The 115343-nt window shown below is 49.7% G+C and carries 104 protein-coding genes and 5 tRNA genes (1 of these 109 running past the window's edge); 55 read left to right on the top strand and 54 right to left on the bottom strand.

Features of this window, described 5'->3' with window-relative positions; translation table 11 throughout:
- Together FJ146_03270 and FJ146_03265 are read left to right on the top strand one after the other, a co-directional pair.
- On the top strand, positions 1-728 hold the 3' portion of the coding sequence (locus FJ146_03270; GenBank protein ID MBM4250966.1) for a hypothetical protein. The gene continues 388 nt to the left of window position 1, outside the view; 728 of the gene's 1116 nt are visible here — the last part of the coding sequence; the start codon falls outside the window, past its left edge; it ends in the stop codon at positions 726-728.
- Complete coding sequence (locus tag FJ146_03265) at positions 718-1395, top strand: hypothetical protein (protein ID MBM4250965.1); 678 nt, start codon at positions 718-720, stop codon at positions 1393-1395. Before FJ146_03270 ends, FJ146_03265 begins: the two co-directional genes overlap by 11 nt.
- Here FJ146_03265 and FJ146_03260 read toward each other — a convergent pair.
- Positions 1349-2266 (bottom strand): hypothetical protein, encoded by a 918-nt coding sequence (locus tag FJ146_03260; protein ID MBM4250964.1) that lies wholly within the window; start codon positions 2264-2266, stop codon positions 1349-1351. The two genes, FJ146_03265 and FJ146_03260, sit on opposite strands and share 47 nt — an antisense overlap.
- 9 nt (positions 2267-2275) lie before the next feature.
- Between FJ146_03260 and FJ146_03255 the strand changes: the two genes are divergently transcribed.
- The 3 genes from FJ146_03255 to FJ146_03245 all read left to right on the top strand — a co-directional run bounded on the left by FJ146_03255 (position 2276) and on the right by FJ146_03245 (position 5119).
- Complete coding sequence (locus FJ146_03255) at positions 2276-2929, top strand: radical SAM protein (GenBank protein ID MBM4250963.1); 654 nt, start codon at positions 2276-2278, stop codon at positions 2927-2929.
- A complete protein-coding gene (locus FJ146_03250; GenBank protein ID MBM4250962.1) occupies positions 2930-4189 on the top strand; it encodes an aspartate aminotransferase family protein in 1260 nt (419 codons plus the stop codon).
- 63 nt (positions 4190-4252) lie between these two features.
- A complete protein-coding gene (locus tag FJ146_03245; GenBank protein MBM4250961.1) occupies positions 4253-5119 on the top strand; it encodes a trypsin-like peptidase domain-containing protein in 867 nt (288 codons plus the stop codon).
- A gap of 33 nt (positions 5120-5152) precedes the next feature.
- On the opposite strand, the gene FJ146_03240 is transcribed toward FJ146_03245, so the two are convergent.
- Positions 5153-7807, bottom strand: coding sequence for a valine--tRNA ligase (locus FJ146_03240; protein ID MBM4250960.1), 2655 nt, complete (start codon positions 7805-7807; stop codon positions 5153-5155).
- Between the two features lie 242 nt (positions 7808-8049).
- Here FJ146_03240 and FJ146_03235 point away from each other — a divergent pair, with 242 nt between their 5' ends.
- Positions 8050-8901: a matrixin family metalloprotease gene (locus FJ146_03235; GenBank protein ID MBM4250959.1), complete on the top strand. Its 852-nt coding sequence runs from the start codon at positions 8050-8052 to the stop codon at positions 8899-8901.
- Here FJ146_03235 and alaS read toward each other — a convergent pair.
- The 3 genes from alaS to FJ146_03220 form a co-directional block, all read right to left on the bottom strand.
- Positions 8890-11559, bottom strand: a complete 2670-nt coding sequence (gene alaS, locus FJ146_03230) for an alanine--tRNA ligase (protein MBM4250958.1) — start codon at positions 11557-11559, stop codon at positions 8890-8892. The two genes, FJ146_03235 and alaS, sit on opposite strands and share 12 nt — an antisense overlap.
- A 76-nt stretch (positions 11560-11635) precedes the next feature.
- Positions 11636-12253 carry an FKBP-type peptidyl-prolyl cis-trans isomerase gene (locus FJ146_03225; protein MBM4250957.1) on the bottom strand — a complete coding sequence of 206 codons (618 nt, stop codon included), beginning with the start codon at positions 12251-12253 and terminating at the stop codon, positions 11636-11638.
- Between the two features lie 97 nt (positions 12254-12350).
- Positions 12351-13310: a hypothetical protein gene (locus FJ146_03220; protein ID MBM4250956.1), complete on the bottom strand. Its 960-nt coding sequence runs from the start codon at positions 13308-13310 to the stop codon at positions 12351-12353.
- A gap of 99 nt (positions 13311-13409) precedes the next feature.
- Between FJ146_03220 and FJ146_03215 the strand changes: the two genes are divergently transcribed.
- Together FJ146_03215 and FJ146_03210 are read left to right on the top strand one after the other, a co-directional pair.
- Positions 13410-14597: a phosphoglycerate kinase gene (locus FJ146_03215; GenBank protein ID MBM4250955.1), complete on the top strand. Its 1188-nt coding sequence runs from the start codon at positions 13410-13412 to the stop codon at positions 14595-14597.
- Positions 14598-14623: 26 nt separating this feature from the next.
- Entirely contained in the window at positions 14624-15379 is a 756-nt protein-coding gene (locus FJ146_03210) for a triose-phosphate isomerase (GenBank protein ID MBM4250954.1), read from the top strand.
- On the opposite strand, the gene FJ146_03205 is transcribed toward FJ146_03210, so the two are convergent.
- From FJ146_03205 to FJ146_03195, 3 genes are read right to left on the bottom strand one after another with little or no spacing between them, the layout of a single operon-like run.
- Entirely contained in the window at positions 15376-16743 is a 1368-nt protein-coding gene (locus tag FJ146_03205; GenBank protein ID MBM4250953.1) for a methylenetetrahydrofolate--tRNA-(uracil(54)-C(5))-methyltransferase (FADH(2)-oxidizing) TrmFO, read from the bottom strand. The two genes, FJ146_03210 and FJ146_03205, sit on opposite strands and share 4 nt — an antisense overlap.
- Positions 16744-16779: 36 nt before the next feature.
- Positions 16780-17430: a TetR family transcriptional regulator gene (locus FJ146_03200; protein MBM4250952.1), complete on the bottom strand. Its 651-nt coding sequence runs from the start codon at positions 17428-17430 to the stop codon at positions 16780-16782.
- Positions 17431-17480: 50 nt separating this feature from the next.
- Positions 17481-17678 carry a hypothetical protein gene (locus FJ146_03195; GenBank protein MBM4250951.1) on the bottom strand — a complete coding sequence of 66 codons (198 nt, stop codon included), beginning with the start codon at positions 17676-17678 and terminating at the stop codon, positions 17481-17483.
- A 302-nt stretch (positions 17679-17980) separates the two neighbouring features.
- Here FJ146_03195 and psd point away from each other — a divergent pair, with 302 nt between their 5' ends.
- The 4 genes from psd (at position 17981) to FJ146_03175 (ending at position 23009) form a co-directional block, all read left to right on the top strand.
- On the top strand, positions 17981-18811 hold the full coding sequence (psd, locus tag FJ146_03190) for a phosphatidylserine decarboxylase (protein ID MBM4250950.1): 831 nt from the start codon (positions 17981-17983) through the stop codon (positions 18809-18811).
- Between the two features lie 9 nt (positions 18812-18820).
- Positions 18821-20245 carry a hypothetical protein gene (locus tag FJ146_03185; protein MBM4250949.1) on the top strand — a complete coding sequence of 475 codons (1425 nt, stop codon included), beginning with the start codon at positions 18821-18823 and terminating at the stop codon, positions 20243-20245.
- 39 nt (positions 20246-20284) lie between these two features.
- Complete coding sequence (locus FJ146_03180) at positions 20285-20722, top strand: hypothetical protein (protein MBM4250948.1); 438 nt, start codon at positions 20285-20287, stop codon at positions 20720-20722.
- A gap of 232 nt (positions 20723-20954) precedes the next feature.
- A complete protein-coding gene (locus tag FJ146_03175) occupies positions 20955-23009 on the top strand; it encodes a hypothetical protein (GenBank protein ID MBM4250947.1) in 2055 nt (684 codons plus the stop codon).
- Between the two features lie 6 nt (positions 23010-23015).
- On the opposite strand, the gene dapB is transcribed toward FJ146_03175, so the two are convergent.
- The 9 genes from dapB to FJ146_03130 all read right to left on the bottom strand — a co-directional run bounded on the left by dapB (position 23016) and on the right by FJ146_03130 (position 33583).
- Positions 23016-23834: a 4-hydroxy-tetrahydrodipicolinate reductase gene (dapB, locus tag FJ146_03170; GenBank protein MBM4250946.1), complete on the bottom strand. Its 819-nt coding sequence runs from the start codon at positions 23832-23834 to the stop codon at positions 23016-23018.
- 1 nt (position 23835) lies between these two features.
- On the bottom strand, positions 23836-24765 hold the full coding sequence (locus tag FJ146_03165; protein MBM4250945.1) for a 4-hydroxy-tetrahydrodipicolinate synthase: 930 nt from the start codon (positions 24763-24765) through the stop codon (positions 23836-23838).
- Positions 24719-26161 carry a hypothetical protein gene (locus tag FJ146_03160; protein ID MBM4250944.1) on the bottom strand — a complete coding sequence of 481 codons (1443 nt, stop codon included), beginning with the start codon at positions 26159-26161 and terminating at the stop codon, positions 24719-24721. Before FJ146_03160 ends, FJ146_03165 begins: the two co-directional genes overlap by 47 nt.
- Before the next feature lie 25 nt (positions 26162-26186).
- On the bottom strand, positions 26187-27923 hold the full coding sequence (locus FJ146_03155) for a hypothetical protein (protein MBM4250943.1): 1737 nt from the start codon (positions 27921-27923) through the stop codon (positions 26187-26189).
- A gap of 21 nt (positions 27924-27944) precedes the next feature.
- A complete protein-coding gene (locus tag FJ146_03150) occupies positions 27945-28745 on the bottom strand; it encodes a YmdB family metallophosphoesterase (GenBank protein ID MBM4250942.1) in 801 nt (266 codons plus the stop codon).
- Positions 28742-30310: a ribonuclease Y gene (gene rny / locus FJ146_03145; protein ID MBM4250941.1), complete on the bottom strand. Its 1569-nt coding sequence runs from the start codon at positions 30308-30310 to the stop codon at positions 28742-28744. Before rny ends, FJ146_03150 begins: the two co-directional genes overlap by 4 nt.
- Positions 30311-30541: 231 nt before the next feature.
- The gene (gene pal, locus FJ146_03140; protein ID MBM4250940.1) at positions 30542-31039 is read right to left on the bottom strand and encodes a peptidoglycan-associated lipoprotein Pal; all 498 of its coding nucleotides are present in this window, start codon (positions 31037-31039) and stop codon (positions 30542-30544) included.
- A gap of 121 nt (positions 31040-31160) precedes the next feature.
- Positions 31161-32645: a UDP-N-acetylmuramate:L-alanyl-gamma-D-glutamyl-meso-diaminopimelate ligase gene (locus tag FJ146_03135; protein MBM4250939.1), complete on the bottom strand. Its 1485-nt coding sequence runs from the start codon at positions 32643-32645 to the stop codon at positions 31161-31163.
- A complete protein-coding gene (locus FJ146_03130; GenBank protein MBM4250938.1) occupies positions 32642-33583 on the bottom strand; it encodes an LD-carboxypeptidase in 942 nt (313 codons plus the stop codon). The genes FJ146_03135 and FJ146_03130 overlap by 4 nt, the downstream gene beginning before the upstream one ends.
- 98 nt (positions 33584-33681) lie before the next feature.
- Between FJ146_03130 and FJ146_03125 the strand changes: the two genes are divergently transcribed.
- The 3 genes from FJ146_03125 to FJ146_03115 all read left to right on the top strand — a co-directional run bounded on the left by FJ146_03125 (position 33682) and on the right by FJ146_03115 (position 37491).
- The gene (locus FJ146_03125; GenBank protein MBM4250937.1) at positions 33682-34068 is read left to right on the top strand and encodes a hypothetical protein; all 387 of its coding nucleotides are present in this window, start codon (positions 33682-33684) and stop codon (positions 34066-34068) included.
- Between the two features lie 126 nt (positions 34069-34194).
- On the top strand, positions 34195-36372 hold the full coding sequence (locus tag FJ146_03120) for a hypothetical protein (GenBank protein MBM4250936.1): 2178 nt from the start codon (positions 34195-34197) through the stop codon (positions 36370-36372).
- Positions 36373-36399: 27 nt separating this feature from the next.
- Entirely contained in the window at positions 36400-37491 is a 1092-nt protein-coding gene (locus FJ146_03115; GenBank protein MBM4250935.1) for a D-alanine--D-alanine ligase, read from the top strand.
- Between the two features lie 7 nt (positions 37492-37498).
- On the opposite strand, the gene FJ146_03110 is transcribed toward FJ146_03115, so the two are convergent.
- Positions 37499-38164 (bottom strand): HAD family phosphatase, encoded by a 666-nt coding sequence (locus tag FJ146_03110; protein MBM4250934.1) that lies wholly within the window; start codon positions 38162-38164, stop codon positions 37499-37501.
- 108 nt (positions 38165-38272) lie between these two features.
- On the opposite strand from FJ146_03110, the gene lspA reads away from it, so the two are divergent.
- The 3 genes from lspA to FJ146_03095 all read left to right on the top strand — a co-directional run bounded on the left by lspA (position 38273) and on the right by FJ146_03095 (position 42310).
- Positions 38273-38908, top strand: a complete 636-nt coding sequence (gene lspA / locus FJ146_03105) for a signal peptidase II (GenBank protein ID MBM4250933.1) — start codon at positions 38273-38275, stop codon at positions 38906-38908.
- A 305-nt stretch (positions 38909-39213) separates the two neighbouring features.
- Positions 39214-41544: a hypothetical protein gene (locus FJ146_03100; GenBank protein MBM4250932.1), complete on the top strand. Its 2331-nt coding sequence runs from the start codon at positions 39214-39216 to the stop codon at positions 41542-41544.
- Between the two features lie 139 nt (positions 41545-41683).
- Positions 41684-42310, top strand: a complete 627-nt coding sequence (locus FJ146_03095) for a hypothetical protein (GenBank protein MBM4250931.1) — start codon at positions 41684-41686, stop codon at positions 42308-42310.
- Here FJ146_03095 and queA read toward each other — a convergent pair.
- The gene (gene queA, locus FJ146_03090; protein ID MBM4250930.1) at positions 42307-43479 is read right to left on the bottom strand and encodes a tRNA preQ1(34) S-adenosylmethionine ribosyltransferase-isomerase QueA; all 1173 of its coding nucleotides are present in this window, start codon (positions 43477-43479) and stop codon (positions 42307-42309) included. The two genes, FJ146_03095 and queA, sit on opposite strands and share 4 nt — an antisense overlap.
- 117 nt (positions 43480-43596) lie before the next feature.
- Here queA and FJ146_03085 point away from each other — a divergent pair, with 117 nt between their 5' ends.
- Positions 43597-44787 carry a hypothetical protein gene (locus FJ146_03085; GenBank protein MBM4250929.1) on the top strand — a complete coding sequence of 397 codons (1191 nt, stop codon included), beginning with the start codon at positions 43597-43599 and terminating at the stop codon, positions 44785-44787.
- 29 nt (positions 44788-44816) lie between these two features.
- Here FJ146_03085 and FJ146_03080 read toward each other — a convergent pair whose 3' ends face one another.
- From FJ146_03080 to FJ146_03070, 3 genes are all read right to left on the bottom strand, one after another.
- On the bottom strand, positions 44817-45935 hold the full coding sequence (locus tag FJ146_03080) for a murein peptide amidase A (GenBank protein ID MBM4250928.1): 1119 nt from the start codon (positions 45933-45935) through the stop codon (positions 44817-44819).
- Positions 45936-45945: 10 nt separating this feature from the next.
- Positions 45946-46521: a DUF45 domain-containing protein gene (locus FJ146_03075; protein ID MBM4250927.1), complete on the bottom strand. Its 576-nt coding sequence runs from the start codon at positions 46519-46521 to the stop codon at positions 45946-45948.
- Between the two features lie 140 nt (positions 46522-46661).
- Positions 46662-48983: a hypothetical protein gene (locus FJ146_03070; GenBank protein ID MBM4250926.1), complete on the bottom strand. Its 2322-nt coding sequence runs from the start codon at positions 48981-48983 to the stop codon at positions 46662-46664.
- Here FJ146_03070 and FJ146_03065 point away from each other — a divergent pair.
- The 5 genes from FJ146_03065 to FJ146_03045 are packed head-to-tail and all read left to right on the top strand — an operon-like array spanning position 48961 to position 53038.
- A complete protein-coding gene (locus FJ146_03065) occupies positions 48961-49770 on the top strand; it encodes a hypothetical protein (protein ID MBM4250925.1) in 810 nt (269 codons plus the stop codon). The genes FJ146_03070 and FJ146_03065 overlap by 23 nt on opposite strands.
- Complete coding sequence (gene scpB, locus FJ146_03060; protein ID MBM4250924.1) at positions 49767-50672, top strand: SMC-Scp complex subunit ScpB; 906 nt, start codon at positions 49767-49769, stop codon at positions 50670-50672. Before FJ146_03065 ends, scpB begins: the two co-directional genes overlap by 4 nt.
- Positions 50593-51342: an rRNA pseudouridine synthase gene (locus FJ146_03055; GenBank protein ID MBM4250923.1), complete on the top strand. Its 750-nt coding sequence runs from the start codon at positions 50593-50595 to the stop codon at positions 51340-51342. Before scpB ends, FJ146_03055 begins: the two co-directional genes overlap by 80 nt.
- 20 nt (positions 51343-51362) lie before the next feature.
- The gene (locus tag FJ146_03050) at positions 51363-52346 is read left to right on the top strand and encodes a 2-keto-4-pentenoate hydratase (protein MBM4250922.1); all 984 of its coding nucleotides are present in this window, start codon (positions 51363-51365) and stop codon (positions 52344-52346) included.
- 14 nt (positions 52347-52360) lie between these two features.
- Positions 52361-53038, top strand: coding sequence for a hypothetical protein (locus tag FJ146_03045; protein MBM4250921.1), 678 nt, complete (start codon positions 52361-52363; stop codon positions 53036-53038).
- A gap of 21 nt (positions 53039-53059) precedes the next feature.
- Here the strand turns inward: FJ146_03045 and FJ146_03040 are convergent, their stop codons facing one another.
- The 12 genes from FJ146_03040 to FJ146_02985 form a co-directional block, all read right to left on the bottom strand.
- On the bottom strand, positions 53060-53857 hold the full coding sequence (locus tag FJ146_03040) for a hypothetical protein (protein ID MBM4250920.1): 798 nt from the start codon (positions 53855-53857) through the stop codon (positions 53060-53062).
- 144 nt (positions 53858-54001) lie between these two features.
- Complete coding sequence (locus FJ146_03035; protein ID MBM4250919.1) at positions 54002-54769, bottom strand: SDR family NAD(P)-dependent oxidoreductase; 768 nt, start codon at positions 54767-54769, stop codon at positions 54002-54004.
- Positions 54770-54789: 20 nt separating this feature from the next.
- Positions 54790-55791, bottom strand: coding sequence for a hypothetical protein (locus FJ146_03030; protein ID MBM4250918.1), 1002 nt, complete (start codon positions 55789-55791; stop codon positions 54790-54792).
- Positions 55792-55811: 20 nt separating this feature from the next.
- Complete coding sequence (locus tag FJ146_03025) at positions 55812-57044, bottom strand: molybdopterin molybdotransferase MoeA (protein ID MBM4250917.1); 1233 nt, start codon at positions 57042-57044, stop codon at positions 55812-55814.
- Positions 57001-57531, bottom strand: a complete 531-nt coding sequence (locus tag FJ146_03020; protein ID MBM4250916.1) for a MogA/MoaB family molybdenum cofactor biosynthesis protein — start codon at positions 57529-57531, stop codon at positions 57001-57003. Before FJ146_03020 ends, FJ146_03025 begins: the two co-directional genes overlap by 44 nt.
- A complete protein-coding gene (moaC, locus tag FJ146_03015; protein ID MBM4250915.1) occupies positions 57506-57979 on the bottom strand; it encodes a cyclic pyranopterin monophosphate synthase MoaC in 474 nt (157 codons plus the stop codon). Before moaC ends, FJ146_03020 begins: the two co-directional genes overlap by 26 nt.
- A gap of 40 nt (positions 57980-58019) precedes the next feature.
- Positions 58020-59645 (bottom strand): radical SAM protein, encoded by a 1626-nt coding sequence (locus tag FJ146_03010; GenBank protein ID MBM4250914.1) that lies wholly within the window; start codon positions 59643-59645, stop codon positions 58020-58022.
- Positions 59632-59925: a rhodanese-like domain-containing protein gene (locus FJ146_03005; GenBank protein MBM4250913.1), complete on the bottom strand. Its 294-nt coding sequence runs from the start codon at positions 59923-59925 to the stop codon at positions 59632-59634. Before FJ146_03005 ends, FJ146_03010 begins: the two co-directional genes overlap by 14 nt.
- Positions 59926-59940: 15 nt before the next feature.
- Positions 59941-60408: a molybdenum cofactor biosynthesis protein MoaE gene (locus tag FJ146_03000; GenBank protein ID MBM4250912.1), complete on the bottom strand. Its 468-nt coding sequence runs from the start codon at positions 60406-60408 to the stop codon at positions 59941-59943.
- Position 60409: 1 nt separating this feature from the next.
- Positions 60410-60658 carry a MoaD/ThiS family protein gene (locus tag FJ146_02995; protein ID MBM4250911.1) on the bottom strand — a complete coding sequence of 83 codons (249 nt, stop codon included), beginning with the start codon at positions 60656-60658 and terminating at the stop codon, positions 60410-60412.
- A gap of 31 nt (positions 60659-60689) precedes the next feature.
- On the bottom strand, positions 60690-62171 hold the full coding sequence (gene cls / locus FJ146_02990) for a cardiolipin synthase (GenBank protein MBM4250910.1): 1482 nt from the start codon (positions 62169-62171) through the stop codon (positions 60690-60692).
- Between the two features lie 3 nt (positions 62172-62174).
- Complete coding sequence (locus FJ146_02985) at positions 62175-62495, bottom strand: hypothetical protein (GenBank protein ID MBM4250909.1); 321 nt, start codon at positions 62493-62495, stop codon at positions 62175-62177.
- Between the two features lie 192 nt (positions 62496-62687).
- On the opposite strand from FJ146_02985, the gene FJ146_02980 reads away from it, so the two are divergent.
- The 5 genes from FJ146_02980 to FJ146_02960 all read left to right on the top strand — a co-directional run bounded on the left by FJ146_02980 (position 62688) and on the right by FJ146_02960 (position 65739).
- Positions 62688-62763, top strand: a tRNA-Lys gene (locus FJ146_02980).
- A gap of 25 nt (positions 62764-62788) precedes the next feature.
- Positions 62789-62866, top strand: a tRNA-Glu gene (locus FJ146_02975).
- Between the two features lie 155 nt (positions 62867-63021).
- Positions 63022-64377, top strand: coding sequence for a phosphoenolpyruvate kinase (locus FJ146_02970; protein ID MBM4250908.1), 1356 nt, complete (start codon positions 63022-63024; stop codon positions 64375-64377).
- Entirely contained in the window at positions 64374-64850 is a 477-nt protein-coding gene (locus FJ146_02965) for a hypothetical protein (protein MBM4250907.1), read from the top strand. The genes FJ146_02970 and FJ146_02965 overlap by 4 nt, the downstream gene beginning before the upstream one ends.
- Before the next feature lie 10 nt (positions 64851-64860).
- On the top strand, positions 64861-65739 hold the full coding sequence (locus FJ146_02960) for a hypothetical protein (protein ID MBM4250906.1): 879 nt from the start codon (positions 64861-64863) through the stop codon (positions 65737-65739).
- A 59-nt stretch (positions 65740-65798) separates the two neighbouring features.
- On the opposite strand, the gene FJ146_02955 is transcribed toward FJ146_02960, so the two are convergent.
- From FJ146_02955 to FJ146_02945, 3 genes are all read right to left on the bottom strand, one after another.
- Positions 65799-65883, bottom strand: a tRNA-Leu gene (locus tag FJ146_02955).
- Between the two features lie 80 nt (positions 65884-65963).
- The gene (locus FJ146_02950) at positions 65964-67649 is read right to left on the bottom strand and encodes a glutamine--tRNA ligase/YqeY domain fusion protein (protein MBM4250905.1); all 1686 of its coding nucleotides are present in this window, start codon (positions 67647-67649) and stop codon (positions 65964-65966) included.
- 79 nt (positions 67650-67728) lie between these two features.
- Positions 67729-68466 (bottom strand): FHA domain-containing protein, encoded by a 738-nt coding sequence (locus tag FJ146_02945; GenBank protein ID MBM4250904.1) that lies wholly within the window; start codon positions 68464-68466, stop codon positions 67729-67731.
- A 113-nt stretch (positions 68467-68579) separates the two neighbouring features.
- Between FJ146_02945 and FJ146_02940 the strand changes: the two genes are divergently transcribed.
- From FJ146_02940 to dnaB, 9 genes are all read left to right on the top strand, one after another.
- On the top strand, positions 68580-68840 hold the full coding sequence (locus tag FJ146_02940; GenBank protein ID MBM4250903.1) for a DUF1844 domain-containing protein: 261 nt from the start codon (positions 68580-68582) through the stop codon (positions 68838-68840).
- A gap of 89 nt (positions 68841-68929) precedes the next feature.
- The gene (locus FJ146_02935) at positions 68930-71563 is read left to right on the top strand and encodes an AAA family ATPase (GenBank protein ID MBM4250902.1); all 2634 of its coding nucleotides are present in this window, start codon (positions 68930-68932) and stop codon (positions 71561-71563) included.
- Between the two features lie 85 nt (positions 71564-71648).
- Positions 71649-71723 (top strand) — tRNA-Gln (locus FJ146_02930).
- Positions 71724-71783: 60 nt separating this feature from the next.
- Entirely contained in the window at positions 71784-72719 is a 936-nt protein-coding gene (locus FJ146_02925; protein ID MBM4250901.1) for a ribose-phosphate pyrophosphokinase, read from the top strand.
- A gap of 101 nt (positions 72720-72820) precedes the next feature.
- Positions 72821-73111, top strand: a complete 291-nt coding sequence (locus FJ146_02920; protein ID MBM4250900.1) for a hypothetical protein — start codon at positions 72821-72823, stop codon at positions 73109-73111.
- A gap of 12 nt (positions 73112-73123) precedes the next feature.
- Positions 73124-73666 carry an aminoacyl-tRNA hydrolase gene (locus FJ146_02915; protein MBM4250899.1) on the top strand — a complete coding sequence of 181 codons (543 nt, stop codon included), beginning with the start codon at positions 73124-73126 and terminating at the stop codon, positions 73664-73666.
- 19 nt (positions 73667-73685) lie between these two features.
- Positions 73686-74114, top strand: a complete 429-nt coding sequence (gene rpsF / locus FJ146_02910; protein MBM4250898.1) for a 30S ribosomal protein S6 — start codon at positions 73686-73688, stop codon at positions 74112-74114.
- A gap of 27 nt (positions 74115-74141) precedes the next feature.
- Positions 74142-74588: a 50S ribosomal protein L9 gene (locus tag FJ146_02905; protein MBM4250897.1), complete on the top strand. Its 447-nt coding sequence runs from the start codon at positions 74142-74144 to the stop codon at positions 74586-74588.
- A gap of 23 nt (positions 74589-74611) precedes the next feature.
- Positions 74612-75946: a replicative DNA helicase gene (dnaB, locus tag FJ146_02900; protein ID MBM4250896.1), complete on the top strand. Its 1335-nt coding sequence runs from the start codon at positions 74612-74614 to the stop codon at positions 75944-75946.
- A 16-nt stretch (positions 75947-75962) separates the two neighbouring features.
- Here dnaB and FJ146_02895 read toward each other — a convergent pair whose 3' ends face one another.
- The gene (locus FJ146_02895; protein ID MBM4250895.1) at positions 75963-76343 is read right to left on the bottom strand and encodes a DNA-binding transcriptional regulator Fis; all 381 of its coding nucleotides are present in this window, start codon (positions 76341-76343) and stop codon (positions 75963-75965) included.
- Positions 76344-76619: 276 nt separating this feature from the next.
- Between FJ146_02895 and grpE the strand changes: the two genes are divergently transcribed.
- From grpE to lon, 3 genes are all read left to right on the top strand, one after another.
- Positions 76620-77210, top strand: coding sequence for a nucleotide exchange factor GrpE (grpE, locus tag FJ146_02890; GenBank protein ID MBM4250894.1), 591 nt, complete (start codon positions 76620-76622; stop codon positions 77208-77210).
- 18 nt (positions 77211-77228) lie between these two features.
- Positions 77229-77657, top strand: a complete 429-nt coding sequence (locus FJ146_02885; GenBank protein ID MBM4250893.1) for a hypothetical protein — start codon at positions 77229-77231, stop codon at positions 77655-77657.
- Positions 77658-77808: 151 nt separating this feature from the next.
- Complete coding sequence (gene lon, locus FJ146_02880; GenBank protein ID MBM4250892.1) at positions 77809-80262, top strand: endopeptidase La; 2454 nt, start codon at positions 77809-77811, stop codon at positions 80260-80262.
- 64 nt (positions 80263-80326) lie between these two features.
- On the opposite strand, the gene FJ146_02875 is transcribed toward lon, so the two are convergent.
- Complete coding sequence (locus FJ146_02875; protein ID MBM4250891.1) at positions 80327-81598, bottom strand: threonine ammonia-lyase; 1272 nt, start codon at positions 81596-81598, stop codon at positions 80327-80329.
- Between the two features lie 96 nt (positions 81599-81694).
- On the opposite strand from FJ146_02875, the gene FJ146_02870 reads away from it, so the two are divergent.
- On the top strand, positions 81695-82357 hold the full coding sequence (locus FJ146_02870; GenBank protein ID MBM4250890.1) for a winged helix-turn-helix transcriptional regulator: 663 nt from the start codon (positions 81695-81697) through the stop codon (positions 82355-82357).
- 11 nt (positions 82358-82368) lie between these two features.
- Here FJ146_02870 and FJ146_02865 read toward each other — a convergent pair whose 3' ends face one another.
- Positions 82369-84747 (bottom strand): HAMP domain-containing protein, encoded by a 2379-nt coding sequence (locus FJ146_02865; protein ID MBM4250889.1) that lies wholly within the window; start codon positions 84745-84747, stop codon positions 82369-82371.
- 200 nt (positions 84748-84947) lie between these two features.
- Here FJ146_02865 and FJ146_02860 point away from each other — a divergent pair, with 200 nt between their 5' ends.
- The 3 genes from FJ146_02860 to FJ146_02850 are packed head-to-tail and all read left to right on the top strand — an operon-like array spanning position 84948 to position 89824.
- Positions 84948-87101, top strand: a complete 2154-nt coding sequence (locus FJ146_02860) for a hypothetical protein (protein MBM4250888.1) — start codon at positions 84948-84950, stop codon at positions 87099-87101.
- Positions 87102-87143: 42 nt separating this feature from the next.
- Positions 87144-88814, top strand: a complete 1671-nt coding sequence (locus FJ146_02855) for a hypothetical protein (GenBank protein MBM4250887.1) — start codon at positions 87144-87146, stop codon at positions 88812-88814.
- An 8-nt stretch (positions 88815-88822) separates the two neighbouring features.
- The gene (locus tag FJ146_02850) at positions 88823-89824 is read left to right on the top strand and encodes a hypothetical protein (protein MBM4250886.1); all 1002 of its coding nucleotides are present in this window, start codon (positions 88823-88825) and stop codon (positions 89822-89824) included.
- Here the strand turns inward: FJ146_02850 and FJ146_02845 are convergent.
- Positions 89796-90170, bottom strand: a complete 375-nt coding sequence (locus FJ146_02845; GenBank protein MBM4250885.1) for an iron-sulfur cluster assembly accessory protein — start codon at positions 90168-90170, stop codon at positions 89796-89798. The two genes, FJ146_02850 and FJ146_02845, sit on opposite strands and share 29 nt — an antisense overlap.
- Positions 90171-90187: 17 nt before the next feature.
- Here FJ146_02845 and FJ146_02840 point away from each other — a divergent pair, with 17 nt between their 5' ends.
- The gene (locus tag FJ146_02840) at positions 90188-91621 is read left to right on the top strand and encodes a hypothetical protein (GenBank protein MBM4250884.1); all 1434 of its coding nucleotides are present in this window, start codon (positions 90188-90190) and stop codon (positions 91619-91621) included.
- A 6-nt stretch (positions 91622-91627) separates the two neighbouring features.
- Here the strand turns inward: FJ146_02840 and meaB are convergent, their stop codons facing one another.
- Together meaB and scpA are read right to left on the bottom strand one after the other, a co-directional pair.
- Positions 91628-92599, bottom strand: a complete 972-nt coding sequence (gene meaB, locus FJ146_02835; GenBank protein MBM4250883.1) for a methylmalonyl Co-A mutase-associated GTPase MeaB — start codon at positions 92597-92599, stop codon at positions 91628-91630.
- An 8-nt stretch (positions 92600-92607) separates the two neighbouring features.
- Positions 92608-94779 carry a methylmalonyl-CoA mutase gene (gene scpA, locus FJ146_02830; GenBank protein MBM4250882.1) on the bottom strand — a complete coding sequence of 724 codons (2172 nt, stop codon included), beginning with the start codon at positions 94777-94779 and terminating at the stop codon, positions 92608-92610.
- A gap of 134 nt (positions 94780-94913) precedes the next feature.
- On the opposite strand from scpA, the gene FJ146_02825 reads away from it, so the two are divergent.
- Positions 94914-94988 (top strand) — tRNA-Arg (locus FJ146_02825).
- Positions 94989-95083: 95 nt separating this feature from the next.
- Here the strand turns inward: FJ146_02825 and rplT are convergent.
- From rplT to FJ146_02805, 4 genes are all read right to left on the bottom strand, one after another.
- Positions 95084-95443, bottom strand: coding sequence for a 50S ribosomal protein L20 (rplT, locus tag FJ146_02820; protein MBM4250881.1), 360 nt, complete (start codon positions 95441-95443; stop codon positions 95084-95086).
- Positions 95444-95463: 20 nt separating this feature from the next.
- Complete coding sequence (gene rpmI / locus FJ146_02815) at positions 95464-95664, bottom strand: 50S ribosomal protein L35 (protein MBM4250880.1); 201 nt, start codon at positions 95662-95664, stop codon at positions 95464-95466.
- 89 nt (positions 95665-95753) lie between these two features.
- Positions 95754-96527, bottom strand: a complete 774-nt coding sequence (locus FJ146_02810; GenBank protein ID MBM4250879.1) for a hypothetical protein — start codon at positions 96525-96527, stop codon at positions 95754-95756.
- A gap of 53 nt (positions 96528-96580) precedes the next feature.
- Positions 96581-97345: an inositol monophosphatase gene (locus tag FJ146_02805; protein ID MBM4250878.1), complete on the bottom strand. Its 765-nt coding sequence runs from the start codon at positions 97343-97345 to the stop codon at positions 96581-96583.
- A 199-nt stretch (positions 97346-97544) separates the two neighbouring features.
- Here FJ146_02805 and FJ146_02800 point away from each other — a divergent pair, with 199 nt between their 5' ends.
- The 5 genes from FJ146_02800 to rmuC all read left to right on the top strand — a co-directional run bounded on the left by FJ146_02800 (position 97545) and on the right by rmuC (position 103184).
- On the top strand, positions 97545-99107 hold the full coding sequence (locus FJ146_02800; protein ID MBM4250877.1) for a DUF3552 domain-containing protein: 1563 nt from the start codon (positions 97545-97547) through the stop codon (positions 99105-99107).
- Positions 99107-99841, top strand: coding sequence for a tetratricopeptide repeat protein (locus FJ146_02795; GenBank protein MBM4250876.1), 735 nt, complete (start codon positions 99107-99109; stop codon positions 99839-99841). The genes FJ146_02800 and FJ146_02795 overlap by 1 nt, the downstream gene beginning before the upstream one ends.
- Positions 99842-99891: 50 nt before the next feature.
- Complete coding sequence (locus tag FJ146_02790) at positions 99892-101397, top strand: tetratricopeptide repeat protein (protein MBM4250875.1); 1506 nt, start codon at positions 99892-99894, stop codon at positions 101395-101397.
- Positions 101398-101618: 221 nt separating this feature from the next.
- On the top strand, positions 101619-101906 hold the full coding sequence (locus tag FJ146_02785; protein ID MBM4250874.1) for a hypothetical protein: 288 nt from the start codon (positions 101619-101621) through the stop codon (positions 101904-101906).
- Positions 101907-101942: 36 nt separating this feature from the next.
- Positions 101943-103184, top strand: a complete 1242-nt coding sequence (gene rmuC / locus FJ146_02780) for a DNA recombination protein RmuC (GenBank protein MBM4250873.1) — start codon at positions 101943-101945, stop codon at positions 103182-103184.
- Between the two features lie 19 nt (positions 103185-103203).
- Here rmuC and dnaK read toward each other — a convergent pair whose 3' ends face one another.
- Positions 103204-105114 carry a molecular chaperone DnaK gene (dnaK, locus tag FJ146_02775; protein MBM4250872.1) on the bottom strand — a complete coding sequence of 637 codons (1911 nt, stop codon included), beginning with the start codon at positions 105112-105114 and terminating at the stop codon, positions 103204-103206.
- A gap of 135 nt (positions 105115-105249) precedes the next feature.
- Between dnaK and FJ146_02770 the strand changes: the two genes are divergently transcribed.
- Positions 105250-106359 (top strand): phage holin family protein, encoded by a 1110-nt coding sequence (locus tag FJ146_02770; protein MBM4250871.1) that lies wholly within the window; start codon positions 105250-105252, stop codon positions 106357-106359.
- A 50-nt stretch (positions 106360-106409) separates the two neighbouring features.
- On the opposite strand, the gene FJ146_02765 is transcribed toward FJ146_02770, so the two are convergent.
- The gene (locus FJ146_02765) at positions 106410-107801 is read right to left on the bottom strand and encodes a hypothetical protein (GenBank protein ID MBM4250870.1); all 1392 of its coding nucleotides are present in this window, start codon (positions 107799-107801) and stop codon (positions 106410-106412) included.
- A 130-nt stretch (positions 107802-107931) separates the two neighbouring features.
- Between FJ146_02765 and FJ146_02760 the strand changes: the two genes are divergently transcribed.
- Positions 107932-108906, top strand: a complete 975-nt coding sequence (locus tag FJ146_02760; protein ID MBM4250869.1) for a hypothetical protein — start codon at positions 107932-107934, stop codon at positions 108904-108906.
- Here the strand turns inward: FJ146_02760 and pyrF are convergent.
- From pyrF to FJ146_02735, 5 genes are read right to left on the bottom strand one after another with little or no spacing between them, the layout of a single operon-like run.
- Positions 108903-109778, bottom strand: coding sequence for an orotidine-5'-phosphate decarboxylase (gene pyrF, locus FJ146_02755; protein MBM4250868.1), 876 nt, complete (start codon positions 109776-109778; stop codon positions 108903-108905). The genes FJ146_02760 and pyrF overlap by 4 nt on opposite strands.
- On the bottom strand, positions 109775-111676 hold the full coding sequence (locus FJ146_02750) for a hypothetical protein (GenBank protein MBM4250867.1): 1902 nt from the start codon (positions 111674-111676) through the stop codon (positions 109775-109777). The genes pyrF and FJ146_02750 overlap by 4 nt, the downstream gene beginning before the upstream one ends.
- 8 nt (positions 111677-111684) lie before the next feature.
- A complete protein-coding gene (locus FJ146_02745; protein ID MBM4250866.1) occupies positions 111685-112743 on the bottom strand; it encodes a hypothetical protein in 1059 nt (352 codons plus the stop codon).
- Positions 112724-113830, bottom strand: a complete 1107-nt coding sequence (locus FJ146_02740; protein MBM4250865.1) for a hypothetical protein — start codon at positions 113828-113830, stop codon at positions 112724-112726. Before FJ146_02740 ends, FJ146_02745 begins: the two co-directional genes overlap by 20 nt.
- A gap of 21 nt (positions 113831-113851) precedes the next feature.
- Positions 113852-114448 carry a TetR family transcriptional regulator gene (locus FJ146_02735; protein ID MBM4250864.1) on the bottom strand — a complete coding sequence of 199 codons (597 nt, stop codon included), beginning with the start codon at positions 114446-114448 and terminating at the stop codon, positions 113852-113854.
- Between the two features lie 222 nt (positions 114449-114670).
- On the opposite strand from FJ146_02735, the gene FJ146_02730 reads away from it, so the two are divergent.
- Positions 114671-115343: hypothetical protein (locus FJ146_02730; GenBank protein MBM4250863.1), on the top strand; the 673-nt coding region annotated here is incomplete at its 3' end.

Raw genomic sequence — 115343 nt, 5'->3', positions numbered from 1 at the left:
GTCGAGTCCCATATCTCGGCTACTATGACAAAGGTGAGCGGGATGCCGAGGCGGAGCGTTTGGCCTCCCGAGGTCTTGATGTTGCACTTGGCGGCGCGGGAGCTTTTTCTAGTTTGGGTTGGTTCGATGACCCGATCTTCAGCAGCATGCTGCAGCGTCGGGACGCTGAATTGGCGCATTTATTTTTCCATGAGCTAACTCATAGAACACTCTGGGTGCCGCATGCGGCCGCCTTTAATGAGAACCTTGCGGAATATGTAGCAGTGGTTTTGACACGTCAATATCTTCAAGATCAAGGCGATCAGTCTGCATTAATTGCATATGACCTCAGACGGCAGGACAAAGAGCTGTTTTCAGCCTGGTTGGAGGCGCTTAGGCGTGAACTCCAAACTCTTTACGATAACGCATCGATGCCCGTGGAGCAGATTTTGAGGCGGAAAGCTGAAATTCTGAGTGACTTCCAAAAAACACCCTTGAAGCCAAACTTCAAACAGGTGGATTTGGTTGGCTCGGAGATTTGGAACAATGCCTCTATCATGAGTGCATCGCTCTACAATCCCGACTTTCAGTCGTTCGATCGTTTGCGCAAATGCATGGGGGGTCCGTCAATGCGTGATTTCCTAGACATGATCGGTAAGCAGCTCAAGGACTTCGAGGGTGACCCCATGTCAGGGGCGCTGACTCTTTGTACCAATCAGTCGATCAAGGAGCGTGCAATTGTGGATTGACGATGAAATTTTGCGTCGCTGCGACGAAGATCTAGCGCTTCACTGTTGGGTGCCTACCGACTCTATGGTGGTGTTGGGGGCAAGTAATGCTGCTGAGGTAGAGGTAGACACCCCGAATTGCGCTTTGGACGGAGTTCCCGTTCTGAAGCGATATGGCGGTGGTGGCACTGTAGTTTTGCATCCAGGATGTGCGGTCGTGAGCCTTGGATGTTGGGTAAAGCAGCCCTTCCAAAATAAGTTTTATTTTGAGCTCGTTAATAGGGCTCTCATTGCGGCACTGGGCTCAGGTTGGCCGGAGCTTAACGCTTTGGGGCAGAGTGGCCTCAGTGACATTGTGCACGGGGATCTTAAGGTTGCCGGTACATCGCTGTTTCGGAGTCGTAACTATTTGCTTTATCAGGCATCTATCCTTGTTGATTGTCAGGTTGACGTCATCGACAAGTATTTGAAGCATCCAAGCAGAGAGCCTGAATACCGCCGAGGTCGAAGCCACAGCAGCTTTTTGACGGGACTCAATGAAATTGTTGGAGGCATCATATCTGGTCCTTTGTGCGCAGAGCACCTTTCCCAAACCTTGCCCCAACAACTAAAGCAACTGCTAGACGCGGAGTTGGTCAGTACTATACCTGAGCAATGGTCCGGCCTTCATCGTCGCGCCGGACTATAAAGTACAGTGAAGTTGTTAATGCTGGAATCAAGCTAAGCCAGGTCATACTAAGGATTGGCTCAAAGAATGAGACAACTAGGTATATGACGGATAACCCGGAGCCACCTACTCTTAGATCCCAGAGGCCGCGTGATAATCCAACGACCTCGTCAAGTCCGAGAATGAGCTCTGCCAAGAGTCCCGTTGCAGCCATGGTGCCGTAAAGGAACGCCCCGATACTCATTATGTTGAAGATCACTGACCAACCCGACAGGCGGGTACCGCGGATGTAACGAATCAACAAGGCCGACCTAAGTGCATGACCAATGCCTTTTTCTTCACACATCAAGATGGTCGGGATCATCAGCCCCAACACGCCAATGAGCAAAGCAGGTACAATCATCACTTGTCCGGCCAACAAAACAAAAAAGCACAGCAAAAACAAAATGATAGAGGTTTGTATGGAGCGCCGCAACCCTTTCAACCATGCCGCAAATGCGCCGCGAGGTGGTTGGTTGCGGAGGTAGTCCACTTGGGTTTGAATTATCCCTAAGTAACTGGAAAGACCAATTAAACTTGTACTCAATGCAAGTAGCCCAAGCCGCCAAAAATAGTGGGCAGCAGGACCAAGAAGTTCACCGAGTATAAGTGGACTTCCCGAAGCCCCCCATTTCGAGGTAAACAACGCGCGGAGCTCGTCCACAACAGGAAGACTGGTGAGGTCAAGCCAAAGGTTGAGAGACAATTGAGGGACGATCAAGCCGATCCACAGTAGCAGATTAGATTGTCGCCAAGTGCCTTTGATACTAGTGATAGCCAGCCGCCAAACATCGCCCGAAAGCAAAATGCGACGATCTGTCCGACTGTCTGAGATTGAAATTCGTGAGTCCAAGGTGTCACCGTGCATGAATTAGACCAGCTAACCATTACCGAGATCTACGCGAGCATTCAAGGAGAGTCCGCGTTTGCGGGCATTCCATGTACATTTGTTAGGCTGACGGGTTGTCCGCTAAGATGCCGGTGGTGTGACACAGCCTACGCTTTTAAAGGTGGGACGGCTTGGTCGATTCAAGCGATTATTGATGAGGTCAAACGGCTTGGAGTTCCTTTAGTAGAGTTGACTGGAGGGGAGCCATTGGCTCAGCCAGGAGCCGCCCTTTTGGCCACGCGACTCGTAGCTGAGGGTTTCAAGTTACTCTGTGAGACAAGTGGATCGGAGGACGTAGGAGTCTTACCTCAAGAGACCCACATCATCATGGACTGGAAGTGTCCAGACAGTGGAATGACCTCTCGGAACTTAGTCGCAAATTTTGGGCGACTAAAGTCCAGCGACGAGATTAAATTTGTCGTAGCAAGCCGCTCAGATTTTGATTGGGCGCTTGAGGAAGTTCAAAAACATCATTTGGACGACCGTTTTCAGATTTTATTCTCCTGTGCCTGGGGGCACGTTGCACCGAAGGATTTAGCTGCCTGGATACTTGAGCGGCCAATGCGTTGTCGCATGCAGCTGCAGCAGCATAAGTACATCTGGGGGCCCAGAGCCAAGGGTGTTTGAATGATGCGCAACGATGAAATGTTATCCCAATTAAAGGCGGTTGAATGTCCAGATGCAACCTATCCGGCGCGAGATCCAGCGTTGGTGATGCACAGGGCGAAGGGGTCACTTGTTTATGACGTCGAAGGGCAGGAATACATCGATCTCTGCGCGGGTTTTGGCGCATTAGCCTTGGGCCACAATCCTGACGCCCACATTCATGTACTGACCGAGCGTCTCCATGTGGCTCCTGGAACAAAAGCCCCTTTGATCACCCACGGTATGGGTGACGTTTACAGTTCGGCGGCCAAGGTCGAACTCTTAAAATACCTTCCTTCGTTGATGCCTCCAACGCTTCAAGTTGCAGCTTTAGCTCTAACGGGTTCGCAAGCCGTTGAGTTAGCGGTTAAGTCGGCAATGTTGGCGACTGGTCGTAGTCGATTTGTTGTGTTTGGGGGTAGTTACCACGGTCTGGATATTGGGATCCTTCCGCTGACCGAGAGAGCCGATTTTCGTGCGCCTTTCAGGGGGTTCCTTCGCGAAGATAGGGTTGTCTCTTTGCCCTTTCGCTGTGACAGCGAAGAGTTGGCAAAAGTTTTATCATCTGGTGATATCGCGGCAGTTTTGGTCGAGCCGGTACAGGGTCGCACGGGATGTCGTGAAGCTGGGGTTGAGTGGCTCCAAATACTACGGCGTGAATGTGATAGATTTGGGACCCTGCTAATTTACGATGAGGTCTTCACAGGATTAGGTCGGACTGGACAGTATACCTTCGGGGAAACCGTGCCCTGTGATTTACTGTGCTTAGGTAAAGCATTTGGCGGGGGCTTTCCCATTTCCGCTTGCGTCGGTACCGATGCCGTCATGGCGGCTTGGCCAAGCAGTACCGGCGAAGCAATCCATACCGGAACATTTTTTGGACACCCGCTGTCATGTGACATAGCCCTGGCTACTTTACGGGAGATTCACGCAGGAGGATGGGTTGAACGGGCCAGTAATCTCGGGCAGGAAGCACTAAGGTGGCTTAGAACTGAACTCAAGGATCATGGGTTAGTGCGAGAAATACGCGGCATCGGGCTAATGATTGTAATCGAACTTGTAGACGCAGGGTTAGGCGCAAAATTTATGGACCTGCTGCGATCCAAAGGTATCATTGCACTAGCCAGCGGGCCAAGGGGCGAGAGTCTGAGTGTCACCCCTTCTTTAAATATTCCAAGAGCGCTATTGATGCAGGCGTTAGCAACTATTAAAGTCGGTCTGCAGGAGCTTAAGGGTACCTGAGTTTTGCCGTGTTCAGGGAACCTTAGAGACACTAAGCTGGCTCACGATGCTAAAGGAATCTTGATGTTTCTGAGATTCGTTGTACTGATTGCCACAATCGGCTATGCCCCAAACGGGGCTGTGGCTGATGATTTACCGTGGCAACACGAGCGACGAGTCATAGGCCCAAGTGAGCTCGAGCCTATAGAGAATACATTAGGTAGCCGCATGTACGACGATGCTAGGGTAGTGGCGCGGCTCGAGACCTTGGATGGTATAGGCTACTGTACGAGCGTGCGTGTAGGGCCTGATCTTTTCCTCACAAATTATCACTGCTCAGACTACAAGACTTGCGAGGGGATTCAGTTTCATTTGGCTTTTGAGAAGTCTGTTGCTCCGCGTCAGCAGCTGATTGTTCGCTGCAAAGAGCTAGTTGCCAAGAATGTGGCTTATGACTATGCCCTATTTCGCGTAAGATCTGCCGGTTTTTCTCCAAGGTCCGCTGACGATGCGTCAAGCAACGGTACGGTTGCTAGCACCAGTAGCGATGAGGGTGCGGTTAAAGCACCTCCACTTAACAGTTTTCCAGTGGCGACACTTTGGAGTGGAGCATTAGAGACTAGTAAACCCATGTTTATGGCTGGACATCCAGGAGCTAGATTTAAAGAGGTCGATCGCGGCACCCAGTGTGCTCTGCGTACTTTAGTTCCAGAGTTGATTGAGGAGCGTCAAACTATCACCCACACCTGTGACACGGAAGGGGGGTCGAGCGGATCTCCTATGATGGATACAGACTCAGGTTTTGTCGTGGCCTTGCACTGGGGGGGGAAAGACGACTTCAATATGGCGATTCCCATGTGGGAAATCATCGCTGATCTCAAGAAGTCACTGCCTCCAGAAGTTTTTTCCCAGTTAAAAGTCGCATCAGCGAACCAGCAGACGCCCCCTTGAAGATGGAGCGTCTGCTCTGAATGCCCTCAGTGGTCATGCGAGGGTTTCCAGATTTTTTTGCAAGCTTTCTAATTGGAAGCGCATATTGTCGCGCTGAGCTTTGGTCTGCTCCAGTACCTCTGTCGGCGCTCGATCAGTAAAGTTGGGATTTGCGAGTTTGGCTTCGATCCCTGCCAAAATTTTACTAATACGAGTAACCTCGGTTTTAAGGCGAGCCTGCTCCTTCGCAATATCGATGATGCCGTCAGCCGGTATAAACGCTTCGAACCCGCGCCCCACGGCAGCCAAACTTTTTCCAGGCCGTGTAACCTCGGGCCCGGAACTTAATTCGCCTAAACTTGCTAAGCGGCAGATATCGGTAGAAGCACCCTCAAAAAGTCCAGCAAGGTCGCTTGACGTCCTGACGAACGCTTTCAGTGGAAGTTTGGGAGCGATGCCAGATTGTGAACGGACCGAACGTATTTCGCTAACGAGCGATTGGACTAGAGCCCATTGTCCTGCAGCCTCTGAAAAATGCCTCAGCTTAGATGGATGAGGAAATTGGGCAACTGTCAGACTAACCGGACGATCCCAATCCGGATGGTTAGGCAGCTTTTGCCAAATTTCTTCGGTAACGAAAGGCATGATCGGGCTTGCTAGCCTCAAAATACCGTCAAGTACGTAAACCAACAGCGAAATGGTCGATGATTTAGTTTTTTCGTCTGCACCGGCAAGAGCACTCTTGGCAGTCTCTAGACCCCAATCGCAGAAGCTACCCCAAATGAGATGGTACACGTGATCTGCGGCGTCGTTTATGCGGTAAGAGTTTAGAGCCTTGTCAATACGATCAGCCGCTTCGGCCAATTCATTTAGCAGCCATTGGCCCGAGAGGCCTACGGACTTCGGGTCAAGCGGAGCGATTTTTTCTCCAGGCTTGATGTAGCCTAGCAAGAATCGTGAGGCATTCCACAGCTTGTTGATGAAACGGCCGCCAGCCTCAAAATCCTCGGGGGACATTCGGGTACGCCCACCGATAGGTGCCAGCTGCACTGCAGTGAAACGAACTGCATCGGTGCCGTATTTAGCGATTACCTGCAGCGGATCGATACCGTTGCCGAGTGTTTTGGAAAATTTACGCCCTTGCTTGTCGCAGACTGTGGGCGTCAAGAATACGTCGCGAAATGGGACTTCGCCCCGCGTTTTGAGCCCAACCATGACCATCCTCGCAACCCAGAGGAAAATGATCTCCGGAGCAGTCACGAGTACATCGGTGGGATAGAAGTAATCTAGGTCTTCACTTTTATCCGGCCAGCCAAACGGTGAAATTGGCCATAGCCAACTCGAGAACCACGTATCGAGGACATCCTCGTCCTGACGCAGATCCTTGCTACCACAGTGGCTACATGCAGTAGGGTCGGTCATGCCGGTGCTTGTGCCTTGGCAGGCGCGACAGTACCAAATTGGGATCCTGTGCCCCCACCAGAGCTGCCTTGAAATACACCAATCCTGGATATTCTCAAGCCAGTGAAGATAGGTTTTTTTCCACAAATCAGGATGGAAGCGAAGTTTACCATCTTTGGCAGCAGCGATTGCTGGCTCCGCCAACTTGCGCATTGCGACGTACCATTGCTTGGATAGCCTTGGTTCGATGATTTCCTTGCTGCGTTCGGAAATTGGGACAGTAGTCTTGTAGGGCTCCTCTTTTGCGAGAAGGCCAAGTTCCTTGAAGGCACGAACAACCTCTTTTCTCGCAGCAAACCGCGCAAGGCCTCGAAAGCGCTCTGGCACCTGATCGTTCATAGTCGCTGCATCGGTCATGACATTGATGCGAGGCAAGTCGTGCCTTTTCCCAAGCTCGAAGTCATTGGGGTCATGAGCCGGCGTGATCTTAACGGCACCGGTACCGAATTCACTTTTAACATAGGAGTCGGCAACCACGGGAATAAGTCGGTCCACAAGTGGTAGCCGCACAATTTTGCCTATCAGATGCGTGTACCGTTCATCCGTGGGATTTACTGCTACGGCGGTGTCACCAAACATGGTCTCTGGCCGTGTCGTTGCTACAGTGATGGACTCATCTGAACCGTCTATCGGATAAACGAGATGCCACAGATGTCCCTGAATCTCCTGATTATCTAGCTCGTCATCAGATACGGCTGTTTTCAGTACCGGATCCCAATTCACTAGTCGTTCACCGCGGTAGATCAAACCATCGTTATAGAGATCCACGAAAATGCGTCTGACAGCCGATGAAAGCTGGGGATCCATGGTGTAGGCAAGTCGATCCCAATCACAGGAGAATCCCATGCTGCGAAACTGTTTGAGGATCAGCCCACCATATTTATCTTTCCACTCTTGAAGGCGTTCAGTAAAGGCTTCACGGCCAAGCTCTTGGCGTGTTTTACCCTCCGCTTCGAGGGACTTCTCAACCATCATCTGAGTTGCAATACCAGCGTGATCAGTGCCAGGCAGCCAAAGCGCATTGTAGCCGGACATCCGTTTCCAACGGACTAAAATGTCCTGCATCGAGTAGCCCGTGCCATGGCCCATGTGGAGTTGGCTGGTGACATTAGGCGGCGGCATCAGGATGGTATATGGCTTGCGCGAAGGGTCTCTGACGGCCCGAAATAGTTTATGCTGCATCCAGAAGTCGTAAAGCTTCTCCTCGTACTGATTTGGATCATAGGCTGCGGCAAGGGTCTCGGTCATCGTGAGGTCCTCAGAATTCGGAAAAGTTTATCGACCTTAGCCTTATAGCCCAAGGCCACGACGGCGAGCAATCATGAGGACCCGAATCTTATGTCTGCGCGTTGGTTGGTTATTGCCCCACAGAATTCAGTCGTAACCATATAAAAACAATAGGTTATATTTATCTTTGGCGAAATCTCTCAAGATCGGCAACGGCTTTGACGATATCGACTTGGATAAATGAGGGAGGTCCGCAACCATCAATGGCTAAGGATACAGCCCATTACACAGCGTTAATTGCCGTAACGACGGGAATATTTCTTACGTTTGTGGCGTGCGGCTCTCAGTTTTATAAAGTCAGGCTGGATGGTGACAGTGGGCCTCGTCCAACATCACGCTCGACTGTGCAAAATACGGAACAGCTGGGTGCCGACGGTCGGGTTGATAAGGACCCGAATGCAAAGTGGTACGCGATACACGCACCGGGTGGGTGGGTGGAGAAGCCGGTACATTACCGACTCGATCCGCGCATGGCAAAGTCTCAAGTGGAGATGATTCAGAAGGCCATGCAGACCTGGGAGATGACTGTAGGTAAAAAAATATTTTCCTTTGATGGCGTCCAGGCCAGTGTCACAGGCGATTACTTTAAAGATCTATATAGCTCCTTAGACGATCACGTGAACGGGCTGTACCTGGATAACGATTGGACGAAGACTGGCAAGGACCCGATAGTCCTGGCAACGACCATTTGGGACAACGATCCGAACGATCTCGACAAGATAATGACTGCTGACATGCGCTACAACAACAACGATTATTTGTTCGGAGATAGCATGGTGCTATGGCCTGAAGATGGCCGGGAAGTAGTTGACCTGCAGACGGTCACCACACATGAACTTGGCCATTTTCTCGGTCTCAATCATGTGGATAGTAAGGTAGACCCCGAATCCATCATGGTTGCATCCTTGTATATTGGCCAAGGCATTACACAGCGCATGATCTCTCATGATGACATCCGACGCATGCACAAGATTTACGGTTGCTCCGGATCAGCTTGTGATGTCGATGCAACCTATTCAAAAATCGAAGCATTCGTCAAAATTTCAGACGAATGATTTTGCCAGTAACTCTCGCGCAGTGTTCAGGACCGTGGGCTCTTTCTCCAGGGATTTCGATCCCGCCTGTGCTTTGTCCGGTCTGCCACCACCACGGCCGTCAGCGACTTTGCAGAGGTCTTTGATTAAATCCCCAGCCTTTATTTTGTTGCGAGCCTCTGTGCCAACCGCAACAAGAATAGACAATGTCCCATCCTCGACATGAGTGAGGACGGCAACCCCATTGCCTAACTTTGCTGCCAGGCTGTCTAATACGGCTTGATGGGTTTCCTTTATGAAGGTCGAAGCATCAAGTTTTTTAAGAACCATTTGACCTTTACCTATTGTGGTTAGGTCATCGCGGAGCATTTGATCAACCCGCTGGTTTACCTGTTCAAGGCGGATTGATTTCAATTCCTTATCGTAGGAGCGAAGTTTTTCGTTCATCTCCTGGATTTTTAGCTCAAGATCTTCTGGCTTAGTTTTAAGTGTCTGAGCAAGATGGAGTAGAGTATAGCTCTCCTTGCGAGCTTGCTCGACGACAGTAAACCCTGTGATAGCCTCAATGCGCCTGATCCCAGCGGCTATCGAACTTTCCGCTGTGATCCGGAATGAGCCGATCTGGCCAGTGGCTTCCGCGTGGGTACCACCGCAGAGTTCGTGACTAAATTCCCCCATCTTGATGGTCCGCACGCGATCGCCGTATTTTTCACCGAACAGCGCTACAGCTCCCTCTCGCTTAGCCTCTTCGAGTGATTTTTCAGCTACAAGCACGGAGCGATTCGCCATAATTTCGCGATTTACCAAGAACTCAACCTTGGCTAGCTCTGCGTCAGTGAGCCCTCTGGGTTGCGTAAAGTCGAAGCGAAGTGACTCTGGCGCCACACGCGACCCCTGTTGTTGAACATGCTCTCCGAGAACCTGGTGTAAGGCTGCATGCAAAAGATGTGTCGCCGAGTGATTGCGCACCGTTGCTGCGCGTGCTTCCACATCGACCTGGGCACGTAAATGCCGCAACTTTTCCGGGCCGAGTAGCCCATGAATGAGTACACACTTGTGGACATGCATCTCGAGCACTTTGAAGGTATTTACAACCTTAAGCTCAACCTCATCCGTGCGCAGCCAACCAGTGTCACCAACCTGTCCCCCAGATTCCGCATAGAATGGAGACCGGTCTAGACAAATCAATACCTCGTCTCCGACTTCGCAAAATCTTGTAACTCGAGACTCACAAGTCAGCTCGTGATAGCCGACGAATCGAGTCTCTTTTTGAGGTGAAATGATAGTCCAACCCTCATCTGAAGCGAGGCTGGCATCAAACTTCGCTGCGCTGCGCGCTCTTTCTCTCTGTTCTTCCATAGCGGAGGCAAACCCTCGATGGTCGATAGTAAGGCCCTGCTCCTCGGCAAGAACACCGGTTAGATCGACGGGAAATCCATAGGTGTCATACAGCACAAAGGCATCATAGCCGCTGATAACCGTTTTATTGTTTTGTTTGGTATCAATCGCGATTTTCGAGAACCGAGCAAGACCGTCACGTAGAGTGCGCATAAAGCGCTCTTCCTCAGCGTGAATGACCTGTGCGATGTAGTCTTGTCTCTGTTTTAACTCAGGGAACGCGTCACCCATAATGTTTACGAGCGTTGGCAGCATTCTGTAGATAAAGGGATCCTTTTGATTTAGTTCCTGACTGAAACGGCTTGCGCGACGCAGAATACGTCGCAGCACATAGCCGCGTCCCTCATTGCCGGGGGTGGCACCATCGGCAATAGCAAATGCCAGAGCACGCAAATGATCGGCAATCACCCGGTGAGGCGTGCCCTGAGGACCTTGGTCATATGGTATGCCCGTGGTCTCTGCAATGCGGTCAATAAGTGGACGGAAGACGTCAGTTTCGTAGTTTGATCCCGTGCCTTGAATGATCGAAAGCACACGCTCAAATCCCATTCCGGTGTCTACGTGCTTAGCTACTAGCGGTTTGAGATCACCATTCTGAAGACGCTCGTATTGCATGAAAACATTGTTCCAGATTTCGATATAGCGAGCGTTTGCTCCGTTTACTCCATTTACGGGATCGGCAAACGTGGCAGCCTGGGTCTCCAAATCACCCATATCAAAATGGATCTCGGTGCATGGTCCACATGGGCCCACATCACCCATCTCCCAGAAATTGGATTTCTCCCCGAACCTCAGAATGCGCGTATGGTCGATATCAGTTTCGCTCTTCCAAATTGCTTCCGCCTCGTCGTCGTCTTTGTAAATCGTGGCAAAAAGTCGGTCTTTGGGTAAACCCCATACTTGGGTAAGGAGCTCCCAGGACCAACGAATAGCTTCTTTTTTGTAATAGTCTCCAAACGACCAATTGCCTAGCATTTCAAAAAAAGTGTGGTGGTAGGTGTCGCGCCCCACCTCATCAAGGTCATTGTGCTTGCCAGAAACCCGTAGGCATTTTTGCGAATTTACGGCCCGCTTTAACCCGAGCCGGTTATCGCCGAGAAATATCGATTTAAACTGGTTCATCCCAGAGTTGATGAATAGTAGAGTCGGGTCGTCGTGAGGTACCACAGGTGACGATGCTACAAAGGTGTGGCCCCGCTCGCGAAAGAAGTCGATGAACGATTGGCGAACTTCTTTGCCAGATAGATTTGGGATACCCCATTTATTGACCGTTTTACTCATGACTCACGCAGATCCCTAAAAAAAGTTTGGCCCGGACGAACCGGGCCAAACGTGGTGTTGGTTAGAACGTCTTCGATCACTCAACTTTCAACAGTTCGATTTCGAACACAAGCGTTGAGTTGGGTGGGATAACTCCACCGACTGAACGGTTACCGTAGGCTAGGTTCGGCGGAATGACAAGCTTGCGGACGCCGCCTTCTTTCATGCCCTTAAGACCTTGGTCCCATCCAGCAATCACCATACCGGAACCGAGTACGAAGCTAAACGGGGTCCCGCGATCCTTGTTGCTATCGAATTTGGTGCCGTTCAGGAGGGTGCCGGTGTAATTAACCGAAACCTTCTTGCCTTCAGCAGCAACAGCGCCGTTACCTGATTTGATGTCGGTGATCTTCAGGTTGCCACCTGTTGGATCTTCCGCAGCTTTGGCTGGCTCAGCTGCAGGAGCCGCCGCTTCGGCAGGTGCCGCAGCAGTTGCATCGGTAGGTGCCGCTGCGGCAGCATCCGCTGGGGCCGCGGCCTGAGCATTTGGGTCAGTTGGTGCCGGAGCAGTCAGACCAGCAGCAGCGTTCGGATCGGCTGCCGTAGCTGCAACTTCAGCGGGCTTAGAATCGTCCTTTTTTGAGCACTGTTCGCAACCTGCTAGAACCACACAAGTTGCCGCCACCAAGGTTAATGGAAACGATGTTCTCTTCATTGACATCTCGTATAGCTTAGGGTTAACGGCTTTCATGATACTTCTAAAAAAGCTTAATATGATCCCGGCTTACGGTCAACTGCTTGGATTCAGATAATCAGTGACGCCTGGAGAGGTCGGTGGATATCAGGGCTGCGATCTGCTCGTAATGGTTAGCGTGGTCATCCGGCGACTGCAAGAGACGTGGACTTGTCAGGTTAATTTCGGAGACGTGGCCACCGATCAAATCGAAACCAATGAACGCCACGCCATCCTTCAGGAGGGTCCTAGCAATACGCGTGACACGCTCAACTTCAACGTGACTCGGCTTGTAGTGTTCAAGCGTGGCTCCAGCCCGAGTATTGGCTAAGAAATTCCCAGGTGCGGGACGTTTTAGGCACCAGGCAATGGGCTCACCGAATGCCGAAAACGCACGCACTTCACCGATGAACACCGCTGGGTCAAACGGCTGTATAAGTCTAGGGGTGGTGCCATCGGCAGTTGCTTCTTTAAGTAACCTGCGGACGGGCTCATCCCCGTCGTTAAACTGTATTCGTTCCACCCCTCTACCCCCAAAAAGTGTGAGCGGCTTTAAAACTGCATCACCACTAGCTTGGTCGTGGGCAAAGCGATAAAGGGCCTCCGGATCGCTACTTACAAGAGATTGATGGCAGTCTCGAGGAAACTTAAGAATCGTGAGCTTTTCGTTAAATTGACGCAATGCGTGTGGGGCATTGTAGATTCTGGCAGTTCCAGTGGCCGAGTCCAAGAGCCAGGTGGCAGTCACGTAGTCCATGTCGAAGGGAGGGTCCTTGCGCATGTGAATACCGGAGAAACTCTTCAAACTGCGTAAAACCTGGTGTTGGAGACTATAATTGGTGGGGCCATTTTTGAATTTAATCTGGCCACAATGAGCATCTCCACTTGCCTGGGTCGAGGACCAGCTTAGCTGGTTCACCGTGCAGCAGAAGACCTGATGTCCTAACTTGGCTAGTTCATGCATCATGCGGAGCGAGGAATCTAACGCCACATTGAGAGACTCTAGCGGGTCGATGATAAAGAGATGTGAGATACTCATCGTTCAGCCCCTCCTATTGCGATACTGAATGTCTAATGTTATGAACCGATTGCTGCAAACGTTATCGGCTTTGTTACGACTTATATCGTGAGGAATCATATGCACCTGCGGACGCTTAAGGATCTAGATCTCAGAGGGAAGAAGGTATTCCTTCGCCTTGACCTTAATGTACCGGTTAAGAACGGTGTAATCAAAGATGATACTCGTATTCGTGAAGCACTACCCACTATCAAATATATCCTTGATCACACCCACAAGGTCGCAATTGCCAGTCACCTTGGCCGGCCTGATGGCGAGGTCGATTTAAACTACTCACTAGAGCCTGTAGGTCTTCGATTAGCTGAGCTGCTCCAGCGCGAAGTTGTTTTTGTCAATGACTATACTAAAGAGCCTTACGACCAGGTACTTGGACAAATCGATCCGCAGCAGTTCGTATTGCTTGAAAATTTGCGTTTCAATGCAGGCGAAACTAAAAACGATCTTGAGTTTTCCAGATTATTGGCCAAAGGTGTCGATCTTTACGTGAATGACGCCTTTGGTACCGCGCATCGCGCCCATGCCTCGACTGTCGGTGTCGCTGCTCTGCTCGATCCCGAGCGCAGGGCCGCGGGTTTTTTGATGGAAAAAGAGATTGAGGCGTTAAACTCAATTCTCAACCACCCCGAGACTCCCTTCACCGTGGTGATGGGGGGGGCGAAAGTGTCCGACAAAATTGCCGTCATTTTAAGCCTCCTCAATCGGTGTAACCATTTGATCATTGGGGGGGCGATGGCCTACACGTTCCTGAAGTACAAGGGCATCAACGTCGGTGCCTCGCGCGTTGAGTCGGATCGCATGGACCTGGTCGAGACCATTTTCCGCAATGCTGAAGCGCGTCGCGTACAGATTCATTTACCCCTGGACCACGGATGCGCGCCTTCGTTCAAAGAGGATGTTGCACGCGAAGATGTCGCGGAGCAGGCGATCCCAGAGGGCCTTATGGGGTTAGACATTGGTCCAAAGACCGTTAATGCTTACAGCAAAGTGATTGGTAAATCGCGGACGGTATTTTGGAACGGCCCGATGGGTGTCTTTGAGTGGACGGCCTTTGCACAGGGCACCATGGAAGTAGCTCGTGCTGTGGCAGCATGCCCAGGGCGTACCGTCGTTGGCGGTGGTGACAGTGTATCTGCGGTCAATCAAGCTGGTGTCGCCAGTAAAATTTCACATGTTTCGACCGGTGGTGGGGCTGCCCTTGAGTTTCTCGAGGGACGCACATTGCCCGGTATCAAGGTCCTTCTCAAGTGAGGTAAACCGCTTTGAAGCGCGTCAAGATGCTCGCGGGCAATTGGAAGATGAACAAGCTGAACCGCGAGCTAGCTGGGTTCTTCGCGACGTTTTTTGAGTCTGTGGGTTGGCACCGGGACGATAGCATCAGCGATCGTATTGACGTGCTTTTTGCCGTTCCCCCTACCTTAATGGCGCAGGCAGTGCCACTAGCGGAGCCCAGTGGTGTGCGCATAGCCGCACAAAATATTCATTGGGAGCCATCGGGAGCCTTCACGGGTGAGATTTCACTGCCGATGATCACGGAAGCTGGAGTAACGGCCACTTTGATCGGGCACAGCGAGAGACGTCAATATTTTGCTGAGACCGATGAATCAGTGGCACGCAAAACACGGGCGGCACTTTTAGCTGATGTGATGCCTGTCGTATGCATTGGCGAGACCTTAGAGCAGAGGGAAGCAGGGCTGACTCAAGAGGTCGTCAGTCGGCAAGTAAAAGCTGCTCTGAATGGTATCGAGGATCCAAAGGACTTGGTTTTGGCATATGAGCCGGTCTGGGCGATTGGCACTGGACGATCAGCAACTGCAGCGCAAGCTCAAGAGGTGCATGCTGAAATTCGCCATCTACTTCGAGCAATTTACGGGCAAAGTATTGGTAGTAACGTCCGCGTACTTTATGGCGGTAGTGCTACCCCTCAAAATGTCGAAGATCTGTTGGCGCAAAAAGATATCGACGGGGCCTTAGTCGGTGGAGCCTCGTTAAAGCCAGAAGATTTCGCCAAAATGGTGCGAGCGGGTCTTTAAAGGCCACTCAAATAGCTTTCAAAACGATGGGTTGCGGCTTGGCATTGCCGTGCTTTTTTGGCGGCCTTGCTCTCCCCTCGCTGGCGGTCTAGGTGCGGTAGTAGACCTAGGTTTGCATTCATCGGCTGAAATTCGCCCAACCCCCCGTGCGTTACATAGTGTACTAGGGCACCAATGATGGTGTCCTTGGGGGGCATTGTAAATTGAGTTCCAGTCATTTTTGCTACCAACGCCCTTCCGGCGAGTAGGCCTATGGCGGCAGATTCGGTGTATCCCTCGACACCCGTAATCTGGCCTGCAATGAATATCCTGGGAGAAGTTCTGCAGGATAAGTCTGGCAAAAGTACTTCGGGACTCTTCAGATAAGTATTGCGGTGTACTGAACCGAAACGCAGAAACTCGGCTTCTTTCAGAGCAGGAATCATCGAAAAGACTCGTTTTTGCTCGGGCCATTTCATTTTGGTTTGGAAGCCCACCATGCTGTACATGGTGCCTTCTACATTTTCAAGGCGTAGCTGCACATTGGCCCAAGGGCGATGACCAGTCTTTGGATCGACCAGACCCATTGGCTTCATGGGCCCAAATCTCAGCGTTTGAGGACCTCGTTCGACCATGACTTCGATGGGTAAACATGACTCGAAATACCGGGTCTCCTCAAACTCATGCAAAGGCATGTACTCGGCGCTGCTAATAGCGTTGATGAAGGTTTCGTACTGTTCTTTATTGAGTGGTAGGTTGAGATAATCACCCTCGCTACCCTCGCTGTCACGGTCGTATCTACTGGCTCTGAACGCGTGATCCATGTCAATGGAATCGGCAGCGATAACCGGAGCGATAGCGTCGTAGAAATAGAGCCGCCGCTGTCCGGGGCAAAGACCCTCCAGCTGACTCGCTAATGGGGAGCTCGTTAACGGTCCAGAGGCGACTATCCACCACTCGTCCCGGGCTGCCATGACGTCGGGGGATGGAAGCTCTGTGACCTCCTGAGATTTGCGATTAAAGCCAGAATGGGTATGAAGCTGCTCCTCAATATAATGGGAAAAGCGCACGCGATCCACCGCGAGAGCTTGACCAGCGGGCACTTGCGCATACTTGGCAGCCTTAATGATCAGCGAGTCTAAAGCGATCATTTCAGCTTTGAGTCGTCCAGGGGCAGAATCAGGAGCTAGAGATTTTAGTGAATTAGAGCAAACCAGTTCGGCCAGGTCTCCACTCTTATGAGCCGCAGTTGAAACTGTGGGGCGCATTTCATGTAGAGTGACGGAATATCCAGCTTTGAGTATCTGCCAAGCGGCTTCGGTGCCGGCTAACCCACCGCCCACAATGTGAATTTTCATCGTTTCTAGTCCTGCTGCTACACGCATCAAACACCGATGCCGGCGCAACCTAGCACGACTGTTTCATGGGCAGAAGGTAAAACCTGCATTTGGCCGAGGTTTGAGCTTAGTGGCCCCGATACTCGAAACTTTGAGCATGGACCTAATCTGCTCGATTGTGGCCTTAAGAGGAGCGACGGACTTCTCGGTCTTGGCTAACAAGAGGGCGCCCTCGATTGCAGCTATGCAGAAGGTTGCCATTTGCGTGGAATCGAACTCGCGGCGAATTTGGCCGCTGGACTGCAGGGACTTGAGGCCCCGACTGAGGCTCCCTTCCCAATTTGCAAACGTGGCTTGGAGATTTAGACGTAGTTGCTCGCTAGTTGTAGCGAGCTCACTGGCTAAATTACCGAGGGGACACCCATTTGCGTAAAGTCCAGCATGGTAGTCGGCAATGATTTGATCGAGCCAAGTATCGATTCCAGCTAAGGAGCTTAAGCCTGCAAGCACCGATTCCTGAGCAGCAGGCAAGGCAGAAGCTTGGAAATCAATTAGTTCCTTTACCAGTGCCTCTTTGTTGGCGAAATAGTGATAGAACTGGCTTTTTCCAGTGCCGGACGCGTTGAGTACATCGTCAACACTTGTGCCGTTAACGCCGTTGATATTTACGAGCTTCGCCGCAGTTTCGAGTATCCGTTGCCGCGTCGAGGCTCCGCGTGATGATTTTGCTTTCATGTTTTAATGATAGCAAAGATCCGCAACGGAGGAAAATTTTGCCGGGCCCGTTAACTTGGCTGGTCGTCTCGTTGCAGCTCATCGGTAACAAGCCCGATCAACTGAGATGAAACAGAGATGATATCCTTGGCCGCACAGCCTTCGTCTTGTAGCTGGCGGTATATTGAGTTAGCAAGAAGCTTCACGGCCTGGTCAGTGACGCGATGCTTGAGATTGGTCGTCAATTGATTGGAAGTGCCTGTTGCCATGTTAAAACCTCGCTACAAGGTGGAACATCAAACGGGAACTGCCAGATTGCGCAACCCATCAGAATCAGGAATTTACAACATTAACGCTCGCGGTGCTATGGTTTGCCGTTAAGATTCCGGATAATTACCGTTAAGATCAATTAAAACAGGTTGTTGAAGAACTTTCGGCTGCGCCCAATTGTCCTCCGTTAGTGCAATGACTTGAGAAGCCACCACATTTTTCATTACGAGACAACTTGACTAGCCTAGTGGTACAACTACCACTTTGTAATCATTACCTTCGATGACGGTGATTCAACTTGATGAGCCCAATTCCACAAAATCTACTCAGTTACACCACTGGATGCCTAGCACGATGGCGCCTACCGCGCCCCTTGGCGACGCTTGCCAATAAGGGGTTTGCCAAGGCTTTTGGTCTAAATATGAGCGAAGCAGCTGATCCCATTGGCAGTTATGCGACGGTTGAGGAGCTATTCACACGCAAGCTAAAAAGTGGGTTAAGGTCTTTTGAAGGGCCCGTGTGTTCGCCTGCCGATGGTTACCTTGCATGGTCGGCACCTGCAAAGGCGGGACGGGCTGTCCAGGTCAAGGGCATGGACTACGACTTGAACGAGCTCGTGCTAGGTACCGGTGAAGGCGATCAGGGGCTTAATTTGGCCTGGTATCAGACCATATATCTTGCGCCTCATAACTACCACAGGGTGCATGCGCCCTTTTCAGGTTCGGTCACTAGGATTACTCATCGACCCGGCGAATTATGGCCAGTGAATACAACTTTCGTGCGACGCGTACCACGACTTTTCGCCCGGAACGAACGCTTAGTTTTTGATTTCACAATGAAAAATGGCGGCCGAGCCTTTGTAGTGATGGTGGGCGCCTTCAACGTGGGTCGAATGGTGACGCCATTGGCACCCGATTTGATCACCAACAGCAGGGCAAGACAGCTGCGACCTAAGGTGGCAGACTGTCGGTTTGACACGGGCCGACCAGTGGCGATTGGTGATGAAATTGGCACATTCATGCTCGGATCGACGGTAGTGGTGGTCTTCGATCGTGATGCGCTTACTGGTTTTAATCTCATTGAGGCACAGGACAACCGCCCTGTGCTAGTTGGACAATCCTTGTGTGAGTGAGGCAATTCGATGATCAAGCAAGACAGTCGTCGCACTAAAGTTGTGAAATCCTTCGAGGGTAAAGCCCTCACCGCGGTTGATGCTGGACAAGTCAGTCGGCAGGATGTGGATGTCATTCGCCTGGTTTACGAGGCCAAAGCCGTTCGTGAGATTCGTGAATTCATTAAGACCATGGAGTCAACGCGAGGGTCAACAAACCGCCGACCAATTATGCTCGATGTAGCAAGTTGGACGCAGGGGGTTGTTGTCGGCCTCGCGCAACCTCGGGAAGTCAGCTTTGGAGAGCGTCTAACACTTGCTCCTTCCAATCTTTCAGGTGCAATTACCATCAAAGCGGCTAATTGGGACCGTCTGTTTAAAGCTGAGTCCAAGGTCTTCATTGGTGCCGGAAATGTGGCGCTACGCACTATCAGCGTCGGGCTAGAAAAAGCCGAACTCGAGGTCACCCAGGGGGGCACGATTTACCCTGAGATGGACATTATAGTCCCGGAGACGTATCGGTTTCAGGAACGTCAGCAAGTAACGCCTGAAGAACTAAGACCGCTCATCGAAGACGGTGTGGACTATTTGATTGTTCCTGGGCACTGGAACTCAGAGACTCTCAAAGAATTTGCGACCAAATTGCATAAAGATCACGGGGACCATGCTCCCTGGATCATCTTGAAAGTGGACTCAGGTGACGTTTACGAGCGCCTGTCGTCGGTTCTGCAGCATGTTGATGGGGTACTAATTTCTAGGCGTGAGCTGGCACTTGCCTTAAGTCCCGTTAACGTACCGATGATCACAAAAGAAATCATCCAGCTCTGTAATGAACAAGCCAAGATTGTGCTAACTGCCAGTGAGATGCTTGCATCTATGCGGCGCAACGTAACTCCGACCAGGGCAGAGGTCTCCGATGTCGCCAACGCAGTGATTGATGGCACCGATGCAGTCATGCTGTCGGAAGAGGTTGCAAACGGCAAGTACGGTGCAAAAGCGGTAGAAGTGATGTCTCGCATCATCACGGACATCGAAGCAAGAGCCACTAATGTGAAGTTAAATTGGGTGAAGCGGGCTCCTAAGGTAGCAAATGAGATGGATGCGATTGCCTATCATGCGTTAAGGACGGCGGAGCGGATCAAGGCTAAGGCTATAGTCACTATTACTAAGGCCGGGAATACTGCCCGTAAATTAGCGAGTTTTCGCGCCCCTGTACCAATCATTGCCGTGACTTTTTCTCCGGCAGTCATGCAGCGTCTATCTTTAGTGCGTGGTGTTGATTGTATGCTGCTAGACGTAGCACCCAACTTGGATGAAGTTCTGCCAGTGGTTAACGACAAACTTGTGCGTGAAAGCTGGTTGAAGGCTGGCGATCAGGTTATTTTCGTGGCCATTAGCCTGTCGCCCGTAGGTCGAGAATCGAGCAATCTATTTACGGTTCAAACACTGTCCTAACCAAGTTGAATTCAGTTAGGCGTGGAAAGCGAGGAAATCATGGGACTAAAAGAAAAAATTAATGATGATCTAAAGAACGCCATGAAGTCGAAAGACAAGGTAAAACTTAGCGTTTTGAGGATGATTTTGAGTGAAATAAAATATGCACAAGCTGCAGTCAACGCGCATCAGGACTTGCCAGAATCAGAGGTCCAAAAGGTTGTTGGAACCTATCAAAAGAGACTTGTCAAGTCACTCGACGACTACCCAGAGGGTGAGCAGCGGACTCAGATCAAAAGTGAAATAGCCATCGTCGAGCAATATCTACCTAAAAAAGCTGGAATCGACGAAGTAAAGAAAGCTATCGAAGAAGTATTAAAAGACACAGCTGATCGTAATTTTGGCCCTCTGATGAAAGAAGTGCTCGCTAGGCTTGGCGAGGGCGGTGACGGAAAGATTGTGAGTCAGCTGTTGAAGGAAAAATTGGCAACCATATAACGAACGCAACAATTTTCGGTTACTCAAGAAGGTTACGTTCTTGAGTGAGACCGCAGTTGATGAGGGTGGTATCTGCCAGCTAAAATGGTAGCTGAGGGATATTGCCCTCACTGCCTCATTACCCCTTCTAAATTCACTTTGCCATCGGCAACCACAGATTAAATCTTTTTATTGTCACGCCGATAGATAGACTAGGACATCTGGATGAGCTCGATTCACTAGGATGTGAACTATGACCGTACGTAGAAAACGCCGCGGACAGTTGGCCACTTCCACGCTTGCCTCTGTGCTCGTGTCAACAGTGGTTGCACCTCAGAGTAATGCGGCTCCCAAAGTTGGTCTCAAAGACCTGACCGCATGGCCCGAAATGTCTGTGCGAGATTTCCTGGATCGCGTCGGTTTAAAGCGATCGGGCAAGATTAACCACGAAGTCATCGAACCCAAAGTCTCCAATACACCGACGGTGGCTAATGGCGGAATCACAGAGGTTGCTGTAGTGGCAGCAGCTGACGGTCTCAAGTTCAACCCTGCACAAATTGAGTTTTCTGGTCCCGGAGATAAGTTGAGATTAAACGTGGCACCAGGATTGGGTGACCTCGCTCTGTTCGTGCGCGACGAGAAAATCCTGGAGCTCCGCCGCGAACTCGGACAGCTAGCCGCCTTGAAACCTGGAGCGACCGAGCTGTACGCCTTTAGCAAGGGTCGGATGTACATTGTCCCTGTGTGGATCCGAGGTGGAGCCGGGGCGAAGCATTTCGAAATGCGCGTTCCGGATGGGCTTTTTAACCTAACCGGCGTCCTTCCTGCTCTGGCTTCGAGTGCTAAGTTTGACCCCAAAACGAGCGATGTTTCCAGCTCTGAGGAACAGGAACCCCAGAGTCAGTCTGGCCGCCAGCTTCCCGAGACCGAAGCTCCGGATGATCGAGAGCAAGTTAAAAACGATCAATCCGATGTGTTAAAAACACCGTCTTTGTCCGCGAGCGTTGCCGCGACCAAAGCATCTATGGCTGAGCATGATCGTGAGCGTATCCGCTACTACTACGGCAGGAGCGAAGTCGCCTACCAAACCGTAACGATCCAAATTGTTGATGATAGGTCCGATGTAGCTGCCGGGAAGATATATCCCGTAATTGGTGCGACTGTGCGTGTAGTGGGCACGGATTTTGTAGGCCAAACAGACGCTACAGGACATCTGACTATCAAAGATATGCCTAAAAATTCGAGATTTCTGGTTCAGATCGACGATCCTAGTTCGCAAGTCCGGTCGTCGATAGCTGAGATAATGAGTGATGGTAAGGGTGTCAGACGCTTGAAGATGCTCCGCAGTTTAATATTTGACGGTCTTTCCGCTATAGCTAGTACAGTGCAGAAATCGGGGTTGGGGTCTTACTGTGCCACTATAGCTGAGCGCACCGAGGCTGGGGCTGACAAGCCTCAAGGTGGGCTATCTATCAAATTCGATACACCAGCAGAGGGGCCGTATTATTTCAATCGTTTCGGTTACTTGGATAGAGGTCTAAGTCAAACTGGCGAGGATGGAAGGGTATGTTTTTTCAATGTGACACCTGGCCCCGCGGCAATTTCGCTATCTCGTGGTAACGAGGTGCTGATGACCCAACCAGTTGCAGTCTTTGTAGGTAACCATACGGAAGACGGCGTAAGTATCAGCGATCAAAAGAAAATAGCTGTGCAATTAGCTAGCATGGCAACGGCACAAGAACAGTTAGGCAACGACGCACAGGCTGCTAACTCATTTAAGCAGGTCGATGCGGTCGATATAATCCCATTCGGCGACGACATGCCAATGATGCAGGTAGAGGCAGGACGACTAGCGTCTCAAGACCCTGTGACCCACAGTCACGGCAGATTTCATTTTTACGCCCGGGCTGCCGAGTTTGAACCAGTTGTATATACCTACCCAACAGATGAGAGCCCGAAAATTCTGCCGTTGATACCCCGGGGATTCATAGAGGACATGTCGCTCTATGCCCAAGTCGCGCACGATCCGACTCAGGGCGCAGTTTTGGTGCATTACAGCGCACCAGCTGCTGTTGCTAGAGACACGGTGTCCATGCGTCTCATCGACCAAAACGGACGTGATGTAGGTGATGGCTGGTACTTCAGCGATGCGCCGCTTACAAAGGCTGTATTCTTCAATGTCCCAGCAGGGACATATAACCTTCAGGTTCAAACTCGTGACGGTTACTGGCTAAGTTCCGATACCGTGGTGGTGTACAATGAGACCACATCTTTCGTACAGCTCGGTGGAGCCCTGAAGGCGCGCTAACCGTAGCTAACGACGGCTCAATAGGTCGCTGGGATCGATATCAAGTAGGCTGTAGACACCGGCTTTTTGACTGAAGAGCCAGGATGCAAGAACCAGAGCCCCGTCGGCAAAGAGGGTACGACTGAAGGCTCTGTGGGAAACACAGACCTCTTCAGAGTCACCTATCAAGCGTATTTCGTGCTCGCCAAATACACCCCCACCGCGCACTGCATGGACGCCAAGTTCGTTCTCCTGACGTCCACCATGACGCGCAGTCACGATTTTCAAATCACCGACACTGCCAGCGACAGATTCCGCTAGAAATCTGGCTGTTCCGCTGGGAGCATCCAGCTTTCGACGGTGGTGAGTTTCGGTGATTTCGATATCAAAACCGAGTTGTTTTAGAGACGGTGCAATGAGACTTGCAGCTTTTACCGCCATCAGAATGCCGATACTGGTGTTAGGAGCAAAGAGCAATCTGAATAGCCGCTTTTTGGCTAGATTGCACCAATTCTGATAGTCCTCTTGGTTCATTCCTGTTGAGCCAATAAGTACGGAAAGGTCTCTGATACTCTCTGAGGACTCAAGAGCGGTAAGTAATAGTTGATTTCCACTGGCACTGGAAAAATCCAGGACGATTTGCGTCTTAGTGCGCAGTAATTGGGCAGCAATAGCAGCTGGCGAGCTCACGATCTGCTGGGTATCATCCTCAGCAGATCGCGCGCTTCCCCCAATTAGTTTAAATTGATCGGCTCGCGAATGGAGGCAGACCTCTCGAATCTCCCGACCCATGCGGCCAGAGATGCCATGAATCCATACGTTGGCGCAACCTGGGGCTACTGACACGTTAAACCAAACCTTTCAATTGTTCTTGCGTAGAGGTAATTACCTCTGCGATACGGCGCCTGTTGCTCTCGGACACCTCAGCCAAGGGTGGGCGAACCACATTTTTTCCTATTCCGATGACCTCGAGAGTCGCCTTTAAGGGGCCTGGGTTAGTTTCGCAAAAGAGAACATCGATAGCTGGCATGAGCGTATGGTGTATGGCTTGGGCTCTAGTTAAATTACCGGATTGGAACGCCTCTGTAAGTGCAACAAAAGCTTTCGGAAAAATATTTGCTACCACGCTGATGACGCCTGTACCGCCCACGGATAAACAGGCAAGGTACGTGGTGTCATCGCCGGACAGAAAAGGCAGGCCTGTGGCTTTTAGGCTGCGGGAGAAAAAGCCGAGGTCGGCACTAGCCTCTTTTACAGACTTAACTTTCCCATCCTTACAAACGGCTGTAATTTGCTCGACGGTGAGCATGTGTGCTGTGCGCCCGGGCACATGGTAAAGACATACTGGTATCTTGACTGCATCAGAAATGGAGCTGTAGTGTCTGATTAGACCAGCAGTCGTAGGCTTATTGTAAGGTGGGGTCACAACGAGTAGGCTGTCGGCACCAGCATCCTGAGCAAGCTTTGATAGCTCAACGCTTTGCTGAGTATTGTTATCGCCTGTACCGGCCATGATCCTGACTTTGCCGCTTAGAATGGCTCTAGCCTTACGTACTAGGGACAATTTTTCAGTTGGCGTCAGAGTAGGCGATTCACCCGTAGTCCCAGAGATAACAATGCCGCTTACTTGTGCTTGCTCTTGAAGCTCAAGTAGCTTTTCGAAGGCTGCCCAGTCGATTTGACGATCTTCGCGAAAGGGCGTAGCAATCGCAGTCCAAACGCCCTTAAACTCATAAAGGTTGTTTTGCAAGCCCGCCATGACCGCCGTCTCCTGCATGAACTCTTGGTGCCAACTGAGTTTCCCCGCCTATCCGCTGATCGTCAACAGATTTGGTAGCCCGTAGCGAGCGGAAGGTTATATCTGGTCGAAGCTCACTCACAGTGCTTTGTGGATTGGTCTTTAGCCCACAACCTGAGAGAAAGAGAATAATCGCAAATACCGCTGGAGTTGCTGCGCCTAGACTTTTTAGAAACTTAGACAGACCGGAGGATCTTTTTAAGGTGGAACTTTTATCGTGTGGAGCTCCCGTCATCAGGGAGCTGTCATTTACCAGCGCTACTAATGTTTCTAGGGCAGCCGGGGTCAAGTCTGCATGTATGCGGCCAAGCTCTCCGACTAGCAGCTGGGACGGTGTGATGTTTTGGGCTGAAAGATAATTCAACAGTGCATTAACCGCTTCATCTGCCCTGGATGGTAGAAGGCCGTTAGAAACCAAATCAAATTTCAGTCGTCGGCGACCAGCATCAGTAATTAAGTTTGGCTGTCTGACAATTTCTATACTTAAGGCGTCGGTTAGAGCCGATTTCACATGGCTCAAGTTCTTGTCGATAGAGTGCAAGCACTCCAAGACATATTTACGTCGGACCTCCCAAAGAACGAGACTATCGTTTCGCGGCAGGTCCATAGAGCCTAGACGCTGAGCATCTAATTTAAACAATTCGATTGCCGACAAGAGGTCGTGGGCTGCCTCCTCACTGGTATTCCACAGAAGCTGCTCAGCAAGTAGAATGAAATTTTCGGCCAAGGACTGACCTGCCTCTGCAACGCGCTTCTTTACTGCTGATGTCACAAAATCTGGCGAGCTATGTGGATCTAATCCATGGAACCCAAGAGCCTGAGCTAGTTCAAGGTCAAGATTCCTGTCGAGCTCACATTTAAGCGGCAATCCACATGGAACCATCAAATTTAATTGAGATAAATGGCCGTTGACGACCTGGCAGGCATCCGCAACTGCGGCAGCAAGATCAACGATGACTGTCGAGAACAGGACCTGACGCGCGGGATGTCCATCGACCTGTAATAGAAACGGACGATTGAACAAAAGTTCCGCCTTTTTCAGTAGGCTCTGACCAACGTCACTAAGTGTTTTCACTAGGCTAAGTAAAGGTGCGCGCATGGAAAAACGGAGTATATTCAGACTGAGGCTTGCGGTACCGAACCTAGCTTTCAACAAGTCTAGATATTCTGCTCTTTCACGTTCGAGGGCCAGAAGTAAAGTCCGTCCTGTGGAGTCTGACGCTATCCCACTTAGGGCGAGTCTGAGGTTGTCCGTGTCCTTGCTTGATATGATCCCGAACTTTGAAAAGACAGACGCTGTGGAAGTTAGGAAGTCGATAATGATCGCGTCATCTAGGCGTTGATCAGTCCTTCGATCGATAACCTCGTCGCTCATCTCTCGACTCCTTGATTCTGGTTTCCTAGAAGTGGAACACAGCCATCGATTGCAGCAAGAAATCCGTAGTGGGTTTTGTGTCTGTGCGGGTCTGCCAGGCCTTTCCGGGCAAAGCTGTCGCAAGTGACGCACCGATTTCAGCATCGCGTCCAAACTTGAATGTATATGATAAATCGAGCTCCCACCCTAAGCTTCGGCCGTAGAATCCTGCCGGTCTACTACCGGTATCAACTGCGGAATCCTTTATTGCGGTATAGTATTGCTGGATTTCTGTGGGCACCCCTTCATTGAGGTTAGCCGTCAGTAATTTAACCTCGAAATTGCCATTTTCCATGCTCTCGTAGCGGTAACCTGTAGCGAAAAGAGTGGCGTTCACAAAGCGAGAAGGATTGAACGCCCCATCGACAATAAGAGTATCGGAGTTAGGTTGAGCGTTGAAGAGAAGCAGCGCGGGCTTGAAGTTTCGGTGAAATTGAATGGCCTTAACATTGTTCGAACGAGACGACTTCGTGAGTTTACTTGCTACAGATGGGTCAAGTCCCGCCACCGTAGGGGCGGTGTCAAATGTTCGATAGCCCTCTTCATTTCCTGGTGCATAGGCATAATTGAAGAAAACCAGATGGCGTGTCATATCGCCCTTATTAAACTCGATTGGTCCAACTGGCGCCCCGGAGTGGGCAATGGTCCACTCAAAGTCACCAGCTACAGCAACCGAGTCAAGGTTGTTGGTAACTGGTTGAGCCACGCCGTAACTACCCCCTAAGTAAAGCCAATTGGGATCCATCGACTTACCCATACGAAACAGTACTTCGTTTCTCAGAGCCAAATCGCCGAGATAAAAGCCGGTGTAAAGATCGAGGAATTTTAGGTCAGTTGCGTCCCCACCGATTTCCTTAAGCTGAGACCCTGTGGTAGGGTTGTTCGGATCCGTCATCACATATTGTGTTTTATAGGGCTTGCCCAGGATCTGGGCAAAATAAACGCCTACCTGCTTGGTAAAGGTGGCGCCCGCATTGGCCTTGCGGTCGTCGTATTCAATGGTGAAGAAATATTGGTCCAGATCGTCATACGGGTCGTAGGCACCGAATGTACGCCCTGCCGTAGCGGGAGCATTACCAGTACCAGCTGCCTGACCCGGGTAATTATTCCAATTAGGGTCTACAGGTGATCCTGTCTCAGCAAGCTTGTCGTAACCGAGGCTAAAACCTAGGGTCTGGCTCTTCTGGATATTCACATTGCAAGTGACGCCATCGAACGCTGAGATCTGCTGGGCAAAGGGACGTGTGCCATCGTCAAGAAGCATACCCAGACCCCATTGTCGTCCCCGGCGACCCGCCTCCAGAATGCAATAGTCGAAGGCATAGCGAACATACGCTTTGGTGATGTTTGGTGAGTAAGGCCTATAACCGGGCTCACCGGTGCTTTGATGCTGATTAGCGCACTGCTCGCTGACGGTTGCGCCCGGTCTGCCCGCACAGTCGGCAGGTTGACCGACATTCCCCAGGTAGGCGCGGCGCAGGTCTTCAAAGAGTCTGAGTTCAAGAAATGTACTAAGCTGATCATTAACGCGAGCCTCTCCTGTCAACAGGAAGCTTTGCTCTATGGCCTGGAAAGTGCCCGTGTTTTTTTGGAATGCTGGAGCGGTCTCCGTGGAGCCTCTGAGGCCATAATGACCTGACCCACTGGACCAGAAGGCCTTGGCTGACGGTGTTGGCAACAACGTGAGCAGCAAAAACAGAGCAGATAGTCGCAGCAGCTTCATGAGCAGTATCCTCAAGATTAATCACAAATCAGTTGGTTGTAAGTGCAACCTCTGTACTTGCCGGCAATAACCGGTCTCATCATCAATGTCCGCCATGATCGCATAGAGGTGGGGGTCAGCGGTAGCGGGTTCGAACTTCTTTTTTTCGCCTGTGAGTAACCGGTGGATTGCAGCGCCCACATCGATTCCAATGACCGATCGGTAAGGCCCAGTCATGCCAACATCTGTTACGAAACCCGTTTTATCATCTAAAAGCCGGTGGTCGGCGGTTGGAACATGAGAATGGGTTCCATAAACTAGCGAGACGCGGCCAGTAAGGTACCAGCCGAGTGCCTGTTTCTCACTGGTCGCCTCAGCATGAATATCGACTATTCTAATCCGCACACTGCTAGGTATCTCTTCTAGGAGTTTATCAACAGTCCTGAATATGTCGCGATTACCGTCTTTCATGAAAGCACGACCGATACAGTTTATGACGGCAAGACGCTGGCCATTTTTTGCGGTGATAATTTTAAGTCCTAGTCGGTCGTTATCGACATTGCCCATGTTGCAAGGCAGAATTAAGCGGTCTGCTCCAGGTAGGAAAGAGTAGATCTCGCGCTTGTCGTGCCAGTGATTGCCCATGGTTACGGCGTCAATAGCGAGCTGCTCGGTAAAGTTTCGGTATATCTTTTCTGTCAAACCAAAGCCACCGGCAGCATTCTCGCCGTTAACTACAACGAAGTCGGGCTGGTGCTGCTCACGTATCACAGGTAGTAGCGATTCTAGGCAACGCCGTCCGACCTTGCCCATCACATCACCAATGGCGAGAATCTTCGTCACTTTGCAAAATCCGCGACTCGACTCTCTCTAACAACTGTAACTCTCACCTGGCCAGGGAAGGTGATCTCTTGACGTAATTTAGAGGCTATCTCGTTGGCTAAATCAACACAATCATGATCTGAAACACCAGTAGGTGTGACCATCGCCCGCACCTCATTACCAGCCTGCATCACGTAGGCATCCTCGATGCCTGCGAAGTCTTTGACCAGTTTCTCCATGTCCGTGAGGCGTGTCAGATAGGTTTCCATTACCTCACGTCTCGCGCCTGGGCGTTTTGATGATAGAACATTGGCAGTGTGAAGTACGACAGCATAAGGGCTAGCTTGGTTGATGTCGTCTTCGTGATGCAGACGTATGGCATTAACAACGACTTCTGACTCGTCGAATTTGGCACAGATCTCGGCGCCGATTTGAGAGTGGTGACCTTCCGTATCCTGATCGACCGCCTTTCCTATGTCATGGAGCAATCCACAGCGTTTGGCTCGCTTTACATTGAGGCCCATCTCAGAGGCCATAATGCCGCAAAGCTGTGCGGTTTCGACGGCATGCTGAAGCACAGTTTGCACGCCGACAGCGCGAAACTTCAGGCGGCCCAAATGACGTATGAGCTCAGGGTGCAAGTCAGTGATGCCAACATCAAATGCAGCCTGCTCACCCGCTTCACGTATGATCTGCTCGAATTCATTGGTGACCCTCTTTGCAGTCTCTTCAATCCTGGCGGGGTGAATTCTGCCGTCTGCAACCAAACGTTCTAAGGAAATCTTGGCGATTTCTCTGCGAATTGGATTGAAGCAAGAGAGGATCACGGCCTCTGGTGTATCGTCGATGATGAGATCTACACCTGTCGCTTGTTCGAGAGCCCGAATGTTACGACCCTCGCGTCCGATAATCCGACCCTTCATATCGTCACTCGGCAAGGCGACAACAGAAATAGTTGAGTCACTGACAAATTCGCCTGCCACCCGCTGTACGGCTAAGCTTACAACGGCACGAGCCCGTTCCTCGGCTTCTTTGCGTGTCTGTTCCTCAATGGCGCGCAGACGATCTTTAGCCTCACGACGGGCGTCGTCCTCAAGAGTACGAATGAGCTCGCGCTTTGCCTCCTCCGCTGACATCTTAGCAATATTTTGCAGGGTCTTGCGAGCGTGCTCCAGAGTGGTCGAGCATTCAGCGTTCATTCTATGAAATTTCTGCTCTTCTTTTGACAGCTCCTGTTCTGCAGTTGAAAGGTCGGTTTCTCGCTTTTCAACAAGCTGGAGCTTTTTCTCTAGTTGCTGCTCTCGTTGCTTGATTTTGTTCTCTAGCTTGCTGATTTCGCTACGGCGATTCTTGTGCTCTTCCTCAAATTGATGACGTCGACTGCGCGCCTCATCTTTGGCTTCCCTCAGAGCTTGCTTTACAATTTGATCGGCTTCTTTGCGGGCCTCTTCCCGTAGCTGTTTGGCTTCGTCCTCGGCCTTTTTGAAGACCACAGCTAGTTGCTTTTTGTTGAGGAACACCCCAACTCCAAGCAGACCAAATACGACGCCGACGACAGCCACCAAAATCCCGATGGCAACGTCCACGGAAACTCTCCTTTCGCAGGCCCTATAGGCGAGCCTAGACTTTCATATCAATGCGACCCAATGGGGGTCGACAACTTGGCGATAAAACAACAAGAATAGTCTTATAATGGACAAATTGCAAGACGATGTCAGCTCAATATTGGTGCGCATTAAAAAAACCGGCTAGCCACATGATCGGGCTGAGCCGGTTCTTTCAGGATCGCATTTTGACAAATGTGATCGTCAATACGCTTACTGATTAGTTAGCGTGAACTCAGCGCGACGATTTTTCGCCCAAGCAGCCTCGTCATGTCCGTCAGAGGCGGGCTTCTCCTCGCCGTAGCTGATCGTAGACAGGCGGCCACCTTCGACGCCCAATTGCACCAGGTAGTTCTTTACAGATTGCGCGCGGCGTTCGCCGAGTGCAAGGTTGTACTCAACCGAGCCACGCTCGTCGCAGTGCCCCTCAATTTGAACCACAGCCGTTTGAGCTTTTTTCAAGTGTTCAGCTAGCCCTTGTAGGTTGCTTTGAGCGTCACCATTTAGGCTGTAATCGTCAAATGCAAAGTAGATGGTCTTCGGTGCAAACGACTCTACAGGGGCGGTTGGTTCCGGTTTCGCCACTTCCGCTTGGGCGGCGGGCTGGACAGGTTCCTCAGGCTTAGCCTCGTCGTCGGTACAGCCGAATGAGCCAAACCCGAGCACCAGCGTGGCGACAGCAAGAGCATGTTTCGTTTTCTTCAACAGCATTTGGTCCTCTCCTAAAACCGATTCCTTATGGATTTTAAGTGGTTACTGCGGGCTTCCGTCGTTTGGAAAAACTTCGGAAAGTCAGCGTACTCGACTAAGTTAGAACTGTGCTCTTAACTTATTAGAAATGCAAGCTCCCATTTTTCTGATTTTGGTGCAAGTGGGCTGCTAAGCGGTGCTGCACACCGGAAAAACTACCACTCGACATGAAAATAACGGCATCGCCGGGTGTTAGGTCGGCCAGTAAGGACTTCTCCAATTCGAGATTAGTTGGGAAGCATACCGCCTTAGTTCCGATCGACTGTTGGAGCTGGGATGTGTTCATGCGCTGCTCAGGCGGTATACGCTGGTCCTGTATACATTCTCCGATGTATACGCGATCGGCAAGACTGAGGGCCTCTGCAAACGCTTTTTGAAACACATTGCGTCTCTGGCTAGCACTGCGGGGCTCAAACGCAATCATTAATCGCTTTTGTGGATAGACCGCCTTGAAACCCTCAATGACAAGCCGCACGGCGGTTGGGTGATGGGCGAAGTCCTCGTAAACATCAATACCGGCCGCGCTTGCCAAAAGATCCAGTCGTCTTTGGACATTGAGAAAGGACCTAATGGCCGCTGCAATGCGAGAACCATTTACCGGTGTTTTCAAATCTCCGCGCCGCTGTAGGCTCACAAGGCAACCGATAACTTGCGCGATGTTGGCTAGGTTGTGTTTACCAGAGAGTTGAGTTTGGATCTGGAAGTTGCCGAGGGCGGAAGTTTCAATCGTAGCTGTCCATAGCTGTCCGCCGACGCCATCTGGAACTGCGTGATGGCTAGCGACTCTGACATCGGCAGTGCGATCTAAACCAAGTGTTGAGACTTTAGTGACTTTGTCTGTCAGAGCAGCTTGCGAAATGACTTGAGAGACTCCCGTGTCATCGACATTTGCAATGATGCATTTCGGATCCTTAACTAATTTGGATAATTTAACGAATTGCGACGTAATCGCCTCTAGATTCGGATAGATATCTGCATGATCGTACTCGAGATTATTTAGGATTAAGTGGGTAGGGTGGTAGTGAAGAAACTTCGGTCCCTTGTCGAAGTACGCTGTATCGTATTCATCACCCTCAATAACAAACAACGGACTTGTCCCCAGTCTGAAACTGCGGGGGAAGTTTCTCGGAATGCCACCTATGACAAAGCTTGGGTCTTCACCCAGCTCATGGAGCACATGGCTCAATAGTGAACTTGTGGTCGTTTTTCCGTGCGTACCAGCTACGACACAGGTGGTTCTGTGTCGTAAAAACAGGTCGCCCAGTAACTGTGGGAAACTGGTTGTAGCCACACCCATAGCAAGGACAGCTTCGAGTTCGGGATTGCCGCGAGACATCACATTCGCAATAACCACCAAATCTGCATCCAGGTCCCTGACGTTGTCCGGGCCCAGAGGGGTCTTAACCGGAATATTCAGCTCCGCAAGCATGGTCGACATCGGCGGATAAACACCAGCATCACTTCCGAATACTTTGTAACCGGCTTCGGCACAGAGACCAGCGACCGTCGCCATTCCGGTACCGCCAATGCCAAGAAAATAGATGCTAGCGCCATTGCGTATGCTCATGAAGGAGCACTCCTCTTACCTGATGATTTTTGGGTATGAATTACGGTCTCCCATGTCAATCGATCGCCTTCTATCGCGGCCTCGGCTCCGATCATCATTGGGTAATTGGGTTGGGTGTGACCAAATAAAGGGCTGTGAAACACTGGGACATCTAGACGTTTAGCAAATTGCTGCATAACGAATGGCGCACAGTCCGGAATTTGGGTTCCAAGATTACGGAGATGGCCAACTACCACGGCTTTCACGCCGTTGAGCGCGCCACTTTGAATCCATTGGTTAAGCGCGCGCATGAGACGCGCGGGATGTTCATCCGTATCCTCGATAAAGACGATATGGTCGGCTAGAGATCTTGGAAAGTATGGTGTTCCAATCAAATTGGTAAGAACGGTAAAACAGCCTCCAAATAGTCTTCCCCTCAGGTGTCCTGGAAGGACACCTGTAATCGTGGAGATTGGGATCGAGCCGCTACAGCTACCAGTAAGCCAGTGCTGGAGATTATTGATGAGAGCATCGATATCATCTGTGTTCGTACCGTCAACATCGTTCCAGAGTGTGGTAGCAGGCATCGGCCCGTGGAGCCCACGCCACCCGAGCTGACTATAAAAGGCTGCGTGAATAGCCGACACGTCTGAGAAACCGATTAGCAACTTAGGTTGCAGCTGTGCCAACTCCGACCAGGGGAGCAAGGGTAAAAGGTCACTGGCCCCGTAGCCTCCGCGAGCACACAGGACAAAATCGGACCCGGGCTCCCGTAAGGCTTCCACCAGAGCTTGCGCCCTTAGTTCAGCAGTGCCAGCGCTGTATGTCCAGTCTGCGTCAGAAAGTAATTCATCATATAAAACACCGAAACCTCTGCTTTCTAATCCAGGTATACGGCTCGCAAGTAGGTCCTTAATCTCGCGGCTAGACGGCCTGATAATCCGGAGTATGGGTTTCACGTTTACTCGCCTTTTTTACTGGCATCGATATTTTTCTAAGTATATCAAGAACACTAAGATTTAGACTTTAATTTTTGTAGCTTGTCGGAGTAACTGGGATGAGCGAGTTGGTAGTACCAGTATCGGTGGGGGAGCTCATCGACAAAATCACGATTCTTCGTATAAAAGAGCGAAAAATTGTCGATACATCCAAGTTGGTCAATATCAGAACCGAACTCAAGGCTTTGCTAGATGTTTGTGAGAGTCATGGCATTTCTCTGAATCAAAGAGGTGTTGCGGAACTTGAACAAGTCAATCGGCAGCTCTGGGATATTGAGGATGCAATCCGCGAGAAGGAAGCGAGTAAAATATTTGACTCAGAGTTTATTGAGCTGGCGCGATCGGTCTACCAGACAAACGACCAGCGGGCTGCGATCAAGTCGCAGATCAACAAAGCCAGCGGATCGATACTTCGAGAAGAAAAAAGCTACAGTGATTACAGGTAGTTGATGGGCGGTCCTTGGCGACGTGATATGCCTTGGGGGGGAAGTCCAATAACTAATGTCTGATCTAATTTGCGCCGATATGAGCTCGTGGACCTCAATCGGTCAAATGGCTTTGAGCAGACTAAATTGGAACGGACCCCAGTCAAATTTTCACCCGTAGGCTCTCCCTTACTTCGCCGGTATGCCTGGGGTGTTGTATGCCCTTGCCTTCTCATCTGCACCGTTGGTCTCTTCCTTCTACGCAATCATGAGCTTGCCGAGGCCGAATTAGCCAGCCAGCATTTGGTAGACTCGGTCGGTCAAGATTTAGAGGCTGAGGTACGTTCACTTAGTGGCCAAGCCATAACTGGAAGTCGTTCAAGGCTCTCTGGATTGAAATCCAAAGTAGAGCTGCCAGGTCTCAGGTTTTACGCGCCGGAAGACCTGCATAAAGATTCAGGTCCTACGGTTAGCTTTTTACCGCAAAACTCAGATGGTACGCGAGAGAGTGATTCCTTTCGTGAGCTTCGAGATGGATCGCCCGGATTCTTTTTTCAGTCTCAAAGGCAGCGCGGGATCGATTGGATTGTTGAGATTTCCCTTGCCAACTGGGTAAAAAAACTCAGTGTCGCACTTCGACCGGGGACGCCAATCTTTATTGCCCTCGTCCCATTGAACCAATACGAAGCGCCAGTGGTTTTATTTGACCACATCCGCCCTGAAGTAAACCGCATCGAACTTCAGAAACTCATACAAGAATCATCAAGGACCGGGAGCGTTTCTGATGGTCTCTCACTCGGAGGAGCCAATTACGTTATGCGGGAACACAAGATTCCTCGAATCGGCATACTGAACCCGAAAAAGGAATCTGATTACTGGTCGAAATTGATTGTTTTGGTGCCGCACGCTTATATCTACCGGCAATGGTGGAGTAGCTTTTGGCTGGTGATAGTGGCTCTAGCAATTGTGACTCTGGTAGGGCCGGTTTTGGTGCTTGGCAGTCTGCGGAGGCAATTTTTGGGGTTGCAGCAAACGATCGACGAGTTGCGCGGATTAGGAAAAGTCCAAGCGGACAGATCGCTGCTTGCCAACGAAGGACCCTATTTAGCCGCCATCGCCGATGAGTTTAGAGGAATGTCCAGGGCATTGTCAGAGCAACAGTTACGGGCAAGAACTATGAATCGCGTCATCTCAGAATTAGCCGAATGCTCAGACCAGAGAACAATCATAACGCGTGCCGTTGAACTCATTGGTACACAATGTAGAGCGGAGATCACCGTGTTCGTTCCGGTTGTTGGGAGCTCCGGAATCATTTGGCAAAATCATAAATTATTCGAGATAGACCTAGGTGAATTAACCAATTTAATTAACACTAAGCCAAACAATCAACGGCTTACATTCCAGATACGACCAGGGCCGTCCTCGCTTGGTTTTGTAACCGCGATATTTGCAGAGCCTATGAGCGAAATTATTGAGTCGTTGACCCATTTGGTGTTCGGACAAATTGATAACGCCTTAAATAGGCTATCGGCACTTGAGCGAACTAGTGACGAGAAGTCGAAGTCCAACCTGCTAGCTCATTTAAACGAAGTCGAGAGCTACCAGTTGACGACTCAGACATCCTCAGGGGCAGTTGCCACTTACGCGCGTTCTGTAGACGAGCTCCCAAGTGGGTGGATCGAGTGGTTAGAATTCGATGACCGACGAGTCATCGTGACCTTAGGTAACCTAAGAACTGAAACTGTCCTAGCCCGTCTCATTGCGATGACCGTACGAAGCTCGATTCGTTCCTTAAGTCGACTCGTAGACGGGACCGATAGCGAGCTTTTTTGCCAAATTTCTAAGATCGAAGCGTTGCTAGAAACACTACTTTATGATCAGTTCAAGATCCCTAAGGATCGATGCGAATTTATCATCGCAACTCTGGATCGGAAGTCGAGTCGGCTGGAAGTTGTAAGTCACGAGTTCCCGAGTCCATTAATAGTTTCTCAGTCGCATGAAGGTAACTCGGTGGCTGTTCTTGAGTGTGGGCTAAAGGCAATTGGTCTAAACTTACCACAGAATAGTTCGGTCATATTCTACTCTGACAGCATTAATGGTGCTCAGAACTTACGAGCAGGCATTTTTCAACGATTACTGCGTAGAGGGCTTGAGCAGACCACCGTGCCAGCGGGACGCGCACCTCAGCTCAGAGACGAAATAGCAGCTCTCTGGAACTATTATGTCCAGCAATCGAGTGGCAACGAGCGTGTCCACATTCTATGCCTCAGCGCTCAGAGTCTAGAGTCATATTATGAGGCACCAGGTGCTGGTTCCGCGGCATAGTTTGCTGATATATACTAACCTAAGAATCTGAAATTCTTAGGGGGCAAAGTGCAGGCAAAACCAATTGAAGTAGTTGTTCTGTATGGTGGCAGGTCTACTGAGCATGAGATTTCTTGCCGTAGCGCCCGTTTCATTTTGGGCCATCTTGATCGCAAGAAGTATGTGGTTCATGCCATAGGGATTGCTGCCGACGGAACATGGTGGCAGCAAAATTTAGAGAGCACTCTGGCCACAAAATCTGGACCGCTCCCGGTCTCAAAAAGCGGTATGCAACTTGACATTGGGTCCTTTGGAAGAACGACTGAAAACCTAGTTGTCTTTCCGATTCTTCACGGGACTTTTGGCGAGGATGGCACTCTACAGGGGTGGCTAGAGCTAAAAGAGGTAGCGTTTGTCGGCCCAGATACTTTGGGTTCAGCCATAGGCATCGATAAAGTAGTCGCTAAAAAGCTTGCCGCCTCAGCTGGGATACCGGTTGTCCCTTGGGTAGATTTTCGGGCCCACACGTGGGCAGTCGATAAGTCCGGAATGTGCTCTAACGCTCTAGAAAAACTGGGTTTACCTCTCTTTGTTAAGCCGGCTAAGCTAGGTAGTTCGGTCGGCGTTAGTAAGGTAACAAGTCCGCAAGAGCTTATGTTGGCATGCGAACATGCATTGAAGTTTGACGATAAAGTTTTGATCGAGAAAGGGCTAGAAGTACGAGAAATTGAGGTGGCTGCTCTGGGTGGCTACGAGCCAAAACTATCCATCGCTGGCGAAGTCGTGCCACATGCCGATTTCTATTCATATGATGCCAAATACACTAAGACGGACGGGGCAAGTGTCGTTGTTCCTGCCAATCTCACGACAGAGCAGATGAATGAAGCTAGAGCATTAGCTGGTCAGATTTACGCATCACTTGAATTATACGGGATGTCACGGATCGATCTTTTTCTCGAAAAATCAACCGGAAGATTCTATTTTAATGAGGTCAATACCATTCCAGGATTTACGGAAATCTCCCAATATCCCATGCTGTGGCGAGAGTCAGGTATCAATGCAAGCGATTTACTCGATCAATTGATAGAAAGCGCCATCAGACGCAAGCATGAAAAGCAGCGATTAATGCGTGCAAAGTGACGGAAGCCTAATGGGATTCATTGATGCTTGAGAACCAGCCCGCTTCACTTGCAGCTGCAACCGAGCTCACCGTGAGTTTTGCTCCGGCTCGTCGCAGTTGGGTTGTATCAAGTGCCGTTGTCACCCCGATCGGGAACATCTTGGCCGCTACCGCTGCCTCAATGCCGTGGGGACTATCTTCAAATACGAGGATCCGCTCCCGATTGGCTGGAGAAATATTCATTTGATTACCACAGGCCCAAAATATATCAGGCGCGGGTTTATGCCGGCTCACATCGCTGGCGGTTACTATGGTGGCGACCTCGATTTGATGATCGGCTAATGCTGCCGTGACAAAAGCGCGGCTGGCATTACTACCTATGGCAAACGGTATCGAGCGTGCACGGAGTTGGTTTATAGCGACCTTGACTCCAGGGTAAAGCGAGACAGGACCCGCTACCTTGGTGACTAGCCGCTCTTTTGTGCTAGCAAGAGCGGTAGCCATGCTGGGTTGGCCCAGACTTTTGCTGATCAAATGGGCAATAGTTTTCGTGCTGTGTCCACTAAGCTCGGTCGGTGGCGCGATATCTTGTTGAAACACTTCTTTAGTAGCCAAAACCCACGCTTTTAAATGAGTCTCCAGTGTATCCGCCAATACACCGTCAAAATCGAAAATTACTGCAACTGGTATCATGAGTTCACCATTAGTAATACACCTTCAGATGGCGGGGGGGCTGCCATTTTGATACAATAAAGCCTCAAGTTTACAGGGCATTTATCCCACATTGAAAGAGGTTCTTTCGTGACAGCGAATCCCAAACTTACCCCGCTTGCAGCACGAGCACACAAGCTTTCATTGTTATTTTTGCTACTGATGGTACTTGGCAGTATAGGCCTCGATCAGGTCACTAAGTACCATGCCCAGTCCACGTTAATGGTTTGGTCCGATGCCGAAAATTTATCGTCTTATCGTGGTCAGCGTTATCCACTTTGGTCCAGTGATGGCAGCGACGGTGCGCCGGATGGAAGTCACGCATTCATATCTCTGAGTACGAATTATGTCCGAAACCTTGGTGCTGCATGGGGTGCATTGTCTAATCTACCGGATGTCATTCGAGTACCATTTTTTTATTTGGTGACATGCCTAGCTGTGTTCATCATCTTGCTCTATCTGCGATCAACTCCTGTACATCACCGTTTAGCCATTTTTTCTCTCAGTTTGATTTTGTCAGGTGCCATCGGAAATTTTCTCGACCGAATCAGATTCGGTTATGTCATAGACTGGATCGATGTTCGTTGGAATCTAGCAGGATGGCGTTACGACTTTCCTAATTTTAATTTCGCCGACAGTTGCATCACAGTGGGTGTCTCCCTGTTACTGGTTGATATGCTGTTTTTGGAACGCAAGAGAGAACAGACAGCGGTTGCGACGCCATAATTATGCCGCGGTGGTATATCAGAAACTCCCCAATAAAAGGGGGGAGCTGTTCAGGCAGCTCTGGTCGAATTGGCAAACCTGAAAAAAGGGTTGCTGACGGCCGAGTGTGTATTAATGGCGCCGATCGAAAAAATTCGAGTTCACTCAAGAGGTCGCCGCTTTCATAATGAACGATGTTGATAGTTAACGATTTGGTTCTCGGCCTCTTCGCCCTCAGCGACAACTAATCCGCTAAAGATTCCCTGCATTTGTGACGAAATACTCTTCGGAGAGCTGGGCCTTGTCCCCCGCCTCACGGAGGTATTTTGGTAAAGATTAGTCACTTCCTATTAATTCTGGCCGGGTTAGTCGCAATTGCTGCGCAACCAGCTTTGGCAGGCTTTCGGGAAGTGGCGATGCTTGAATTCATCAATAAAATGAGGTCACAGGAGCGAGCGAGACAACTATCCTTTACTGTGGATTTACATGCCACTTATGCACAAGTCAAAAATGAAAGGGAGAAGTTGCTGTTGGCGCTCGCACTTGGTGTTCAGTACATGGACAAAAATCCACGGCTTGCTCTGCAATTTCTTACTTCTGCAGAGCTAGGACTCGCGTCCAAAGATCCGTTACAGCCAATCGTCCGTTATTATTTGGCGGAAGCAAAGTTTCGCGGTGGATCTTACAAGGAAACCATCGAGATTCTGAGAAACTTATCAATCCATGAATTTGGCGACGCTTGGAACAAGAGAGTCCAGAGTCTGCTCATTGAGAGTTACAATGCAGAGGCTGACTACACTCAATTAACAACGGCTTTTACGGAATTCAGTAAGCGTTACACGTTCAGTAAGCGGCAAGAAGTTCTCGCAAAGATGGCATTTGAAGCGCTTGAAAAAAACGGTGAAAACCGAGTTAATTTTGAAATTCTCGAGGGCCTTGCGGCAAATTACCCAGCTACTCCTGAATCACGATGGGCCTTTCGTAAACTTGAAGAGGCTACTTGCCGGCCCCTCTCGGACGGTGGTTATGCGTTTTCTGACAGGCTGCTTAAGCGCCTAAGTAAAAATGTAGTACTCGGAAACGGTTTGGGCGACTTCTTGGCGGCTTCATTGTTGCGACCGACGGTCGATTCCGCGGGTTCTGTCCGCGTCAAAACAAGTGAAGAAAGAGCAAAGTTCTATAGCGAGTCGCGGTTATTTGGCCTCGCTCGACGGGAGCTTGAGGACTTACTCAGTAAAGAAAAATCTACACGAGATTCTGGGACATATCCGAATATTGTAATCGATCTGGCGAAGGTTAGCCTCAGGGTCTTCGAGCCACAAAGAGCTGTTCGAGTACTGACGGACTTCATGTACGAGCATCCGCGACATATGTTCAGTGGTAGGGCTCAGGAGTTATTAGGCGATTCTTTGCGATATAGTGGCCAAATTCGGGCTGCAGCTGATAACTACGGACTAGCGTTAGGTCGACGTGACACGGCGACGCTGAGGTGGATGCGGTTTTGGAATTTGTACCGCAGTAAACAATACGCCGCTGCATTGGCAATGTTGGATCAACCTGGATATGTGACGCCACGAGAGGGTGATCAAATTCACATAATAAAATATTGGCATGCGCGTATTTTGGAAAACTTAGGCCGACTAGATGAAGCAAAGACTTTGTTTTTGGAAATTCTGCACAGCCACGGCAGCTCGTTTTACGGATTGATGACTGCCACGCGTCACCCTGAGTTAACTACACCCAATCAGAATCCAGAAGCGACTATTGGTTCGGTAGCCAATGAAATTGGTCAGATTACTACCTCGATATCGCTAGCAGCAAAGTCAATGGCCGCTCGCGCTGGAGACGCCACTGGACTAGACACCCGGCCTGATTTGCAGTTGATTGCAGATTTACGGAATGTGGGACTTCGTGATGCCGCAGCCGCTCAACTGAGTAAGTTGCGCTGGTCAGGTTTCGACAAGCTCGGCGCCTTTGCTGCGATTACCAAATTATCTGGTGATCTGGATGACTATAGGCCATCCCGAAATATCCGTTACACTACATTTACAAGTCTCAGAAATCTGCCATCAAATTGGGATGGTTTGATTCAAAGCCAAATACAACACGATGATGAATGGAAAGTTTATTATCCAATAGCCTACGAGAGAATCGTCATGCCTATGGCCAATCACATGCAGCTAAGTCCCTACTTGGTGCTGAGTATCATGAGGTCCGAGAGTTTGTACAACAAGGAGGCACGCTCACCTGTAGGCGCCACTGGTTTAATGCAGCTAATGCCCTATACTGCCCTAAAGATCGCGACGCTTTTGCACGATGAGGATTTTGATATCCGAGAGGTGACAGAGCCAGAGATCAATATCGGTTACGGACTTTACTATCTGGACCGATTACTAAGTTACTACGGAGACAACCCATTTTTGGCGGCGGCAGCCTACAACGCCGGACCGTTAGCAGTTAATCAGTGGCTGGCGACATGTGGCGATTGCTCCGCCGACGAGTTTGTCGACTCGATTCCATATTTTGAGACGCGACGATATGTCAGAGAGGTGATTCGAAGTTTTGACGTTTACTCTCGATTGTACCAGCAGCGACCGGCTATGACCGCGCTTCCGGAAACACCGAGTCAATTGAAGGAGAATGAGGATCTATTTTGATCAGTAGGCATTAAGTGCCTATAGGTCAATGATTTGACGGGGTTTTTGGGGGTGATGGTGATTGCTAAACTTAACCATATGGATCACTGCATCAAATGATGCTCGTGAATTCCATGTCGCCAGCAGATGGGGATGTTCGATGACGGAACAATGGCTATCGATCGTCGAGTATGCACGCACTTTCAAGGTGTCTGATATGACCATTAGGCGTCGTATCAAAACCGGTAAACTGCATGCCATTCTACAGGATGGCAAATACTTTATTCCAGTATCCGGCAATGCAGTAAATCAGAGACCAAATCTGCCTCCGAGACATCCGCAAGACAGGGTAGTCGTTAGTGAGTCTGGCCGCGACGCTTTGTCGGACCAGAAGCTGCCATTTAACAGAGTCGGCAGCGTCTCGATGAGCGAACCTGTGGTTATAAAGTCCAATCAGATTGGCATAAAGCAAGCAACACAGCAGATCAGCTCTGAGTTTGAATCCCATCAACGTCAAGGTGAGATGATAGTGCCAGGGTCGCTTACCCGGCCGTTACTCTCCCAAGAGTCTTCTCTTGTTGATACCAGGGCTTTGTTAGCCTACTGCGAGGCTTCGTTGCGCAAAATTTCAGACAACGAGCGACGTACGGTCGAAAAGTTTAAGAGTAAGCTTGAGACACTAGAGGCTGTCCTTGCCAGTCGAGATTTGGAGATTAAAGCTCTTCGGCAACAGCTCGAAGACCTTCAGCTTTTGGTAAAGATTTTAGAGCGACGCAAGCAGGCTTAAAGCCAAATGAGATTGGCATCACCGTAGCTGAATAAACGGTACCCTTTAGACACTGCTTCGGCGTACATGTCCTTTGCTGCTTCTAACCCAACTATCGTAGCAATGAGCATAAAGAGGGTCGAGCAGGGTTGATGGAAATTGGTAAAGAGGCCGTCTATCACCCAAGGTCGGTAAATTTCGCCATCTTTCGTTGGTCTTAGAAATAAATTAGTACTATGCCAAGAATCTGCTAGTTCGATAAATTTATCAGGATCCTCAGATGCTTTACGGTAAAGCGATTCTAGGCTTCTGAATGTAGTGGTGCCGACAGCTATTACTTTTCGGCCGCTTATTCTGGCTTGGTAGATGGCCTTCGCCGTCTCTTTTCCGACCCGATAACGCTCGGAGTGCATATGATGGTCTGCAATATTTTGAGTCTTAATGGGAAGAAATGTTCCAGCACCCACGTGCAGCGAGACGAAGTGCAGCCCGATCTCTCGTGATCTTAGGCATTCAAAAAGCTCTTCTGTAAAATGTAATCCCGCCGTCGGTGCGGCAACCGAGCCAGTCTGTCGTGCATAAACAGTTTGATATCTATCGCGATCTGCTGATGCCTCAGCTTTGAGCGGTTTTTTGCGTTTAATATAGGGAGGCAGCGGGATAAATCCATGGCGTTCGAGCCATGTCGTGAATGCAGAGGGGGACATATCAAACTCAAGATTAATGAGACTATTTCCAGCATTGTCATCGTAACGTTCAAGTACTGTGGCACTTAATTGTGGCTCAAAATGGACCGTGACCCCAGGTTTAAGCTTCTTCATTGGTCTACCCAGGGCCTGCCAAATAGATCTTGATGGCGACTCAGTGGTTCCGATCTCACTGAGGAGAAACACTTCGATGCTGCCTCCAGTCGGCAAAAGCCCTAACATGCGGCTCGGAAACACCCTGGATTCGTTAAAAATTAATAGCGAGCCACCAGGGACTTCTGTTGTAAGATCAGATACATGCAAATCTTCGGTGGTGCTGTTTTGCCTTCTGACTAGCAGTTTGGAGTTGCTACGACCAGGTATGGGTTCTTGAGCGATCAAGTGTTGAGGGCAAGGGTAATCGAAATCGCTCAGTTGCAACAATTGCTCGTGTAGCTTGCTTTTCTCCATAGCAGAGGACCTCGGATGTTCATTGCCAACCATTGTCAAGACTCCCGGCGCACCTATAGCCTCGCGACGGTGGGCTTGTCGAGGGTCTTGTGGCTGATACTCTGGGTGGTGAGTACCACAAGGGTAACGGCATGTCCGGGAGCGATGTTCGTGGGCCAACTACCGGTTAAAGTTGACGGTAAACGCTCGGGATTAAGACTATTTGCTGTAGATACCCACACTGGCCGCTTGGTATGGCGTTCCATACCTTTGCAACTAGATCCAGTCGATGATCACGGAAGGGTTGTTTTTACCAATGAAAACATATCGTTAACGGACGACGTGAGCGACCAAGACCTGCTGACTTTTAGGGCAGAAGACTTCGGAACTAAACTCACTAGGGGCTCGAAAGCTAGGCCTTGTAAGTCCCGTCAGTTTTTTGAGTTACGTCATGTGCGTCAGGAGTCATTCGCGTACCTCGCCATTTGTGAGGGTGAATCAAAAGCTGATCTACGCGATACGGGCATGGTCGTCTTTGATGATAGCCAGCATCAACTTCAAAGTAAGCGTTACATTTATAAGTTCAACTCCTCCAATCACATGCTTTTTGACAGTATCAAGTTCAGGCGAGAGGACGGAATTTGGGAAGATATCGCTACAGACTCACGGATGTTGATTACTGCAGATACAAAAAATTTTTTTACTCTGCATTTTGACTCCCGCCATATAAAGTCTAAGCTTGAGGAAAAACGAATTGGACCTGTATCGAGCTTAGCCAGGTTATCATTTTTTTTAAAAGTATTGTTCCTGAAGATAAAAATGAGTTTAGCCACCGATGTCGGATTTTTTGCCGACTCGGGTCACATCCCCATGCTGCTAAATTTGCCAGTAGACGCGGGTACCTACTTGAATCAAGGCAGCGGTATTCTCTACAGTTGGATGTTGGCGCCCGCCGTTCAACGAAGTCATAAAGACATTCGGATGCCCAGGCTTGATAGTGAGTTAATTAAGAGAGGCAAAAAAAACTTAAGTGAGGTTGGACTTAAGTTCTGTCGGGGTAGCTCGTGTTTATATCGCTATAACGTGAACCTTATGGGGCAGTTACTTGCGATGGACATTGGCATCGAACGTAGACTTGTGGAAAAAGGTTTTTTCCCATTTTATGTGGACGATGTTCATGCCGCTCGCGACAGCATGAATTGGGACGGAGAGGGCGCTGATACCCCTGGACGATCCGGAATGTACTTTGAGGTCTCCGGCTTATCAAAGGGCGAACATCCTTGGGACTTTTGGCTTAGACTCGGAGCCCCGGTCAATCAAGGCGAGACGTGTCCAGAGGCAATCACAGTTCAAGGTTTGTAGTATCATCCCTCTAAATATAGGCGCCTTGATTAGTCCGTTCCGCCGGGGTTCTTCGCAACATAAGTGTAATGGTCCGAGAATGGAGTTGCATTGCCGGCCTCATCCTGTCCGTCAATTTGCGGTAACCTGGCAAACGGGTATCGCACTGCTTGAGTAATACCCGGTTGGAACTGCCGCCAATAAGCCTCTACCATTTGCGGTTGCGTCGTTTGGAGCTCGAGTGTGACGGTTGGAATTTGACGTTCGTTACCAGCATAGTTGCCGAGTGAGCCAGGGTAGAAGGTGTAGTCCACCACTTTATAATTTTGTGAGCTTTCTGAGATCGCTTTAACCAATCTCTTAGCTTTTCTTTCAGTAGTCGTGAGCGGGCGCAGTATTCCTGACCCTGGACCATCGTAATCTAAAAAGCCAAGGGGCGCGTGAACGGAAAGTATTTTATCGGGTTTGAATCGGTCGATTAGTTGAATCTGGAAGATTGTTTCGACTTCAGAATTTGGGAAGTAGCCAGGAAAGTGTGCCAGCACCTTCTTGCGGTCGATTTGCCAAACGCGGCGAGCTTTGTCGTACCAATCCGCAGTAAAAAAATTGCGATTGAGATCGATGCCGTTAAAGTTGGTGCGTGTTGGGCGTGTCCGTAAAAACCCGTCGGGATTTACCAGCGGAGCTAGGATAACATGCGCGTTAGTGCCGAGTAGATTGCTGTTATCATTCAAATATCTGGCAAATCGGAAGGCTAAATGGATCGGTGTTAGCTCGTCTGCATGCACTCCACCAAGGAGAAGCGTCGTCTCTTGCCCACTGCCAAATTCTGCGTAAATGAGAGGATGTCCTGATCGCGTGTGGAGCTCGGCCTGCCAACGCAAATTACCACAGGGATCGTCGTTCCATTTATATTTTCGGTAATATTTGCGCACCTCGGTGCAGAAAGTTCTGATTGCCACAGCCTTACGTTGCTCCTGCAAGACCGAATCGGCGAAATTTGCCGGCGAAACAAATGGCAACTTTGTAAACATCTGAGATTGGTCTACAAAACTTACCTGTGCGACAACCGTACTTGCCGGAAGTAAAACGGTACCTAACAGTAAAAACGATTTCATGAGTCGACTTAGCGATGACAACAGTTTGGTCCTCTCATTGGCACTTTTCATAAAACCCAGCTCAGGCTGCGGAATCAGTATCCTTACATATGTTTTCGTGGCGGCCTGAGATGCTAAGGCCCTCAGCGAAATACTCAATTCCCTCTCTGTCAAAGCAGTGACCACAATAAATTGAATACTTTAGCTGGTCACGCAAGTACCAGCGGTTCTTACAGTTAGGGCAACTATACACGAACTTACCCTCCGCGGCCACGCGAGTATGTATGTGGACGTCGGGATCAATAGCTAAACCGGTTGCCTCAAAGTCCCTCATTTTCTTGTAAAAGCGGCGGGTATGCCCTGGGTCCAGCATGCAGTCGTAAAGCCACAAATGTGTCAGTTCATGGAATAGTGTGTAAGGTAGTAGGCTGGGGTCTGAACGGAAATATGGTAAATTTAACCGTATCTTATGCTCAAAAAGAAATGCAAGCCCCAGTTTTTGTTTCATCCTGCTGGAGAATTCGATGGTCACCGGCTCAATCAAAGATCCTTCCGGCTGTTGACGGAAATGTGGCAGGAAATTTTCGTAGTAAGTGTAAGCTAGCATACGCAGTTGTTCCGCATCGTATGTGTGCATGTGCCTAACCCATTCAGTCATGCAGACAAACCTTATATTATGTGACGACAACCGTTGGGCCACCGAGTTTTTCAAGAATACGGCCGCACGACGTCTGTTCTAGAGCCGTGCGAGAAGCGGTAATTTAGGGGCTTTCTTATAAGATAGCATGAAGGCAGAGACTAAAGAATCGGCTCCCGCAGTGATGGGTCGAATAACGGGATGCCCTCGTGCAGACCGTCCCATTTTGGTGCGTTTGCCTCGCCTAGTGGCCTTACTGAGTGACAGCTTAAACCACTGCGAAGGAGCAGCTCTTGGGTCTGGTTCAGCACGGAAAAGGGTACAGTCAAAGTGCCGAGGTTTCTCCTGTCGGACAGATATTTTGCAATATTAACAGATATTTCTGGTATATCTTGGGTGTCAATTGCAGCAACGGAAAGACAAAACTGATTTTGCGCCAATGCGTTCTCGAGTCCCTCTAGCTCACCAAGGTTAGGCAACTTCGTTAAGCAGACTAGTGGGTGGGCAGTACTCGGTGGCACAAAGACCTCTGCCCCTAAATTTGCTTGACGAAAATGCTCGAAGTCCAAACTCACCATTTGACGCCAGGGGAAATCCTTCGACCAGAATTTCTGCCCCGATGATTGCAAACTTTGGATCAGGCTTTTCAGTGAACCTTTTCCCCCCTCTTTTCCAGCGACACAGATTAGGCGTGACGACATACAGCCCAATTGCCCCAATCCGAGGCAGTCCTTGGTAACCCGGTCAACTTGATCCAGCGTGGCCGTGATCGGAATGATTGATACCGCTATGCGATGCCCAAAACCGCGGACTGGAAGGTTGGTAAGGCTCTGAATTTTATCAACTGTTTCGGATGTGCCGTAACTCAAGATGGCATCAAATGGTAGCGTTTCTCCGACACCCATGATGCGCCATTGTGGGGGCAGTATACTCAAGCGGGCTTCGGGAAGGCTGGCTAATCCGGTTAGAAATAACGAGAGCGGGCTCCGACCTTTTTGAAACATCGACGGCTGTCTGACCGTCAAATTGAGTCCCGCTAAGTAACCTATGCTGAGAGGGTATAGACCAACCAAAGAGTGATTTTCCGGAAGGATCACGAGCCATTTTTGCAATGTGCCAGCTAAGTTTCCTAAAGCCACCGTCACGGCCTTGACCCATCCATCAAAATCCCCAGGCATGCCATCCGTAAGATCTTGAAGGGCAATCGTCGCTGCTTGGGAAGAGCCTAGCTCCTCAGAAAGTGCCGCGATGACTTCCCTGTCACTGCAGAAGTCTCTTAAATGGCCGCTCAATGCGGCGATCCGACCTGCCGAGAGATGCCCGGCGGCCAGTGGCGCCTTGTGATCGTTGCTGACGAGGGGAAAGTCATGTGAATTGCTGTCCCTGGTAACCGGTACCAGCGCCCTTTCAGCTCCAAGGGAGCATCCCTTTAGGGCGGCTTTGGGTGCCCGCCCAAGTAACCGAAAGGCACCGTTTTCGAGCTCCACTAGGTCCTCGGTGCGGAAGTACCAGGGGTAATCAGTCCGAGCTGGGTCGCGAACCATCAAGGCGCCGCGACCCTTGCGATATGCCGCACCAGGCCGCCCTAGCACAGCCACGTCCACATCTGGGGCAAACCGGAATCTGCGATTGTCTAATTCTAAGATCCGACCATGTGGCACGTAATCATATGCCTGGCAGGAGAGCTCACTCATGCCGTACTCGCTTACGATGGCCTCTGTGTTGATTCGAAAAGCGTGAGAAAGCTCCTGATAGAGGTGGCTTCTCGACACTTCTCGCGTTCGCCCTTTTGTGCCACCGGTCTCAAAAATTACAGAACCCGGGGCCAGGGTGCAGTGAGATCCACTATCCAATACGTTAACCCAGTGAAAAGCCGTACCAAACAACCACAAAGGCCGCCCAATATTTGCTGCAATAACATCAGTGAGTTCGCCTTCGGATACGAACCTTACCTCGTAAATCGAAGCAATCCACGAAAGCATCTGCGCCAGACTACTTTCAGGCCACGCATCCTGATCAGGTACCAGGCTTAGTCCGAGGCGGCTTTCACTTTTATCCAACGGCTGCACTTGATCCAGTATGAATGCAAACCTTTTTATACTTTGTTGCTGATACTGCGCCAATCCCACGGCAGAGAAGTGGGATAGAGACCTATCTTGAGTGGTAGTGCCGCTAGATCTAAAGGTCTTTTCGATTACACCCTGACGAAAACAAGCCTTCGCTCCGTCGCCCCTTAGTGCCTCAATGGGCAGGTACTTAACGAACTCAGTGCCGTCAATCAGTCCGTCTAGTAGTGTGCAACTTGGGTTATTGGCCATGGATTTGTGCTTGTAACAATAATCTTTATGGGGATTTTCCCGGCGAAATTCCTTGGCCGGTGGTAAGCTCCACGGTATAACGTAAAGTTTAGAAGAAAGTCCAACATTTGCAGCCACTGGGTAGCCGACTTGTAGGCGATCGATGAGCTCAGAGTATTTCGTCAAAACCAATCAGTTCGAAGGGCCGCTTGACCTTCTGTTGCACCTGATCCGGGTGCATGAAATTGACATATTCGCTATCGATGTTTTGCTGCTGACCCAGGAGTACTTAAGCTACCTGCGACTCATGCAGTTTGCTGATTTGCAGCAGGCGGGTGAATTTATTGAGATGGCAGCGACCTTGATTGAGATCAAGACGCGCATGTTGCTGCCGGGAGATGAAAAGGCCACTGATGACACAGATGGCGAGCAAGACGATCCTGTGAAGTCCCTGCAGGAGCGGCTGCTGCAGTACGAAATGTTTCGTAATGCAGCGGATCACTTTAGTCAGATGCCTCAGATGGGGGTGGAGATCCAACCCAACAATGAGTGGCAACGTTTAGCGCCGCTTTACGAGCACATAGAGTCACCACTTCAGGGTGACGCGCCAACGTTGGTCGTACTTTACGAGCAGATGCTCAGAGGGCTCTCAGAGCGAAGAAAATCCAAGCATACTGCAAAGTTGCACAGAATAACGGTGGAAGACACCATTGAAAAATTGGCGCGAGAAATCGAACAGGCACGGTTTGCCTTATTCCAGGGTATATATAACCGGCTCCAATCTCGGGACGAACTCGTTGTCCATGTGATGGCCATGCTTGAGCTTTCGAAGATGAAACGTATTCAGGTATACCAAACCGAACTGATGGGACCAGTGTGGATGTACCGCATGGACTGCGATGAGTCGGTCTTGCCCTTGCCCCCATCTGTAGGTTCTGTGGAACAAACTCCAGACCTTGGTGGTAACTTATGAGTCACATGGAAGACGTTGAAAATATAGAAGTAACTGAATTCGACCATTATGACTCATTGGACGATGAGCTAGCTGGTGATCATCAGGTGCCTAGTCCACCCAAGGAGCGACAGTTAGCCTCAATGCGCCTCGAGGCTAAGGTTGAGGCTATTATATTTGCCTCGCAAAGGCCCCTTAAGGCATCAGATATACTTGACATTCTTGGTGATCCTACGGTAGGCGAGGGGGATATTCAGCTCACGCTGGATCAGTTAGTGACCCAGTACGAGGATCGGAGTGGTGGTTTCCGTCTCCATTATTTGAAGAGGCTCGGATATCAATTTCAGACCTCCGAGTCTGCTGGTGCAATCATGGAGCGCATGTTCGCGTCTCGCCCTCGACCGATTAGCCGGGCTGCTCTCGAGACTTTGGCAATTATTGCGTACCGGCAGCCTGTCACCCGTGCCGAGGTTGAATTTATTAGAGGTGTCGATGCCGGTAGCATATTTAAGACGCTGCTTGAGCGAGATCTCATCAAATGTGTAGGCCGCAAGGAGATTGTTGGCCGCCCAATGCTTTTTGGCACAACGGATCAATTTCTCACCGTTTTTAATTTAAGTAGTATTAAAGACTTGCCACCACTTGAGTCGTTCCAACCATCGAGGGAGATGGTCCAAGGCGCCATGGCGCGGATTGAAGGCGGTAGCGCTGACGATTTAGTCGATGTCGAAGAATATATTGCAGACAACACGCGCGGCGAGTATGACGGGGACGATCTGGCGGCTACCCTTACGGGAAGTCACGACCAGCTTGACCTAGATGAATCAGTAGCCGGGGTTGCCGATGGAGCCAATGAGAATTCAGAAGTGGTTGTCCCAGATGGGGATAGCCTCTCGCCGGGAGGCGGAGACCTGGATACGTGAAGGCCGCGTCGCAATTAATGGCGATCTGGTAACTGAGCTTGGGCGTAAGATTGACCCGGACAATGATCAGCTGACAATCGATGGCAAGCTGGTTGAAGCGGCAATGCCACCTCGGGTTTATTGGATGCTGAATAAACCGGACGAAGTTCTAACGGCCCGTCACGACGGTTTCCAACGCACTACAATTTACGATTTGCCGCGTCTAAAAAAACTACCTTTCCTGGTGGCGCCAGTTGGACGATTGGATTACCGAACCGAGGGCCTGCTTTTGCTCACCAACGATGGCGAGTTGGCAAACAAACTGACCCACCCTAAATTTAAGGTGCCACGTCAGTACCATGTTCTGATCACCGGCAAGCTGACTCCTGATGAAGAACAAGCTATAGTCCGGGGGATTGAACTCGATGACGGCCCGACTGGCAAGACGGAGCTCAGGTATGCACATGGCAAAAACCTGGGTGGATCGCGCGGCAGTTGGTACGCAGTCACCGTGTTTGAGGGACGCAATAGGCTTGTACGGCGACTTTTTGAGCATTTTAATCATAAAGTGGTTAGGCTCATTCGCGTTTCCTATGGTGATGTGAGACTGCCCGAAGACCTAAGCCCCGGTGAATATAGGCAACTAAGTTCGGATGAAATCCGAGCGTTAAAGAGGCTCACCGGGCTGTAATTTTTAGCCCTGGAGTCAAAATGAAACTAGCAACTTTACACGATGGCAGCCGCGATGGACGGCTTGTGGTTGTCAGCCGCGACTTGTCTGTTTATGGCGATGCCGGCGATATCGCACCCACATTACAGGCCGCTCTGGATCGCTGGGAGTTAATTCAGCCGAAATTGCATCATCGATTCGAAAGCTTGCAGCGAGGCGAGGGAGTTTCCGGTCGTTGTGACGCAGTTAGATTCATGGCCCCGTTGCCAAGGGCTTACGAATGGATCGATGGCTCTGCATACGTCAACCACGTGGTGCTTGTGCGCAAGGCTCGCCATGCGACGCCACCAGAGACGTTACGTACTGATCCTTTAATCTACCAAGGTGGCTCGGGCGTGCTCCTAAGTGCTACGGATGACATCAAACTTGCCGATCCCAATTGGGGGTTAGATTTTGAGTCAGAAGTTTGTGTAGTCTTGGGCGATACCCCACAAGGTACCAAAAAGGGCGAAGCGTCTAAACATGTGAAACTCATCATGCTCGCCAATGATGTTTCTTTGCGTAATCTTATTCCCGCTGAACTTGAGAAGGGATTCGGATTCTTCGGGTCGAAACCTGCGACAGCATTTTCACCAGTTGCAGTGACACCTGACGAACTCGGAAGTGCTTGGGAAGGTGGGCGTGTACATCTACCCTTGATTACCGAGTACAATGGTACTCAGTTTGGCGATCCCAATGCTGGACCTGAAATGCATTTTTCCTTCTTTGACCTGATCGAACACATTTGCAAAACGCGGTCATTTACCGCTGGTACAATCTTGGGCAGTGGAACCGTATCCAATGAAGATCGTGCGCGGGGATCGTCGTGTTTGGCAGAAAAACGCATGATCGAGAAGATTGATACAGGTGCGATGAGCACGCCATTCATGAAATATGGCGATACTGTTGGTATAGAGATGTTCGATCGACACGGCCAAAGCATTTTTGGTCGGATTGCCCAAAAAGTTGTGCCATTTAGTAAATAGCTCTAGGGCCCAAAATGAAAAAAGTCTGTTTACCACTGTCGCTATTTTTGGGAGTTGCTCTTTTCACTAATGAGATCGCGGTGGCTGAAGAGTCAGTTCTGGATGGTGAAGTTCCGCAGTTGCCAGCTGAGGCGGACCAGATAGTTGTAAGTCCATCAGAGGCGGGCATTGGGCTAGAGCAAGAATCTGTCGAAGACCAGCCGCTTCCTGTCGATCGTTCAACGAACGATAATGGTAGGTGGATGTTCAACGGTGGATTTGGGGCTTCGGCAGAATATGTTTCTGGCCAGGCGACACTGGGATACTACTGGGTGCGATTCGTTGGTGTTGAGGCTACATATTATTATTATCAACTTAATTCCGAGCAGTATTTTGCTGCTCAGGTGGGACCAGAAACCGACCTTATGGTGCGCTTATATAACTCCACTATGGTTACGCCTCTTGCTGGTCTGGGAGTAGGATTCACAAGATGGCATCGTCGTTATCTAGGGGAGCGCTTCTCGGAGGGAGGTAGCCTAACAGCTAACGTGCTTTTCGGAGTGGATATTGCCTTGAGTCGTCATTTTGGTATTCAAATCATCCGCAAGAATACCAATTATCTTGGATCAATTCCGGTTAGCTTCACAGATCGCCAACGCGATGAAGCGAGGTCGACCTGGTACACGAATATCGGCTTCCGCGTCATGTTTTAAATCTGTTGTGATAGCTTTGCGTTAATGCGCCCAACCACGCTGAACCTTTGGTCTGCCAATACCTTTTTGGGATACCCCGTCTACCGGGAGATACATTCCATCGGCCATCTTCAACCAACCGTTTTCCTCCCAGGTCACGGGGTGATCACCCTGCTCCAAGCTAGAGACCGGTTCTCCGTTTGGAGCATTCATAATCTGGATGCCCCCTTGTTTGACATAGCGGACTCGTCCGTCTGGTCGCGGAGTTAGGCCAGAGGTTGAAGTTGCCGCTGACGGTAACTGATTTGAATTACTGGGAGGAGAAGTTTGCATTAGCGCTGCTGCATTTGCTGGGACTGCAGCCACCGCCGGAATCGCGTTATTCGCCGGGGGTGATGGATTCACAGCTGCGTTTAAAGGTACGTTGGCTACCGTATTGTTCAGAGCAGTCCCGTTTGCTGTAGGAGCACCGTTAAGCGGAACCGCAGCGTTCGCTTGAGTCCCACCTGAGTTATCGAACATACCATTGTTGCCACCAGAGGCAGTATTGACACCTTCAGCTGGTAGCGCGTTCGCAGCTGGGGGCTCGCCGCCAGCATCGGCCGTATCGCTATTGATTTCTGCGCTATCACCTCCAGGACTTTCGGCGTTAGCAAAGTTTTCCTGGCCATTACCCTCGGCGGCATCGTCTTGGCCCAAATTTCCGCTTTCTCCACCCTTATCAGCCTCTAGATTTTCTTCGTCCCCTGATGTGCCGGAACATGCGCTAAGCAGGCCCACGGCAAGGAGGCAGCCTATCAGCCAAAGGATTGTGGAGCCGGTATATGGATGCCGTCTCATTGCGAAACCTCCGTGTTTCGCTGTTAGTAAAAATATCCGCCAGTCCTAGTTTTCGGCTGAGCCCACTGAAGCTTGAGCTCTGCCCCCAAATTCGATGTTGACTGACTTCAAACTAATTCAAAATAGGATATACAACTCAGGTGGTTATGCTTGGGGTCGTCGATACACTTGTGTTGCGGCGGCCTGATCAGTCGGCATTAAAACGATTTGATCTATGTTGACGTGAGAGGGTCTGTTTGCGGCAAACATGATTGTGTCGGCAATATCTTCAGCCGTGAGTGGCGTCATTCCCGCGTAAACTGCGTTAGCTTTTTTCGGGTCCTTGAGGCGTACTAAGCTGAATTCAGTTTCCACCATTCCAGGGTCAATTTCGGTGACTCGTATTCCTGCACCAATTAATTCTAATCTGAGGGCGCCGCTGATCGCCCGGACAGCATGTTTTGAGCCGGCATAAGCAGCTCCTTTCGCATATGTCTGCAACCCAGCAATAGAGCCAAGATTGATGATATGACCGCGCTGTCTTGTCACCATATCTGGAAGAAACGCTCGAGTGACTTTTAATAGACCGAGCACGTTCGTGTCCAGCATCGCCTCCCAATCGGCGTCTTCTCCAGTGGATACGGGATCCAGACCAGCAGCTAATCCTGCATTGTTAATTAAGACATCAACGCGGCCAAAGTTGTTCACGACATCACGGTGAAAATTTGTGATCGACCGACCGTCCCTGACGTCGAGCCAGCCACTCCAAACCTGCGGAGAGCCGAGACCCTCCAGTTCACGTGCTAATGAAGCAAGTCTATCGGTACGTCGTGCCCCCAAGGCTAGCCTACACCCATGGCTTGCAAAAGCCCTTGCACACGCGGCACCGATCCCCGAGCTAGCGCCTGTTATGACTACGACACGATTTGCCATTGTATAAGCAGTCATAACATTTACTTTCGCGTAATTTTCACCGCCCGATCGGCCCCTTCACCAACGGAATTCGAGACAAAACCAGCATCAACGATTTCTTGATGTTGGATGCGCCGGTAGAAACTATTGGTTGGCAGTAATGTGATTTCCTGCACAGAACTATCAGAACGCAGCGTCGCAATCGCCTGATTTACTTCGGCCATAGCTTTGTCGGTGAGCTTAGCCGTCTCCTCGTCGCTCTTGCGTGGACGGCGTTTGTGTTCTTGCTGAGGTCCTTGTTCTTTATGATTTTTGAAGGGTCTCTGGCGGTCCCTATCGGGTCGAGAAGGTCTTTCGTTACGGGTGCGGAATTCGGGTTTTTCGTGTTTACCGCCCCTATCCCCCTTACCTTTACTCCCACTCAGACGATCAGATCGGCCAGTGCGAGCATCACGGCTGCCACTACGAGGCAACGGGGGAGGAGCATATTTGCCAACGGGAGGGCGGCTACCTGGTACAAACTCTTCAACTCTCTCAGCGCCGTGTGCCCATGAAAGGTAGCGCAGGAATAGATGACTGTTGCTCGAGAAAAAGCGTCGTATGGCGCCTTCTATTGCATCCCAGGGGCTGCGATCTATACCCGCCGCAACTGGCAACGCAGGCAAGTTTTGATCCGATTTGATTTTGAATAGATCTGCGAGATCACGGCACATGGCAACAAAGGCTGGAACGACCTCGACTAGCTGTTCGTGGTCTATCTTTCGGTTCGATGTTAGCTCTGGGAAGCGATCGCTATACCACTGACAAAGCTCCGAAACCAAGCTTTCGAATGGCTGAGTAACTTCTGCCTGCTGCGTCGCGCCGCTGGTGAGACCTGGCCACTGTAAAGGCGGTGTACCTGCCCCCTGAGCTCTCTCCAGACGCTCTTGCTCGAGGCAAGAAAACAGGAAGTAATCGACGTTAACCTCTTGACCACGAGCGGCAATGACTCGCTGTTTCTTAGTTATTTCGACAGTAGGTTCGGTTGGTTGGTTGGTGTCCAAGGTGTAATTCTTTCAGTTGTTTATGGTGTTAGCGCCAGGAGCTTGGTCCCGGCTTGGATTGTGGAGTAACCCGCTGGTAGCTCCACATAAGCATTGTTATCAATCGAAGCTGAGAAGTGAGCGCTTCCCTGCTTGGGTGAGATTTTCAGGCCGTCGGCATTTAAAATGCCACGATAAAAGCAACGCAAGCTTTCAGGCTTAGTTAGGTCGGTTGAACACTGCACAATTTGCTTCTTTGTAGGTGCCAGACCGCTTATTGCGGTGAGCACTGGTCGTCCAAAATAGTACCAACCAGTGCAAGTAGCCAGGGGATTTCCTGGTAAACCTAGCCATACATGTTGATCGCGTATTGCAAGCATCACCGGCTTTCCAGGTCTTACAGCAACTTTGTGGAAAAGGATTTTAAACCCCAAAGTCCTGACAAGTTCGGGTATGAAGTCTGTGTCGCCGGCCGATACCGCCCCGGTAGTTATTGTCATAGTCGAGCCAGATGAATTCCCTAACTCTTCCTTCATTCGCTTTACCGCAACCGAGAGTTCATCTCGCAAGTGAATTGGTTCACTGGCGCAACTCAGACCTAATTTTTGGAGGGATGCCTGCAAAAAATACCGATTGGAGTTGAACATGGCGCCGAAGGGTAATTGAGATCCAGGGCTTACAATCTCATCCCCGCTGGTGGCGACGATAATTTTCGGTGGCTCAAACGTTAGCAAAGTTTCATGACCAAAGGCTGCAGCCAGCATGATTCGCTCGGGATCGAGCAGAGTCCCGCTGGCAATTATTTGCTCACCTTCAGTCAGATCCTCTCCTGCACGACGAATGTTATCCCCTGGTTTAAGTTGACCGTTGAGCTCAATACGACCGTCGCTTCTGACTTTCACTCCCTCGTGAGGTACAACGGTATCGGCCCATGGGGGAACCGGACTTCCTGTGGTTATGCGGAAGCAGGTGCCGGATTCGCGGGGTGAAGTCCATGAGACAGAGGGGTTTGCTTGGGCCTTTAATAAGCCCGACACTTTGAGTGGGGTACTAACTAATTCATCCCACCGGCAGACATATCCATCCATGGCGCTATTACAGAAGGGGGGGGATGGTATGCGAGCAGCTAAATCAGTCGCTAATATACGACCCAAAGCATGCTCAAGCTGCACGGAGCCAAGTTGGCTGCTGCGGGGCAGAGTTGCAATGATTTCAAGCGCTCGCTCGTAACTAATCATGCACATCCACCGGGGCGCGACGATCTTTACAAGCATCCCCTAGGCTCTTTAGAGCATGCGGAAGGAGATCGCTCAGTATATCTAATTGCTCACATACCGCTTTGGGATTTCCTGGTAGCGCGAGCACGAGGACGCGATTTTTGACCCACCCTCCACAGCGGCTCAAATAGGCATTAAGTGAATAGCGTAAGCTTTCCCGACGTAGTAGCTCTCCAAAGCCAGGAATGGAGTAATCTGCAATCGCATCAAGGGTTTGTGGGGTGATGTCGCGGCTACCAAGGCCTGTACCGCCAGAAATCACTAGAAGATCGATCTCACCAGAGCACGCAATCTCGATAGCTCTACCTAATTCAAGGCGATCGTCTGCGACAATCTGGATACCTTCTACTCTATAGCCATGCAATTCCAGCCAGTTAGCTGCAGCCGGCCCACTAAGATCCCCGTAGATACCATCAGCGGCACGATCGGAGCTAACTAGCACTTTCGAAGTACGTGATTCAGTCATCCCGGCTCCACTCACCATGTTTACCTCCCGACTTGTGCAACAGACGGAATGGTCCCACCGTTGCGGCCGGATCGACAGCCTTGATCATGTCATAAATGGTAAGACCTGCAATAGATGCTGCAGTAAGAGCTTCCATTTCGACCCCAGTGCTTCCAGCAGAGTGGGCCTGAACTGATAATGAGAACTGAAGTTTGTTCGGATCCAAGACGATCTCGATTTCGACTTTGTTAAGAGCGATTTGGTGGCATAAGGGGATAAGCATGGAGCATTGCTTACTAGCTTGAATCCCCGCAATTCGGGCCGTTGTTATGATCTCACGGATGCTCTCTGCTTTGAGAGCAGCACGACAATCCTTCGAGATCGAGACGCATCCGCCGACTAGGGCCTTCCGTGCGGTGATAGCCTTAGCACCGATATCGACCATCCTGGCGTTGCCGTCCTGACTCAAATGTGAAAAATCACCCATGCACGAGAACCCACCGCAAACCTATTCTGGTGTATCTAATTCAACCACCAATAGTGCGGAAAGTGGCGACGTTACCGTAGTTTCCGACGTCCAAATAGTGCCGCTCGGGCTTTGTACCAATTAGCTGCTGGACATTCAAGGCGACAGCCTCGGGAGAGGTCATGTCTAGCGCTGAATCTTGGTCGCCAAACAAACAAAGTTTCAGGTTGCCGCGGGCAGTAATCCTTAACCTATTGCAAGTATTGCAGAAGTTTCCAGACAGTGGGTTTATTAGTCCAATTTGGCCGGACCAAAATGGGTGTGCATAATTAACAGCCGGCCCCTCGGGATTCAGGTTTTTCGTATCTTGGTTGACCCTCGCGTACCCTCGCTCGATTAATAGGGGCTCAATGTCCGTGCCGAGTATTCTCTCTCGAGCTGCGAAGCTATGATTGAGGCCAGTATCCATCAACTCAATAAATCTAAGTGTAATTGGAGTCTTGGACACCCAGTCTAGTAGTCTAATAATACTTGACCGAGAACCATTTACCGATCGCATTAACACTGTATTGACTTTGGTCTTGATTCCTAGGGCCGCTGCTTGTTCGATGAGTTGAAGGACTTTTTTTAATTCTTTGCTTTTGGTGAGTTGTAGAAACTCATCCTCGTCGAGGCTGTCGAGACTGACATTCAGATGGGTCAGTCCAGCATTAATCCAAGGCTTTAGATCTCCGATGAGCAGTCCATTGGTAGTTATGGCAATAGTCTCGAATCCCATGGAGTCAGCGACAGCGACAGCCTGAAGACAACTACGATGGGTTGTAGGTTCTCCTCCGGTGAATCTAACTTTTCGAAATCCTAGACGTCTAAAGCCGCCTAGTAGGGTGGTTATTTGCGGCAGCGTCAAAGTCGCTTTATGTCGATACCACTGCGGATATCCTTCTGGTAGGCAATACGTACAGGCCATGTTGCATGCCTCAGTGAGCGAGAAACGCAAGTAATTAAGCCTTCTGCCTCGAAAGTCGAAGAGTGGCTTACCGAAATACTGACTCATGTCACTCAATGTATTGGCATTGACTAGCAATGGATCTGTCAGGCCTGGGGTCTCTGACTCAAAGTTTAGTAGTAGATAAGTGGACTCGCGGATTGCAGAACGCACGCTAAAGGCACCGTTAGCAAGCCGAGTCAAAATCGAGGGAAGGGTAGAGGTGGACCACATAGACGGAAAAGGTAGGGGATCACCGCTCGCGTCGCTAAAGGTAACTACGGATTGTTCAGTCATAGGACCAGCTGCCTGGAGTAGTCTTAGTAAATGGCGTTGACGCACTCCTAACTGGTCGATGGCAACCACCAACACCCGCGGGTTTTTTGCGTGGATCAGTGCCGTAGCAATGCCGGTGAGGGCAGATCTCGGGATTATCGAGTCAATTGCAGATTGGTCTGTCACTATCCTCAACGGCGAGGTTCGTGGTTTGACGGCGCACAAAGAGAGTTCGGTTTCGTAATGACTTTTCTGCGCCGGGTCATGGCAAACAAGTAGTACTTCGGTTGCCTGTCTACCCAACAATCTCAATGTCCGGACGATCAAGCTGTCTTCCCCCGGAGGACGGTAGAGTCCCTTGTCACTGCCAAGGCGACTGGACATTCCCCCACAGAGAATCGCTAGGGTGTAATTATGCATTAACATAGCTGACTAATCCGCCAGCCAGGTAGTAAACAGGCTGCTCAGTCCAATTTGCAACGATCGTAGCTGCCTGGAAACTCAGAAGTCCTGACCTACAATAAAAAATAACTGGCCTTGGAACCACTAACTGCGACCGAAGTTCGTTTATCTGTGACAGAGGCACATGGGTGTGTCCCGGTATACCCTCGTCCCGCCCATGCTCCAATCCCTCACGGACATCTACTAACAGAGCACCATCAGCCAGAAGGGATTCGATCTCACCCTTATAGATCTCTCTAGCCATTAGCCCCAAATCTCCTCAAAGTGCCGGTTCAATCGTATGTTCATGGCACTGACTCCAGGTCACAGTCCCATCATCGTAGTATTCTTTTTTCCAAATGGGAACGCGCTGCTTGATGGCATCGATCACAAACCTACAGCCGCGGAATGCTTCGGCCCTATGACGTGATAGGACGTCGATGTATACGGCGGTTTCACCGATGCAGAGTGATCCCGATCGATGCCACATTCGCACACTAAAGAGCTGAAAGTCGGTCATAGCTTGTGCAGCAATGCGTCGCATTTCCTTGAGTGCGAGAACTTCGTATACCTCATAATCTAGCCGAAAGACCGATTTGCCATGATTGACGTTCCTTACTAATCCCTCGAAACACACAAAGCCACCAGCCGAACCTGTTAATGGCAAGCTACGCCGATGCACGGTTGAATCGATAGGTTCGGGGCTAATGGAGCAGCTTATGTGACCAGATAGGTGGTCGAGTTCCATGCTAACCTCCAGCGACAGGTGGTATGAAAACTATGAAGTCATTTGCTTTTAGTGGATGTGACGCAGTCGTGAACTCATCATTAACGGCGACGCGGACGTCTGTTAACGCCAAGGGGAACGCATATTTTCCAGCTAATTTTAGATATAAATCTCCAGCAGTGGACCCAGTAGGAACTAGAAGGGATTCCTCAGAATGCCCAACTAAGTCCTTAAGTAAGGCGAAGTAGCGAATTTTGACTGACATAGTCATTGTCGAGCTCCGTTTGATACCCCTGAGGGAGCTAAAGTACAGGTGCCAGAAGTCTGGCAACGTTTCCGCGAAGCGCAGCGACAGCCCTTTTCAGAGGTTTTGTTGGTCTAGTCAGCTCGCGGCAGGACTGGAAGTCCTTCTCAAGCATCTTCGCCACGCGCTGATTAAAGGCTTTACCATGGAATAGAACCATAGTCTCGAAGTTCAAATATAGGGCCCTGTTATCGAGATTCATGGTGCCAATCGCAGCCAAAGAGTCATCGACCAAAATTGCCTTTTGGTGCATGAAGCCAGCGGTGAAAAGTAAAACTTTGATTCCACGCGATTGAAGCTCGGAAGCATAGGAGAGTGAAACCCAGTGAACAAACGCATTATCGGAGCGATAAGGTAACATTAAGCGCACATCGACGCCTCGCAAGGCAGCCAATTCCAGAGCGTGCATGATGGCCGGGTCAGGCACAAAATATGGAGAAGCGAGCCAGAGACGCCTTTCAGCTAAATTTGTTAATTGAAGAATAAATAGTAAGCTAACGACGGTCTCATCTGTAGGGCCTGTAGGGACAATCTGGACTATACTTCGATCTTGTGTAGCATGGTCTTCAACATTTAAAGAGGCCTTGGCAGTCTGCAGCTTTAGCTGTTGTCCGGTTGCAAAATACCAGTCTTCAAGAAAAACATCTTCTAGCTGCGTAACTGGAGCGCCCTGGATCTGTACGTGGGTATCCCGCCAATAGCGAAGTCTTGTTTTTCGGGATTTTTTCGCTGCATATTCTTCGCCAACATTAAGGCCACCAGTGAACGCGATTTCGCCGTCAACAATGACAAGTTTACGATGGTTGCGAAAATTCATTTGGAAAAATCGCTTGAAAATGAGGATTGGCAAAAATCGCTCGACATTGACCCCTGCCTTTTGAAGGTCACGCAGGTAGTCCTTGGATAACCAAAAGCTGCCCATGTCATCGTAGAGCATGTAGACAGCAACCCCTGACCTTGCTTTTGAGATCAGAAGCCGCTTTAATTCAAGGCCAAGCCGGTCCGAGCGCAGTATGTAGTACTGAACCATCACATAGGATTTAGCTGCCGAGATAGCTTGGAATATCGATGTAAATGTGTCTTTGCCGTCAACCAGCAGTGTTGCATACCCTCTCTGAGGTTCGAATACAGTGCCGAATTGACGCAATACAGTGGAAAAAATTCGATAGGTATTTCGAATCTCCGCCGGCAAAGTAGCTGGGTCAGGAGGCGCCTCTGGCAACATTAAGGCACCAGCATCAGCTAGCTGCTGCTGGCTGGCGCGGTGGCGCCGCACATATCCCTTAATTCTATAGTCACCAATCAGCAGGTAGGCTGGAACTGCCACAAAGGGTACCACCGCATGTAGCAAAAGCCATGCGATTGAGGCCCCAGGTGACGCCCTATTGCTAACGATCTTAACAGAGTTGTAGACGGCCAATCCATAGATGGCTAATCGAACCACTCCAAAGACATTGGTTGATTCAATCAGGGGCATCATCCGTTACTGCATACGTCGCGCTAGGCTCAAAACTCGTGCACTAGCCTGAGATAGCTCCTCCACCTCAGTCCATTGCGTGCCGTTGTCACGTTGAAAAGTGTAGGATATGAGCTCATGATCCCCCTCGAAAGCATCAACAACATCGGCGACGGCTTGCCGGTGCTCAGCGCTCTGGGGCTTTGCTGATCGGAGTGTTTTAGCCGCCAACGCTAATACACCAATTGCATCGTCTTCTTTTTGATCGCGAAGTAGTGGGATCAGCACATCAATAGCAGTAATGAGATCGCTGGTGGTATCTTTTTGGCTTCGCTTTATGACGGTCATGAGCGGGTCCAGTCAAACAAGTTCAAAGTTTGCGTCGAAAAAATGCCCGATTGAGCAAGCAAAAATCGGTTGAAGTCTAGGCGATAGGAGACGAAAAAGCAATTGCGCTGCCCTCCACATAAAAATCACCGCCTCTAGGTTTTGGCGTTGACACGAATGGTCCCTCCCTGTAGAAAGACGACTCCCTTGATCGGGCCGTTAGCTCAGCTGGTAGAGCAGTACACTTTTAATGTACGGGTCGCTGGTTCGAATCCAGCACGGCTCACCAGGTCCAGGGAGTGTGAGTAGTGTACGTCCCCATCGTCTAGCCTGGCCCAGGACACTGCCCTTTCACGGCAGCGACGGGGGTTCAAATCCCCCTGGGGACGCCATCCTCACGTGCGATAGTCAAAAAGCCGAGATTCAGCCCACGCTGAGTCTCGGCTTTTTGTCATTGGGGGCGCAAAAAAGTGTTATGATTGTGGCTATATAACATCTTCATAGCACACCGGATTACGTAGAGTAATCGGGCGCCAAGTGAGCCAGGATGGATCCAACTTTCGATAAAGCGGTGATCGCAGCCGTCAGCAATAGAGTACATAAAGTGCCAACTGTGGATGTCGCTCTGGCCCAGGTCGGTGGCCTGAGCCAGCCGGTCCATACCTTGTACGGTGGCGCTCAACTATTCAAGAATGGCTCCTTGGCGAAATTGGGCGATTTGGCTAGGGGCCATTTTACGTCATGGGTAGACAGTGACCGTGCTTTGGTGTCAATTCTTGACCTAGAAGAAGATCGAGAAACGCCGTGGTCTACTGTTTACGAAAGTGTCGTAGGCCGCTTGCGGCATAAACCGATCGAGGATTTTAGGATCGATTTTGAGGATGGCTATGGGGCAAGGAGTAGCGAAGAAGAAGACCTAGATGCAATCAGGACGGCCGCCTGTCTAGCTCATGAAATGGAGGCGGATTTCTTGCCGCCCTCATTCGGTATTCGAGTGAAGGCATTTTTGCCCGAGACGGTACAGCGCTCAATCCGGACTTTGGACCTTTTTATGACGCAGTTCCTTGAGGCGACCTCGGGAGTACTGCCATCAGGGTTCGTTGTGACGCTACCAAAGGTTACCCACAAGATACAAGTGGGCGCAATTTCGGATCTCCTCGAATTGATAGAGGGACGTTTCTCTTTAGCTCGTCGCTCCATCCGAATTGAGCTGATGGTTGAAGGTCCTGAAGCGCTTGTGACGGAGCATGGTACTAATCCTTTAAAAGGTATAGTCGGCGAAGCCCAGGGCCGATGTCGGGGGGTGCACTTTGGCACCTATGACTATTCGGCGGCCCTGGACGTCAGTGCTGAGTATCAATCGATGGATCATCCCGCCTGTATCTATGCTTTGCTATCAATGAAAGCGTCGTTACATGGCAGTCGCGTTTGGCTGGCCGATGGTGCAACGAATATCTTACCGCTGCCTGTCCACCGTGAAATTGGAACCCGCCCTTTAACGGTCGGTCAGAAAATAGAAAACGAAGCTCAAGTTAAACGCGCCTGGCAGCAAAGTTTTCGCGCAGTTCATAACTCTTTAAAGCTAGGGCTTTATCAGGGGTGGGATTTGCATCCCTACCAAATCGGTATTCGGCTTGTAGCTCATTACGCATTTTTCCTACGATACCTCCCATCAGCCATGCAGAGGCTAAGTAGCTTCCTCGCCAAGGCTGCACAGGCGACAGCCATAGGGGGCACGTTTGATGATGCTGCAACTGGCCAGGGGTTGCTGAACTTTTTTATCAGAGCTCTTGAACTAGGTGTAATTGGCACGGATCACCTAAAACAAGTTGGAATCACGTCCGAAGAATTGATGTCTCGTTCGTTTATAGGGATCGTTGAAGGGCGGAGGAATATGAAATGAAATATTGGTTACGCATGACCTTTGCTACTTTTTACTCATTAGCCTTATCCTGCACTCCTCCAGCACCGGCGCCTCCAGAGACTGGAAAGAAAAAACCTGGCACCTCATCTCCATCCGGGGCAATGGCACCTGTCCAAGGGACGGCCACTCAAATCGGCACAGGAAGTATGGGAGCGGGTACTATTGGTGCCGGATCATCAATCAATTTGCCGCCTCCTACACAGGCCTCGCCGGCTGGAGGTAATGGCAGTCTCACAACTGGCATGAGCGCAATCTCAAGTTTGATTGGAACTATCCAAGGCGGTGGTGATTTTAATGCGATATTTGGTTCAGTAACTAACCTGATCTCTGCATTTACAGGTGGTTCAGGGGGTGGCGGCACATTGTCAGGTTTCGGTAATTTACTTGGTAGCTTGATTGGTGGTCAACCGACTGTGGCTTCGCCGACCAGCAATCCAACCCAAGTAAGGTGAGGTGTGGTTTATGATTTTTGATTCTAGACAATCCTATCCTAACTTTGTCTGGGCGTTAATGATCGTCGTGTTCGGTGTTGCCTGCAAACCAGCTCAGTCCAAACGCTCACCCGTAAAGACTCTTGATAACGTAGTCGGTGCCGAGGATGCGGCAGTGAATCATCCATGCGGATTAAGTTACGATGGACAAACTGCATTGCCTAAATCAGCTGAAGTCTTGGCTGGTGCACTGACAATAAACAGTCCAGGTGATTCCACCCTTAAAAATGCGGTCATAGGTGCATTAGAGGCGATCCCGCGCCCACTTTTGGCTCTATATTTTCAAGTATTTCGAGGTCGGATTGAAATTGGCGACGCTGCAAAAGAGTGCAGAGCCGCACCTTTGACAAATGCAGAAAAACCTTTGGTCAACGATACGAAAAGACCAAGCTCCTGCTGGCTAGGCTCGGGGGGGGGTCTCCGCATGGTTCTTAGTCCAGAGGCGATTGTTATCAGGTCTAGCTTAGTTAGGCTGTTTGCCTATTGGCACATGGAGTTTTTCATTCAGGGACTGGTTCGTGATGGTGTGCCGGGGGCATTCAAAACTGCCGAATGGCAGACCTATGCGCAGGGCTTCAATCAGGAAAAAATGCGACTCGCTAAGGGGCTGCTTACAGATGTGGCCGCTGCTGGCTTAATGACAGATAAAAGATTGCAAGATTTTAGCCGCAAAGATCCTAACGCTTTTGCTAACCTCGTTTATGCCAATACGATTGATAGCTATTATTGCTCAACTGGCACTAGGGACGAGTTCAAGACAAGATTTCCTGCGACCTGGGCCATATTTACTGATTCTGGGTCACCCTTTGGAATTGCAAAGGAGCTAGGCACGCATGGCGATGAGTTCTGATTAGTTGACTGGACAATCTTGCCGATTGCGAAATGGATCTTGAGCCCATGGGTCAGTATTGGTGCGGACGGTCGGACTTGAACCGACACGGGTTACCCCACTGGCTTCTAAGACCAGCATGTCTACCAATTTCATCACGTCCGCAACTGGCTGACTTATGAGCGCCCTGCAACATATAGCATCACGAGGCTTTGCTCAAGAGTCAGTTCTATAAAATGCGACTACTAAGTCTTCTGTTCTTTTGTCCAGGAGTCTCGGAGGGTTACCGTTCGATTGAATACCAGATTCCCTGGCCTGCTCTCCTGATCGAGACAAAAATACCCCAACCTCTCGAACTGAAACCGTTGTGAGTAATTAGCATGAGCTAAACTCGACTCCAATTTTGCAGCAGCAAGGACCTTCAATGAGTCGGGGTTTACACGATCCTTGTAGTCTCCATCTTTAATGCCACCAGGATTAGCGACGTTGAAGAGCCGATCATACAACCTGACTTCAGCCGTTACGGCGTGGGCAGCCGCAACCCAATGAATGATGCCCTTGACCTTGCGCCCATCAGTCGGATTTTTGCCGAGGGTCTCGGGATCATGGGTGCAGCGCAACTCAATCACCCTACCGTTACTGTCCTTGATGACTTCGCGGCATTTTATGATGTAACCGTATCGTAGCCGAACCTCTCCGCCAGGCACTAATCGGAAATAGCCTTTCGGCGGGTTTTCCACGAAGTCGTCAGACTCAATGTACAATTCGCGAGCGAATGGTAACTGACGGCTACCTAGCGATGGATCTTGCGGGTGATAAGCTGCATTGAGGTACTCAACCTTGTCTATTGGGTAGTCTTCAAGGACAACTTTTATTGGCTGTAGCACACCGAGTACGCGCCTGGCTGAGCGCTCTAGATCCTCGCGAACACAGAACTCTAAAAAGCCCATGTCCACTGTATTGGCTGCCTTGGAGACACCAATGCGCTCGCAGAAATCACGGAGAGCGGACGGCTGGTAGCCCCGCCTCCTCATACCCGAAATTGTGGGCATCCTAGGATCGTCCCACCCACGGACCACGCCCTCGGTGACTAGCTCCTTTAGCTTACGTTTGCTTGTCACGGTGTAACTCAAGTCAAGGCGTGCAAACTCAATTTGCTGTGGTCGTGGAGTTTTAAACTCACACTCGACTAGAAACCAATCATAAAGGGGCCTATGGTCTTCGAACTCAAGGGTACAGATGGAATGGGTGATGCCCTCAATAGCGTCAGAAATGCAGTGAGCAAAGTCATACATGGGATAAATACACCACTTGTTCCCTGTGGCGTGGTGCTCCGCGCGACGGATACGATAAATTGCTGGGTCCCGCATGTTGATATTGGGAGATGCCATGTCAATTTTAGCACGCAAAATATGAGCGCCATCTTCATGCTTACCGTTCCTCATTTCGACGAGAATTCTGAGGTTCTCCTCGATGGGTCGCTCTCGGAAGGGGCTGTTTCGACCAGGCTCAGTGAGCGTGCCTCGATTAGACCGAATATCCTCGGCACTTTGACTGTCTACGTAAGCTTTACCCTTGCGCACCAATAGTTCTGCACATTGGTAAAATTGTTCGAAGTAATCAGACGCGCTAAATAAGCGTTCCTCCCAATCAAAACCTAACCATTTAACGTCAGCCTTGATTGATGCGACGAACTCAGGGTCCTCTGCCACAGGGTTTGTATCATCAAAACGCAGGTTGCATTTACCGCTGTATTCGGTAGCTAAGCCAAAATTAAGACAGATCGATTTTGCATGCCCAACATGTAAGTAGCCGTTCGGCTCTGGCGGAAACCGCGTATGGACTCGCCCACCGAACTTGCCTGACTTATTGTCTTCGTTGATGATGGAACGAATAAAATTCGATCCCGGTGTCTTTTCGGGATGGTTCATACTGGCCTCGTCCGGTGGCTGATCTCAGGTGAGTGGGACAACATCGACGTGCCAATTATAGGGTAGCGCCAAAACTCTGTCAGGTTGTTTTCGCCCGGCACCTGATAAGTACCGACCCAACGCGAACTTCGTCGGTTGGGCGGACAATGTGCATACCTTGGAGCCGCTTGCCGTTCAGGAAGGAACCATTTGTCGATCCCTGATCTTCGATGAATATTTCACCGGAATCATTGACCTTCACCAGGAGGTGCTTCCGAGACATCTCGGGGTCTTGGTCGAACTTTGCGAAGCTCGAAGCGCGCCCTATGAAGAACGATCGCTGGTTAAGCTCGATTTCGTCCTTAGAACCGTCACCATAGGTAACATTGAGTACGATTGAGCCCGTCTGTACCCCTTTAAGTTCGCCTTCTATTAAGGTGTCTACTAAGCTCACTTTTGTATCGGTCATGCCGCGTTGATCGCGACCTTTAAAGATGGTCGAGATATGCCTCACCCTAGATTCCTGTTCTAATTCGAAACGAAACGAAGTCTGACCGATCGTAATAGTATCGCCCGGGTTTAATTTGGATTTAACGACGCGTTCGTTGTTTACGAAAGTTCCATTGGTGCTGTTCATGTCGAAGAGATGGTAGCTGCCGTTGATGTTTTGAATTTGGCAGTGGGTAGAAGATATTTCGTGATCGTTGACGATGATGTCGCCTTTTTCTCTGCCGAAAATTGTAGCATCCCGGCGTAGTTTGATTACCTCGCCAGGTGTTGTCGACGAAAGTGCATGTAGCACTCCCCGTAGATCTTCATTTGGGTTCTTACTAGCCATGGCACCTCGGGCTGACCTAGTGTGAGTATCGGAACATATATTGCCCGACTTAAATCGGCCTTTTTCCTGTACAGATTTTTCGTTAGCTTTTTTGCCTAACAAGGGAGGACACCATGGCTGAATCACATGCCGAACCCGTTGATTTTTCGGCTTTAATTCTCGGATTTTCGTCGGCGGCGTTACATTACTTGGGGCTCGCTCCGGCACTGGGCAAGGGACCGACGATAAATCTGGCTCTGGCAGAGCAAAACATTGAAATCATTAAGATGCTCCAAGACAAAACTAAGGGAAACCTAAGTCCAGAAGAGGCGAAATTAGTCCACCAGCTGCTCGCTGACCTACAGGTCAAGTGGGTGGAGGCCTCTCGTCCCTGATTAAGGGACCTCCGTCCTAATGATTGATCCATTCTATGCCGATGCCTCAAGTGCGGGAAATGGTCCCGTAATGTCGGGCGGGTGGGTTTATGGACGTCAATTTATACGATTTCAGCTGCCAAAAAGCCCTCTATCAGGGACTGCAATACGCCCGTAGCTTCGGTCACCAAGCGCTCGAGGTCGAGCATGTGGCTTTAGCCCTGCTGCGCGCTGGCGGCGTTGAATTATCTGTCGCATCGAGACTGCAGCGGCATATAGAAGCCTACCTAAGCCGGGCCCCGCGAGTGTTGGGACAGGTGAAGGTAGTCTTCGGAACCCGCTTGGATCAGGCCTTAGATCAGGCCGAGGCTCGGTCGAAACCTAAATTAGTACCTGCCCGAATCCTGTGGGAAGAACTTCAAAAGCAATCGACCCTGATCCAAAACTTCACGACAAGGGCTGCAGAAGAGGCAAGCGCCCAGAGTATTAGAGACGCCGCCTTTGAACCGATGGTTACCCGACAAGCTTCTGGCGAGGGTGTAGCGACAAGCAGCGGTAAGGCTAAACGTGAAGTCGAGGTTCCGATACCGCGGAAAGAGGAAGATGAATTTGATCAAGAGTTGCGACAGTACACTATCGACATATCGGCCACTGCGGAGCGAGGTGAGTTAGATCCGGTAATCGGTCGTGACATGGAAGTCAGACGCGTCCTGGAGATTCTCGGGAGAAAAAAGAAGAATAACCCACTACTAATCGGTGAGCCAGGTGTCGGGAAGTCCGCAATAGCTGAAGCATTAGCCATAAGGATTGCGTCAGGCGCCGTACCTGAAAGTATGCGCGGCAAGAGAGTTTTCTCATTAGACCTAGGCGCTATGCTGGCAGGTGCGAAGTACAGAGGTGAATTTGAATCCCGTATGAAAAACCTTCTAAACGCCGTGGCTTCGCTGAAGGGCAAGATCATTCTCTTTATCGACGAAATTCACATGCTCGTTGGCGCGGGCAATCACGAGGGAAGCGCAGATGCTGCCAACTTGCTAAAACCGGCTTTAGCACGCGGAGAATTACAGTGCCTGGGTGCGACAACTATCGATGAATATCGAAAATATATAGAAAAAGATGCGGCATTAGAGCGTAGATTCCAGCCAATAAATGTCGAGGAACCAACCGCGCAAGCTGCTCTGGCGATCCTACGTGGTTTAAAGAGCCACTACGAGATTCATCACGGTATCCAGATTGCCGACGAGGCGCTTGAGGCAGCAGTATCACTATCAGTGAGGTATGTCCCACAAAGGAAGCTACCCGATAAAGCGATCGATCTTATCGATGAAGCTGCAAGCCGTCTCCGGTTGCAGGTGGACAGCGTACCAGCAGTTTTAGATGAACTAGCATCAGAAATTAGCCAAATTGAAGTGGAACGAAAGGCTATTAGCCCACAGGATAAGGGTCAAATTGCTGCTCTTGCCAAACTAGAGGCGAGACTAGAAAAGGCCCAGCTGGCGCATGCCAGTTACGACGAAATTTGGCGGTCACATCAGAATCTCTTACAGCGACTTCGTGTGGCCGAGAAAAATCGTCTTGAAGGTGTAGAGCTCTATCGTAGCGCTCGTTCCAATTCAAACTTTGATTTTGCGGCGCGTTTGCAATTCGGTGAGTTGCCGAAGCTGAGTCGGGAGACCGACAAGATCAAATTAGAGCTCGATCGCTTACAACAAGCGCATAACTTTTTACGCCGCATAGTTGGTGCTCGTGAAATCGCTGAAATCATCGCTCTCTGGACTCGCATTCCAATTAGTAAACTTATGGAGAAGGATAACAGCCGGCTCTTGACTTTGGAGGCTAGGCTAGCCACCCGAATTTATGGGCAAAATGATGCATTGTATCGGATTGCTCAAACGCTCAAGAGAGCTAGAGTCGGTGTCAACGATCCGAGGCGGCCCTTAGGAGTCTTTCTCTTTCTCGGACCAACCGGTGTCGGAAAAACTGAAACGGCCAAGGCTCTGGCGGAGGAGCTTTTTTCTGACGAGTCGAAAATTATACGAATCGATATGTCAGAGTTCATGGAGCAACACCAGATCGCGCGACTGATTGGAGCTCCGCCCGGGTATGTTGGCTTCGGTGACGGCGGGGAGTTGACTGAGGCTGTCCGGCAGCGACCTTATGCAGTCGTTTTATTAGATGAGATTGAGAAGGCTCACCCTAGAGTTTTGGATCTGCTCTTGCAAACTTTCGATGACGGAAGACTAACAGATGGCCGAAGTCGCCTAGTGGATTTTCGTAACACGCTTATCATCATGACTTCTAACTTAAGTTTGGATCGCATCGTGGATCCAGAACGTGCCTCCGACGAGTCAGTCCGAAGAAACCTGGCTATGAAACTACGTCCAGAGTTTGTCAATAGAATCGATGAGGTAGTTGTATTCAAGCGCTTAGGTAAGGTGCAGTTGCGCCTAGTCCTGAAGCGGTTGCTGGGGGAGCTGAACCTGCGCCTAGCAGACCGCCAATTTATAATCCGTCTCGGGCACCGGCTGCAAACAAGGCTACTGACAACTGGAGCCGAGGACATAATGGGTGGCCGCGCGATTAGGAGAGATTTTACCAGATTGGTAGTCGATGCCGTGTCAGAGCGGGTGTTAGCATATCCTGGGTTGGCAAACGGAACCTGGCAGCTCGACCTAGACCGGGGTGGCAGAGCTGTTTGGACCTATGACCACCGTCGGGACTATTATTTGCCACCAGCAGGTTGAGAAAAATCTCATCGCAGTTGACACCTGGGTACGCCACAATATATTTAATGCCTCCACAGAGTGGAGCGTAGGTCTCTCCTGATAGTGGGGCGTCGCCAAGTGGTAAGGCACCGGATTTTGATTCCGGCATTCGAAGGTTCGATCCCTTCCGCCCCAGCCAATCTAATTTCATGTATTCCTGGCACAGAATCAAGCTTACCTGCCTCTTTTGGAGCTAGACATGGACGCAGAGTTAATTGTTTTCTCCGGCAACGCAAATCGTCCGTTGGCTGAGAAAATCTGCGATTGGCTAGATATGCCCCTAGGTGAGGCTGTTGTATCCCAGTTTGCCGACGGTGAGACAAGGGTCGAGCTCAACAGTAACGTTCGCGGTCGAGATGTCTTTATCGTTCAGTCGCTATCGCGACCAGCTAATCAGCACTTGATGGAAGCAATGATTATGGCTGACGCCGCCCATCGCGCTTCAGCTGCTCGTGTTACACTTGTGGCCCCGTATTTTGGCTATGCACGACAGGAGCGAAAAAGCGCCCCGCGTACACCAATTTCAGCCAAATTGGTCGCCGATTTATTGCAGACGGCCAACTTCAATCGCGTTCTCACCCTGGAACTGCACACCTCTGCCATTCAGGGTTTTTTCAATATTGCCGTAGACCATCTATATGCCAAGCCAATCTTCAGCACTTATTTTCGTAGGATGGAAAATCTCGTCGTAGTCTCCCCGGACGCCGGGGGGGTGGAAAGAGCTAGGGCGATGGCCAAGCACTTTAACTGTGGGTTGGCGATCGTGGATAAGCGTCGTGACAAACCAAACGAGAGTGCCGTGATGAATATCATCGGCGATGTAAAGGGTAAAAACTGTTTAATCATTGACGATATAGTGGATACGGCAGGTTCATTGACTAAGGCTGCAGACGCTCTTTTTGCTGCCGGCGGACTTTCTGTACGAGCAGCTATAAGCCATCCCGTGCTGAGCGGTCCGGCAATAGAGAACTTAGAGCGCTCTAAGCTAGAGGAACTGGTAGTCACCGACTCGATTCAGCTGCCTAGCGAGGCTAAGAAGTGTTCAAAAATAACCCAATTAAGCATAGCTGAACTCATGGGTAAGGCCATCCGTCGAATCCACAACGATGATTCCATTAGCGCTTTGTTCATATAAGCAATTGAAACTAAAGAGAAAAGAAAATCCTCTGCGAACATAGTTGAAAGCTTTTCACCTTCCCGCTATAAGACCTGCCTCTATACTGTTGGAGTTGTGTGATGTCGAATAAGAAAGATGTGTCCATTGAGGCAACGCTGCGTACTGGTTTAGGTAAGAGCTACACTCGTAAGCTGCGCCGTAATGGCAAAGTACCTGCTGTCCTGAATGCCAAGGGCCAATCCACATTGTTGGAGCTGGATCCCAAATTGCTCTCAAAAGCTTGGCGTGACTGCGATAAACAATTTGATCTGTTGGTTGACGGCAAGAGCCAGCGGGTTCGTATTACCGAGCTCCAAGTCGATCCAGTCAAACGCTTGGCATTGCACGTCGATTTGGCCCCCCTGACCTAAGTCGTTGTAATTATGAAGTTAATCGTTGGGCTTGGTAACCCTGGCCCGAAGTACAAAGAGACTCGCCACAACGCTGGATTTCTTATGGTTGATCTGCTTGTGGCTAACTCTGGTGCCTCGTGGGAAAGTGGGCAGGCTAAATTCAACGGTGACATTGCCAAGGGCATTGTGTTAGGGCAGGCGTGTGTATTTCTGAAGCCGATGACCTTTATGAATTTGAGTGGTCGATCGGTAGGTGCGGTCCAAAGGTTTTTTAAAATCAATCCCGAGGACACAATCGTTTGTTTTGATGACGTTGATTTGCCGTCAGGCAAGGTACGAGCTAGGGAAGGTGGTGGCCACGGCGGTCACAACGGTGTTAGAAGCATCATCGAAGAGACTGGAAATAATAATTTCCATCGGTTGAAGCTGGGTGTCGGGCGTCCGCCCGACAACAGAGATACGGCAGACTGGGTGTTGAGTGAGTTGTCAGACACAGAGTTAAAAGCTCTGGGCGAGGAGATGCGGTCCGAAGTTGAGCTTCGGTTGAAGCAGATTTTCGATAAGCAAAAGTGAGTAACTCTCTTGCTGGCAAATAGTTTGCTGGCTGTTTAATCCGAAAGGGAGATGGAAGTTGTTAAGAGAATACGATTTTACGATCATCACTAAAGGGGATCTCCCGGAAGCCGAGGCTCTAAAAGTACTTGAAGGGTACGAAGCCTTGATGATCAAGGACGGCGGACAGATTCTTAAGAAAGATGCTTGGGGCAACAAAAAGTTGGTTTATCCAATAAACAAGTGCTTCCGTGGCAACTATGTAAATTATGACTTTGTTGGGACGCCGGCGAACCTTGCCGAGATGGAACGCTTGATGCGCATTGATGACAATGTCTTACGTCACCTTGTAGTCAAGTTGGAATCAGGGGACGGTGGCATTGACGTAGAAGCCCGTAAGGCCGAGCTCGCGAAACAAGAGCGTGAAGCTCGTGAACGCGATCTTGAGCAGAAGCGCCGCAAAGAATAAATTGGACTGCCGGTTGGGGATAAGGTCATGAAATTAATCTTAACGCAAGAAGTGTCGAACTTGGGTTCGATTGGCGACGTTGTTAATGTTCGCAATGGCTATGCACGTAATTTCTTGTTGCCTCGCGGCCTAGCCGCAGTGGCTAACGAGGAAAACAAAGCAGCTTTGGCTCATCACAAAAGGGTGCTGGACAAGAAGCGCGAGAAGGTGCTCGCTGCAGCTAAGGAATTAGCTGCGAAGATCGAGAAAACCTCCGTAACCGTTGCCAAGCAGGTCGGGGAAGATGAGAAGATTTTCGGCTCTGTAACGGTCGCCGAACTGGAAGCTCAGCTGCAGGCCGAAGGGCTTAACGTGTCTAGGAAAGACATTACCATTCTTGAGGAGATCAAGAAGGTCGGTGTTTACACAGCTCAAGTTAAGCTGCACAGTGAAGTAGTTCCTAAGTTCAAAGTTTGGGTCGTTGCCGCTCAGTAACATTCGTACCGTTAAGAGTAGCTATGACAGCACAGGTATTGGCGCCGCCACATTCCCTTGACGCCGAGAAGGCGGTTTTAGGGGCTGTTCTTCGGGACGCGGACGCCTTTAACCTGATTGCAGATAAACTTTCTGCTGAGCAGTTCTATCTCGACGCTCATCGCGACATTTTTGAAGCGATGTGTGAGTTGTATCAGCAAAATGAACCCACAGACATACTAACAGTTGCCGAGCGACTGCGCCGTGGTCAAGCCGATGACGATTTTCTCGGGCCGGCGTACCTGGTTGAGCTAACTGAGAACTCACCGTTTACTCAGAACGTAGAGTACTATGCTCGAGTAGTCAGCGATTACTATTATCTCAGGAGGATCATCGACGCCTGTCAGACCACCGTCAAAAAGGCTATGGCCTATGATGGCGAGGTCTCAGGGTTCATTGAGGACATCGAAAAAGAGTTTATAGCTATCGCTAATCAGCAGGATACTGGCGGTATTTCTACTACTCACGAGGTTCTTGATAAGACTATCACTGAAATCGAAAATAGGTTGAACAGTGATGGTCAGATGACCGGTGTGCCGTCTGAATTTATTGACTTGGATCGTAATACAGGTGGATGGCAGCGAAGTGACCTCGTAATCTTAGCTGCGCGTCCAGGTATGGGTAAGACCGCTTTTGCTCTAAACTGCTGTATCAATGCCGTTAGAGCAGGAAAATCGACGGTCGTTTTCACACTTGAAATGTCGAAAACTCAGTTGATGGAGCGGATAATCGCAAGTGAGGCGAGGATTGACTCATCACGAATGCGGAAGGGCGATCTGAACGAGGAAGAATTGGATAGGTTGATGCATGGCACGCGAGCGATTGCGACGATGCCTGCTGTCCTTGGTATAGACGAGACACCTGGTATCTCGCTGCTTGAATTGCGCTCGCGCTGCCGTCGTTTTAAAAAGGAGCATGGACTCGATCTGATCGTCATCGACTACCTGCAATTGATGGGGCCGTCCGGAACAAAAAAGTATGAGAGTAGAGAGCGCGAGATTTCTGAGATCTCTGGGGGACTGAAGGCGTTAGCCAAAGAGCTCAACGTTCCTGTAATCGCACTTGCTCAGCTCAATCGAGGGGTTGAAAGTCGGCCGGACAAGGTGCCCAAATTGAGTGATTTGCGAGAGTCTGGCTCGATGGAGCAAGATGCCGATATGATACTATTTTTGTATAGGGACGAGTATTACAACCCAAACTCAGAAGATGCGGGCAAGGCGATGATACGCATCGCCAAGAACCGACATGGGTCCCTGCAGGACATCTACGTCGCCTTTGCCCCAAACTTTCTAAAATTTACGAACCTGCAGCAGTCCTAACCGCGTATTCCAGCGTTCAAACATTGAAGCCATAAAGCTTCATTTTTTTTCGCAACGTGTTGCGATTGATGCCAAGTATTTTCGAGGCGTGTACCTGATTGCCACCAGTACGCCTTAGGATCTGTCCTAGTAGGGGTTTTTCTACTTTCTTCATGATCAGTGCGTGGAGATCCTCGGGGTAAAAGGTCCCGATCTGATCCAAGAACCTACTGATCTTTAGTTCTACAATGGACTCGAGCGAGTGTCTATCCAGCCGATTAGCGAGCTCAGCGTCAATCTGACCGAGTCCTTCGGGGCGACTAGACTGCGCAGCACCGTGAACCTCGGGCATTTCACGGGAGGGTTCCGCAGTTGCGGCTAGAGTTGAGTTCTGCGCAGACGCGCGGACAGGATCCACAAGATAACTCCAAGATTTTGACCAACACTGTTGGCAGAGGCCATCAGATGGTGCCAATTTCAGAGAGGAATTTTGTAACAGTGGGGTCTAGGAAGTGTCAACATTCAAGAGGCATATTTTTTTCGTAAAATGTACTGGCCGGTCCCTTTTCCTCAGCCACAGACATGATACGATAGACAATGTACCTACCCCACCGCGGCTTACCCTTGCCCAGAATTCTTTGATGACTTATTAATTCCTATGCATTGAACCTAGAGAATACTTGGGAAATAAGTCATGCAAGCAGATCAAAACAATACTCAAACTGACCCTAGCATCCCGAAAGACGTTCAAAACAGCTCACATCAGGTGGACTCTGGGGAGACGAATCCTCAGTCAGAACCAGGTGACGATGAAAGAGCGAAACTGCAAGACGAGATCAAGGACCTGAAGGATAAATATGTTCGAGTTCATGCTGACATGGAGAACATGCGACGTCGCCAGGAGCGAGAGCGTTTAGATTTAATGAAATTTGGGCTTGAGACGATTTTTAAGGACCTGCTTCCCGTGCTCGATAGTTTCGAAAAGGCGATACCCGAAGATTGCAGTGTCAAGGCACTGACAGACCCTGCCAGTGTTGAAGCGTTTGCGGAAGGAATGATCATGGTCCGCCGTCAGCTAGTCGAAGTCTGCTCTAAGCATGGTCTAGAGCCCATCGTCGCAAAGGATGCACCATTCGATCCGCACTTGCATCAGGCAATACAGCGAATTGATTCTGCGGATGTTAAGATCGATACCGTTGGAAACGAGTATGCTAGAGGATATCAATTGCACGGTAGGCTAATTAGACCAGCTATGGTGAGTGTGCTGACACCATCTGGTGGTTGAAAAATCGGTGCCAGCGAAATGAAAGAGTCCAATCCCTCCTTGAAACGGCTGCGTAGTAAGCAGAAGCGGAAACAGAAAGCAGCCGCCCCTCCCAAGTCTCACCCCCCTAGAAATGAAGATCGACAATCCATCAATGCTTTTTGCGAACAAACAAGTTTAGAGGAAATCTCTTTTGAATCTTGGCAAAAAACACATTCCGACCTGGATCTGCATGTGCCGCTTTGGATTAGTCATGAGTTGGCTCAAATTGGTGGAGAAGTTGTTGTCCGCTGTTCGAGAAGCGTTAAGGGCAGCCTTGAGAGTGAAAAGCCAATCAGGCAGCCTGTATCTCTCAGTGTTCCAATCCCTCCCGGTACGATCGATGGTAGTCGTCTCACATTTGCAGGCATCGGCGACAAAGATGCCGAGAATTTAGGCGATTTGATAGTTATTATTCATCTTAAGTAAAAGTGAGTTCCCTCCAGTCAGACTTCGGTCCCCAGAGAATTTTACACCTAAAAGAATTGTTGGCCTCAAGCTCACACGAGATGGTGCCGATATCGTTGATGCGAATACTGAATCTACTTTTGCGATTAGCAACTAGTAAGGAGAGCCTTGGATGACCGGACAAAGCAGTAACCAGCTCACCGACATCAACACCGAGATGCCCTTGCTGCCGCTTAAGGATATCGTGGTATTTCCCCACATGATTGTGCCAGTCTTCATCAACGAAGATCTGTGCATTAATGCTGTAGAGCATGCACTAGCCCATCAGCGAAAGATTTTTTTATCAGCCTTTAAGGTCGCTGGTGAACAGACTGATAGTCTTAACTGCTCTCTAGAAGCTCCATTCGATGTGTACGACACTGGTACTGTTTGTTCGATTATGCGCACGAGGAAGTTACCAGATGGAAGAATGAAAGTTCTAGTGCAAGGCATATCGAAGGCCGAAATTTCGGGCCTGATTTCAAGCGAGCCGTTTCCTTCGGTGCGTGTGAAGGTAATCGAGGAGCCGGTCATTGTAAAGAATACCCCGGAAATCGAAGCGATGATTCGGGCAACGCGAGAAAATTTGGAAAAAGTTGTGAGTCTCGGTAAAGTTCTGTCACCAGACATCTTGATGGTCTTGGAAGATGTGACAGATCCTGGACGCTTGGCTGATTTAGTGGCGGCTAATCTCGGACTAAAAGTTCAAGAAGCGCAGGGGATTCTCGCGGTTTACAACCCAACCGAAAGACTCCGTGCGGTTCATCGCTTTTTATCTCGCGAAATCGAAGTTTACCAGATGCAGGTGCGTATTCAATCTCAGGCCAAGGAAGAGATCAGCCGAATGCAGCGCGAGCATTATCTGCGGGAGCAAATGCGAGCGATCAAAACTGAACTCGGTGATTCCGATGGCAAGGAGGAAATTGAAGCGCTATGGAAGAAAATGGAGGACGTTAAACTAAGCGTTGAAGCCAAGGAAGAGGCTTCTCGCCAATTGAGGCGTCTTGAAAGAATGCACTCAGATACTAGCGAGGCTGCTTTAACGCGGACGCACGTCGAAACAATTTTAGCGTTACCTTGGGAATTACGCACAGAGGACAAATTAAACCTCAAAGATGTCAAAAACGTCCTAGATGAGGATCATTACGGCCTAGACCAGGTGAAAGACCGTATCATTGAATATCTAGCAGTAAAAAAACTTAACCCGCGCGCTAAAAGCCCAATCATATGTTTCGTTGGTCCGCCGGGTGTCGGTAAGACTAGTCTGGGTAAATCAGTGGCGAGAGCGATGGGCAGACACTTCTCTCGCATCTCACTTGGGGGGGTCCGGGATGAGGCCGATATACGTGGCCATAGAAAGACTTATGTCGGTGCGTACCCGGGCCGTCTGATCACTAGCCTTAAACAAGTCAAAAGTAGTAACCCTCTGATCATGCTGGACGAGATCGACAAAATGGGGTCAGATCATCGAGGAGACCCGGCATCGGCACTACTTGAAGTTCTGGATCCCGAACAAAATAAAAACTTCGTCGATCACTACCTGGGGGTTTCTTTTGACCTTTCGGATGTTTTCTTCATTGCAAACTGCAACTCTTTGGAGACCATTCCGGGGCCATTGCGTGATCGTCTGGAGATAATCGAGGTATCGGGCTACTCAGAAGAGGAGAAGCTCATTATAGCAAATCAGTATTTAGTGCCAAAGCAGTTAAAAGAATCAGGCCTTAACGATTCAGAGGTTGTGTTTTCGCGAAACTCTTTGACCACGATCATTAACGCATATACGCGTGAAAGTGGTCTAAGGGGTTTAGAAAAGCAAATAGCATCAGTTTGTCGAAAGATAGCGCGTCAGTATGCAGAAGAGGACACGGACTCGACCAAGCGGACGGTCATCAAATTAACGCCCCAATTGGTAGAGAAACATTTGGGCGTCAAGCGATTTGACGACGATTTTTACCACCTTGATCCGGTAACGGGGGTCTCTCTGGGCCTTGCTTATACGAGCTACGGTGGTGAAGTGATGGCAATCGAGACAAATCTGTTGCCTGGTACTAGGTCTAAGCTGGTACTGACAGGGCAACTAGGTGACGTCATGAAAGAGTCTGCTCAGACTGCGTTGAGCTACATAAGATCTCGTGCTGTTGAATTTGGTGTTGATGCCAAAAATCTTGTGGAAAACGAAATCCACATACATCTTCCTGCCGGTGCCGTGCCTAAGGATGGACCGTCCGCTGGAATTGCTTTGGCGACGTCAATTCTCTCGGCGCTCCTGGGGAAGGCACCCAAGGAAAAGATTGCGATGACGGGTGAAATCACCCTCCACGGGAAGGTACTACCTATTGGCGGATTGAAGGAGAAACTACTTGCCGCTCAGAGAGAGGGTGTTGAGCATGTATTATTACCTGAGAAAAACCGAGGGGCATTTGACCAACTGCCTGTGAATGTGAAGAAGAAAATAAAGGTAACTTTCGTTAAAACTTACATCGATGTAGCAGAAATTATGTTTGAACTGCAAAGCTCCGTGTTTCAGGTTGCTGGCGACATGCAGTCGGTAGGTGGTGAGCGGGGTGCTAAGAATCTTGCAAGTTGATGGTTATGAATGAAAAGATATAAAAAATGGCGCGTAAGCGCCATTTTTTATTATAGCAATATTATCATCCTAGCTTGGTATATTTGAACTTTTGTCTAGTTAGGCTCTGAGTTACTTGGTCTTGATGTTGATTATCGATGGTTTCGATGTCGAGAATGACCTCAACATCGTCGAAACCGACAGCGTTGTACAACCTATTATGAGTAACGTCCTGCAGGTTTGCACCTGTTTGACTCACTATGTTAAGAAGTTCGGCTAAGCGGCCCGGCCGATCTTGTATCATCACAGCCAGTCTAAACAGCCTTCCAGTATGCTTTAGACCGATAGGAATGATTCTCTTTAGTAAATTAACGTCGATGTTACCACCTGACACAACGCAGACAATCGGTCGTTTTTGTACTTTAGCGAATGTTTGTGGAGAAATTTTCCAAAGTGCGGCCACAGCTGCAGCACCAGCCCCTTCAGCTAGCATATGCTCCCACTCCATTAAATTCATGACTCCCGAGGCGATTTCGTCTTCACTAACTAGCACGATATCGTCGATACAAGAGTTCAGAATTTCGAAGTTTTTCGACCCAGGCACTTTGATCGCAATTCCATCCGCAATCGTATAGCCTGTCGAGAACTCCGTCATCTTACCCGCTGAAAGTGATTGTTTCATAGCCGGGAAAGAGGTTGATTGAACTCCCACCACCTGAATTGACGCATTTGACTCCTTTATGGCCAACGCAACGCCCGCTGCCAGACCGCCTCCCCCGATACTTGTTAATACAAGGCCCATGTCGGGAACCTGTTCTAAAAGTTCCAACGCCACTGTGCCTTGTCCTGCGATCACACGCTCATCGTTAAAACCATGAAGGAACAGAGCGCCCGTTTGTTTCTGTCGCTCAAGTGCTGCGCCCAAAGCTTCTTCGTAACTGTTACCAGTTAGAACGACCTCAGCTCCCAGCTCTCTGGTTGCTGCTGCCTTTACAATCGGAGAATGAATGGGCATGAAGATGGTCGCCTTAGTTCCAAGTAGGCGACAAGTATGGGCCACTCCCTGCGCATGATTTCCTGCGCTAGCTGCAATTACACCAGATTCTAGCTCTTCTGGCCCGACCTGAAGGAGTGCATTCATGGCTCCTCTAATCTTAAATGAGCCGGATAGATTTAAATTTTCAAGCTTAAGGTAAACAGGCTGATCCATTTTTTTTGACAGATTTACCGAGTATTTTACGGGGGATGGCGCGACATATGGCCTAATTCTTTTCGCAGCTTCTTTAACGGTTTCAATAGTTAATTGTGAGGCCATTAGGACACCTGCTCTTATGACTAAGAATACCGAACCCAGCATCCTAATCGGCGATATCTGTCATATAATTGAGTTATCGAGAATCAATTGCTGCAGATAACCATATTTCAACTGCGGAATTCAAGTGGAGAGCTATCATTGGCAACACTCTGGGTATTAGAAAAGGCAGATCATTCGCAACCAAGAATCACCGACATGCTGATCGGTGATTTCGCTGTCCGAGCCGTAGCGTCAACTCAGACGCTTTGGTCTATTATCCGAATTAACTGTAATCAGATGCCAGACGCCCTAATCATTGATAATCGTGCAAAAACTTGGTCATTATCTGAGATTGCAACAATCGCTCGGCAAAACCTTGCTGGCTGCGCCTGCATTGCCGTTTCTTCGGGAGATGGCAATCCGAAGGATCTGCCGGAAACTGTTCAAGCTATCGAAATTAGTGATGATCCTATGCGATTTGCTATCAATCTCCGCAATATGCTGGGTAAAGATACTCGTGGTAGAGCGGGGAGTGTCATCCGTTATCGGGATCTAGTTCTGGACTTAGCTAACCTAAAGTTAAGACTGGGTGATTCCTCAGAAGTAGTTGTTTTGCCACAAAAAGAACTCCAATTACTCCGATTACTTGTGAATCATTGTGGCCAGACTATTCGCCGGGATGAAATCAGCTCGAAAATCTGGCAGGGAGTCAAGGTGTCTCCCCGGACGATTGATAGTCATATATCCCGTCTGCGCGCAAAGCTAGTGGGCAGCACTGTGACTATACGCTGCATTTATGGAGGGGGCTATCTACTCAGGTAGATAACGAAGATTTATCCTACACTGGGCAGCTTTAACTTATATTTACTTGAAATCCTGCTGTTAACCCGAGCAGAGCCTGGCTGAATATTTGTCAACGGCTCTATTGAAGGGGCAACTACGACTTGAGCCTCAAGGTGTACGGCCAAATCTGGCAGATTTGGAGGAGGAGGTAATGCTAGGGGCGGTGGCGGTACGTTAACTGGATCCGGATTTTTTGAGGCCGATTCCTTAACCTCAATCCCGGTAGGGCTGGGTATGAAATTTTCAGTAATAAGACTAGTACCTACGAGGTCAATAGGTGGGACTTCAGTACGTGCAGTTGCAATCGTCGGATCCGTTGCAGAAATCGCCGACGCAAAACCGTCATTGTCTCGACGCACTAAACTTTCGCTACTTGGTTCAAGCGGCGTTGCTGCAGGAATTTCTCCTTGCCTCCAATCTTTCGAAATTTCAGTAACTACTAGGGTGATATCATCGGCTTGAGGAGTGCCAGCATAGAACGCGAAGGCCTTGTCTACGATTGCATTTTTCATTTCTTCCGCAGGTAGGTTGGCATAAGTAGCCACGTCGATAAGCATTTGTTTTCTTCCCATCATCTCACCAGACGGAGAGGTACATTCGATCAGACCGTCTGTGAAGTAAAATATCTTGTCACCGGGTGCGATCTCTATAGTGCGTTCTTTGTACTGGGAGGTACTATCCATTCCGAGGGGGGTACCCATAAGTTTGAGAGAGATAGGTTGAATGAGGCCGCCCAAAGATTGCGACTTTGGGGTTTTGGTAAGTCGTGAGTCACTTGAATCGCTAGGGACTATAACTGGGAAATTGTGCCCAGCATTTGCATAGGTCATAATGCCTCGCTTGGTGTCGATCACCGAAGCGAAGAATGTCATACTAATCTTTCCCTCAACAGCATCGTAGATGACGCGATTCAGCCGTTCTAGTACGGTTCCAGGTGAATCACGAAAACTTGGGTCGTGTTTCACAATGTCCGCAATTGACATCGTGATTGAGTATGCCATTGCCGTCACGAGGGCGGCCGCTACTCCGTGGCCCATGGCATCAGCGATGAATATAAAGTCTAAACCATCCTCGATAGGAAAATGACCCCACAAATCGCCACCGCATTGGGTGGCAGGCTTGTAGAAACCCGTAGCTTTTATGTGGCTAAGACGAATATCGCTTTCAGGAAAAAATGTATTTTGTACGGTTTTCGCTGTCTCTAGATCCTTCTCTACCTGAGCTTGTGCGACTTGTGACTTGAGGAGATTTTCGATTTGAGATGACATATGGTTAACTGCAGTTGCTAGCGCTCCCACCTCATCATGACTACCCGTCGATACTTTGTGTTGAAAGTCGCCGGAGGCGATCTTCGTTGTGGCCAGCGTTACAGCACGTAAACCCTTAGTGATTTGTGAAGATCCCAAAAAGCTCAGCATAATAGCAAGCAGGACAAAAAGGCCTGCCCACAGACTCGTCGAAATTAGTGTTTTACGGACAGTTTGGGTTGCTGCGTTGGCATCTTGCTCAATCACCAGTATTAAAGGGTATTTTTGAAACCTTGCATAAGCTCCAACTTTTTCCCGGTTTCTTTGGTCCTTGTAAATATTTTCAAACCCGGATGGCTTGTTGCTGGCCAAAGCACTCTTGAGTAATTGCTTTCCTGTGAATAATGGCCTGTTCAAAACGTCGTTGGGATCGAGAGAAGCGAATACACGTCCGCTTCGATCGAGCAGAGAGCTTTTCAAGAAAGACGATTTTGCAAGAGCCTTATTAATGCCGGTTTGCCAGGCTGTTAGAACGGCCCAAAGCACTTCGCTGGTATTTGCAATTTCGAATCTAATGGCTACGGTTACCAAAGGTAATCTGACCTGCTTTGCTAGACTCTCCACTAGAACCTTACCTTTTAGGCTGCCGACTTGAGTCTTCAACCAAGTTGGAATGGCAGAGCGAAGCTGCTCGCTCACAAGTCTTGCTTCCTTGTCCTCAAAGTTCTTGTCGTTGATTCGCGAAGTGAATGCCTCTCCAACCAAGGAGAGTTCAGCGCTACTGGCAGAACGAGCGCTAATCAGATGTACAGCGACAAAATCTGTGTTTGAATTTATAAATCTCTGGAGCGCAAGATTCCCCGCTTTGCCATCGTCCTTTCCCTGAGTTCGTAGTGTCGGTAGTGCCACCGTCACTTGTGACCGCCATGTCTCAATCAACGTTTCGATTTGATCTTTGGCACGTTCTGCTTGGCTTTGTAGCGAATCTTGAAGTTGTTCGAGTAGGTCAGCCTTGTATGTCCGGAAAAATTGCCATGAGTTGCCAGCTACCGTGACTAGCACCAAGACCGTCATCAGGTAGAAGAGCTTTGCTCCTAACGATTTGAAGCCTGCAGTATTCAAAAGCGCCCCATCTTAGGATTCTGTCTACGGTACTATCGGATCGCCACTTGAGAACTTGAGACGGTCTATTTTGGATTGCTGAATGACGTCGTGTTCTAAAGCTCGGTTGGTTGCCAGCCGAATACCTTAGGGAGCACGGGTTAAGACAATTGAAGTGAGGATACGCCACAGGAACCAGTAAATTCGTTGGAACGCATAGGTTGTTACAAAAACCAAACATAAAAGTCGTATTTCTCGCCATTTGGGGCGTTGCCGTTCTCGGTATTCTGTTGGCAATTTACAACATCGATAACTTCACAAAAATTGTCCAAGCATCTGTGGCCTCTGTTGAAGAGCTACAGGGCGCATTGCTAGCGAGGTCAGAGGGGGTAGTAAGATGGCGAGATCTCATTAAGGGGCAGGGTGTTTTTGATGGTGACACCTTGGCAACTGCAGAAACCAGCGGAGCAAAGATTAGGTTTGATAAATTTAGAGCTCTGGTTTTAGGCGAAGACAGTCAAGTACAAATTACAGCGATCGGATCTCAGCGTGGTTCCGCGTACATCATTCGCTTGATCCGAGGGTCCGCAGTACCACAAGTTGCAGACAAGTGTAAGGAATGCCCACCGCTAATACTTAGGGCCGGTGAAGAGAGCTATACGATTTCGGCTGGCAAGAAAATCGCCGTCTTTAAGCCACAAGGTAGTCGTCAGGCTCGGGCTGTGCAGGCTAAAATAATTCCCACGAATGCCGATCTGCGGTCCGTAGTTTCCGCGATCAAACCAACTATAGTTGCAATCGCGCCACCGCCCCTTGCATCAGTTCCGGAGCCCATACTGGCACCTGTGTTTTTGGTGCCACTGCCGCCAGCGCCACCGGTACCGGCACCCCCCCCACCGGCCACCGGCTCGACCAAGGTAGGAGCTAGGGCTGAAGCGCCCACTGAAGGGCGAGTCGATTTTGAGCCGGCTACTGGCGATGGTTTGTCTTCGGCTGAGAATGCCGAAATGCAACTATCAGACCCACTAGATGCTCTTGTGCTGGATAAGATGCCTGCGCCGATGATGCCGCCACCTATGCCATCCGCTCCCCAATTACAGAACGCTAGAATGGGTTTAACCGAACTGAGCTCCCTAGGTGCCGATGCCATGAAAATAGACGGTGCCAACCTCGGTGGACTAGCTCCCAACCATGGTGCCTCCGAGCTTGCTGGATTCATCGGAAAGCCGATCGAAGAGAAAAAGGTCACTTCAACAGTCAATCTGAATAAGCAACAGCTAGCGGCAAAAAAAATCGGGGAGTCTAAATCGGCGAATCAGCAAATGACTCCTTCGAATTCTTCGCCTCTTACGTCACTAAAAGTTGTGCCGCCCAAGCCCCAAGTAGTGGCAGTCATCCCACCCAGTCCTCCACCCCCGGCACCGTTGCCGCCAATAAAGGTGGAAAGCCCCCCCCCGCCTCGAGGCGTAGAGTATTGGACCATGCGAAACTTAGAAAACCCTCAAGGTGGAGCCCTCGATTTACCTGTACCAGCGTTGACACAAGACAAGCCCGATGGCTCAGTTACGCTACGTGCTTTCATCTCTGTGTCTGGTAACGGACAGACAGAGGAAATTTTTGTTGCGCATCCAAATGACGCAACCATCTCTGTGCCACTAAAGACCATCAAAAAGGTTGGTGTGACCGAGCTTTTCGGCGGCATAAAGCGATATCATTTCAAAATTCGTGCAGGTGTTGAGGCATCGCGAGGGATTAACCAGCGCACCAAATCCTTGGCAGACGGCGAGACTAAATTGACCGTTGTCACGTTGGGTGAGATTCCGGATGGTCCCATCAACATAGGCGTCAGTGACTTTGCGCCAAAACCTGAAAGCGCTGACGCAGTGTGGATCGCTCCAAAAAAGGAAGTCGAACTCTTCCAGTCAGGACTTGTCATTCAGCTGATGAGCAGCGCAGATTTTGGTCGATTCTCAAATTTGATCAGAGACTCCAACCTGTTGGCACTAGATAAGAGACACCCTCTGTCCAACGAGGGATATTTTGTTGTCCGAGAGGACCTAATTGTTGCTCAGATCTCAGGCACACTTTTAAACAAACAGATAATAAGTAAAACTTCCTCCTTATTAAACGGTGATTTCGTCTTCAAAGGGCAGCGTCAGGCGTTCCAGAACATTAGGGAATTTGCCCAGAATCGACCTGGTGATCCTATGTGGTCCTTGCTAAATAAGGGACACGTTTTGTATATTTTAAAGAAAGGCACTCTCTACCCAGTCAGTCGTGAATTCCTAAAATCGAGTACCGAGGTTGCTGCGTTTATTGGCAATCAAGCTCAGGCGGTATTTGTAGGAAAAGTCGAAATAGTCTCTCACAAGTGATCTCAATTCTATCTCGAGTTAATCTAACTAAGCAGGTTATGCGTGAATTTCGTCTTCAAAATACTTTTGGCTAGTTTTGCTTCCTTGTTTTTCTCGGCTGCACTGCACGCAGAAGAGATAAACATAGAGCATCTAAAGATTATAGTGGACGTTAAATCTAGCAGAAAAGTCCCTAAGGATAAGTCAAAAAGCTACAGTAAAAACTGGAAAAAGACATGTGCTGCCCTAGGGTCCGCGATGTCTGTGGGTAACGGTCCCTATGGTTTCGGCGCTTTTGGTTCTTTTAGTTGTTACTTGAGTGGAAAAAAAGTTTCGGGAATAGAAAAAACAACAAATTGGACTTTGAACATCATCGATGGTGTTAAGGACGTTAAGTACCAGCTCATTCATCAGGACGATAAAGCTAGTGAAATTGTGAGTGAGTACATCCTGACTCATTCAGAGCATCTGATGAAGTTCTATAAAGACGACGAATACATCGACTACGTTGCCTTTGCTCTTCTCGAAAGTAGTCCGATGGGAATGCTTGTTAGCAAGGCGAGGATAAAAGGCACGCCCCCCACCTTTACGGGTCGCTACTGGCGGGCAGGTAAGTCAAGGTCGTTTAAATATCCCGAGCAAGAAGCTCCCAAATCACTTGTGCTTTATAGGTTGAGCTGGGATTCAACGCAGAAACAGTGGTCTAGTCAAGTTGTGGGTACTGCGACTCGCACCAAGATCAACAAACCGAAGACCAAAAAGGTGAAGAAGAAGTCGGTATTATCAGGTGGCGATGTAACCTACGAGATTACACCTGCAGTTGACGCCGTTTTAGCGACTGGCCCGCTATGGGCTCAAAGTGCCGAGGGTCCAGGAGCTCGGAAGGCTGATATCATGAAGGGCCTCGTGGCCGCGCATGCAGACCTTGATCGGGCGGTTGAGAAGGACGTACTCGATGATTTTTTGACGGGTGGGAAGGATTTTCTTGGCCAGTTATGGGAGGCCGCGGCCTCAGGGTACGTCGGGGTAAGGTACGGGAAACAGGTGCTACCAGGTTTTGGGCCTCTTGGGACATTGTTGGCGAAGACGAATATGTTTGGACTTTTATTTGAGATGCGGGGAGGACCGCTCAAAGGCCTAAGGTACTATTACGATGTGTTGCCCAAAGCGACTCAGACATTACCGGGTGTAGACATCAAGGGCATTGATACCACATATACTGCTTCAATAGCCTTTGCCCGACACGTTATCGGATTCTCGTGGGACTTTAATCCAGGGTTCCTCGTCGATCGGGTGACTGTGGATCCGAAACTCGGCATCTGGACCTTCAATGCATCGTTGCCAGTTGAGTTGAATGAAAACAACAAGGTCACTGAGATGGCTGATTTCAGCCTGGGAAGGTCATTTGCTCTTGGTCTCGAGGTAGGTCTGGAGCAGTTGTCAGACTGGTATACAATTCGAGGGTGGTTTGGAATAAACACTGGGTATTCGCTTATCAAGTCGGGAGGCAAAGTTACCTCCAACCGGCTAGGAGTCGACGCTTATTTCACGGCGGGTCCAGAGTTGCCCTTACTAGGTTTGCGGCTACGGACGGCACTTTTAGCTTTCTATTTCTGGGAGTCAGTAGGGTTGACCAACACCACAGTCAAAGCTGCAGATACCGACCCTGCGGCAATTTCAGGTGTCTCTTACGATGTTGGGTACGCTGGAGCAGGGGTAGCACTATCTTGGTGAGGCATTTCATGCTGCGGGGACAAAATTCACTTGGGACGAGCTTGTTGGTGGCGTTCTTAGCATCGACAGCAACATCCGCTGCATCGGGCCAGGATTCTTCTATACCGGTGGACACAGCTGTGTCTGATCCTAACGCCGTGGCTCCAGCAGCCGTCGCCGATCCTAATGCCGTGGCTCCAGCAGCCGTTGCCGATCCTAATGCCGTGGCTCCAGCAGCCGTTGCCGATCCTAATGCCGTGGCTCCAGCAGCCGTTGCCGATCCTAATGCCGTGGCTCCAGTCGGTGCTGCGCCGACGGCCGATACCGCTGCGCCCTTGCCGTCCGGCGTCACAATAGATACTTGGTTGAATGAAATCCGTACGAAGGCTTCCGTGATGCCGCGGAGCGTCATTTTCGTAAAAAACTTAAACGAGTTGACCTCGAAGGATCCGAAGGCCCCCAAGCAAATCAAATTTATGCAAGTCGATTTTGAGGGTTTTAATGGCAAGTCCAATTTGATTGCGGTCAATGGGGTCAGTGCTGAATGGAATATGAAGTTAAACAAGCGTAAGTATGCAAGCATGGATAGGCTGGTGACTGTCTTTGCCTCATCAGGTGCGGATTTGGTCGTGATTGCACCAGACGCCGGAGAATGGCAGGGATTTCGATTAGAGGCGAGTAAAGCAGTACAGATTTTTGCAACTCCGGCTCCCAAAATTACCTCTAACGAGGACCTTGTGGCTTGGACGTTTGAGGCTCTCGGATGGGACGGAATTGTCCTCGATCAGAAAGGTGATCAAGTGCTCATCGGTTCTACGTTGAGATCCCTCGACATTCCTCAGGTCCAAGCGTTGGCAGTGAATGATTCGGCTGCAAAATTTAATTTAAAATCGAATGAACGAGCTGGAGCTGGCTTGTTATCACTGCGTGAAGCACGCGGACCATACGGTATTTTTGACATCGTATTTCTTGGCCAGGGTGTTACAGTCATTCCACCTGGCACTAAATTGGTGATTGAGAAGAAGAACTGAGCTTTTCTTGCCAAGCCTGTCGTTTGAAAAATTTACCTCTAAACTTGCCGTGGTGCGGATTTTCTACCAAAAATCCTCTGCCGCGATCATCATCGACCCAATCGATAATCGCATCTCTCATAAACTCTAAAGAATTTTGATCGATGAACACCCTTATTGGTTTCGTCAATACCTCAACGTCGCCCTCAAGTTGGTCGGAAAAGGTGACCCCATAATAAAATCCGTCACACCCTTTGCCGTCAATGTACAACCGTAGAATACTCTCGCTGAATTGCGCGTTGACTCGTTGAAGCTCAAGCACAGCTTCAATTGCACGTTCTGTCAATCTTATACCTGTCACTTGTATGTCCTACTTTCAGGTCGATGCTTAATCGACTAAACTCAGATTTGAGTCATAAACTCTGTCGTCGATTGCTCGGGTTACAAGCCATGGTCTACCTATTATTAGCGCTCTTGACAACATTCGCCTCCGCTGCTCCGTCTGATATCGGTTTTCTTGCTTATGGAGACTTGCGTGGTCACATAGAGCCGTGTGGATGTGATCCAAGCACCGACCTTGGCGGCATAAGACGATTGGCAACTGTAGTTGCGCGCGAGCGGGCCATCTATCCAGAATTACTGCTGTTTGACCTGGGTAACGCCCTTCCGTTGCCAGCCGAGCCCGCTCTGAAGACCAAGTTTATTCTAGATGCCCAAGCGCGACTTCGACCAAACGCCATTCTTTTCAATGAGTTGGAGTTCTTTCGCCGAGCGGAGGTCGCCACTTGGGTGGATGAACACAAAAACCAGATGTTACCCTTTGTGCTTAGTAACGCGGTAACGTCTGACATTGCAGGGAGATATGCTAAGGAAAAGTTGACTGGTCGTGGGTGGGTCGCAATGGGTTATGTGCAGCCTGCCATATCGACGTCAGTATTTGAAGGTCTCAACAAGGAACTCCTCGACAGATGGAGAAAAGTCCTGTCGTCACACAGTGGCGATCACCGTATTCTTTTGTTTGCGGGCAGTGATCCAGAGCTACGACAGGTCATTGATTGTGGACTATTCACAACGATCATTAGCTCTAACACCGCCAAGCTGGAGGCGATACCTGGGGCTGATGACCGTCGCCAAGAGGCGAGGTTAAAGCGAATGCTTACGCCGGTGGTTCAGATGGTCCCCCTAGCAGGACAAGGTCTTCTGAGGGGGGGGAGATTGCAGATTGCAGAGGCCCCAAGCTTGGCAGCTCTGCTGGCAAAACCAAAACACGACCCTAAGATTGCCACCATCCCGGATTGGCTTCGTGAGGGTAAGCAAATCACGTGGCTCGATCCCTCTATCGCAGCAGAAAGTACTGCTGTTGACGATATCTATGCGCAGTACAGTGAGGCTGCCAGGGATGAGTTTCGTAAGTCGGCAGCTAATAGGCAGACGCAGCTGAAAAACTCAGCTTTCGCGGGCGCCGAATCCTGTGGAGCTTGTCATCCGGACGCGTATAAAATTTATTTAGCTACAAAACACGCCCATGCTCTGAAAACCCTACAAGACAAGAACAAGCACGAGGATCCAGCATGTATTGGATGTCATGTGCTTGGCGCCAACGAGCCAGGTGGATACGTCAGTGCGGAGTCGAGTCCTCAGTTTGCAAATGTCCAATGTGAGAGCTGCCATGGCGCCCGGCGCAGCCATATTAATAATCCGCAGCGGGAGCGGGGTGTCAAAAAACCAGATAGGGCTATATGCACTGGTTGCCATAATAAGCAGCACTCACCCAAATTTGACTACGAAGTCTATTGGTCGCGCATTCAGCATAAATGAATATTTTCATTTACTGATTATAGTCGCTGCCAATTTAGCAGCCGCAATACTTGGTGCAATCTTGCCTTTGGCAACATCATCAAGCACTGCGGCAGCTAGAGTCTGGAGCTTCCGATCAGCATCCGCGATGACATGTTCTATAAATGCAGAACGGAACCAGGCGATTGCTTGGTTGCGTCTTTTTTTTGCGAAATCATCTGTGAGTCTAAGCTTCGCGGCAGTTTCAGCGACGGCGTTATATAGCTCTTTGATCCCCCTGCCCTGTATGCTGCTTACAGTCGAGACTTGAGGGGGGAATTTACTGTCATGGCGGGTTAACATTAATGCTTGCTCAATTTGAAATTTGGCGAGCTCGGCAGCCTGTTTCGATGCCCCATCTGCCTTGGTGATTACAACGAAATCAGCAAGCTCTAAAATTCCGCGCTTGATTCCTTGTACTTCATCTCCAGAATTTGGGAGTGAAAGTAAAATAAACAAATCAGTCATACTAGCGGCTAAAGTTTCGCTTTGACCAACACCTACAGTTTCTATGCAAATTACATCAAATCCTGCAGCTTCGCAGGCGATGATGGTTTCTCTCGTGCGCCGAGCAGTGCCGCCAAGCATACCGGAGCTAGGTGAGGGACGTATAAAAGCATCGGAAGATTTGGCTAAATTCTCCATTCTTAGTCGATCACCCATAATACTGCCCCCTGATACAGGAGACGAGGGGTCAATCGCCAGCACGGCAAGACGATGGCCAGATTTGAGCAAATGTTCTCCGAATGCCTCGATGAACGTGCTTTTTCCAACTCCTGGTGGCCCGCTAATCGCGATTCGCAGAGAACGACCACTATGGGGAAGTAGAGCGGTGAGCAGTTGATCAGCTAATTGTCTTTGATCGGCTCTCGATGTCTCAAGCAAAGTGATAGCTTTGGCCAGAGATTTGGTCTGGCCTGTCAGCACGCCGGCTATAAGTGTCTCTGTACTGGTTGTCATTGCTACACTTATGGTTGTTTCAGTAGCGATTTTACGATTGTTCTAGCGCACTCAGGAATTGGCGAACCAGGTCCAAATATATCCATCACTCCGCTCTTCTTTAGGAATTCGTAGTCTTGTTGGGGGATGACGCCACCGACGACCACTCTAATTTCAGATGCATCCGCAGCGTTTAATGCGGTGATCAACTGAGGTACCAGAGTGCGATGGCCTGCGGCTTGAGATGAAATTCCCACAACGTGAGCATCGCATTCAATAGCTTGTTTAGCGGCTTCTTCGGGTGTTTGAAATAGTGGACCGATATCTACGTCAAATCCGAGATCGGCAAGCCCGGTTGCAATGACCTTCGCGCCTCGATCATGGCCATCTTGTCCAAGCTTGACTATGAGGATCCGTGGTCGGCGACCTTCTCGCTCAATAAATGTTTCGACTAGAGTTTTGACTTCAGCCAGCACGACGGCCCCCTCATTTTTATCAGCATAAGCAGATAAATACACGGCGCTCACAGTTTGATTGATGGCGCGGTATCGACCATAGACATCAGCTAATGCCTCTGAAATTTCTCCGACAGTGGCTCGGACCCGTATGGCCTCAATGGCAAAAGCCAATAAGTTTTGCTCTGGATCTCTGGCCGCCAATCGGAGGCCGTCCAGGGCTTGATCAACCTTAGCCTGATTTCTCTCTCGCTTGATTTTAGCAAGGCGAGCCAATTGTCGCTCTCTGACGGCAGCATTATCAACAACTAATACGTCGAAATTTTCGTCGTCAGTACTCAGATCACGCTGGAACTTGTTTACGCCTACGATGACATCGGTACCACTATCAATCCTAGCTTGTTTCCTTGCTGCTGCCGCTTCAATCCGCAGTTTGGGCATACCTGTCGAAATAGCCTTGACCATGCCACCAAAACCTTCGACCTCCTCGATTATCATCCGAGCTTTATCGACTAAGTCCTGGGTCAATCGTTCTATGAAATAACTACCACCGAAAGGATCTACCGTGGTGGTCAGGTCGGTTTCGTGCTGCAGTATAAGCTGCGTATTGCGCGCTAAATGAGCCGAAAACGCCGATGGCAGGGCGATGGCTTCGTCGAAAGCGTTAGTGTGCAGAGACTGGGTGCCCCCTAGTACCGCTGCCATGGCCTCGACGGTAGTCCTAATGATATTATTGTACGGGTCTTGTTCAGTGAGTGAATAGCCAGATGTTTGGCAATGGGTGCGGAGTATCGATGAACGAGGGTCTTTCGGCTGAAATTGCAGCATGAGCTCATGCCAAAGGGTTCTGGCTGCGCGAAGCTTGGCGATCTCCATGAAAAAGTTCATGCCAGTGCCGAAGAAGAAGGAGAGTCGCGGAGCGAACTGATCAACACTGAGACCTCTTGCTAGTGCAGTTCTGACGTATTCGATACCGTCTGCAAGAGTGAACGCTAATTCCAAAGCCGAGTCGGCTCCAGCCTCCTGCATGTGATAGCCACTGATGCTTATGCTGTTAAATTTTGGCATCGACTTACTGGTATACTCAATAATGTCGGCTACGATCCTGATAGAGGGCTCCGGAGGGTAGATGTAGGTGTTTCGCACCATATACTCTTTGAGGATGTCGTTTTGAATGGTGCCTTTGAGGTCAGCTTGGTGAACTCCTTGCTCCTCAGCCGCGACGATATAGGCGGCCATGACAGGGAGAACAGCACCGTTCATTGTCATTGAAACGCTCATGTCGCCAAGCGGTATGCCGTCGAACAAAATCTTCATATCTTCGACGGAGTCAATAGCGACTCCTGCTTTTCCCACATCGCCGACCACCCTAGGATGATCGGAGTCGTATCCACGATGGGTTGCTAAATCGAAAGCAACGCTGAGTCCCTTTTGACCTGCCGCAAGGTTCTTGCGGTAGAAGGCATTCGATTCCTCTGCAGTCGAAAATCCTGCGTATTGACGTAACGTCCAAGGGTGAACGGTATACATAGTGGCCCGCGGCCCACGGGTAAAAGGAGCGAAACCAGGCAATGTATCAAGATGCTCCACGCCCTTAAGATCGGCTTCGGTATATAGTTTTTTGATTTCAATGCCGGCTGGTGTGTTGCTTGCCTTTATGGTAGCGACGTCAACTCCAACCTCTTTAGAAGCTTGCGAAGTCCAGTCACTAAGGTTTTTCGCTCCGGTTTTGTATTTCTCTGCCATTGGCGCGCCTCCCTTACCTCGAACTCCATCATAGACCTCTTAACAACGGAAAACACAGGAAAAACAGCATTTAGACCTTGTCAATTAGCAGTCTGACTGGTACATGGGATCGGCAACTCATGGATGGGTTGTATGGTTCCGTGGTGAAAAGGATATCATTCCGCCCTCCGAAGGCGGCGTTTTGGGTTCGAATCCCGACGGGACCGCCATTCCTTGGCATGAGCTAAAGATATGAGCAGTGTTTAAACAAAAGCGCCCGGCCTTAACCAAGGCCGGGCGCTTTGTTTTAAGCTAACAGCAGATCTTACTTAGCCAGAGCTGTTTTAGCTTCCTGAACTAACTTCGAAAACGCCGTTTCATCGTGTAGAGCCAGTTCAGCCAAAACCGACCTATCCAGGGTGATGCCGCGCTTTTTCAAGCCAAACATAAATTCTGAATACTTCATACCGGCTGCGCGTGCAGCGGCATTAATGCGAACGATCCACAGCTGACGGAAATCACCTTTCCTTGCGCGACGGTCGCGGTAAGAGAACTTCAGAGCTCTGCGGACCACGTGGATAGCCGTGCGGAAGCGATTCTTCCGCGAGCCCCTAAAGCCGCTTGCTAGTGCTAGGATCTTTTTTCTTCTTCTACGGGCTTTAAAGCCCCTCTTGGCGCGGGTCATGGATTTCCTATCCTCTCAACTTATCCGTTCGGCAAACACGGGAGTACCCGACTCAAATTCGACGGGTGCACGTAGGCCGGCTTCTTCAGCTTGTTTTTCCGATTGCGCGCCTTCTTGGTTAGAATGTGGCGCTTACCCGCTTTTGCACGCTTGACCTTACCAGATGGCTTGACCTTGAAGCGTTTTGCCGCGGCTTTCCGAGTTTTGACTTTGTACGACATCGCAACTGCCTCTACTTCCAGCAGAAATGTTAAACAGACCCATCCAACAGATCGTTCAACTTTGAGGAAGAAGGAGGTATCACATTATTTCAGGGCAGCGCAATCGCAATTATACCGCTGACCAGTAGAGATTTATGCCCTTCGGTAGCTTTATCCCAAATTTCACGTTGAACTAGGAACTTGCCGTCCTTAACCTGAACGGGAATCGTTAAAGGGTTTTTTCCGACGGCCTCACTGATTTCTGCCGGACTTGGTTTCCTGTACCATCGCCCCATCAGGCGGCGATTATAAGAGGCTTGCGCCATGTCCCTGACATCAAAGAGGATTTTACCTTCTTCATCTACAACCTGATAATTTGGCCTTGGCTTGACCGGATGGTCTGGCGCCAAGATGATGCCCGTATGTTCGGTCATGGTCGGTTCGGGAGCCTCTTTTTGACGGAAGTGGATTGCAGAACTCTCTAGGGCCTTGGGCAGCGAACTTTCTAAATTAACTCGAACCGTACCATCGGCAAAATAAGTGGTGCTGACCGAGGAAGTTCCCGTGGAGACTTGGTGGGCAGCAAGTTTCGCGTCCTCAGCCAACTTTTCGGGCGTTTGCGAGAAGTGCTCGTTGGCTGCAATGTTTAAGTTCCTGATGACATCATTGGCGTAGTTTAACCCGTCGCGCCAGGCTTTTTTTTCAGCCGACTTAAGGTCTTCACTGCCCGAACCTGGGCTGGCTTCTCCGTAATAACGCAGCCTGAGTGCGCTCCAATTAACCTCTAATCTGTCATTAGATTCGATCACTGGAGCGGCGTATGCCGCAGAGGTTACGGAGATGAAGAAACAAGCGACGCTCAACTTCGGCAGTTTTGGGCCCATTGCTAGCTCCTCAAGAGCCAAAAAATTTAGTAACGATTCTAGCTCGCTTAAGCTTAGCACAAATGCTTAGTCAACGTCTCGACCGCGCCTTGGGTACCGGCAATCACACCAACCCCTTCAATGTTGTAAGAGCCATGGTGAGGAGGGTAATTTCTGACTATCCCACCTGCTTCTCGAACTAGTAAAGAGCCCGCCGCAACGTCCCAAGGGGCCAGCCCAAGCTCCCAGAAGGCATCAAAAACCCCCTCGGCCACCAGAGCCAAATCGAGCGCTGCTGCACCGTCGCGTCGGATGGACTGACATTCTGCGGCTATTTTTGAAAACCTAGCGATTTCGTGCTGCAGGTCAGGGCCCTGCAGGTAGTAAAATCCAGTAACCAAAAAGCTCTTGCAAAACTCTCGGGCTGCAGTTACCTGCAGCCGCCTGCCGTCGCAATAGGCTCCCTTACCCGCCTCTGCGTAGTAAAATTTACCTCGGACGGGGTCGAAAACTGCCCCGCATTGCATTTGGATGTGCTCATTAACGTCAAAAATGCCGCGACCAATCGAAATACAATAGTAAGGGTAGCCGTTAGCGTAGTTGGTGGTGCCGTCCAGGGGATCCACAACCCAAACAGCGCTGCCATGCCTCTTTGTCTTGGAGCTCATGCCGGATTCTTCAGCATAGATTAGGTCTCCTGGGTAGTATTTGGAGATCCGCTCTATGATGACTCGCTCACTCGCTAGGTCGGCCTCAGTGACCAAACTGGCATCTGGCTTTACGTTGATTTTCAGGTCCTCACCCCGACGTTTGTTCAATTCGAGGCTGGCCATAGCCATAGTATCTACCAAAAAATTATAACTATCTGATATAATTGTCACTAAAATCCATTTTTTAGCTGGTGGCCGTGTTTAAATCAGCCCGTATCGCTACATCACAGGGACAAAACCACATTCCTTATTGTATTACGGGAATTAGCAGGCTGCCACAAACTTACCTGAATTTGCACTCAGTCTGCAGTCACAAGGAGAAGGATCGATGGGATACTTATTACTCGGGCTGGGCGCTGTTGCGGTGGGTTACCTTGCGTTTCTCCTGATTTATAGATCTTTGCCGCAAAGGCTCAGATCGGAACATAAGTCGCAGCGAGACGATATTCTCAATGACGCTAGGCAGCAGGTCGTCTCTAGAAAACAGCATGAGCTTGAGCGTTTCGAGGAGGAATGGCAGCTCCTTGCCGAACAAGTGGAGGCTGATTTAATCGAAAGACAAGAGGACTTGAAAATCAGCGAAGAAGATCTCCAGGCTCAAGAGCGCTCTTTGCAGATGGAAGAGAGTCGCATCCAGAAGATAACTAAGGAGCACGAGGCTCACGTTGCTAAATTAGAGACTCTAAAAGAAGCGCATCAGCAAAAGCTGACAGAGCTCGAAAATCTTCGCCGAGAGCTCGTGCATAGCCTGGAAAGTACAGCAAAAGTTGACGCTGTGACGCTTAGTAAATCCATGCAGGTCAACATCATCGACTCCAAACAGATTGAATGCCAAAAGGTTTTAAAAAATTTGGATGACGAGTTGAGCTCGTCCCACAAGCGCCTAGCTCAACGCTGCATGTCGCGCGTGATGTCAAGATACGCACCCGACTTTTACTGGCCAAAGTCAGTAAACACCGTTGAGTTGACCGAGCCAGGTCAGGCGGATCGATTAGCCTCAGAAGGGGCGACCGTATTGGAAGAATTGCGCGAAAAGGCGCAGATCGAGATCGAGCTGCTGGCAAGTGCTGAATTTCCGGTACCGATGGTTAAGCTTGCCGGGGGGGCCGGAGTGGACAGAGAAGCTGTCAGACTTGCACTTACCGAGCTCTTGGCTAAAGGTAATGGCGGCTGGTCAAAGGCCGCTGTGATGTTTGATAAACATCGCGCGCTCCTCGAACAACAAGCAATCAAGCTCGGGCGCACAGCAGTGCGCGAAGTCAAGCTATCCGGCATTCATCCTGAAATTCAAAAGCTCGTTGGCTACCTAAATTGGCGCACTAGCTACAGGCAAAATCAATGGTACCACACGGTAGAGGTTGCCAAGCTAGCCGGTATCATCGCAAGCGAGCTGGGAGTGGACGTGGATGCTGCGAAGCGCTGTGGCCTCCTACATGACATTGGTAAGGCAATCGATTACCGCATTGAGGGCAGCCACGCTGTTATAAGCGGAGATTATGCTGACCGATTTGGGGAAAAACGGCTCATATGTGATACGGTCATGTCGCATCATAACGATCTGGTTATCGAGACTCCCCTCGCTTATGTGCTGCGGGCGGCTGACACCTTATCTGGTGCCCGCCCTGGAGCACGCGTTAACTTGGAAGAGGGATACCAGATGCGGATGTCTGGAATCGAATCCTGTGTGCGGAGTTTTCCTGGTATCACTAGTCTTGCTATTATGAACGGAGCTCGTGAGGTTCACGTTGAGGTAAACAACAAGCGCGTTCAGGAACAGGATTTGCAGCTTTTATCGCAAAATATTGCTCGCAAAATTGCCACAGAGGTGGCTTTCCCGGGAGAGATTAAGATACTCGTATCGCGCAGATTTGAAGCCACGGCGGTTGCATAATGGGTGTTGCACGATCTGAACTGCTTGAAGTTAAGAAGAGAACTGAGCTTTACCTGAGTCTCAGTCGGTTTGATGCGGCCGAAAAGCTGCTAAAAGCCACTTTGGCTGATTACGGGCCACTCGCAAACATTCATAACCTGCTTGGTCTCACTTTTCATAAACAGTCGAAATTTGTCGAGGCAATCAGGGAGTTTAACCAGGCATTAGTGGTGAACCCTGAGTTTTTGGAGGCGGCGCTGAATCTAGCAGCGACTCTTTGCGATGTCAGTCGCTACGAAGAGGCGAATCAAGTTTTTGCAAAGTTAGAAGAGCGGGTCGGTGACCGGCAAAAGCAGCCCGGTTTAGTTCTCGGTCGTCTGGCCAACATGCATGTTGCAGCTGGGCAGGCCTATGTTGAGTCGGGCATGCTTCAAGAGGCGATTCAGGAATATCGTAAGGCGCTATCTCTCTACGATAAGATGCCAGACGTTAAGCTAAATTTGGCGAAGCTTTATGTGAAAGTTGGTCAGCACGAAAAGGCTAAGCAAGAATTTGAAGAGTTAGTTAACGAATGCCCTTGGCTTTCCGACGCACACACTTGGTTAGGTATCTTGCAGTACAAGTTGGGCCAGAGAGATTTGGCTAAAATGCATTGGGAAAAAGCGCAAGAATCGGCGCCAGAAGATTCTACGGCAAGGGCTTATCTCAAGTTCGCCGGTTCTTGGACAGGTCGATCTAGAACCCCGGAAGACTAAAATACTAATGATATTTTGAAAATTGCCGATCCCCTAGCGAGGGGGCGACGGTGATAGTTCAGAAGGCAAGATTTGAGCCAGCGGCGTTGACAGTGCTAATTGTCGACGACCACGACCCCATCCGGAAGGCGATCAAGCGCGTAGTTATGCATATGGGGTTCGTCAGTATCATAGAATGTTTCGATGGCGCTGAGGCACTGAATGTCCTGAAGTCAAATGCTATCGACCTTCTTATTCTCGATTTGTATATGAAGCGGATCACGGGGATTGATGTCCTTCAGCACATCAGTGATCGGAGCGTAGCTAGTGATATTCCGGTGGTCGTTGTTACCGGCGAAGCCAGTAAAGAGGATATCGTTAAAGTAGCCGGGTTGGGGGCTAGCGACTATTTGCTAAAACCCTTTCAGGCAAGTGAATTAGAGAAAAAAATCCTCGGTGTGCTCAATACATATCACGCTCCAATTGCTAGTCTTGAGTCTTTGCACAGTGCTGAGAAATTCCTTGCGACTGGTCGGTACGTGGATGCTCTCGAGGCTTACGATCGCACACTTGATCTGGAACCACATAACTCAAGAGCGGTAGTCGGAAGGTCACTCGTTCTTGCGAAGTTAAATAGAGAGGCCGAAGCCCTGGCAAGGTTGCGGGATTTAGTTCAAAAAAATCCTAATTATCACAAAGCTTACCGTGCATTAGGAGACATATTGCTGTCGGCCGGGCAGCGGGAGCAAGCGCTGGCCGCCATGCGGCAGGAGCTAGCGATAAATCCAAAACAGCCTGAAAGGCAGATTCAGATTGCGAAACTGCTCCTTCAAAATAGCCTTCCCGAAGATGCAATTGTTCATTTTAGGGCCGCACTAAGGGTCTCCCCAAAAAATACTGCAGCTCTTATGGGGCTGGGACATGCTTTTGCAGCCCAGGGCAACCTTGATAAGTCAATTTACTACTTTCACAGAGTCCGTCGGTATCTGCCACATGCTCTGAAACCATTGGAGGCAGCAGTTAAACATTGCATCGAAGCCGGAGACCCTAAAAAAGCTGAGTATTTACTCAAGGACGAACGTAAGATCAGCTCAGATAAACATGAGATTTCGACGCTTTTGGCGTCGTTCTACCTGCAACAAAAGCGCAATGAAGAAGCACTAATGCTCGTCAGGGAAATCTTGCAAAAGCAACCGGACCACGCACAAGCGTTGCGTATTTGCGGCAACATTCATTTGCATAATGGTGATCTCAATGAGGCACTGCCGGTACTGCAAAGGGTGGTTCAATTGCTGCCCACGGCCGATGCATTTAACAACCTGGCCGAATTATTAATTCTAATGAGACAGATTCCCGCAGGTTTAGAGGCGCTGAATGAATCGATAAGATTAGAGCCAAATAAAGCTAAGACCTTTCTATTATTGGCTCAAATCCACGTCATGACACAGCAGTGGTTGAAGGCGACCCAACTGTACATGAGGGCCGTGCAGCTGGGCGCCAGCGAGGCTAAATTTGGTCCGGAGATCGCCGAATGTTCGCGCCGCCGTCTCAATCGGCAACAAAAGTTAACGGCCTGACCCTCCTCATCGTTTTAAAAGTATGCACGACAAGAATCTGAGTCAAAGTACCGGTAGCCTAGTACCGGCATGTCTAGTAAACCAGAGGGATGAACGAGTCGGTTTATGCGCACATTCTTTGGCAAATCGAAAGAGGGCTTAGGTATCCGATGGTTAGGTCGTCGCAGTGGCGTGTAACCTGGCTAACAGATACTCCTCTAAGCGTCCCGGAAAACGAACTGTTGAACAAGATGGCACTAGCCATGCGGTTACCAGTAGGTGTCACGCAAATCCACTCTGGTCGCAGTCTAGATAACCTACAGGCGACCGATTTGTTGATAGTCCTTGGGTTATCGACTGCAGAGGCCTTGAAGCTGCCGAAGGTTGAACCTGGTAAGGTGCAGTGGACGACCGATGTAACTTCACCAATCTTGCTGACTCATCATCCTCGCGAATTATTGGCAGAGCCTGCATTAAAGCGACAGTCTTGGACTCAGTTGCAAGTGGCCATGGCGTATCTCAAGCTGTAGTATGCGATGCTCCAGAGCAAGTTTTGAGGATTGAGTATGCTTAGTGGTGTGCCGGTTGTAGTCCTGTTTTTATTGCTCCTCAGTTGTGTGGCCAGCTTGGGTGCGCTGATCCTGGCAGTCGTTCAGGCCATTCATCGTCCCGGGCCTCATCTTCTTAACGAATTATCTCAGAGTCGTCGTGAATCCGCAGATATGGCGCGTGAGCTACGTTTGGAATTAACTTCAAGACTTGACGCACTCCTACAGCAGCTTACGGTAGATGCAAAGAGCAATCGCCAAGAGTCTGCAACGAGTTTCTCTGACCTCAGGGCTTCCATGGAACGCCAGCTTGGACAGCTACGATCCGAAAATAATCAGCGTTTGGAGGACATGCGGACAACAGTCGCTGAGAAGTTGGAGGGCACCCTAGAACGGAGATTAGGTGCGTCGTTCAAGTTGGTCAGCGATCGTCTCGAGCAGGTCCACAAAGGCCTGGGCGAGATGCAGTCTCTGGCGACTGGCGTAGGCGATCTGAAAAAAGTGATGGTCAATGTAAAGTCCAGAGGTATCTGGGGAGAAGTCATGCTGGGCAGTCTTTTGGACCAGATTTTGACTACCGACCAGTACAGTGCCAATGTCCAAACGAAGGCTAACAGCAACGGACGTGTCGAATTTGCAATTAAGATGCCAGGGCGTGAATGCGCCGACCGCTGTGTCTGGTTGCCAATCGATGCCAAGTTCCCATTAGAGAGTTATCATCGGTTAGTAGAAGCGCAGGAGCAGGCCGATATTGGGAATGCTGAGGCTGCCTTTAAGCAGCTCGAAACTTTTATTAAAGGCTCTGCAAAAGACATAGCTGACAAGTATTTGGACCCCCCCTCTACAACCGACTTTGGGGTGCTTTATCTTCCCACGGAGGGGCTCTTTGCGGAAGTAGCTCGCCGCACGGGGCTAGTGGATCAGATTCAACGGGATTACCGGGTGGTCATTGCTGGACCTACCACACTTGCTGCTCTCTTAAACAGTCTGCAGATGGGTTTTAGGAGTCTGGCGATTCAAAAGCGTTCCAGTGAAGTGTGGGAAATACTGGCGGCCGTAAAAGCTGAATTCATCAAGTTTGACGACGTTTTGAAAAAAGTTGAGAAGAAATTACAGGAAGCCGGCAATGTGATTGAAACGGTCCATAGCCGCAGTCGCGTCATAACCCGTAAGCTTCGTCAAGTGCAGGACGTACCCGATCAAAAGATAACCTCGCTGCTGGGAATGCCAAACAGCGAGGTTGCAGACACTGATTCGTAAGACTTATTGCTGAAGCGAACTAACTTGGCGAGCCCTCTTCGTATTCAGCATCGACTACATCGTCTTTGCTGGTCTTAGCACCGCCTGATCCAGCCGTGCCTTCTGCTCCTGGAGCTGCGCCACCATCCGCACCGGAAGTCTTGTACATCTCCTCAGCCAATTTATGGAATCGCTTTTCCAGCTCTTCACGGGCACTAGTGAGTACATCTTTGTCTTCACTATCAAGCTTGGACTTAGCAGTTGCAACTGCTGACTCGATGTCAGATTTCAGTGCGGCAGGTACTTTGTCGCCGTTTTCATTAAGCATTTTCTCGCACTGGAAGATTAGAGAGTCGAGCGCATTCCGAGCTTCAACTGATTCCCGGCGTTTGCGATCTTCATCCGCGTGAGTTTCTGCATCTCTCACCATATTTTTAATCTCATCCTCGCTGAGGCGGGTTGAGGCTTGAATGGTGACCTTTTGCTCACGGCCGGTGCCTAGATCTTTCGCAAACACGGATACGATGCCGTTGGCATCGATATCGAAAGTAACCTCAATCTGGGGAACACCACGAGGTGCCGGCGGGATATTATCTAGGCTGAAGACAGCAAGTCCCCGGTTGCCTTTAGCCATCTCGCGTTCACCTTGCAGTACGTTGATCTGAACGGAGCTTTGGTTGTCAGCGGCCGTTGAGAATACTTGGCTCTTGCGGGTGGGGATGGTCGTATTGCGTTCAATTAGCTTAGTCATGACGCCGCCGAGAGTCTCAATACCAAGCGACAACGGAGTCACGTCGAGAAGCAACACGTCCTTAACTTCGCCGCCCAAGATGCCAGCCTGCACAGCTGCTCCGACCGCAACGACTTCGTCGGGGTTGACGGATTTGTTGGGATCTTTACCGAAAAATTCCTTAACCCTCTTCTGCACGAGTGGAATCCGTGTCGAACCACCTACAAGTAAAACCTCATTGATTTCATTGATGTTAAGTCCAGAATCTTGCATGACTCGCTGACAGGGGACCATCGTTTTTTCGATGATGTCATGAATCATCTTTTCAAATTCAGAGCGATTCAGGTTCACATTTAGATGTTTAGGACCCGTTTGATCAGCTGTCAAAAAGGGTAAGTTCACTTCGGTGCTTTGGGCCGAAGATAGCTCAATCTTGGCTTTCTCTGCCGCCTCTTTCAGACGCTGCATAGCCATGGGGTCTTTGGAAACATCGATACCTGTTTCGCCCTTGAACTTCTTGACCAGCCAATCGATCAGTAGTTCGTCGATATTGTCACCACCCAGGTGAGTATCGCCATTGGTTGCTAAAACTTCGACGACGTTATCTCCGACTTCCAAAATAGAAATATCGAAGGTACCGCCACCAAAGTCATAAACGGCTATTTTTTCGCTTTTTTTCTTGTCCAGCCCGTAAGCTAGAGCTGCCGCCGTGGGCTCAGCTACGATGCGCTTTACGTCGAGCCCAGCAATCTTGCCAGCGTCTTTCGTCGCCTGACGCTGACTGTCGTTGAAATATGCTGGTACCGTGATGACCGCCTCTGTAACCTTTTCACCAAGATAATCTTCAGCAGCTTGCTTCAATTTACCGAGCACCTTAGCGCTGATTTCCTGTGGCGTGTACTGCTTGCCATCGATCTCGATAACAGCCATACCATTTTTACCCTTAACCACCTTGAAGGGCATTTTAGCCGCTTCTTCAGAGCGCTCGTCGAAGTTACACCCGATGAACCGCTTGGCTGAAAAAATAGTGCGAGTTGGGTTAGTTACAGCTTGGCGTCGCGCTGCAGCACCAACTAAAATTTCCCCATCTTTGGTGAATCCGATGACGCTGGGAGTGGTTCTGTGGCCTTCGGCATTGGCGATAACCTTGGGCTGGTTACCCTCCATAATCGCCACCACCGAGTTGGTGGTTCCCAGGTCGATGCCAATGATCTTGCCCATGATCTCTCCTATCCTTGCGAATAATGTGACTTTTTTCTGTTTTTGGGACGCTGCACGCGCCTTCACATAAAGTAAGGCTCGCTCGCGCACTGTCAAGGGTTACCGTGATACCATAAAACATGGAGGTGCCAACAGATGTACGAGCTAGCGTGTCCAGGTTGTAACTCTCCCTCGTTCTATGATGTAAGCGATTACCTCCTCATTTGTCCCCTGTGTTCAGCTACCTTCAATTTAGAGCGAGAAAGTGGACACAAGGAGATTTACAACGATCACTTCATCGTTGCCAATACGGCCAACCCCGTGCAGGTCAAGGCTTTGGTTGTAGAGTGGTTGAAGCGTTTGAACCATCGCCAGGATTTGGTGGAAGCAGAGTATTTTGTAACTAATATTAACGGGTTAAGCGTCCCCTTCTGGGTTGTATCGGTTGAGGTACATACCCAGTGGAAGGGGCTAGTCCAAAGACAGCATAAACGTCGACCGGACGGGATGCACGGTGGGGATTATTTGATCGAGCGGGGCCAGTTTAAGCGTAGCTACCGCTGGGCAGTCTCCGGGCGTCACAATATTTGTGAATCTTGGGGGCTTACTCGCCTTCATGAGCCCAAAGAGAAGGTGGCTGTCAGCTGGGATGGATTCCCGCTTGACTCCACCTTTTCGCGCGGACAGTTGCAAGAAGCCCGAACGGAGAAGACAGCTTACGAATCTAGGGAAGTTTTCAACTTTACCTTTAGTAATGGGCTAGCCGTTGTCGGGGTGCAAGTCGGCGAGGAAGAAGCGATGCGACGGACCAAGACACACGTGGAACAATATCATCTAGAAATGGCAAGGATGCACTGTGACTACCTAACCGACGTCCGCAGTGAGGTTGAGATCGCTGGAGTGCAGTTAGTGCATTTGCCATTCTGGCATGCGACGTATGTATACAGACCCCAAACCATGCTTCGCCACTTTTATAAGCCAAAAGAGAAAAACGTCCTGCTTGAGGGCTACAACACAGGAGTGTTGCTAGGTGAATTGCCAATTAAACAAAGCGATAAGATCAATATCAACGCAGTAGTTTGCTTAGTTGCTTCCGTTGTGTTCTTGGTTGTTGGCATAGCCTGGCATAAAGCATTTCTGCTGGTTTCGCTGTTCTGTTTAGCAGTCGCCGGCGCCAGTGCGATGATTAGTCAAAAACAGCAAAAAAATGACAAGGAAACGGCTTCGTTACCTGAAGTTGGTGAACAAGCAGAGAATGCTGCCTAGTCATAACTTGACTAATATAACGGTCGAAAATTCCGGAAATTTGTCTAAATTTAAAAATCGGTTGTCGATTGACATGTGCTTAGTGCCCTTATCGCATTAAGCAAAATAACTGCCGACAAGATTAGCGCACTATATCTGAACCAAGGTGGCAAAACGTCATGACCAATACTTAGCCATGGCCAACGTGTCACAGCGGTTTCGAGTGTTAATAACAGCCACTGAAGTGCTCTGTGAAGTTGGCTGAGCGCGATCTCAGGCTGGAGTGTCTCGGGCAACAAAAAAGCCATCCCAGTCATCGTCAGAAGGCATGTAAAGACCGGCATCAAGGCTGGCATAAACAGTATTGGTAAAAAGTTAAGTTCGCCAAATACCGCGGTGCCCAGTAAACATAGCGATATCTGCGACTGCATCAATGCATGTAAACCGTGCTTATTTCGAAAACCCAATCGAATTCTAGTGTGAGCTAGTATTAGATAGGCGCCCCAGCCGAGTAAATTCGCCTCACCGATAAAGCCGATTGGAAAAATTAGGGACTGTAAAAGCAGCATGACCTGCAGGTGCGTTACGGCCGGTGGTGATCCTACAAATACCCGAAAAATATTGTAGGTCACAGTGGCGATTAGCGCTCGCTCGGCATTGGGTGGACATCCAACAAGTATGAAATACATGACTGAGATTGACGTATTAATCAATCGCATGATCGCTTGTACGTCAAGCCATCGCGTAGCCGATATCAAACGTAGGGCATATAAAGTGGTAGGTATGAAGCCTAGCGCAAGAAAAGTGAGTTGAGTCACTACAGTTAGGTGGATGCCGCTTATTACTAGAAGATGATGGAGACCAGTTGCTTTGACAGCCCGGTGCAGATCACGAGGCAGTTGATCCATTTCGCCCAAAATTACAGCCTTGAGCCATCTCATTTGCCTTAATCCCAGGCTCCGTGCACTCTTAGCAAACCATTGGCGAATCCTCCTCTCGGCAGGATCGATTGTTGAATTGGTATGTAATTCGTTCGAGTGACTGAAGTAAGATCTGTGCCGTCTAAAAAGTGTGGCATCAGCAGTCACCGTGACCTCACCCGAGTCCATGGAACTCCTATTTCCATATGTTTGAAACAGTCCCGACGGTGTTTTAATTAAAAGGGGACCGCGTCCCCGATTCGTCGTAAACACTCCGAAAAATGGGTTAAAGGGCCCAGAGTCCCCGAATTCGAGTGAGGGAGCGCTATGATTACTAGACCAAATCAGCGCCAAACATACGGCGACTATTTGAGGCGGTGAGATTTGGAATAAATTTCTAAAGTTCTTTATCCGTGAAAGAAAAAAGAGGACCACGGAAAACAAAAGTAAAACGGTCGAGCATCTTGTCTGAAACGGCTGAATTAACCTGCATTGTGCGAGCAGGTTTCCAATCGAGAAGCTTGTGAGCCAAAGTCCAATCATTCACGAATAAATACGACTTCGTGCCTCTTCCGACAATAGGCTGGAACGGACATATAAACCAACTACCAGATATTGGTCGTGGTAAACTAAGGCAATGAAACTAAGATAACCTCTAGGGCATGGAGATGCAGTGGAAACACTTGCTCAGTTGTCTATCTTTCCAAGACTTCAGCGATGGTTTAATCAACAAGCGCAAATGCCACCTGGACTTGAAAAATTGCCTGATTTTTTAGTTTGGCGATTGTGTGATGCTATACATTCTGTCGAGTCTGTGGGCATCAGAAGATGGCTAGATGCTTTTCGTTTGTTTTTGCAAAAATCCAAAAATCCGCTGCAGGACTTTCTGCTTGCCGAAGAGCTCGCCGATAGTCATGGCGCTCAGATGATGGAGCTCGTAGGGTTGATTGCCGAACAATCGGTACGTAAAAATCAGGGCGATCAGTTTTTTGAAGCCATGAAATCAGGAGCTGACTCCACAAGACTCGCGGTTTTTAGATTTTTTGCGGCCTGGACTGCCTTAAATACCGGGCGGTTGGAATATTGCATTGCAGAGTGTGAAAAAGTCGATCAACCGTTTGCCCCGCTGTACACGCTGCATGGGCAGGCGCTACTTGAACTCGGTCGGTGCACAGAAGCCGTTGAGGTTTTAGAAATTGCAACGAGGCTTTCTGGATCCGAGACCATCGCTTGGTTTCAATTGGCTAAGGCAAGGCACATCTCTGGAGACCCTGAGCGAGCGTTCGTCGCTTTGCGTCAGTGTCGGGAGCTATCTCCCAATAATTTTGAAGTCAGTCTTTACATGGCATTGGTTGCACTTGAGAATAATGTTCCATTAGCACTTGCTCAGGAGGCATTTGAAGTTGGCGCTAAGTTGATGACAGCATTCTCCGAAAACCCGACCGTCGTATTTACATTACTTAGGTTGGCCTGTCGTACGGGTCGAAAGCCCGACGCAGTGAAGATCATGAATCAGGCTAAATGGGTAGGTATGTCGACGAAGTCTGACCTTGTACGCGCGCTCCCACAGGTTTTGAGGGGACTACACGACGTTGGCTGGTTAGACCTAGCTTCAACACTGCTGGGAGGCATTACCCCGGCGATTTAAGTTGTCACAAGCAGATGGCTCGTCGCACTGTATATCTGCTGATTCACATGATCTCGTAAATCGTCCCAATGTTTTAGGTCGGGTGTACCCCTACTTAGCTGTCTAGACTGTGGAACTAAAGTTCGACCACTCTCCACAAGGCGGCGCAGTTCTGGGGTGATTGTTCCGCCCTGGGCTCCTACGCCCGGCATCAAAAGTGCCTTATTAAGGAGGCTTGACCGAGTTTTATACTCGATACTTGATACTCGGGTAGCACCTACGACGAGTCCAAATGAGTCGCTCAATTTAACTTCTTCAAAATAATTGAGGATTTCTTGATAAATTCGAGTTGATAGAGGTTCATTGGTGGGCCCTATGGGGCAATCCTGGACTGACGCACCACTCGCATTGGAGCTCACCCATACTAGATAAACTCCACGCCCCCTCTTGAGCCAAGGCTCGAGGGGCGACACTGTGTCGGTACCCATATAGGGGGTGACTGTAAGTGCGTCGGCTGCCATCACATCGAATGCCATCTGTCCGTAAGCTCGCATAGTTGAAGAGATGTCGCCTCTTTTGGCATCAAGTATAGTCAACAAGCCGCACTCGTTGGCAAATTTTATTGCTGACTGCAATACTCGGAAACCGTCTGGGCCCCACGCCTCAAAAAAGGCACTTTGGAACTTGATGGCCGGTACCTTATCAGCGGCAGCCTCGATTAAAGAACGACTAAAATTCTCGAGAAAAGAGACGGGCCCATGGCGTTCAAGCCATTCCCGGGTGAATCTGGGTGACTCTAATATGTCCGGGTCACACCCTACGCATAGTGCATTACCAACAGAGCGGATTTTAGAGGACAGGGAATTAACGAAGCTGGATTGTATCAAGGTCATGTACGCTCAGAATGAAATAAATGTTGCCAATGATTTCTAGCATAATGATCCGTACGGCGACTACCTCTCAGCCTCAAAAACGTCATCGGACTGCCGATTCCTTGAGGTATGCCTAACGACACTCCAGCGAGAAAGTCCAACGTTGGTCCAAATTCGACCCCACTGGTGGTTTCAGTCAATCGAGTAAGAATCCCTAGGTAGGTAGCCATGTGTTGACTGAGGCTCACATGATTCCAATTTCGGAGGTTTCTTGATGGGAGGCGTTTAGCAAGCTGCTTGGCCTGACGCCAACTGGTGTATTCGAAGTCAAATCGAGGCATGTTTGAGTTTAAAGTGGATCCGTCTCTGTTGGGATTAATGATGTTTCTGATTTTCAGGAAACGCTCCCAATTATCTTCACTGCCGGCAAATTCCCAACCTGATCTCTGCAGAGAGCCCACAGCGGCAGCCAGATCATGATCACAAAAGGAAGTCGTCCGAATGAGTTCGTCTAAAAAGAGAGACCTAAATTGCATGGAAAGTGGTGTGATAGATCGGGACATATCAGGATTGCGGACCACGGCATCGCTGACATGCGTGAGTATATTCTTTATTGTCCTCGGTAGGATTGCTGGTTCTTGCGAGAATTCTAAAACACCGGGAATAGATTCAATATGATTGCCACTCAGTCGGAAGAAGCGATATTCAACTTGTGCCTCGGAAACGCTAAAAAAATCATCGGCTGTCCACGCGAGAACCGGACCACTAAAGCCAGTTGGTTGACCTTGACACCAAGTGACACCCCTTTCCCACAAATGTTGAGCTGCGACGATACCAAGAGCCCGCTCAATGCGGGCAAAAAGTAAATTAAGTCCCGGGATAAGTTCGCGAGCATCATTGGCAACTAACAAAACTTGTTGCTGGTTTTCCAGTAACTTTGAAAGTACGGAAGATGGGGGTATCCCTAGTGTAAGATTTATAGCCACCGGTGGTGAAGCGATGAGTGCTTCAGACACCAGAGTGATCGCCGTTCTAGGGGCAGTAACGAGCTGCTTCTCCAGCCAATTACTATACTGTGGTAGAAGGAGGTAGCGAGTTGCAATTAAACTTATTATTCTCCCTAGATCTGCGGGTTGCCTCAGTTTTGCTCTCTCGCTCACTAGTTGCCAGCAGTAATCCCAGGCCGTCGGACCGCTTGCCTTGCCAAACTTTTCCTGCGAGGAGACGCTTTCAATTTGCTTATAGGCTGCCCGTCTTGACTGTGCGTCCACTGATACAAAATCATGGCGCGGACGCGTTCGCCTCATCGGCCTGACACCTGCAGTGGGTTGAACGGCAATCAGTTCGCTGAAAATCCTCCGGGCCTGATCGTGCCAGTTACTGGCATCCGAGCAATAGTCGATCAAACCATCACTGAGTGCCACCTTGGCGGCGCATACCGGTGTTGCTTGCCATCGCTCTCTCGTTCTACCGGCTCGTTTACTCATTGATTCCAATAATCCGCCGGGTGGAAAGACGCCGGCCTCTATTTCTGGAAATCCGAGTAGCGACCTTGAATTGAACCAGTATCTATGATGGCATGACAGAGCCAATTCCCACGCACTACCATAGCAATTTGCAGCTGCGGCATAGGTCCAAGGAACTGGCGAGTTTCGGATTAGGGAAAGTAGCCAGCGCCAGGCATCAATGCGCTGAACGAGATCATTGAAAAGACAATCATTTCCGAGCTCAGATATCCACGGGCTAACGGCATCTTGCGCTACACCAGACTGAAGTAAAAGCACCCCAGTAGTCTGATTTGTATTGGTTTTGTGCAAGTTTTCAGCAATTTGAGCAAGTCGCCCTACAATCTCTCCCGCAGCTTGCTGATAAAAGCAAAGAACATTAGGGAGAGAGATAACAATCATATTGTCTGACATTCTGTTACTCATGCGGTTGCCGCCAAGAGATGAACATCCGGATAGTTGCCCGTGAAAATTGCAAGCGCGGGTAGTTTGTGTCCCATGCAAAATTCGGCCGCCGTGATGACGGGTTGCCAGCCAAAAACTGCATCGGGGTATATGGATGCGGCAGCTATCGATGCACTAGGTTTAAAGGCATCTGCAATAGTGTTTGCAATCACAATAAAAGGATCCGAGATCACAAGCTTTATGAGATCGTTTGTAGTCAGTCCAAACTGTGATTGGAGCCACTGATTTGCCAATGAGCACAGCTTGCCGCCAGTATCGAGATTGATTTGAGTCCCTGGCATTCGCACACTCAGACATGCAAGTTTCAATTGGCGCTCTTGGATCCCCTTCGTAGAGATGGAGTGTGGTGCGATACGTAGAGTCGCCATACCCCAGCCTTCGGGTGCTTCAAGGGGGGCTTTTGCTGCAAGAGCGAGGTCGCGAGCTGCTAAAAATTGCAGTCTTTTCAGAGATGCTCTCCAACTGGGCTCCGTAAGATCTAAAAAAGTGGCCTTGCCGAGGCGCTCTTCGATTACTAATTTCCACCGCTCCGCCGACTGCGGCGGGTAGTTGGCCCTTACCTTCATCATGGATTCAGCAATAATTCGGGCAACCCTCCGCTCTTTACCGGGATTTTGCGAGCTCATTGCACGCGCAAAAGCTCCATGAGCATCGGTGTTGGGACGGTCACCGTCACTGAGAATTGCAAGACCTTGTAACTCATTTGGCCGCATAATAATTTCTAGGAAACTAGTCAGACATGACGGTCTAAAGCTAAGAGCTTTAATATCAACTAGGTGTCGCTGCACCTCTCTCATGTCGTGGTTTTGCAAGGGCATAAGTACGGTAGCTGCACTCATTGTCTGGTGATCAGACAGCTGCATCTGACGCACTAGAGTTGCAGCAGTCTTGACGTGGTTCATGCGCTGCGGCCTTAGTTCGGCAAAGCTGCGCTGCACAAAGCCTTCACCCAGGATTTTTAGGTGAGCCGTTGGGTATTCTCGTATTAATAGACCTTCATTGAATTTGATCGGCATGGGCCATACCGTCGCGGAGCCTTGACCTCGCGTGTTGAAGCTGACTACGCAGCTTTTCATCCTGCGTATTTTTACTGAGTCCATCGAGCCACTGATCGACTCCTGCCCAGTCTCGCTGCTGTAGTTTTACTGCGATGATTCCCTCATATGCATCGAGAAATTCTGGAGCAATTTTTGTGGCCTTACTAAAGTTTTCGATGGCGTCGTCGAGGCGGCCGATTTGCATGCTGAAATTGCCAATTTTGTAATGGAGAACTGCGCGAGAGCGTTCAGAATCGACATTTAGGAGGCACTGGCGTAAGACCTTTAGACAACCATCCCAGTCAGCTAGACGTTGATAGGCGTCAAATGCAATATTTGACGTGTCTAGTGGGCTGTCGGCGCAGTGAGAATCCAGAATCAACAGAGCATCATTGGGTCTATCCATCTGGTACAGATAAATTGCGGCTAATTCCTGGCCGACTCGAAAAATTTCCTGAGGTTGTCGGACTGCCTGTAAGAGCTTGAGTAGAATGTCTACGACTTGATCCCACTCGTTACTCTGAGTGTAGGTGAGCTTAAAGTATCTCAGCGCCCTCACGTTGCTAGGATCGGTGAGAAGTAACTTTTCATAGGTGGCTACCAGCCTGTTTTCATTATGAGTCTTCTTCTCGTAGAGCATACACAAGCGTTCTAGGCAGGAAATTCTATCGATCACGGTCGGGAAGTAGTCACAGATAGCAGACAGTATCGTCGACTCGGCTATGTAGTCCTCGAATTCGATGATTTGCGGCAGGATATCTTCGCTAAATCTTAGGTATCCTAATTTTAGATCCGCGACCATATTTGCGCAGGATTCCGCAGCAGCAAAAGCATCTTCGAGGTAGCGGTTCTGAACTTTAGCCAAGCGAATAAAATAGGATTCACTTTGCCGCGGATTCTCAGTGATAATCGTGTTCAGTAAGCGAAAATAAGGCCCCCAACATTCATAGCGCTCGAAAAGGTCGAGTGCCTTCTGTCTTTCGCCGGGGTCAACCATAGCTCCGTTGTCTACCTTCGTGACGAGACTTCTAATTCTGTCACCCTCTAGCGCAGACTGTGAGGCCATAACTACTTCCGGATTATGGGGTTATTTTTGCAAAAGGCCATCAACCACAAGTGAGCCAGCTTTTTTGATAATGCGATCGTAGTCAAAAGAATTCTGATCGAAGAGCCATTGTAGACTTAAGCCATCGATTACAGCAATTATGTAGGAGGCATAATCTTTTGCGTCAACCGGTCTGAATGCACCAGCGGTAATACCCTCTCTGATTACATTCGCCGCGGCCTCGCGGAACTTCTGATAATGCCGAGCGATCACCTTCTTAACTTCGTCTTTTTGGTTGATCTGCGTCCAGAAGTCCATATTCACTTGGTAGTATTCTTTCGTGCTCCGAACAATATCGAAGCAGACTTCAATGAAAACCTCTAGCTTCCGTTTGTTATCAACTATGGAGCTCATTTCTGAAGCAAGAATTTTTTCGATGTCCCCGGCCACTTTATCCAGAACTGACATCATCAGTTCGTCTTTATTCAAGAAGTAATAATGGATGATGCCTTTGCTCACTCCAGCGGTCCGCGCCACATCTTGCATTGAAAAATTGTGGTAACCAAATTTGGTGATACAGTCGACCGTGGCCCGGACGATCTGATCTTTACGTTCTGCAGCAACGTCCGCCTTGGACATAAGCTCTCCATGATTCCAAATCTGTGCTCACGGTTGATTTGTGCCGAAGGGGCGACGTAACCGTAACCCAACAGTAATGACAACGTTTTTTGATGTTAGCATTGCCGCTAAATAGGAGCAATCGCTTGGTGCTAAATTTGAATCCATGGTAAACTTTGCGACAGACACTCAATGTTTATAAAAGTTAGGTCCACATTCGGTTACTGATCGTGGAGAGGTTCTATGGGTCGGTTGGTCAGTAAGTTATCCAGGCTTGCCGTCTGCTTCACTTTAGTTGGCTCCGCCACAGCGACTTATGCGGGTGAGTTGAAGTGGACTCATTACGGTGTGAGACCACTCGCCATGGGCAATGCCTACGTAGCGGTCGCTGATGACTTCAATGCTCTGTTCTATAACCCCGCAGGATTGGCGCGACTGAAGAGCTGGTCAGGCGAACTGTTAAACCCATCATTGGCGATTTCTTCCAATACTGTGGGGGCCGCGAGCAGTATCGGTGAGCTAATGACCTCGTCTGGCGGAAGTAGTTCTACCGAAGATGGGGTCTTGCGTATTCTGCAGGATAATACAGGCAAACCACAGTATTTCAATATCACTGAAACACCACACCTGATTTTCCCGGGATTTGGTATCGGAATCGGGCTCTCTGGTGGAGCAAGTTTGGTCGTCCACCGTGATATTTCTGCAGATGTTGAGACCGGTATCCGCATGATTGCCCCGATCGCCTTTGCGAAGAACTTCTTTGAGGACCGCCTGAGTGTTGGGGCAAGCGTTAAATTTGTCGGGCGTGGCGGTGTGGATCATACGTTTGGAATCAATGACATAAGCGCGTTCACCAATAAGTCTGGCGATAATTCCGGCTCGGGAGCAAAGCTCAGTGATTTCGTCGAGGGGGGGT

This window comes from Deltaproteobacteria bacterium, from assembly GCA_016874735.1.
Taxonomy (GTDB): domain Bacteria; phylum Bdellovibrionota_B; class Oligoflexia; order Oligoflexales; family CAIYRB01; genus CAIYRB01.
The sequence above is the reverse complement of the archived record's forward strand: the minus strand, read 5'-3'. Positions and strand labels throughout refer to the sequence as shown.

Bases quoted from the DNA above. Each gene is read 5' to 3' on its own strand.
- FJ146_03250 (MBM4250962.1), top strand. From the start codon at position 2,930: ATGATGCGCAACGATGAAATGTTATCCCAATTAAAGGCGGTTGAATGT.
- FJ146_03245 (MBM4250961.1), top strand. From the start codon at position 4,253: ATGTTTCTGAGATTCGTTGTACTGATTGCCACAATCGGCTATGCCCCA.
- FJ146_03240 (MBM4250960.1), bottom strand. From the start codon at position 7,807: ATGACCGAGACCCTTGCCGCAGCCTATGATCCAAATCAGTACGAGGAG.
- FJ146_03235 (MBM4250959.1), top strand. From the start codon at position 8,050: ATGGCTAAGGATACAGCCCATTACACAGCGTTAATTGCCGTAACGACG.
- alaS (MBM4250958.1), bottom strand. From the start codon at position 11,559: ATGAGTAAAACGGTCAATAAATGGGGTATCCCAAATCTATCTGGCAAA.
- FJ146_03225 (MBM4250957.1), bottom strand. From the start codon at position 12,253: ATGAAGAGAACATCGTTTCCATTAACCTTGGTGGCGGCAACTTGTGTG.
- FJ146_03220 (MBM4250956.1), bottom strand. From the start codon at position 13,310: ATGAGTATCTCACATCTCTTTATCATCGACCCGCTAGAGTCTCTCAAT.
- FJ146_03215 (MBM4250955.1), top strand. From the start codon at position 13,410: ATGCACCTGCGGACGCTTAAGGATCTAGATCTCAGAGGGAAGAAGGTA.
- FJ146_03210 (MBM4250954.1), top strand. From the start codon at position 14,624: ATGCTCGCGGGCAATTGGAAGATGAACAAGCTGAACCGCGAGCTAGCT.
- FJ146_03205 (MBM4250953.1), bottom strand. From the start codon at position 16,743: ATGCGTGTAGCAGCAGGACTAGAAACGATGAAAATTCACATTGTGGGC.
- FJ146_03200 (MBM4250952.1), bottom strand. From the start codon at position 17,430: ATGAAAGCAAAATCATCACGCGGAGCCTCGACGCGGCAACGGATACTC.
- FJ146_03195 (MBM4250951.1), bottom strand. From the start codon at position 17,678: ATGGCAACAGGCACTTCCAATCAATTGACGACCAATCTCAAGCATCGC.
- psd (MBM4250950.1), top strand. From the start codon at position 17,981: ATGAGCCCAATTCCACAAAATCTACTCAGTTACACCACTGGATGCCTA.
- FJ146_03185 (MBM4250949.1), top strand. From the start codon at position 18,821: ATGATCAAGCAAGACAGTCGTCGCACTAAAGTTGTGAAATCCTTCGAG.
- FJ146_03180 (MBM4250948.1), top strand. From the start codon at position 20,285: ATGGGACTAAAAGAAAAAATTAATGATGATCTAAAGAACGCCATGAAG.
- FJ146_03175 (MBM4250947.1), top strand. From the start codon at position 20,955: ATGACCGTACGTAGAAAACGCCGCGGACAGTTGGCCACTTCCACGCTT.
- FJ146_03165 (MBM4250945.1), bottom strand. From the start codon at position 24,765: ATGCAGGAGACGGCGGTCATGGCGGGCTTGCAAAACAACCTTTATGAG.
- FJ146_03160 (MBM4250944.1), bottom strand. From the start codon at position 26,161: ATGAGCGACGAGGTTATCGATCGAAGGACTGATCAACGCCTAGATGAC.
- FJ146_03155 (MBM4250943.1), bottom strand. From the start codon at position 27,923: ATGAAGCTGCTGCGACTATCTGCTCTGTTTTTGCTGCTCACGTTGTTG.
- pal (MBM4250940.1), bottom strand. From the start codon at position 31,039: ATGCTGTTGAAGAAAACGAAACATGCTCTTGCTGTCGCCACGCTGGTG.
- FJ146_03135 (MBM4250939.1), bottom strand. From the start codon at position 32,645: ATGAGCATACGCAATGGCGCTAGCATCTATTTTCTTGGCATTGGCGGT.
- FJ146_03125 (MBM4250937.1), top strand. From the start codon at position 33,682: ATGAGCGAGTTGGTAGTACCAGTATCGGTGGGGGAGCTCATCGACAAA.
- FJ146_03110 (MBM4250934.1), bottom strand. From the start codon at position 38,164: ATGATACCAGTTGCAGTAATTTTCGATTTTGACGGTGTATTGGCGGAT.
- FJ146_03095 (MBM4250931.1), top strand. From the start codon at position 41,684: ATGACGGAACAATGGCTATCGATCGTCGAGTATGCACGCACTTTCAAG.
- queA (MBM4250930.1), bottom strand. From the start codon at position 43,479: ATGGTTGGCAATGAACATCCGAGGTCCTCTGCTATGGAGAAAAGCAAG.
- FJ146_03080 (MBM4250928.1), bottom strand. From the start codon at position 45,935: ATGAAAAGTGCCAATGAGAGGACCAAACTGTTGTCATCGCTAAGTCGA.
- FJ146_03075 (MBM4250927.1), bottom strand. From the start codon at position 46,521: ATGACTGAATGGGTTAGGCACATGCACACATACGATGCGGAACAACTG.
- FJ146_03065 (MBM4250925.1), top strand. From the start codon at position 48,961: ATGAGCTCAGAGTATTTCGTCAAAACCAATCAGTTCGAAGGGCCGCTT.
- scpB (MBM4250924.1), top strand. From the start codon at position 49,767: ATGAGTCACATGGAAGACGTTGAAAATATAGAAGTAACTGAATTCGAC.
- FJ146_03055 (MBM4250923.1), top strand. From the start codon at position 50,593: ATGGAGCCAATGAGAATTCAGAAGTGGTTGTCCCAGATGGGGATAGCC.
- FJ146_03050 (MBM4250922.1), top strand. From the start codon at position 51,363: ATGAAACTAGCAACTTTACACGATGGCAGCCGCGATGGACGGCTTGTG.
- FJ146_03045 (MBM4250921.1), top strand. From the start codon at position 52,361: ATGAAAAAAGTCTGTTTACCACTGTCGCTATTTTTGGGAGTTGCTCTT.
- FJ146_03040 (MBM4250920.1), bottom strand. From the start codon at position 53,857: ATGAGACGGCATCCATATACCGGCTCCACAATCCTTTGGCTGATAGGC.
- FJ146_03035 (MBM4250919.1), bottom strand. From the start codon at position 54,769: ATGGCAAATCGTGTCGTAGTCATAACAGGCGCTAGCTCGGGGATCGGT.
- FJ146_03025 (MBM4250917.1), bottom strand. From the start codon at position 57,044: ATGCTTGTAAAGATCGTCGCGCCCCGGTGGATGTGCATGATTAGTTAC.
- FJ146_03020 (MBM4250916.1), bottom strand. From the start codon at position 57,531: ATGGTGAGTGGAGCCGGGATGACTGAATCACGTACTTCGAAAGTGCTA.
- moaC (MBM4250915.1), bottom strand. From the start codon at position 57,979: ATGGGTGATTTTTCACATTTGAGTCAGGACGGCAACGCCAGGATGGTC.
- FJ146_03010 (MBM4250914.1), bottom strand. From the start codon at position 59,645: ATGTTAATGCATAATTACACCCTAGCGATTCTCTGTGGGGGAATGTCC.
- FJ146_03005 (MBM4250913.1), bottom strand. From the start codon at position 59,925: ATGGCTAGAGAGATCTATAAGGGTGAGATCGAATCCCTTCTGGCTGAT.
- FJ146_03000 (MBM4250912.1), bottom strand. From the start codon at position 60,408: ATGGAACTCGACCACCTATCTGGTCACATAAGCTGCTCCATTAGCCCC.
- FJ146_02995 (MBM4250911.1), bottom strand. From the start codon at position 60,658: ATGACTATGTCAGTCAAAATTCGCTACTTCGCCTTACTTAAGGACTTA.
- cls (MBM4250910.1), bottom strand. From the start codon at position 62,171: ATGATGCCCCTGATTGAATCAACCAATGTCTTTGGAGTGGTTCGATTA.
- FJ146_02985 (MBM4250909.1), bottom strand. From the start codon at position 62,495: ATGACCGTCATAAAGCGAAGCCAAAAAGATACCACCAGCGATCTCATT.
- FJ146_02970 (MBM4250908.1), top strand. From the start codon at position 63,022: ATGGATCCAACTTTCGATAAAGCGGTGATCGCAGCCGTCAGCAATAGA.
- FJ146_02965 (MBM4250907.1), top strand. From the start codon at position 64,374: ATGAAATATTGGTTACGCATGACCTTTGCTACTTTTTACTCATTAGCC.
- FJ146_02960 (MBM4250906.1), top strand. From the start codon at position 64,861: ATGATTTTTGATTCTAGACAATCCTATCCTAACTTTGTCTGGGCGTTA.
- FJ146_02950 (MBM4250905.1), bottom strand. From the start codon at position 67,649: ATGAACCATCCCGAAAAGACACCGGGATCGAATTTTATTCGTTCCATC.
- FJ146_02945 (MBM4250904.1), bottom strand. From the start codon at position 68,466: ATGGCTAGTAAGAACCCAAATGAAGATCTACGGGGAGTGCTACATGCA.
- FJ146_02940 (MBM4250903.1), top strand. From the start codon at position 68,580: ATGGCTGAATCACATGCCGAACCCGTTGATTTTTCGGCTTTAATTCTC.
- FJ146_02935 (MBM4250902.1), top strand. From the start codon at position 68,930: ATGGACGTCAATTTATACGATTTCAGCTGCCAAAAAGCCCTCTATCAG.
- FJ146_02925 (MBM4250901.1), top strand. From the start codon at position 71,784: ATGGACGCAGAGTTAATTGTTTTCTCCGGCAACGCAAATCGTCCGTTG.
- FJ146_02920 (MBM4250900.1), top strand. From the start codon at position 72,821: ATGTCGAATAAGAAAGATGTGTCCATTGAGGCAACGCTGCGTACTGGT.
- FJ146_02915 (MBM4250899.1), top strand. From the start codon at position 73,124: ATGAAGTTAATCGTTGGGCTTGGTAACCCTGGCCCGAAGTACAAAGAG.
- FJ146_02905 (MBM4250897.1), top strand. From the start codon at position 74,142: ATGAAATTAATCTTAACGCAAGAAGTGTCGAACTTGGGTTCGATTGGC.
- dnaB (MBM4250896.1), top strand. From the start codon at position 74,612: ATGACAGCACAGGTATTGGCGCCGCCACATTCCCTTGACGCCGAGAAG.
- grpE (MBM4250894.1), top strand. From the start codon at position 76,620: ATGCAAGCAGATCAAAACAATACTCAAACTGACCCTAGCATCCCGAAA.
- FJ146_02885 (MBM4250893.1), top strand. From the start codon at position 77,229: ATGAAAGAGTCCAATCCCTCCTTGAAACGGCTGCGTAGTAAGCAGAAG.
- lon (MBM4250892.1), top strand. From the start codon at position 77,809: ATGACCGGACAAAGCAGTAACCAGCTCACCGACATCAACACCGAGATG.
- FJ146_02875 (MBM4250891.1), bottom strand. From the start codon at position 81,598: ATGCTGGGTTCGGTATTCTTAGTCATAAGAGCAGGTGTCCTAATGGCC.
- FJ146_02850 (MBM4250886.1), top strand. From the start codon at position 88,823: ATGCTGCGGGGACAAAATTCACTTGGGACGAGCTTGTTGGTGGCGTTC.
- FJ146_02840 (MBM4250884.1), top strand. From the start codon at position 90,188: ATGCTTAATCGACTAAACTCAGATTTGAGTCATAAACTCTGTCGTCGA.
- meaB (MBM4250883.1), bottom strand. From the start codon at position 92,599: ATGACAACCAGTACAGAGACACTTATAGCCGGCGTGCTGACAGGCCAG.
- scpA (MBM4250882.1), bottom strand. From the start codon at position 94,779: ATGGCAGAGAAATACAAAACCGGAGCGAAAAACCTTAGTGACTGGACT.
- rplT (MBM4250881.1), bottom strand. From the start codon at position 95,443: ATGACCCGCGCCAAGAGGGGCTTTAAAGCCCGTAGAAGAAGAAAAAAG.
- rpmI (MBM4250880.1), bottom strand. From the start codon at position 95,664: ATGTCGTACAAAGTCAAAACTCGGAAAGCCGCGGCAAAACGCTTCAAG.
- FJ146_02810 (MBM4250879.1), bottom strand. From the start codon at position 96,527: ATGGGCCCAAAACTGCCGAAGTTGAGCGTCGCTTGTTTCTTCATCTCC.
- FJ146_02805 (MBM4250878.1), bottom strand. From the start codon at position 97,345: ATGGCTATGGCCAGCCTCGAATTGAACAAACGTCGGGGTGAGGACCTG.
- FJ146_02800 (MBM4250877.1), top strand. From the start codon at position 97,545: ATGGGATACTTATTACTCGGGCTGGGCGCTGTTGCGGTGGGTTACCTT.
- FJ146_02795 (MBM4250876.1), top strand. From the start codon at position 99,107: ATGGGTGTTGCACGATCTGAACTGCTTGAAGTTAAGAAGAGAACTGAG.
- rmuC (MBM4250873.1), top strand. From the start codon at position 101,943: ATGCTTAGTGGTGTGCCGGTTGTAGTCCTGTTTTTATTGCTCCTCAGT.
- dnaK (MBM4250872.1), bottom strand. From the start codon at position 105,114: ATGGGCAAGATCATTGGCATCGACCTGGGAACCACCAACTCGGTGGTG.
- FJ146_02770 (MBM4250871.1), top strand. From the start codon at position 105,250: ATGTACGAGCTAGCGTGTCCAGGTTGTAACTCTCCCTCGTTCTATGAT.
- FJ146_02765 (MBM4250870.1), bottom strand. From the start codon at position 107,801: ATGATTGGACTTTGGCTCACAAGCTTCTCGATTGGAAACCTGCTCGCA.
- pyrF (MBM4250868.1), bottom strand. From the start codon at position 109,778: ATGACCTTGATACAATCCAGCTTCGTTAATTCCCTGTCCTCTAAAATC.
- FJ146_02750 (MBM4250867.1), bottom strand. From the start codon at position 111,676: ATGTCAGACAATATGATTGTTATCTCTCTCCCTAATGTTCTTTGCTTT.
- FJ146_02745 (MBM4250866.1), bottom strand. From the start codon at position 112,743: ATGCCGATCAAATTCAATGAAGGTCTATTAATACGAGAATACCCAACG.
- FJ146_02740 (MBM4250865.1), bottom strand. From the start codon at position 113,830: ATGGCCTCACAGTCTGCGCTAGAGGGTGACAGAATTAGAAGTCTCGTC.
- FJ146_02735 (MBM4250864.1), bottom strand. From the start codon at position 114,448: ATGTCCAAGGCGGACGTTGCTGCAGAACGTAAAGATCAGATCGTCCGG.